Origin of the sequence: Paenibacillus sp. tmac-D7, from assembly GCF_006519665.1 — a bacterium.
In the GTDB taxonomy this organism is placed as follows: domain Bacteria; phylum Bacillota; class Bacilli; order Paenibacillales; family NBRC-103111; genus Paenibacillus_G; species Paenibacillus_G validus.
The window spans coordinates 57672-173014 of record NZ_VIDW01000006.1 but is presented as its reverse complement, the minus strand read 5'-3'; the positions used below and the strand labels follow the sequence as shown (position 1 = coordinate 173014).

109 protein-coding genes and 1 other annotated feature (2 of these 110 cut by a window edge) are annotated in these 115343 nt (G+C 55.6%); of the genes, 94 read left to right on the top strand and 15 right to left on the bottom strand.

Features of this window, described 5'->3' with window-relative positions:
• The 12 genes from FKP33_RS06775 to obgE all read left to right on the top strand — a co-directional run.
• Positions 1-66 carry the end of a nitrate/nitrite transporter gene (locus FKP33_RS06775; RefSeq protein ID WP_127607816.1) on the top strand. The gene continues 1170 nt to the left of window position 1, outside the view, so the window shows 66 of its 1236 coding nt (coding positions 1171-1236); the start codon falls outside the window, past its left edge; the stop codon is at positions 64-66.
• 269 nt (positions 67-335) lie between these two features.
• Positions 336-2756, top strand: coding sequence for a nitrite reductase large subunit NirB (nirB, locus tag FKP33_RS06770; protein WP_141334301.1), 2421 nt, complete (start codon positions 336-338; stop codon positions 2754-2756).
• 50 nt (positions 2757-2806) lie between these two features.
• Positions 2807-3157, top strand: a complete 351-nt coding sequence (gene nirD, locus FKP33_RS06765; RefSeq protein WP_054798074.1) for a nitrite reductase small subunit NirD — start codon at positions 2807-2809, stop codon at positions 3155-3157.
• A 29-nt stretch (positions 3158-3186) separates the two neighbouring features.
• Positions 3187-5391 carry a molybdopterin oxidoreductase family protein gene (locus FKP33_RS06760; RefSeq protein WP_258313395.1) on the top strand — a complete coding sequence of 735 codons (2205 nt, stop codon included), beginning with the start codon at positions 3187-3189 and terminating at the stop codon, positions 5389-5391.
• A 136-nt stretch (positions 5392-5527) separates the two neighbouring features.
• The gene (locus FKP33_RS06755; RefSeq protein WP_141334299.1) at positions 5528-6442 is read left to right on the top strand and encodes a M23 family metallopeptidase; all 915 of its coding nucleotides are present in this window, start codon (positions 5528-5530) and stop codon (positions 6440-6442) included.
• Entirely contained in the window at positions 6435-7343 is a 909-nt protein-coding gene (locus tag FKP33_RS06750; RefSeq protein ID WP_141334297.1) for a M50 family metallopeptidase, read from the top strand. The genes FKP33_RS06755 and FKP33_RS06750 overlap by 8 nt, the downstream gene beginning before the upstream one ends.
• Before the next feature lie 61 nt (positions 7344-7404).
• The gene (locus FKP33_RS06745; protein WP_181410061.1) at positions 7405-8646 is read left to right on the top strand and encodes an Rne/Rng family ribonuclease; all 1242 of its coding nucleotides are present in this window, start codon (positions 7405-7407) and stop codon (positions 8644-8646) included.
• Positions 8647-8697: 51 nt separating this feature from the next.
• Positions 8698-8786: a sequence feature (ribosomal protein L21 leader region), on the top strand.
• Between the two features lie 12 nt (positions 8787-8798).
• The gene (gene rplU, locus FKP33_RS06740; RefSeq protein WP_054798075.1) at positions 8799-9110 is read left to right on the top strand and encodes a 50S ribosomal protein L21; all 312 of its coding nucleotides are present in this window, start codon (positions 8799-8801) and stop codon (positions 9108-9110) included.
• Between the two features lie 7 nt (positions 9111-9117).
• Complete coding sequence (locus FKP33_RS06735) at positions 9118-9456, top strand: ribosomal-processing cysteine protease Prp (RefSeq protein WP_054798076.1); 339 nt, start codon at positions 9118-9120, stop codon at positions 9454-9456.
• 14 nt (positions 9457-9470) lie between these two features.
• Positions 9471-9782, top strand: a complete 312-nt coding sequence (rpmA, locus tag FKP33_RS06730; protein ID WP_127607824.1) for a 50S ribosomal protein L27 — start codon at positions 9471-9473, stop codon at positions 9780-9782.
• Positions 9783-9915: 133 nt separating this feature from the next.
• The gene (locus FKP33_RS06725; RefSeq protein ID WP_127607826.1) at positions 9916-10560 is read left to right on the top strand and encodes a Spo0B domain-containing protein; all 645 of its coding nucleotides are present in this window, start codon (positions 9916-9918) and stop codon (positions 10558-10560) included.
• A gap of 36 nt (positions 10561-10596) precedes the next feature.
• Positions 10597-11898, top strand: a complete 1302-nt coding sequence (gene obgE, locus FKP33_RS06720) for a GTPase ObgE (protein WP_141334295.1) — start codon at positions 10597-10599, stop codon at positions 11896-11898.
• A gap of 284 nt (positions 11899-12182) precedes the next feature.
• Here obgE and FKP33_RS06710 read toward each other — a convergent pair whose 3' ends face one another.
• Genes FKP33_RS06710 through FKP33_RS06700 form a run of 3 tightly spaced genes read right to left on the bottom strand, consistent with a single transcriptional unit; the run spans position 12183 to position 13877 of the window.
• The gene (locus FKP33_RS06710; protein WP_258313390.1) at positions 12183-12998 is read right to left on the bottom strand and encodes an ABC transporter ATP-binding protein; all 816 of its coding nucleotides are present in this window, start codon (positions 12996-12998) and stop codon (positions 12183-12185) included.
• Positions 12999-13030: 32 nt separating this feature from the next.
• Entirely contained in the window at positions 13031-13342 is a 312-nt protein-coding gene (locus tag FKP33_RS06705) for an MTH1187 family thiamine-binding protein (protein ID WP_141334290.1), read from the bottom strand.
• A gap of 31 nt (positions 13343-13373) precedes the next feature.
• A complete protein-coding gene (locus FKP33_RS06700; RefSeq protein WP_054798567.1) occupies positions 13374-13877 on the bottom strand; it encodes an NUDIX domain-containing protein in 504 nt (167 codons plus the stop codon).
• A 138-nt stretch (positions 13878-14015) separates the two neighbouring features.
• On the opposite strand from FKP33_RS06700, the gene FKP33_RS06695 reads away from it, so the two are divergent.
• The 7 genes from FKP33_RS06695 to FKP33_RS06665 all read left to right on the top strand — a co-directional run bounded on the left by FKP33_RS06695 (position 14016) and on the right by FKP33_RS06665 (position 22018).
• Positions 14016-14486, top strand: a complete 471-nt coding sequence (locus tag FKP33_RS06695) for an ACT domain-containing protein (protein WP_054798566.1) — start codon at positions 14016-14018, stop codon at positions 14484-14486.
• A 187-nt stretch (positions 14487-14673) separates the two neighbouring features.
• Positions 14674-15960, top strand: coding sequence for a homoserine dehydrogenase (locus FKP33_RS06690; protein WP_127607836.1), 1287 nt, complete (start codon positions 14674-14676; stop codon positions 15958-15960).
• A gap of 7 nt (positions 15961-15967) precedes the next feature.
• Positions 15968-17029, top strand: coding sequence for a threonine synthase (gene thrC, locus FKP33_RS06685; RefSeq protein WP_127607838.1), 1062 nt, complete (start codon positions 15968-15970; stop codon positions 17027-17029).
• Positions 17030-17043: 14 nt separating this feature from the next.
• Complete coding sequence (gene thrB, locus FKP33_RS06680; protein ID WP_141334288.1) at positions 17044-18027, top strand: homoserine kinase; 984 nt, start codon at positions 17044-17046, stop codon at positions 18025-18027.
• Positions 18024-18908 (top strand): prephenate dehydratase, encoded by an 885-nt coding sequence (pheA, locus tag FKP33_RS06675; protein WP_127607840.1) that lies wholly within the window; start codon positions 18024-18026, stop codon positions 18906-18908. The genes thrB and pheA overlap by 4 nt, the downstream gene beginning before the upstream one ends.
• 5 nt (positions 18909-18913) lie before the next feature.
• Complete coding sequence (gene ilvE / locus FKP33_RS06670; RefSeq protein ID WP_141334287.1) at positions 18914-19792, top strand: branched-chain-amino-acid transaminase; 879 nt, start codon at positions 18914-18916, stop codon at positions 19790-19792.
• A 486-nt stretch (positions 19793-20278) separates the two neighbouring features.
• Positions 20279-22018 (top strand): LysM peptidoglycan-binding domain-containing protein, encoded by a 1740-nt coding sequence (locus FKP33_RS06665; RefSeq protein ID WP_181410060.1) that lies wholly within the window; start codon positions 20279-20281, stop codon positions 22016-22018.
• Positions 22019-22214: 196 nt separating this feature from the next.
• On the opposite strand, the gene FKP33_RS06660 is transcribed toward FKP33_RS06665, so the two are convergent.
• The gene (locus FKP33_RS06660) at positions 22215-22460 is read right to left on the bottom strand and encodes a hypothetical protein (RefSeq protein ID WP_141334283.1); all 246 of its coding nucleotides are present in this window, start codon (positions 22458-22460) and stop codon (positions 22215-22217) included.
• 127 nt (positions 22461-22587) lie between these two features.
• Between FKP33_RS06660 and FKP33_RS27615 the strand changes: the two genes are divergently transcribed.
• Complete coding sequence (locus tag FKP33_RS27615) at positions 22588-22722, top strand: hypothetical protein (protein WP_258313386.1); 135 nt, start codon at positions 22588-22590, stop codon at positions 22720-22722.
• A gap of 90 nt (positions 22723-22812) precedes the next feature.
• On the opposite strand, the gene lepB is transcribed toward FKP33_RS27615, so the two are convergent.
• The gene (gene lepB, locus FKP33_RS06655) at positions 22813-23361 is read right to left on the bottom strand and encodes a signal peptidase I (RefSeq protein WP_054798587.1); all 549 of its coding nucleotides are present in this window, start codon (positions 23359-23361) and stop codon (positions 22813-22815) included.
• A gap of 129 nt (positions 23362-23490) precedes the next feature.
• Between lepB and FKP33_RS06650 the strand changes: the two genes are divergently transcribed.
• The 8 genes from FKP33_RS06650 to yajC all read left to right on the top strand — a co-directional run bounded on the left by FKP33_RS06650 (position 23491) and on the right by yajC (position 31714).
• Positions 23491-24207 carry a BofC C-terminal domain-containing protein gene (locus FKP33_RS06650; RefSeq protein WP_141334281.1) on the top strand — a complete coding sequence of 239 codons (717 nt, stop codon included), beginning with the start codon at positions 23491-23493 and terminating at the stop codon, positions 24205-24207.
• A gap of 432 nt (positions 24208-24639) precedes the next feature.
• The gene (gene ruvC / locus FKP33_RS06645) at positions 24640-25143 is read left to right on the top strand and encodes a crossover junction endodeoxyribonuclease RuvC (RefSeq protein ID WP_054798592.1); all 504 of its coding nucleotides are present in this window, start codon (positions 24640-24642) and stop codon (positions 25141-25143) included.
• The gene (ruvA, locus tag FKP33_RS06640) at positions 25140-25790 is read left to right on the top strand and encodes a Holliday junction branch migration protein RuvA (protein WP_141334279.1); all 651 of its coding nucleotides are present in this window, start codon (positions 25140-25142) and stop codon (positions 25788-25790) included. The genes ruvC and ruvA overlap by 4 nt, the downstream gene beginning before the upstream one ends.
• A gap of 52 nt (positions 25791-25842) precedes the next feature.
• Complete coding sequence (gene ruvB, locus FKP33_RS06635) at positions 25843-26847, top strand: Holliday junction branch migration DNA helicase RuvB (RefSeq protein ID WP_054798585.1); 1005 nt, start codon at positions 25843-25845, stop codon at positions 26845-26847.
• Positions 26848-26995: 148 nt separating this feature from the next.
• Entirely contained in the window at positions 26996-29128 is a 2133-nt protein-coding gene (locus FKP33_RS06630) for a SpoIID/LytB domain-containing protein (RefSeq protein ID WP_230875895.1), read from the top strand.
• Positions 29129-29145: 17 nt separating this feature from the next.
• On the top strand, positions 29146-30198 hold the full coding sequence (gene queA, locus FKP33_RS06625; RefSeq protein WP_141334277.1) for a tRNA preQ1(34) S-adenosylmethionine ribosyltransferase-isomerase QueA: 1053 nt from the start codon (positions 29146-29148) through the stop codon (positions 30196-30198).
• A gap of 17 nt (positions 30199-30215) precedes the next feature.
• The gene (tgt, locus tag FKP33_RS06620) at positions 30216-31349 is read left to right on the top strand and encodes a tRNA guanosine(34) transglycosylase Tgt (protein WP_127607062.1); all 1134 of its coding nucleotides are present in this window, start codon (positions 30216-30218) and stop codon (positions 31347-31349) included.
• A gap of 44 nt (positions 31350-31393) precedes the next feature.
• Positions 31394-31714 carry a preprotein translocase subunit YajC gene (yajC, locus tag FKP33_RS06615; RefSeq protein ID WP_372813111.1) on the top strand — a complete coding sequence of 107 codons (321 nt, stop codon included), beginning with the start codon at positions 31394-31396 and terminating at the stop codon, positions 31712-31714.
• A gap of 108 nt (positions 31715-31822) precedes the next feature.
• Here the strand turns inward: yajC and FKP33_RS06610 are convergent, their stop codons facing one another.
• On the bottom strand, positions 31823-32182 hold the full coding sequence (locus FKP33_RS06610; protein ID WP_054797603.1) for a TIGR04086 family membrane protein: 360 nt from the start codon (positions 32180-32182) through the stop codon (positions 31823-31825).
• A gap of 152 nt (positions 32183-32334) precedes the next feature.
• On the opposite strand from FKP33_RS06610, the gene FKP33_RS06605 reads away from it, so the two are divergent.
• Positions 32335-33018 (top strand): DUF421 domain-containing protein, encoded by a 684-nt coding sequence (locus tag FKP33_RS06605; RefSeq protein WP_054797604.1) that lies wholly within the window; start codon positions 32335-32337, stop codon positions 33016-33018.
• Positions 33019-33037: 19 nt separating this feature from the next.
• On the opposite strand, the gene spoVB is transcribed toward FKP33_RS06605, so the two are convergent.
• A complete protein-coding gene (gene spoVB / locus FKP33_RS06600; protein WP_127607066.1) occupies positions 33038-34606 on the bottom strand; it encodes a stage V sporulation protein B in 1569 nt (522 codons plus the stop codon).
• 170 nt (positions 34607-34776) lie between these two features.
• Between spoVB and FKP33_RS27960 the strand changes: the two genes are divergently transcribed.
• From FKP33_RS27960 to FKP33_RS06545, 12 genes are all read left to right on the top strand, one after another.
• Positions 34777-35373 carry a post-transcriptional regulator gene (locus FKP33_RS27960; protein WP_306439340.1) on the top strand — a complete coding sequence of 199 codons (597 nt, stop codon included), beginning with the start codon at positions 34777-34779 and terminating at the stop codon, positions 35371-35373.
• 166 nt (positions 35374-35539) lie between these two features.
• Positions 35540-36772, top strand: coding sequence for a protein translocase subunit SecD (secD, locus tag FKP33_RS06590; RefSeq protein ID WP_127607068.1), 1233 nt, complete (start codon positions 35540-35542; stop codon positions 36770-36772).
• Positions 36762-37685 carry a protein translocase subunit SecF gene (secF, locus tag FKP33_RS06585; protein ID WP_127607070.1) on the top strand — a complete coding sequence of 308 codons (924 nt, stop codon included), beginning with the start codon at positions 36762-36764 and terminating at the stop codon, positions 37683-37685. Before secD ends, secF begins: the two co-directional genes overlap by 11 nt.
• 111 nt (positions 37686-37796) lie before the next feature.
• The gene (locus tag FKP33_RS06580) at positions 37797-38702 is read left to right on the top strand and encodes a cation diffusion facilitator family transporter (protein WP_127607072.1); all 906 of its coding nucleotides are present in this window, start codon (positions 37797-37799) and stop codon (positions 38700-38702) included.
• A gap of 26 nt (positions 38703-38728) precedes the next feature.
• The gene (gene recJ, locus FKP33_RS06575; RefSeq protein WP_127607074.1) at positions 38729-41182 is read left to right on the top strand and encodes a single-stranded-DNA-specific exonuclease RecJ; all 2454 of its coding nucleotides are present in this window, start codon (positions 38729-38731) and stop codon (positions 41180-41182) included.
• Positions 41179-41691 (top strand): adenine phosphoribosyltransferase, encoded by a 513-nt coding sequence (locus FKP33_RS06570; protein ID WP_054799929.1) that lies wholly within the window; start codon positions 41179-41181, stop codon positions 41689-41691. Before recJ ends, FKP33_RS06570 begins: the two co-directional genes overlap by 4 nt.
• 223 nt (positions 41692-41914) lie before the next feature.
• Positions 41915-42088, top strand: coding sequence for a hypothetical protein (locus tag FKP33_RS27010; RefSeq protein WP_164751784.1), 174 nt, complete (start codon positions 41915-41917; stop codon positions 42086-42088).
• Positions 42089-42230: 142 nt separating this feature from the next.
• Positions 42231-44429 carry a RelA/SpoT family protein gene (locus FKP33_RS06565; RefSeq protein ID WP_127607076.1) on the top strand — a complete coding sequence of 733 codons (2199 nt, stop codon included), beginning with the start codon at positions 42231-42233 and terminating at the stop codon, positions 44427-44429.
• A 27-nt stretch (positions 44430-44456) separates the two neighbouring features.
• On the top strand, positions 44457-44906 hold the full coding sequence (gene dtd, locus FKP33_RS06560; RefSeq protein WP_054797607.1) for a D-aminoacyl-tRNA deacylase: 450 nt from the start codon (positions 44457-44459) through the stop codon (positions 44904-44906).
• 84 nt (positions 44907-44990) lie between these two features.
• The gene (locus FKP33_RS06555) at positions 44991-45167 is read left to right on the top strand and encodes a hypothetical protein (RefSeq protein WP_155613771.1); all 177 of its coding nucleotides are present in this window, start codon (positions 44991-44993) and stop codon (positions 45165-45167) included.
• Between the two features lie 104 nt (positions 45168-45271).
• Positions 45272-46816, top strand: coding sequence for a coproporphyrinogen III oxidase (locus tag FKP33_RS06550; RefSeq protein WP_127607078.1), 1545 nt, complete (start codon positions 45272-45274; stop codon positions 46814-46816).
• Positions 46817-47086: 270 nt separating this feature from the next.
• On the top strand, positions 47087-49042 hold the full coding sequence (locus FKP33_RS06545) for an FAD-dependent oxidoreductase (RefSeq protein WP_054797608.1): 1956 nt from the start codon (positions 47087-47089) through the stop codon (positions 49040-49042).
• An 86-nt stretch (positions 49043-49128) separates the two neighbouring features.
• Here the strand turns inward: FKP33_RS06545 and isdG are convergent, their stop codons facing one another.
• On the bottom strand, positions 49129-49467 hold the full coding sequence (gene isdG / locus FKP33_RS06540; RefSeq protein ID WP_127607080.1) for a heme oxygenase: 339 nt from the start codon (positions 49465-49467) through the stop codon (positions 49129-49131).
• Between the two features lie 518 nt (positions 49468-49985).
• On the opposite strand from isdG, the gene isdC reads away from it, so the two are divergent.
• The 13 genes from isdC to FKP33_RS06475 all read left to right on the top strand — a co-directional run bounded on the left by isdC (position 49986) and on the right by FKP33_RS06475 (position 67494).
• Positions 49986-50768: a heme uptake protein IsdC gene (gene isdC / locus FKP33_RS06535; RefSeq protein WP_127607082.1), complete on the top strand. Its 783-nt coding sequence runs from the start codon at positions 49986-49988 to the stop codon at positions 50766-50768.
• A gap of 39 nt (positions 50769-50807) precedes the next feature.
• On the top strand, positions 50808-52343 hold the full coding sequence (locus FKP33_RS06530; protein ID WP_141334273.1) for an NEAT domain-containing protein: 1536 nt from the start codon (positions 50808-50810) through the stop codon (positions 52341-52343).
• 118 nt (positions 52344-52461) lie between these two features.
• Complete coding sequence (isdE, locus tag FKP33_RS06525; RefSeq protein ID WP_373423835.1) at positions 52462-53364, top strand: heme ABC transporter substrate-binding protein IsdE; 903 nt, start codon at positions 52462-52464, stop codon at positions 53362-53364.
• A gap of 85 nt (positions 53365-53449) precedes the next feature.
• A complete protein-coding gene (locus tag FKP33_RS06520; protein WP_127607086.1) occupies positions 53450-54433 on the top strand; it encodes a FecCD family ABC transporter permease in 984 nt (327 codons plus the stop codon).
• Positions 54423-55193 (top strand): ABC transporter ATP-binding protein, encoded by a 771-nt coding sequence (locus FKP33_RS06515; RefSeq protein WP_141334269.1) that lies wholly within the window; start codon positions 54423-54425, stop codon positions 55191-55193. Before FKP33_RS06520 ends, FKP33_RS06515 begins: the two co-directional genes overlap by 11 nt.
• A 565-nt stretch (positions 55194-55758) precedes the next feature.
• Positions 55759-56151, top strand: coding sequence for a hypothetical protein (locus tag FKP33_RS06510; protein ID WP_054799933.1), 393 nt, complete (start codon positions 55759-55761; stop codon positions 56149-56151).
• Positions 56152-56288: 137 nt separating this feature from the next.
• Positions 56289-60536 carry an NEAT domain-containing protein gene (locus FKP33_RS06505; RefSeq protein WP_141334267.1) on the top strand — a complete coding sequence of 1416 codons (4248 nt, stop codon included), beginning with the start codon at positions 56289-56291 and terminating at the stop codon, positions 60534-60536.
• A 157-nt stretch (positions 60537-60693) separates the two neighbouring features.
• Positions 60694-61524, top strand: coding sequence for a class B sortase (srtB, locus tag FKP33_RS06500; RefSeq protein ID WP_127607092.1), 831 nt, complete (start codon positions 60694-60696; stop codon positions 61522-61524).
• A gap of 655 nt (positions 61525-62179) precedes the next feature.
• The gene (hisS, locus tag FKP33_RS06495) at positions 62180-63439 is read left to right on the top strand and encodes a histidine--tRNA ligase (protein WP_127607093.1); all 1260 of its coding nucleotides are present in this window, start codon (positions 62180-62182) and stop codon (positions 63437-63439) included.
• A 106-nt stretch (positions 63440-63545) separates the two neighbouring features.
• On the top strand, positions 63546-65330 hold the full coding sequence (aspS, locus tag FKP33_RS06490) for an aspartate--tRNA ligase (protein ID WP_127607095.1): 1785 nt from the start codon (positions 63546-63548) through the stop codon (positions 65328-65330).
• 29 nt (positions 65331-65359) lie between these two features.
• On the top strand, positions 65360-66112 hold the full coding sequence (locus FKP33_RS06485; RefSeq protein WP_054799938.1) for a tRNA threonylcarbamoyladenosine dehydratase: 753 nt from the start codon (positions 65360-65362) through the stop codon (positions 66110-66112).
• Positions 66113-66234: 122 nt separating this feature from the next.
• Positions 66235-67017: a hypothetical protein gene (locus tag FKP33_RS06480; protein WP_127607097.1), complete on the top strand. Its 783-nt coding sequence runs from the start codon at positions 66235-66237 to the stop codon at positions 67015-67017.
• Between the two features lie 6 nt (positions 67018-67023).
• Positions 67024-67494: a hypothetical protein gene (locus tag FKP33_RS06475; protein ID WP_127607099.1), complete on the top strand. Its 471-nt coding sequence runs from the start codon at positions 67024-67026 to the stop codon at positions 67492-67494.
• Between the two features lie 31 nt (positions 67495-67525).
• Here FKP33_RS06475 and FKP33_RS06470 read toward each other — a convergent pair whose 3' ends face one another.
• Complete coding sequence (locus tag FKP33_RS06470) at positions 67526-68782, bottom strand: replication-associated recombination protein A (protein ID WP_127607101.1); 1257 nt, start codon at positions 68780-68782, stop codon at positions 67526-67528.
• A 194-nt stretch (positions 68783-68976) separates the two neighbouring features.
• On the opposite strand from FKP33_RS06470, the gene FKP33_RS06465 reads away from it, so the two are divergent.
• From FKP33_RS06465 to FKP33_RS06435, 7 genes are all read left to right on the top strand, one after another.
• The gene (locus FKP33_RS06465) at positions 68977-69495 is read left to right on the top strand and encodes a PCYCGC motif-containing (lipo)protein (protein ID WP_127607103.1); all 519 of its coding nucleotides are present in this window, start codon (positions 68977-68979) and stop codon (positions 69493-69495) included.
• Positions 69496-69607: 112 nt separating this feature from the next.
• Positions 69608-70951 carry a hemolysin family protein gene (locus tag FKP33_RS06460; protein ID WP_141334265.1) on the top strand — a complete coding sequence of 448 codons (1344 nt, stop codon included), beginning with the start codon at positions 69608-69610 and terminating at the stop codon, positions 70949-70951.
• Positions 70952-71058: 107 nt separating this feature from the next.
• Positions 71059-71694 (top strand): YhbD family protein, encoded by a 636-nt coding sequence (locus tag FKP33_RS06455; RefSeq protein WP_141334327.1) that lies wholly within the window; start codon positions 71059-71061, stop codon positions 71692-71694.
• Between the two features lie 4 nt (positions 71695-71698).
• The gene (locus FKP33_RS06450; protein WP_181410059.1) at positions 71699-72433 is read left to right on the top strand and encodes a polymer-forming cytoskeletal protein; all 735 of its coding nucleotides are present in this window, start codon (positions 71699-71701) and stop codon (positions 72431-72433) included.
• Positions 72434-72454: 21 nt separating this feature from the next.
• Positions 72455-72808, top strand: coding sequence for a polymer-forming cytoskeletal protein (locus FKP33_RS06445; protein WP_141334262.1), 354 nt, complete (start codon positions 72455-72457; stop codon positions 72806-72808).
• Positions 72809-72853: 45 nt separating this feature from the next.
• A complete protein-coding gene (locus FKP33_RS06440; RefSeq protein WP_141334261.1) occupies positions 72854-73186 on the top strand; it encodes a hypothetical protein in 333 nt (110 codons plus the stop codon).
• Positions 73187-73434: 248 nt separating this feature from the next.
• Positions 73435-74775, top strand: coding sequence for a TrkH family potassium uptake protein (locus tag FKP33_RS06435; RefSeq protein ID WP_141334258.1), 1341 nt, complete (start codon positions 73435-73437; stop codon positions 74773-74775).
• Positions 74776-74972: 197 nt separating this feature from the next.
• Here FKP33_RS06435 and mnmA read toward each other — a convergent pair whose 3' ends face one another.
• Positions 74973-76055: a tRNA 2-thiouridine(34) synthase MnmA gene (gene mnmA, locus FKP33_RS06430; RefSeq protein WP_127607113.1), complete on the bottom strand. Its 1083-nt coding sequence runs from the start codon at positions 76053-76055 to the stop codon at positions 74973-74975.
• 168 nt (positions 76056-76223) lie between these two features.
• Here mnmA and cymR point away from each other — a divergent pair, with 168 nt between their 5' ends.
• From cymR to FKP33_RS06345, 17 genes are all read left to right on the top strand, one after another.
• On the top strand, positions 76224-76646 hold the full coding sequence (gene cymR, locus FKP33_RS06425; RefSeq protein WP_054800160.1) for a cysteine metabolism transcriptional regulator CymR: 423 nt from the start codon (positions 76224-76226) through the stop codon (positions 76644-76646).
• Positions 76647-76684: 38 nt separating this feature from the next.
• Positions 76685-77836 (top strand): cysteine desulfurase family protein, encoded by a 1152-nt coding sequence (locus FKP33_RS06420; RefSeq protein WP_127607224.1) that lies wholly within the window; start codon positions 76685-76687, stop codon positions 77834-77836.
• 26 nt (positions 77837-77862) lie between these two features.
• Positions 77863-78384, top strand: coding sequence for a PRC-barrel domain-containing protein (locus FKP33_RS06415; RefSeq protein ID WP_127607115.1), 522 nt, complete (start codon positions 77863-77865; stop codon positions 78382-78384).
• A gap of 10 nt (positions 78385-78394) precedes the next feature.
• Positions 78395-78592, top strand: coding sequence for a hypothetical protein (locus FKP33_RS06410; RefSeq protein WP_014371928.1), 198 nt, complete (start codon positions 78395-78397; stop codon positions 78590-78592).
• 252 nt (positions 78593-78844) lie between these two features.
• Complete coding sequence (locus tag FKP33_RS06405; protein ID WP_127607226.1) at positions 78845-79915, top strand: AI-2E family transporter; 1071 nt, start codon at positions 78845-78847, stop codon at positions 79913-79915.
• A gap of 192 nt (positions 79916-80107) precedes the next feature.
• On the top strand, positions 80108-81388 hold the full coding sequence (locus FKP33_RS06400) for an ArsB/NhaD family transporter (protein WP_141334257.1): 1281 nt from the start codon (positions 80108-80110) through the stop codon (positions 81386-81388).
• A gap of 15 nt (positions 81389-81403) precedes the next feature.
• Complete coding sequence (locus FKP33_RS06395; RefSeq protein WP_141334255.1) at positions 81404-81694, top strand: hypothetical protein; 291 nt, start codon at positions 81404-81406, stop codon at positions 81692-81694.
• Positions 81695-82187: 493 nt separating this feature from the next.
• The gene (alaS, locus tag FKP33_RS06390; protein ID WP_141334253.1) at positions 82188-84812 is read left to right on the top strand and encodes an alanine--tRNA ligase; all 2625 of its coding nucleotides are present in this window, start codon (positions 82188-82190) and stop codon (positions 84810-84812) included.
• A gap of 78 nt (positions 84813-84890) precedes the next feature.
• Entirely contained in the window at positions 84891-85154 is a 264-nt protein-coding gene (locus FKP33_RS06385) for an IreB family regulatory phosphoprotein (protein WP_054797872.1), read from the top strand.
• A gap of 35 nt (positions 85155-85189) precedes the next feature.
• Positions 85190-85612, top strand: a complete 423-nt coding sequence (ruvX, locus tag FKP33_RS06380; protein WP_127607122.1) for a Holliday junction resolvase RuvX — start codon at positions 85190-85192, stop codon at positions 85610-85612.
• Between the two features lie 7 nt (positions 85613-85619).
• Entirely contained in the window at positions 85620-85946 is a 327-nt protein-coding gene (locus tag FKP33_RS06375) for a DUF1292 domain-containing protein (protein WP_054797870.1), read from the top strand.
• Positions 85947-85970: 24 nt separating this feature from the next.
• On the top strand, positions 85971-86282 hold the full coding sequence (locus FKP33_RS06370) for a DUF1292 domain-containing protein (RefSeq protein WP_127607124.1): 312 nt from the start codon (positions 85971-85973) through the stop codon (positions 86280-86282).
• A 129-nt stretch (positions 86283-86411) separates the two neighbouring features.
• Positions 86412-87428, top strand: a complete 1017-nt coding sequence (mltG, locus tag FKP33_RS06365) for an endolytic transglycosylase MltG (protein WP_258313385.1) — start codon at positions 86412-86414, stop codon at positions 87426-87428.
• 36 nt (positions 87429-87464) lie between these two features.
• Positions 87465-88406 carry a peptidase U32 family protein gene (locus FKP33_RS06360; RefSeq protein ID WP_127607128.1) on the top strand — a complete coding sequence of 314 codons (942 nt, stop codon included), beginning with the start codon at positions 87465-87467 and terminating at the stop codon, positions 88404-88406.
• 29 nt (positions 88407-88435) lie between these two features.
• On the top strand, positions 88436-89731 hold the full coding sequence (locus FKP33_RS06355) for a peptidase U32 family protein (protein ID WP_054797866.1): 1296 nt from the start codon (positions 88436-88438) through the stop codon (positions 89729-89731).
• 443 nt (positions 89732-90174) lie between these two features.
• Positions 90175-92196: a methyl-accepting chemotaxis protein gene (locus tag FKP33_RS06350; protein WP_236595822.1), complete on the top strand. Its 2022-nt coding sequence runs from the start codon at positions 90175-90177 to the stop codon at positions 92194-92196.
• A gap of 177 nt (positions 92197-92373) precedes the next feature.
• Entirely contained in the window at positions 92374-94197 is a 1824-nt protein-coding gene (locus FKP33_RS06345) for a peptidoglycan D,D-transpeptidase FtsI family protein (protein WP_141334323.1), read from the top strand.
• Here the strand turns inward: FKP33_RS06345 and FKP33_RS06340 are convergent.
• Positions 94191-95474 (bottom strand): ATP-binding protein, encoded by a 1284-nt coding sequence (locus tag FKP33_RS06340; RefSeq protein WP_141334251.1) that lies wholly within the window; start codon positions 95472-95474, stop codon positions 94191-94193. The genes FKP33_RS06345 and FKP33_RS06340 overlap by 7 nt on opposite strands.
• 183 nt (positions 95475-95657) lie before the next feature.
• Here FKP33_RS06340 and FKP33_RS27005 point away from each other — a divergent pair, with 183 nt between their 5' ends.
• On the top strand, positions 95658-95819 hold the full coding sequence (locus FKP33_RS27005; protein WP_164751785.1) for a hypothetical protein: 162 nt from the start codon (positions 95658-95660) through the stop codon (positions 95817-95819).
• Positions 95820-95906: 87 nt separating this feature from the next.
• Here the strand turns inward: FKP33_RS27005 and FKP33_RS06335 are convergent, their stop codons facing one another.
• A complete protein-coding gene (locus FKP33_RS06335; protein ID WP_127607134.1) occupies positions 95907-96950 on the bottom strand; it encodes a metallophosphoesterase family protein in 1044 nt (347 codons plus the stop codon).
• A gap of 232 nt (positions 96951-97182) precedes the next feature.
• Between FKP33_RS06335 and FKP33_RS06330 the strand changes: the two genes are divergently transcribed.
• The 3 genes from FKP33_RS06330 (at position 97183) to FKP33_RS06320 (ending at position 99937) form a co-directional block, all read left to right on the top strand.
• Positions 97183-98412 (top strand): DUF2157 domain-containing protein, encoded by a 1230-nt coding sequence (locus tag FKP33_RS06330; RefSeq protein ID WP_141334250.1) that lies wholly within the window; start codon positions 97183-97185, stop codon positions 98410-98412.
• Positions 98405-98959, top strand: a complete 555-nt coding sequence (locus FKP33_RS06325) for a GDYXXLXY domain-containing protein (protein ID WP_141334248.1) — start codon at positions 98405-98407, stop codon at positions 98957-98959. Before FKP33_RS06330 ends, FKP33_RS06325 begins: the two co-directional genes overlap by 8 nt.
• A gap of 90 nt (positions 98960-99049) precedes the next feature.
• On the top strand, positions 99050-99937 hold the full coding sequence (locus tag FKP33_RS06320) for a lipoate--protein ligase family protein (protein ID WP_141334246.1): 888 nt from the start codon (positions 99050-99052) through the stop codon (positions 99935-99937).
• Here FKP33_RS06320 and FKP33_RS06315 read toward each other — a convergent pair.
• Positions 99920-100645 (bottom strand): alpha/beta hydrolase, encoded by a 726-nt coding sequence (locus tag FKP33_RS06315; RefSeq protein WP_127607140.1) that lies wholly within the window; start codon positions 100643-100645, stop codon positions 99920-99922. The genes FKP33_RS06320 and FKP33_RS06315 overlap by 18 nt on opposite strands.
• A gap of 224 nt (positions 100646-100869) precedes the next feature.
• On the opposite strand from FKP33_RS06315, the gene pdhA reads away from it, so the two are divergent.
• From pdhA to FKP33_RS06290, 5 genes are all read left to right on the top strand, one after another.
• On the top strand, positions 100870-101940 hold the full coding sequence (gene pdhA / locus FKP33_RS06310) for a pyruvate dehydrogenase (acetyl-transferring) E1 component subunit alpha (protein WP_054798678.1): 1071 nt from the start codon (positions 100870-100872) through the stop codon (positions 101938-101940).
• Positions 101941-101958: 18 nt separating this feature from the next.
• On the top strand, positions 101959-102939 hold the full coding sequence (locus FKP33_RS06305; protein WP_127607142.1) for an alpha-ketoacid dehydrogenase subunit beta: 981 nt from the start codon (positions 101959-101961) through the stop codon (positions 102937-102939).
• 32 nt (positions 102940-102971) lie between these two features.
• Positions 102972-104342, top strand: a complete 1371-nt coding sequence (locus tag FKP33_RS06300) for a dihydrolipoamide acetyltransferase family protein (RefSeq protein WP_127607144.1) — start codon at positions 102972-102974, stop codon at positions 104340-104342.
• Between the two features lie 6 nt (positions 104343-104348).
• Complete coding sequence (gene lpdA / locus FKP33_RS06295; RefSeq protein ID WP_127607146.1) at positions 104349-105767, top strand: dihydrolipoyl dehydrogenase; 1419 nt, start codon at positions 104349-104351, stop codon at positions 105765-105767.
• Positions 105768-105901: 134 nt separating this feature from the next.
• Positions 105902-106660, top strand: a complete 759-nt coding sequence (locus FKP33_RS06290; protein ID WP_054797154.1) for a GNAT family N-acetyltransferase — start codon at positions 105902-105904, stop codon at positions 106658-106660.
• 122 nt (positions 106661-106782) lie between these two features.
• Here FKP33_RS06290 and FKP33_RS06285 read toward each other — a convergent pair whose 3' ends face one another.
• Complete coding sequence (locus FKP33_RS06285; RefSeq protein ID WP_141334245.1) at positions 106783-107652, bottom strand: hypothetical protein; 870 nt, start codon at positions 107650-107652, stop codon at positions 106783-106785.
• Between the two features lie 140 nt (positions 107653-107792).
• Here FKP33_RS06285 and FKP33_RS06280 point away from each other — a divergent pair, with 140 nt between their 5' ends.
• Complete coding sequence (locus FKP33_RS06280) at positions 107793-108638, top strand: DUF429 domain-containing protein (RefSeq protein WP_141334243.1); 846 nt, start codon at positions 107793-107795, stop codon at positions 108636-108638.
• A gap of 233 nt (positions 108639-108871) precedes the next feature.
• On the top strand, positions 108872-109819 hold the full coding sequence (locus tag FKP33_RS06275) for an NAD-dependent epimerase/dehydratase family protein (protein ID WP_141334241.1): 948 nt from the start codon (positions 108872-108874) through the stop codon (positions 109817-109819).
• A gap of 209 nt (positions 109820-110028) precedes the next feature.
• Here FKP33_RS06275 and FKP33_RS06270 read toward each other — a convergent pair whose 3' ends face one another.
• Positions 110029-111006: an aldo/keto reductase gene (locus tag FKP33_RS06270; protein WP_054797155.1), complete on the bottom strand. Its 978-nt coding sequence runs from the start codon at positions 111004-111006 to the stop codon at positions 110029-110031.
• A gap of 245 nt (positions 111007-111251) precedes the next feature.
• On the opposite strand from FKP33_RS06270, the gene FKP33_RS06265 reads away from it, so the two are divergent.
• The 5 genes from FKP33_RS06265 to FKP33_RS06245 form a co-directional block, all read left to right on the top strand.
• Positions 111252-111974, top strand: coding sequence for an MBL fold metallo-hydrolase (locus FKP33_RS06265; RefSeq protein WP_306439339.1), 723 nt, complete (start codon positions 111252-111254; stop codon positions 111972-111974).
• Between the two features lie 31 nt (positions 111975-112005).
• Positions 112006-112686, top strand: a complete 681-nt coding sequence (locus tag FKP33_RS06260) for a CoA transferase subunit A (protein WP_127607156.1) — start codon at positions 112006-112008, stop codon at positions 112684-112686.
• Position 112687: 1 nt separating this feature from the next.
• Positions 112688-113341, top strand: a complete 654-nt coding sequence (locus tag FKP33_RS06255) for a 3-oxoacid CoA-transferase subunit B (RefSeq protein ID WP_054797115.1) — start codon at positions 112688-112690, stop codon at positions 113339-113341.
• 18 nt (positions 113342-113359) lie between these two features.
• Positions 113360-114562: a thiolase family protein gene (locus FKP33_RS06250; RefSeq protein ID WP_141334239.1), complete on the top strand. Its 1203-nt coding sequence runs from the start codon at positions 113360-113362 to the stop codon at positions 114560-114562.
• 121 nt (positions 114563-114683) lie between these two features.
• Positions 114684-115343, top strand: partial view of an SDR family NAD(P)-dependent oxidoreductase gene (locus FKP33_RS06245; protein WP_218029633.1) — the 5' portion only. It continues 228 nt past the right edge of the window; only the first 660 of its 888 coding nucleotides appear in the window; the start codon lies at positions 114684-114686; its stop codon lies beyond the right edge, outside the window.

The window sequence follows — 115343 nt, the reverse complement described above, 5'->3', positions numbered from 1 at the left end:
AAGCGCACTTGGATCGGCGAAGGCGGTAAAGTCAAGACAAGCGGGTTAGATGGCGTCAGCGCATAACGGACCGCGGGATCGTTCGGGCACGCTGGCCGATCGGCCAGCGGCAGCCGGATCCGCGCAAACGTCTTGGCATATGCAGCTCTGGGCCTGTGGGCTGCATACGCCACTCGTCTTTGGTAGTTCGCGGGTCGAACTAGGCTAGCTCGATATCCCAACTTTCGTCATTCGGGAGTGAGGAAGCGCACGGCTCCCGGTGACCTTTTTTCCGGCGAGATGTGGATAGATATACGGCGATATTGAGAACACATAATGGGAAGGGATGATTCTGCATGGCACAAAAAGAGAAGCTCGTATTGGTTGGAAACGGAATGGCCGGGGTGAACGCTGTCGAGCATTTGCTTAAGCTGGCTCCAGGAAAGTACGACGTTACCATTTTCGGGAGCGAACCGCATCCGAACTACAATCGGATTCTTCTGTCATACGTGCTGGCGGGCGATTCGAGTGTTGACGATATCGTCATCCATCCTTTTGAATGGTATGAAAACAACGGAATTACGTTATATACGGGGCAAACCGTGACGGCTATCGATACGGCGGCGCAAACCGTCACGAGCGATCAAGGGCTGACGGTTGCTTACGATAAATTAATTTTGGCAACGGGTTCCAATCCGTTCATGCTTCCGCTGCCGGGAGCCGATAAAGAAGGAGTTATGGCTTACCGTACGATTCACGATTGCGAGAAGATGATCGCCACAGCGAAGACCTATAAGAAGGCAGTCGTCATCGGCGGCGGTTTGCTCGGGCTTGAGGCGGCGCGGGGCTTCCTTAACCTGGGGATGAAGGTGGACGTCGTGCACATCGTCGATACGATCATGGATCGTCAGCTGGACCGGACCGCGTCGAAGATGCTGCAGGCAGCGCTTGAATCGCAAGGGATGAACTTTCTGCTCGGCAAGCAATCGGAACAGATTGTCGGGGATCAGCGCGTCACCGGACTGAAATTCAAAGACGGCACGATCGCCGAAGCCGATCTGATCGTCATGGCCGTCGGCATCAGGCCGAACGTGCAGCTGGCTAAAGAGGCCGGCCTCGAATGCAGCCCGGGCATCGTCGTCAACGACTACTTGCAAACGAGCGCGCCGAACGTTTATGCAGTCGGCGAATGTGCGATGCACCGGGGCATTGCTTACGGCCTTGTCGCTCCGTTATACGAGCAGGGTGCCGTACTCGCGAAGCATCTCGCCGGGGTGGAAACCGGGCCGTACGAAGGCTCCGTCGTGTACACCAAGCTTAAAGTGTCCGGCGTGGATGTGTTCTCCGGCGGAAGCTTCAACGATGCCGAAGGAACCAAAGCCATTCGCGTACAGGACGATTTCTCGGGCGTCTACAAGAAGGTCGTCATTAAAGACAACAAAATTATCGGGGCCGTCCTGTTCGGCGACACGTCCGACGGCACCCGCTTGATGCAAATGATTCGCGAAGGCACGGATATTAGCGGCATGGAGAAGACAGCCATTCTGAAGGATACGGCGGGGACAGGCGGCGCGGGCGGCGGCGTGGCGGACATGAGCGACGGTACGATCGTTTGCGGATGTAACGGGGTTACGAAAGGAACGATCTGTTCTTCGATCCGCGATCAAGGATTAACCAGCGTCGAGGAAGTGAAAAACTGTACGACGGCTTCGCGTTCTTGCGGCGGCTGTAAACCGCTCGTCAGCGATTTGCTGGCTTACACGCTCGGCGATGCTTACGATAAATCGCATGCGAAGGAAACGATGTGCGGCTGTACCGGGCACACGCGTGAAGAAATCGTGGAGGCGATCCGCGACAAAGGGCTTAGCCACGTGCGCGAAGTGATGCATGTGCTCGGCTGGAAGAACGAGGAAGGCTGCTCCAAATGCCGTCCGGCGCTGAACTACTACCTCGGCATGATTCATCCGCAAACCTATGAAGACGACAAGGCGTCGCGTTTCGTGAACGAGAGGATGCACGCGAACATTCAGAAGGACGGCACGTACTCGGTCGTCCCCCGGATTTACGGCGGCGTAACGAATCCGGCCGACCTGAAACGGATTGCCGAAGTCGCGGAGAAATATAACGTGCCGACGGTGAAGCTGACCGGCGGTCAGCGGATCGACTTGCTCGGCGTGAAGAAGGAAGACTTGACCGCGATGTGGGAAGAGCTCGACATGCCGTCCGGTTACGCCTACGGCAAAGCGCTCCGGACCGTCAAAACTTGCGTCGGCGAAGACTATTGCCGATTCGGAACGGGCGATTCGATGGGCGTCGGCATCGCGCTTGAGAAACGGTTCGAGCGGTTGAATACGCCGGCGAAATTCAAGATGGCCGTATCCGGTTGCCCGCGTAACTGTGCGGAGTCCGGCATTAAAGATCTGGGCATCGTATCCGTGGATGGCGGCTGGGAGCTGTATGCGGGCGGTAACGGCGGCGTGAAGGTGCGCGTGGGCGATCTGCTGACGACGGTGAAGACGGAAAGCGAAATTATCGAATATACGGAAGCTTACATGCAATATTACCGGGAAACGGGCAAATACGGCGAGCGCACAAGCGAGTGGGTCAACCGTTTAGGCATCGACCATATCCGTAAAGTCGTCGAGGACGAAGAGCAGCGTAAAGCGCTCTGCGCCAGAATGGACATCGCTTTGTCCGTCACGAAGGATCCGTGGAAAGAAGCGATTCACAGCGAAAAGCTTCAAAAAGATTTGTATGAAGTGGTCGAGCTGAACTAATTCGTAAGAGGAATCCGACAGACAAACAGGTGCCGGAAGGAGCGTTTGCGATGAGCGTACAAGAAGAACAAACGGTATGGGTCAAGGCCGTTTCCTACGAGGATTTGGCCGTGAACACGGGAAAGACGATTCGTTATCAAGGGGAAGAGGTGGCGCTGTTCAAATTGAGCGGCGGCAAGCTTCACGCCATTCAAAACCGCTGCCCGCATAAACAGGGGGTACTCGCGGAAGGCATCGTCTGCGACGAGCACGTCTTTTGTCCGATGCACGACCGCAAAATTCATCTGCCGACCGGGGTTGTGCAAAAGCCCGATACGGGCTGCGTACGCACCTATCCGACGAAAATCCAGGACGGCCTCGTGTTCATCGGCTTCTCGAAAGCGGAAGAATTAGCCAGCTGACGTCATTTCTAGCGGGAGTGTGAGGTGCCGTGATTGCAACCTTAATGTCATTAACAAACAAACAAACCGCCTCGCACTGCTGCTTCTGCAGCATGCAGTGCGGGCTCACCCTGCAGCCGAGCGGGGAAAGCCCGGGCTTGACCGTGAAACCGAGCCCTGACTTTCCGGTAGCGACAGGCCTTCTTTGCCAAAAAGGGCTGAACGCGCTGGATCATGTGCTGCATCCGGAGCGGATTACCGCTCCTTTGTTCCGGACGGACTGGCTGAAGCTGCCGTTCCGCCCCGCGGAAGAAGGCCTGCGCGAGACGGCTGCAGGGAAGGAAGCTCCCGCTGCGGCGTTTCCTTCGGCACGTTCGGCCGGAGCCGCGTGGAGCTCGGCGCCCTGGGATATCGCGCTGAAGGATATCGCGTCGCGAATCCAGGCGCTGCAGGCGCAATACGGCAACGATGCGGTAGCCGTTTACGGCGGCGGTTCGCTGACCAACGAGGTGTGCTATTTGCTCGGCAAGTTCACCCGTGTTGCGCTGCGCTCCAGGTATGTCGATTACAACGGGCGGTACTGCATGTCTTCGGCGGCGGCGGCGAGCAATCAAGCGTTTGGGCTCGATCGCGGCATGACGATGCCGCTGTCGGAGATTCCGAATGCGAAGTATATCATTCTGGCCGGCACGAACATCGCCGAATGCCAGCCGACGATGATGCCGTATTTGCTCGAAGCGAAGAAGAACGGCGCCAAGATCGTCACCATCGATCCGCGCAACACGATGACGTCGAAGATGGCCGACATTCACGTCAGGCTGCAGCCGGGCTTCGACTCCGTGTTTATGAACGGATTGCTGCACGTGATCATTACGGAACAGCTGGTTGCGAAATCATTCGTCGACGAGCGGACGACCGGCTTCGATCAGCTTGTTGAAGCGGTAATGCCGTTCACGCCCGCACGAGTGGAAGAGCTGACCGGAGTGCTCGAGGGCGTCGTTCGGACGATCGCGCGCGGCTTCGCGAAGGCGGAGACGGGCATGGTGCTGACCGCCCGCGGTTTGGAGCAGCAAGTGAACGGCGTGGAGAATACGCTCAACTATATCAATCTTGCGCTGCTGACCGGTAAAATCGGGCGCCGAGGCTGTGGTTACGGCGCCGTTACCGGACAGGCGAACGGCCAAGGGGGACGCGAGCACGGGTTAAAGGCGGATCAGCTTCCCGGTTATCGGCTGATCGAAGATCCGGCGGCGCGCGAGCATGTCGCGAAAGTATGGGGCATCGATCCGGGGGAGCTTCCCGGGAAAGGCGTTTCCGCCTACGAGCTGCTGAAGAAGGTGGACGAGGGCGAAATCAAAGCGCTTCTTGTGCTCGGCTCGAATCCGATCGTTTCCAGTCCGAACAGCCGGATGGTGGAGCGGGCGCTGCAGAAGCTCGAGCTGCTCGTCGTCGTCGATATGTTCGAGACGGAGACGGCGAAGTACGCGCACTGGCTGCTGCCCGGGTCATCGTTCCTCGAAGGCGAGGGGACGCTGACGAATCTCGAAGGCCGGGTGTTTCACCGCGGGCAGGCGCTCGAGCCGCCGGGTCAGGCGAAGCTGGATTACCGCTTCATTTGCGAGCTGGCGGAAGAGCTGGGCCGCGGTCAATATTTTCAATACGAAACCATCGAAGATGTCTTCAACGAGCTGGCTCTTGCCTCCGCCGGGGGCAAAGCGGATTACAGCGGCATAAGCTACGATCGGCTCAAGCGGGAGAAAGGCTTGTTCTGGCCTTGTCCGTCTCCGGAGCATGCCGGCACGCCGCTCCTGTTCGAGGAGCGCTTCCATCATCCGAACGGCAAAGCCCGGCTGTTCGGCATTACGCCGAAAATGCCTGCGGAGCCGATCGATACGGATTATCCCTACGTATTGACGACCGGCCGGATCCCGAATCATTATTTGAGCGGGGCGCAAACCCGTCGTACCGAAGGCTTGGACCGGAAGTCGCCGGAGCCGGTTGCGGAAATTCACCCGTGGCTGGCCGGTAAGATCGGGCTAGGCGTCGGAGACAAAATCCGGCTGACGAGCCGCCGCGACTCGCTTGTCTTTCAGGTTAAGGTAACGGAGGGGATTCAGCCTCGCACCGTCTTCGTTCCTTTCCATTGGGGCGGGGAAATGTCGGTTAACCGGTTGACGGTTGACGCGCTCGATCCGACAAGCCGCATGCCGGAATTTAAAATTTGCGCGGTTCAAGTCGAACGCGTACATGGTTAGGTTTTCCCTGCAACTCCCATCCGCTGCTGGCGCAGAACGGATGGGAGTTTTTCGCGCGGCGGCCCGTATATTTGCCCCTGCAGGCTCATAGGATGAAGTAAACAAGCTAGCTATAGGGCGAGGGAGGGGCAGGGGCTTGAATACGAGAAAAAATGTGCGTGAACGAAGGAACGAAAAAATCCGCAAGCTCCAGGAGCATGATTGGCGGCGCGGTTTCGGGGAGCCGGACTTGACCCATATGCATTTTCCGCTGAACGCCGATCCGCGTTACGCGTATCCGGACGAGCCTGGCGAGGACCAGGGTCGCTTCAACCGGCGCAATGATGGCATTCCGCCCGTACGTTCCGATCCTGAAGAGGAATGGAATCGCAAGTATCAACGGGAATGGGCGGCTTACGATAAACGCTATCCGGCAGGCGGCGGGGTGGCCGATCGTCCGCGCTTCAACCGGTTTGCCGTCCGAATACTGCTGAGCGGGCTGCTTTTTGCCGCCGTCTGGGGCTTATATAAGCTGGACCATCCTTGGGCCGAACGGGGGAAGGACATCGTATCCGCCGCTTTGTCGGAGCCGCTCGATACCGCTGCGCTCGCCGTCTGGTACGAGCGGTATTTCGGCGGGCCGCCTTCGTTTCTGCCGGCGATTAATCCGGCCAAGCATCAGGATGCGGAGAAGGTGGCCGCGCTTCCGAAGCATTATTTTGCGCCGGTACAGGGCATGCTGATCGCCGAATTTACGCCCGAGCAGGGCGGCGTGCTGCTGGGAGCGCAGGCGGGGACGCCGGTTTCCGCGATCGATACGGGAATGGTTACGTTCGCCGGGGAGAAGGACGATACCGGCTTTACGGTCGTGCTGCGGCACACCGGCGGGATGGAGACGGTATACGGCCATTTGGCCGCAGGCAACATTCAGGCGGGGGATTGGCTAAAAGGAGGAGAGACGGTGGGTACGCTGGCCAAACCGAAAGCGGGACAGGCGTCCGGGACGTTGTTCTTCGCCGTTTCCAAGGCGGGCAAGCCTCTCGATCCTTCGGATGTGATTACATTTGAATAAACGCCGGGGCATCTCTTGGAACTTATGGTTCGGCATTACATTTCGCTTTCATCCGCTGTTCACGCTGCTGCTTCTATTATCCGTCGTCACCGGGTATGTCGTCGAGATGCTCACGCTGTTCGGGATCGTCCTGATTCATGAAATGGGGCATGTGGCGGCGGCCAAAAGCTTCGGCTGGGATATCCGCGAAGTGCAGCTGCTTCCTTTCGGAGGCGTGGCGGTCGTCGAGGAAGCGGCGGGCACGCCCGCTTATCAAGAGGCGGCTGTAGCTCTGGCCGGGCCGCTGCAGAACGTCTGGATGATGCTGGTCGGTTATATGCTGATGCTGCTTGGAATCATTCCGCCCGTCTGGGGGCAATATTTCATAGAAGCGAACCTGCTGATCGCTTTGTTCAACTTGATGCCGGTGCTTCCGCTCGACGGGGGCAAAGTGATGCAAGCGGTGATCGGTTTATGGCTTCCTTACCAAAAAACGATGCAAGCGGCCTCCATGGTCAGTTTAATTTTGAGCGCGCTGTTTATCGCCGTGTCGGTCTTTCACCTGTTGACGGACCGAGGGGGCATTCAACTGAATGGGCTGTTGATCGGCGGCTTCTTGTTTTATTCCAATTGGTACGAATGGCGCGGGGTTCCGTATCGCTTCATGCGTTTCCTGCTGCACCGCGAGCGGCGGTTTGAGGAGCGGGTCTTCTACGGCACCCTCGCCGGGCCTATTGTCGTGCACGGTCACCGCAAAGCGGGGGACGTCGTACAGCTGTTTATGCGGGACCGCTATCATGTCGTCTATGTCCTCGATGACCGGGCGGCGCGCATTCGCCATATTATTCCCGAGCAGGCGATGCTCGATTGCTATTTTGACCAAACGAAGCGGGGAAGGACGGTTGCCGAGCTGTTCGCATGAGCGCGGCGAGCGCGCGATTCGCCAAAGATTATGGTACAATAGAGCCGAGGTGTTGCTGCACATGAAACGAATATTGGTGAAATGCGATGACGAGCATACCGAATTGGCGATTTTAGAGCACGGCAAATTAACCGAGTATTATAAAGGCCGGAGGGATCAAAGCCAGCTTGCGGGCAACATCTACATCGGCCGCGTCGTGCGCGTGCTGCAGGGCATGCAGTCGGCGTTTGTCGATATCGGGTTGGAACGGAACGGATTTTTGTATATTGATGATGTGCTTCCCGCGAATTTGGACAAGCAGCCGAAGGAGAAGCCCCCGATACACGATTTGGTCAGCGTCGGCCAACAAGTGATGGTGCAAGTGGCGAAAGAACCGGTCGGCACCAAAGGCGCGCGGGTGACCACCCATTATTCGATTCCCGGACGTTTCGGGGTGTATATGCCTTATGCCGACTATGTCGGCGTATCCCGCAAGATCGACAGCGCTTCGGAGCGGGATAAGCTGAAGAAGATGGCCGAGCGCCAGCTGCAGCCGGGAGAAGGGTTTATCGTCCGGACGGCAGCGCTCGGCGAGACGGAAGAGGCGCTTGCCGCTGATTTGCAGGAGCTGCGAAACCGGTGGCGGCGGCTGGAGCAGGCCTTGAACCAGGAGGGTTCCGTGCCGCGCAAAATACACAGCGATCTGGAGATGCTGCCGCGCCTGATCCGCGACTTGTTTCGCGAGGACGTGCAGGAAGTGCTGGTGAGCTCACCGGACGTCATGGCCGAGGTACGGGGGATCGTATCGATTCCCGGTTCGCATTGGCTGGCTGAACGGGTGAAGGTTCATACCGGCGCGGACGTGATGGATGACTTCGGCGTCGGCAAGCTTCTCGATCAAGGGCTGCGCAGGAAGGTATGGCTCGATAACGGCGGATATTTGATCGTGGACCGGACGGAAGCGCTGACGGTTTTCGATGTGAACACCGGCAAGTATACCGGATCGATTGATTTGGAGCAGACCGTTTACGACACGAATATGGAGTCGGCACGGGAAATTGCCCGGTTGCTGCGTCTTCGGGATATCGGCGGACTTATTATCATTGATTTTATCGATATGGAAACGGAAGCTCTGCGGCAGCAAGTGTTGGACGAGCTGATCAAGGAAGTGAAGAAGGACCGGACGAAAACCGTCGTCGTCGGCTGGACGAAGCTCGGCTTGGTGGAAATGACCCGTAAGAAGGTGCGCGACAGCAAGGAGATTACGTCATCCGAGCCTTGCCGGGCCTGCGACGGCACCGGCTTCGCGAACCGCGAGAAATAACCGTTGCATTGCTCCAGGTGTTTATGATAGAATATCATGGTGTGTTGCTATAGCATGCTGTAACCGCACGAAGCGGGTTCCGTTCAAGCGCTTGTCTTTCGGGTCAAGCCACCTTGGCTTAGGCGAGTCTGAGACATGAGGAGGTGCAACAAATGTACGCTATTATTGAAACAGGCGGTAAACAATACAAAGTTTCCGAAGGCGATGTTCTTTACATCGAGAAACTGGAAGCAGGCGCAGGCGATGCCGTAACGTTCGATCGCGTGCTGGCCGTTTCCAAGGAAAGCGGTTTGGTCGTAGGAGCTCCGCTCATTTCCGGCGCTACCGTTTCCGGTAAAGTCGAGAAACACGGCAAAGGCGAGAAAATCATCGTTTATAAATACAAAGCGAAGAAAAACTATCGCCGTAAGCAAGGTCATCGTCAACCGTACACAAAAGTTGTGATCGAAAAGATCCAAGCGTAAGAACGATATGATTCGCGTCACGATTAAACGGGGAGCGAGCGGTCGGATCGAGCGTTTTCATGCGGACGGTCATGCGCAGTACGACGAACCGGGCAAAGATATCGTTTGTGCCGGCGTATCGGCGGTCACGGTCGGCACGGTCAACGCGATTGAAGCGTTAACCGGTGTGCAGTTGAAAACCCGGATGAAGCACGGATTTCTGTCGGCGGACATTCCGCCAGCGGCCGATGCCCAGACGGAAAGCAAGATGCAGTTGTTACTTGAAGGCATGGTCATCATGCTGAAATCTATTGAACAGTCGTATAGCGCATATATAGCAATGCAAGACCAGACATCATCCAAGTAAGGAGGTAGACAGACATGTTACAATTGAATCTTCAATTGTTCGCATCGAAGAAGGGTGTAGGTTCCACCAAGAACGGTCGCGACAGTATCGCGAAACGTCTTGGCGTGAAACGTGCCGACGGTCAAACCGTAACGGCCGGCAGCATCCTCGTTCGTCAACGCGGAACGAAAATTCACCCGGGCAATAACGTGGGGATCGGTTCCGACGACACGCTGTTCGCGAAAGTGGAAGGCGTCGTGAAATTCGAACGTCTCGGTCGCGATCGTAAAAAAGTGAGCGTCTACCCAGCAACGGCAGCTCCGGTAGCCGCTGCGGTAGAAGTGTAACAAACGGCAAACGTCCAAACCCTGGCGAACTGAGCTTCGCCAGGGTTTGTTTTTTTGCAGAAAATCGTGAACTTTGCTATACGGCATGCTATACTGTTAAGGATATCCATGAGCGGAACGGAGAGATCGGAGCATGGCCCCAAGGGTAAATGATGGCGATAACGAACAGCATAATACGGACAAGCCGGCACCGCGCCTTGCCCTGGAGTCCGCTGCGCTTGCGTCGGAGCAGGACTTGCTTGTGCTTCGTTTATTCAATCACTACCGGCATGATTGGATGAATGACATCCAAATCTTAATGGGTTACGTGCAATTAAAAAAGTATGATAAATTGCAGGCGATGATGGAAAAAATAAAAGACAAGGTGCAGCAGGAAAGCTTGATTTCGAAGCTTGGCATTCCGTCTTTAATTGTGTACCTGCTCTCGTTCCAGACGGAAGTGAAGGAGCTGCAGCTGCACATGCGGATGAGCGAAGAAATTCGCCTGCAGGAGCTGCCGCACGCGCATGAGGTGGCCGAGGGAGTGAAGGCGCTGATGGAAGGCTTCAAGCAGGAAGCGGTCTCTTCGACGAATTCGGAGGTCAACACGCTGGAATTGACATGGTCCAAGCAGGATCGGACGCTTTGCCTGGATATCAGCTACGAAGGCGGCTATCTTCCGGAGCGGCTGCAGCGGCTTGAAGCGAGCCTAAACTCCCGTTGGAAAACGGGCGGGTGGAGCATCCGGAGCCGGTACGATGAACGTTCGGTCGTTTGGGCGGCAGCCTGGACCTATTAATTTGCAGGATGGATACATAAAGAGGGTGAACGGGTTATGTTTGTAGATAAGGCTAAGATTTATGTTAAAGGCGGCGACGGAGGCGACGGTCTGGTTGCGTTCCGCCGGGAGAAATACGTACCCGAAGGCGGGCCGGCCGGAGGCGACGGAGGGAATGGCGGCAACGTCATATTCCGCGTGGACGAAGGGTTGCGGACGCTAGTCGACTTTCGCTATCAGAAGCATTTCAAGGCGGAGCGGGGCGAGAAGGGGCGCAACAAAAGCCAGCATGGCGCGAATGCGGAGCATATGATCGTGCGCGTACCGCCCGGCACGGTCGTTATCGACGACGACACGCAGGAGATCATCGCCGATTTGACGCGTCACGGCCAAGAGGTCGTCATTGCGAAGGGCGGCCGCGGGGGCCGCGGGAATACGCGGTTTGCGACGGCGAACAATACGGCGCCCGAAATCGCCGAGAATGGCGAAGAAGGCCAGGAGCGCTGGGTCGTGCTGGAGCTGAAGGTCATGGCCGACGTCGGTTTAGTGGGCTTCCCGAGCGTAGGGAAATCGACGCTGCTGTCCGTTGTGTCCGGGGCGAAGCCGAAGATTGGCGCATACCATTTTACGACGCTGACGCCGAATTTGGGGGTTGTAGACGTCGGTGACGGACGCAGCTTCGTGATGGCGGATTTGCCCGGTTTGATCGAGGGCGCGCATGAGGGCGTCGGACTCGGGCACGAATTTCTGCGGCACGTCGAGCGAACGCGGATCATTCTGCATGTCGTGGATATGGCCGGTACGGAAGGACGCGATCCTTTCGAAGATTGGTTGAAAATCAACGAAGAGTTGAAGCTGTACAACGCCAAGCTGGAAGAGCGCCCGCAGCTTATAGCCGCGAACAAGATGGACATCCCGGACGCCGAAGTATACCTCGAGTCGTTCAAGGAACAGCTGGCTGCCCGCGGGCTCGATATACCGATCTTCCCGATTTCGGCCGTGTCCAAGTCGGGCGTGCAGGAGATGCTCTACAAAGTCATGGATTTGCTCGAGACGATTCCGGAGATGCCGATGGTGGAGGAGCTAGTCGATTTGTCGGAGCGCAAAGTGTACCGCCTGGAAGAGGGCGATGACGACTCCTTCGTTATTCGCCGGGACAACGAGGCGTTCGTGGTCGAAAGTCCGAGCATCGAGAAGTTGATCAAACGAACCAACTTCAGCACGCAGGAGGCCGTTATGCGATTCGCGCGCATCCTGCGCAAGAAGGGCATTGACAAAGCGCTGCGCGAGCGTGGTGCGAAGGATGGTACGACGGTACGGATCGGCGACTTCGAATTTGAATTTGTCGAGCAGGAGTAGGAGGGGACGCCGCTTGCTGCATCACTGCCGGGCGGCGCAATTCCAAATAAATAGCGGAACTAGGATGCCGTATTATCCCGATTTCTGGTGGAACAACCAGATCTTGGGACGAATAGCGCATCGCAGTTCCGCTATTTTTTTATGGATTTCATTCAGCGGAGCAAAGGGAAGCGCGCAGGCTGCCGTCAGCCGCCGCAGCGTCTGGAGTCCGGCACGAAGCGGCGTAATCCGGCTTCGTCCGCGGCCCGGCAAACGGCCGGCTGCGGCAGGCGGCCTAGCGCTCGCTAGCTTTCCCGCGGCGACAGCCAAGCGCGGCCTTGCCGCCAATGCACGTCGACGGGAAGTTCGAAGAAGCGGGAGAGACGTTCTTCGGTAAGCAGCGCCGTCGTTGCGCCCGCATCGAACACTTCGCCCCGGCGCAGCAGCAGCGTATGGCCGAACATCGGCAAAATTTCCTCCGTATGGTGCGTAACGTACACAAAGGTAGGCGCATCCGCCTGCGCCCCCAACGCTTCAATGCCGCCAAGCAGCGTTTCGCGCGCGAACAGATCGAGCCCGTTGCACGGCTCGTCCAAAATGAGCAGCTTCGGCGAAGCCATCAGCGCGCGGGCGATCAGCACCTTCTGCTTCTCGCCCTGCGAGCACGTCTGATACGGCCGATCCCACAGGTGGGCGCAGCCAAGCTGGCGCATCAGCTCTGCAGCCCGTTCGAAGTCGTCGTCATCTGGCTTATCGTATAAGCCGATTGTAGCGAATTTGCCGCTGAGCACGACGTATTGCGTCCGATCGCTGGCGTGCAGCTTTTCCTGTAAAGACGAGCTGACCCAGCCGATCGACTTGCGCAGCTCGCGCAGATCAACCGTCCCGTACGTTTCGCCAAGCACGGCGACGCTTCCGCGGGTCGGCCAGATGTAACCGGTAATCATGTTGAGCAGCGTCGTTTTGCCCGAGCCGTTCAAGCCGAGCAGCGCCCAGTGCTCCCCTTTGCGAACGCGCCATGTGACGTCCGAAAGCAGCGTCTTCTGATCCCTGTTGTAGGTGATACCCTGCACGTCAATATCGTAAACGTATCTTTCATCTTTCGGGTTCTCATCGATCACGTTCCGTTTTCCTCCCACTCCCATGCGGGGCTCTAGTCCAGTTTATCCGCTACCGAGCGCAGCTTCTGCGCGACGGAGCCTTGCTTGTCGCGGCGGTCGTCGAACTTGACCGAAGTACAGACCCGCTGCGCGCCGGAGGCGAAGGGCAGCTCGTGCATGCCGCGAATGATGCGCAGCAGCTCGTCGAATTCCCCTTCGACGATCGTGCTCATCGCGGTCAGCTCAAACGATATGGCGCCCTTGGCTTGTTCATCCGTCAAGTACCGGTGAATGTCGGCGACATAGGCGCTCAGGCTGGTCGACGCCGTCCCGACGGGGATAACCGTAATTTCGGCAATGGCCATGATGTCTCGCCCCTTTCTTCCGTTTAAATCGTTACCTTTGCTGCGGATCCACCAGCTCCGTCCAGTGAACCGCAGGCGAGCCGTCCGGTTCGTAACCTGCCGTTCCGACCCAGACGTGGGGGCTCGGTCCGTGCTCGAAATAATGTTCAAGCAAGCGGTGGAAAATAAAAGGGATTTCACGATTCAGCACCTGTTCGCGGGGAATCCAGAACAGCTCGCCTTCGTCGGTTTGATTGACCGTGCGCTTCCCGGTCCTTCCCGTATAAATGAACTGCTGGCGCACTTCCTGTTGATTTAACCGGATAAGGATGTACTGCAGGCGCAGGTCGCGCAAATCTTCGGGAAGCAGCCCCGTTTCCTCATGGATCTCGCGAAGCACGGCCGATTCGGGATCATTAATTTCATGAGGCTCCAAATGACCGCCGACGGCCGCCCACATACCGGGGGATAACGTACGGTACGGAGAACGCTTCATCATCAGCATGTCGTTCTGATGGAATAATATAGCAGTCGCTATCATCCTCGCTCGGATCAACCGGAATCGCTCCTTTTCGCAGGTGTATATCATCACTTTATCATATTTTCAAGTGGAAAGCCTATTGCCGGGGAGAGCGTGTTGCGATATAATGTCCACTAGATGAAAACAATCGTCTGTGTAGAGAGGACTGTTATCGTGCCTGACAAACATACCGAGGGAAAACCGCCGCAGGGGCAGCGATTTTTCTTGGTCCGCGAGGACATCTTGCCGGAAGCGCTCTTCAAGACGCTGCAAGCGAAGGAACTGCTGGCCCGCGGCGAAGTGAAGACGGTCCACGAAGCGGTGGAGCAGGTGGAATTAAGCCGCAGCGCTTTTTATAAGTACAAAGACGGCATCTTCCCGCTCACCAAGCTGGAGCGCGACAGGATCGTCACGATCTCCATGGATTTGGAGCACCGATCCGGCATCTTGTCCCGCGTGCTCGCGCTGATCGCCGGGCTGGAAGGCAATGTGCTGACGATCCACCAAACGATTCCGCTGCAGGGCATCGCCAATGTCGTCATCTCGGTAGAGACGTCGATGATGGGCGAGAACGTGAGCCATTTGCTCGACACGCTGCGCAGCCAGGACGGCGTCACCCGCGCCACCCTCGCCGGGCAAGGCTAATACTAATAATAGCAGCGTTTTGGATGATGATAAGGGCAGTAAAAAAGAACCGGGGCGTGCAACGCCTTTGAAAATGAATTCGAACATCGCCTAGGGCTATCGTTCAAAGCATTCATGTTCAATCCAGGCTGGAGGTCTTTATTACGAACCGGGACTTATCGTACAACAACGCATAAGGAGGACACATATGAAACCCGTCAAAGTAGGATTACTCGGTCTAGGTACAGTCGGTACCGGGGTCGTTCGTATTGTGGAAGGACACCAGCCCGATCTGCTCAGCCAATCGGGCTCCCCGATCGAAATCGTGAAAGTATTGGTCAAGGACAGCAGCAAAAGCCGCGGCATTCATGTGGCTGCGGATAAAATCACGGAAAATCCGTGGGACGTGATCGAGAACCCGGAAATCGACGTCGTTGTGGAAGTGATGGGCGGTATCGAGCTGTCCAAACAATTGATTCTCGCAGCGCTGGATCGCGGTAAACATGTGGTCACCGCCAACAAGGATTTGATGGCGCTGCACGGGCCGGAGATTTTGGCGAAAGCGGCAGAGAAAGGCTGCGACGTGCTCTACGAGGCGAGCGTCGCCGGCGGTATTCCGATCCTCCGGACGCTGGTCGAAGGTTTTTCCTCGGATCGCATTACGAAAATTATGGGGATCGTCAACGGTACAACCAACTATATTTTGACGAAGATGAGCCAGGAGGGCGCTGCGTACGACGATGTGCTGAAGGAAGCGCAGCAGCTCGGCTATGCGGAGTCCGATCCGACCTCGGACGTGGAAGGCTTCGACGCGGCGCGCAAAATGACGATTCTCGCCACGCTCGGCTTCCGTGCGAACGTAGAGCTGTCGGACGTGTCCGTAAAGGGCATCTCCAAAGTATCCAAAGAAGACATCGCGTACGGCAAACGTCTCGGATATGAAGTGAAGCTGCTCGGCATCGCGGAGCGTCAAGACGAGCACATTAGCATCAGCGTGCAGCCGACGATGGTCAAGCATTCGCATCCGCTCGCATCGGTCAACGGCGTGTTTAACGCCGTGTACGTTTATGGCGAAGCGGTGGGCGAAACGATGTTCTACGGACCGGGCGCCGGCGAAATGCCGACCGCGACCTCTGTCGTGGCCGATCTGGTGGCCGTCGTGCGCAACCTGAACCTTGGCATCAACGGCCGCCGCGGGTTCGTGCCTTATAAGGAGAAGAAGCTGAAGACGGACGAGCAAATCGCGTCGAAGAACTTTATTTTACTGCATGTGGAAGACAAAGCCGGCGTACTGGCGCAAATTACGCAAGTATTCGCCCAGCACGAAGTGAGCCTGGAGTCGGTGCTTCAGCACCCGAACGCGACCAACCCGCTTGCCGAAATTATCATCATTACCCATGACGCCAATAAAGCTGCGATGAATAACGTGTTGAAGCAAATCGAGTCCATGAACGTCGTTCAAGCGATCAAGAGCGTCTACCGAGTGGAGGGCTAAGCAAGACATGAGATGGAAGGGACTTCTGGAAACGTACAGACCCTATTTGCCGGTGAATGAGAGCACGCCGCTGCTTACTTTGCAGGAAGGCAATACGCCGCTTGTACGCGCGGAGAACTTGTCAAACGAGCTCGACCTGGATCTGTACTTTAAATACGAAGGGCTGAACCCGACCGGCTCTTTCAAAGACCGCGGTATGGTTATGGCCGTAGCCAAAGCGATGGAAGAAGGCAGCCGTACGATCATGTGCGCGTCGACGGGCAACACCTCGGCGGCAGCTGCGGCTTACGCGGCTCGCGGCGGCTTGAACTGCATCGTGCTCATCCCGAACAACAACATTGCGCTCGGCAAGCTGGCGCAGGCGATCATCTACGGCGCGAAAGTCATCGCGATCGAAGGCAACTTTGACCGGGCGCTCGAAATCGTGCGCGAAATTACGGCCAAGCATCCGATCACGCTTGTTAACTCCGTCAACCCATACCGCATCGAAGGGCAAAAAACGGCCGCCTTCGAAGTGTGCGACCAGCTCGGCGGAGCGCCGGACTATCTTGCGATTCCGGTCGGTAACGCAGGCAACATCACGGCTTACTGGAAAGGCTTCAAGGAATACTACGAGAAGGGCAAGTCCCGATCGCTGCCGAAAATGATCGGTTTCGAAGCGGAAGGCGCCGCGGCTATCGTGCGCGGAGAGCCGATTCCGAATCCGGAAACGATCGCAACCGCGATCCGTATCGGGAACCCGGCCACTTGGAAGGGCGCCGAAGCGGCGGCTAAAGATTCCGGAGGTCAAATCAACTTTGTCACGGATGACGAAATTTTGCACGCCTACAAAACGATCGCTGCACGCGAAGGGATTTTTGCCGAACCGGCATCCGCGGCTTCGATCGCAGGCGTGATGAAACTGAAGCGCGAAGGGTATTTCGAGAAAGGTCAACGCGTCGTCTGCGTGCTGACCGGCCATGGGCTGAAAGATCCGAACATCGCCATTAAGAGCGTGGCCGCCGAGCCGGTTGTGGTGAAGGATTCCGAAGCAGCGGTTATGGAAGCCATTCGAAAGCTTGAAGGTTAGGGGCGCGGACAGACATGACGGATATCAATAAACGCAGAGTGCGTGTGAAGGTGCCGGCCAGCACGGCGAACCTCGGACCCGGCTTCGATACGCTCGGCATGGCGCTGGATTTGTATGCATGGATTGACATGAGCGTGTCGGACGAAACCCGGATTACGCTGCACGGGGATCAGATGAACGGCGTGCCTACGGATAAAAGCAACCTGATCTATGAAGTGGCTCAGCTCGTGTTCAAGCGGGCGGGAGTCGAAATTCCGGAACTCGATATCGCGATGTACAGCGACATTCCGCTGACCCGGGGACTCGGCAGCAGCGCCTCGGCCATCGTCGGAGCACTGACGGCGGCAAACGCGCTGATTGGGGACAAGTTCACGAAGGATGAGCTGTTTCAAATCGCCACCGAATTGGAGAAGCATCCCGACAACGTCGGTGCTTCCTTGTTCGGGGGCATCGTCGTGGCATTCTGGGACGGCAAGCGGGCAGAATATATTCGCGTAGAGCCGCACGAGAGGCTGGACGTGCTTGTGGCGATTCCGCATTTTCAGCTGTCTACGGAGAAAGCGCGCGGCGTGCTGCCGCGTGAGCAAAGCCTCGAGAACGCCGTGTTCAACGTGGGTCACTCGTCGGTGCTGGTCGCCGCTTTCTGCACGGGCCGGCTCGATATGATCCGTGTGGCGATGAAGGATGCGCTGCACCAGCCGTACCGGGCTCCGCTTGTGCCTGGCCTTGCCGGCATTCTCGCGGAAGCGACCGACCACGGCGCGCTAGGTGTCGCGTTGAGCGGCGCGGGGCCGACGATATTGACGCTGGTGGATCGGGATTCGGATAGGAAGAACGAGCTGGAATCATTCATGCGGGGCAAGCTTCGGGCCGAAGGGATCGAAGCGACTTTATTGTGGCTGAAGCCCGATCGGGAGGGAGTCGCCGCCCAAGTATTGGCGCCTGAGGAGCAAGGGTATTCCTTGCTTGAATTCGTTAAAGGGGAGACCTTGGGATGAAGCGAATCGCACTTCTCGGTCCGGGGACATTCACCGAGGAATCGGCTCATTATGTGCTCGGAACGGATGAATTTGAATATGTTAACTGCAAACTGATCGCGGATGTGTTCCAATCGACCGTGAACGGAACAACAGATTACAGCGTTATTCCCATCGAGAACACGTTCGAAGGCTCGGTGACGCTGCATGTGGATATGCTGGTCCATGAGGTGGATTTGCCGATACAAGCGGAGTGGGTGTACCCGATTTCGATCAATTTGCTCCGTTTGCCGAGCGGCGAAGGGCAGGGGACCGAGCTGGAGGCGGCGTGCGGGGAGATCCGTAAAGTATACTCGCACAGCGTCACACTGGCGCAGTGTCAACGGTTTCTGCGCAAATTCCTGCCGCATGTCGAGCTGGAGCAGGTCGGCAGCAACGGTGAAGCGGCCCGCCTTGTGCGGGAGCTGGGCGATCCGTCGGTCGCGGCGCTTGCTCCGATAGGTGCCGGCGTATTGTATGGGTTGTCGACGGTGGCGGCAGGCGTGCAGGATCACCAGAACAACTATACGCGGTTCGTGCTGATCGGACAGGAGAAGCCGCAGCTGAAGGCGTCGCCGCAGCAGAAGACGACGATTCTTATAACGATGCCCGAAGATTATCCGGGGGGACTGCATCAGGTGCTGTCGGCTTTCGCCTGGCGGCGCATCAACTTGTCCAAGATCGAATCCCGTCCGACGAAAAAACGGCTCGGTAATTATTACTTTTATATCGACATCGAGGCTTCCATGGATTCCGTGCTGCTGCCGGCCGCGCTGCAGGAAATTGAGGCGATCGGCTGCCAGGTGCGCATCTTAGGTTGTTACCCGACATATTCCTATGACCCAGAACAAGCGGAGGTGTAAAGAACGTGGCCCAAGTCATTTACTTGAACGGCGGCTTTGTGAGCAAAGAGGACGCTAAAATTTCGGTGTACGACCACGGTTTTTTGTACGGAGACGGTATTTTCGAAGGCATTCGGGTTTATAACGGCAACATCTTCAAATGCAAGGAACATCTGGACCGGCTGTACGATTCGGCCAAGTCGATCATGCTTGAAATCCCGCTGACCTTTGGCGAGATGCAGGACGTGCTTGTCGAAACGATTCGCCGCAACGAGCTGCGCGACGGGTACATTCGGCTGGTCGTCTCCCGCGGACCCGGGGATCTCGGCCTCGACCCGCGCCGTTCCCCGAAGGCGAATGTCATTATCATCGTGGAACAGCTGGCGATTTACCCGGAAGAAGCTTACGTCAACGGGCTGAGGACGGTGTCCGTCTCGACGCGCCGCAACGTGCCCGACGCGCTCAATCCGAAGATCAAATCACTGAATTACCTGAACAATATTTTGGTGAAAATTCAAGCGAACCTTGCCGGCGTGGGTGAAGCGATCATGCTGAATTCGCAAGGCTACGTAGCCGAGGGCTCGTCCGACAATATCTTTATCGTCAAACGCGGCGTTGTGTTTACCCCGCCCTGCTACTGCGGGGCGCTGGAAGGTATTACCCGCGCAGCCATTATCGAGCTGTGCGGCAAGCTCGGCTATAAGCTGAAGGAAGAGCCCTTCACGCTGCACGATGTGTACGTCGCCGATGAAGTGTTCTTCACCGGTACGGCGGCGGAAGTCATCGCGGTGCGCGAAGTCGACGCGCGCACGATCGGCGAAGGCAAAGCCGGACCGATCACGACGAGCCTGCTGCGGGAATTCCGCAAGCTCGTCCAAGTAGACGGCGTGAAGGTGTACGAGTAGGCTCGCGCACCTTCACGGTCCGCCGCCGAACGCGGCGTGTTTGTGCCCTTACGATAAACATAGCGGAACTCCAGTATCTTATTCCTGAAAATTGACGCCGTTTGGCGGCGAAGTATAAGGAATAAGATGTCAGAGTTCCGCTATTTTTTCGTTAGATAGGAAAGTGGCTCGGGTTAGGGGGGGACGGGCTCACAGGAATTGTTCCGGTATACGGAAGTGCAGGCGAACGGCAACACTGCCGGGTAACGTCATGTTGGGGGCTCGAGCCTGAATCGCATACGGAGCGTATAGCGGGAAGGTGGACAGTTCTGCGCTAATCGTCGGAGATTAGAGCCAAGGCATCCGGGAAACCTGGAAATAGGACCTTATCAGCGACAGGATGGAAATTTTTCAAGTTTGCGTGGTCAAATGCCTACCTTCGTGCATAAACTGTAATGTCATTTTGTTCCGGTAGCACAAAGCGCAAAACTAAGGAGGTTTATGCAATTGAAAATCCATCTTGTGAAAAAAGGTGACACCCTTTACGAGCTCTCCCAAAAATATCACGTGGAGCTCGACCAACTTATTGCCGCCAATCCGCAAATCGCTAATCCCGATGTGATCGATGTCGGGATGAAGGTGAAAATCCCGGATTCGCCTAAGCCTGTCCAGCAGCCGACGGATTACTTATATAAGCATGTCGTGGTGCAGGGCGACACCCTGTGGAAGCTTGGCAAAGCTTGGGGCGTGCCGTTGGCCGATATGGTGGCTGCGAACCAGCAGCTGAAAAATCCGAACGTGCTGATGACCGGGGAGATCGTGTACATTCCGAAGCTGAAATCCGACACGGGCCCGTCAATGCATCACCACTTGGCCAAAGCGGATACGTCCGTAATGCCGTTATCTCCGCTGCCGGTTGAGGAGGCGCCGATGATGCCGGAGGCGCCGCAAGCGCCGTTGAAGGAGGAAGCGCCCGGCATTACGCCGTATCCGAATATCCAGATGCCGACGCCGAATATCGGGATGCAGTCACCGAATATCGGGATGCCGACTCCGAATATCGAAATGCCGACACCGAATATCGGGATGCAGTCACCGAATATCGGGATGCAGTCACCGAATATCGGGATGCCGACTCCGAATATCGAAATGCCGACACCGAATGTCGGAATGCCGTCTATGGAGCCTACGTATGCCGGAAATATGCCGCCGGTAGCGAACTTGTTCCAGCAATTCCAAGTGCCGGCAACGGAAGTGATGATGCAAAGTCCCTGGGCGACGGAGCCGGAGCTGCCTGTATTTCCGAACCAGCCAAAGCACGGAGAAATGCCTTATACGATGAGTACGCCGAACGTGACCTACTCGCCGTATCCGAGTTGGGAAGCGCCGGCAGCAAGCAAAGGCTGCGGCTGCGGTCAACCGAATCTGCCTTATGCGCTGCCCCAAATGAACGCGCCATACGGCCAGGAGCCATTGGAGGCGTATCCGAACGCGCCATATGGCCAGGAACCTCTCGCGACGGACCCGAACGCGCCATACGGCCAGGAACCGCTGGGGGCATATCCGAACGCGCCATACGGCCAGGAGCCGCTGGGGGCATATCCGAACGCGCCATACGGCCAGGAGCCGCTGGGTGCGTACCCGAACGCGCCATATGGCCAGGAACCTCTCGCGACGGACCCGAACGCGCCATACGGCCAGGAGCCGCTGGGGATGTACCCAGGCACGCCGTACGGTCAGGAGCCGATGGGGATGTATCCGGGCACGCCGTACGATCAGGGGCCGATGGGGATGTATCCGGGCACGCCATACGATCAGGAGCCGATGGGGATGTACCCGGGCACGCCGTACGATCAGGAGCCGATGGAGATGTATCCGACGCCTTACGGTAGGGATCTGTACGACGCATACCCTGCTTCGCCGTACGGGTCGCCGATCTTGCCGCATGCCGTAGCGGGCTACCCGTTTCCGGAACCTGGCATCGCGGTGAACGTATATCCCGGCCTCGGGGCGATGCCGTTTGCGACGGCGGAACCTCTGGTTGCGGAGGAACGTGCGCTGTCGATCCACAAATCGAAGGACGGCAAGTCGGCCGCCGCTCCGGCTGCGAAAGAAGACGCGAGGGCGAAGCGTCCAGCCCGTGGGAAATCGGCCCGCGCCGCCATCAGCAGCTTGATTGAACGGAACAGCCGCAAAGCTCATCATCCTCCGAAAGTCAAAAGAACAAGACCTTGGTTAAACGACTAAGTCTGTCCGGTTTTTCACTAAGCAAATGCCGTCTTCCCGGAACGAATGCGTACGGGGGGCGGCTTTTTGTCCTTTATTTAAAGGCTGTGTTACCGTGTATTATTGATTTTAGACCCAAATAAAAACCGCCCGCTGAAAAGGCAGTTAATTAATCTATCGTATCAGGTAGCGTAACAATTTTATTGTAAGTTCATGTTCAATTCTCTTTGCTTTTTGATTCTTTATTTTTCTTATAGCGGATAATAGCCATGGGTAAATTTATGATTCCTAGAAGAAAAATCGTAAAACTTGGTATCAATTGAAATATAGTAGGATTTGCATTCCCATCGCCTACTGGTCCTGTTTTAGATTGGTTGCTATCCCATATTCCATACATAACACCGAGTATGGGTAAGATCAGACATGCGATACTGGCAATTATATAGACTACAAACCTGTTCAAGCTTCAACCCCCTCTGTATACAGCGTCAGTTACTTATGATCTGCAAAGGTAGAAGTTTATTGTAGCTAATCTCCGTCTTTTTACTGCAATCAATTTACCATAAAAAAATATGGCTCGGCGAAGATTGGTGTTTGTCTCATGGATCAAGGATGTGCCTTTTACCGACTCCGGCGTGAAGCTGCTGGAAGGGACGAAAGCTTTTTTAGTCGAAGAGAAGCTGGCGCAGAAGGGCTTTGATTTGAATCAGTGGATTTTGAAATGAAGATAAAAAAAGGCAATGCCCTTGCTGCAAGGCTTGCCTTTTTGAACATTTTGCCGGATAGGCTCCGTTCGCGAGCTAATTTATATTCAACTAAAACTTAATGCCAAGCACATGGTCGATCGGCACGAAGCCGATATCCCGGCTATCCTTGCTGTGGTTTCTGTTGTCGCCCATGACGAATACGTGGCCTTCCGGCACGGTCCATTGCCGTGAAACGGGAGTATCCATCGTTTCGTTCAAGTAAGGCTCGTCCAGAGGCTGACCGTTTCGGTACATTCTGTTATCTTTCATCTCCAGTATGTCGCCTGGCTTCCCGATCACACGTTTCACGTACATGTTCGGGTCATCCTCACCGCGAAGGAGGCGAAGCAGCGGATGCTCCAGCAGATCGTCCTTCAAGGTGCGGGGGCGCTCCACCCGGCTGTCGATAATGACGATATCCCCGTAATCCGGTCCGTACCGGAACGTATGCGACAGTTTGGAAACGTAAATTCGCTGTTGATCGTTTAGCGTCGGATCCATGGAATGTCCGAGCACTTTGGTCGGCTGGAATATGAACATCCCGATCAAGATGGTTAGGACAAACGCGGCGGCAATGGAACGGATCCAAGCCCATACTTCTTTCAAAAGCGACTGCATAGGTAAGTCATCATCCTTCCCCTCATGGGTTGTTTACCATAAGACACAGTATACATCCATTCCGTATAAACGTCGATCCCCATGGGAAAAATAGTAAATCATAACGATATAGACAAGAGGGGATCTCCTATGCAAGTGAAAGAATGGTGGAATCAGCTCAAAAAACAACTGAAACGAAAGCTTCGCCTTAAACGCGGCTGGCTGCATTTGGCGGTCGTGCTGCTCGCAATGGGCGTGTTTGCTTCGTGGCTTTGGTTCTCGCGTAGTGCGGTACAAGCTCCGCTTTCCCGGGATTTGGGAGAATGGCAGCAGGATCGGGCCGTATTCAGCCGTCAAGTGACGGCGTTCAAACAGCCCGAGGAAGAGGTGCGGAAGATCATTAGCGGAATGGAGGGTAAACGGGAAGCATTCTCGAAGAAAGCCTATGTGTGCGGGGAGGAGCTCGAACGGATCGGACTGCTCGATTCGAACGGCATTATGAATTATTACCGCAACCATCCTTCCATAACGGTCAGCCTGGGCGAGACGAACACGGTGTACTTCACGGAGTCGATCGACGACTTGTCGCCGGCCTGCAAGGAAAAGGCGTACTTCGGGCTCGATGCGAAGGGCAACCTTTCCTTGTTCGAAGGCGTCCCGAACTCCGGAACGGAGAACGTCATGCGCACGTTCTTTCAATTGAACATTGAGCACCTGGAAAGCAGTCTGCCCCGCGAAACGGTCAGGCAGCTGTACCATGGCATACGTATTCACGATCTTGAAGATTACAACAGCGTATTGTCCACGTTGAGCGACTATGCGGTGGAGGAGACGGAGAATGCGATGCAGCGGGCGCCTTCCCCTTGAAGGACGATAGAGGCTGGCCCGTTTCATCCCCGGTTTGGATGAGGGTCAGAGCGGAATAAACCTCCCGGTCCACGTTATAAAGTGGTCCAGGAGGTTTATTTGCGTTGATGACGGGATCGGCTGCGCATGACCATCCGGGGATAGCTGCGGGGCTTGGAGAGCATCCGCTTGCGGCCGAGTGCGCATGCGGTTGATCCAGCGCCGTTATTTTGCTCTGATGGCAGAGTCGGCGAGCATAACGCGCCGCAGTTTCTTCTAATGCTTACCGGAGGGCTGGTGCGAGGCGCCTGACGGACGGTTTTCTTCCATACAGCGTGTTCATAGGGGGGATAATCTGATATAATGGGCTGGTGAATACATATGTTCGCTTTCTGGTGTCCTTTGAACGTCATAGAGGCTCACGGAGGAGCGGGCGGGGGAGTTGGAAGCCGCGTGCGCATATTAGGCATCGACCCGGGAATCGCCATCGTCGGTTTCGGATTTATCGACAAGCAGGGACATAAATTGGTGCCCGTCCAGTACGGCTCGATTCAAACCGAGGCGCATACCGAAGATTCAGTGCGTCTGAAGCAAGTCTATGAAGCTATGGTCCAATTGATAGACAAATATAAACCTGACGCGGTGGCGATCGAGAAGCTGTTCTTCAACCGCAACGTAACGACCGCGCTGACCGTCGGTCAAGCGCGCGGAGTATTGATGCTGGCGGCTGTGCAGCAGGGACTGCCGATCGGCGAATACACGCCGCTGCAGGTCAAGCAGGCGATTGTGGGTTACGGTAAAGCCGAGAAGAAGCAGGTGCAGGAGATGGTCAGGATGTTCCTGCACTTATCGAGCGTGCCGAAGCCGGACGACGTGGCGGATGCGCTTGCCGTCGCGATTTGCCACGCGCATTCGGCAACACTTTTACAAAAGATGAATGGAGCAACCAAGCGATGATCGACTTTCTAAGAGGAACCGTCGCCCACCGGGAAACGGAGTATGTCGTGCTCGACGTGCGGGGCGTCGGCTATCGGGTGTTCTGTGCGAATCCGTTCGCCGTTGCGCCGAAGGACGGCAAGGACGGCGGCGAAGTGACGATGTATATCCATTACCAGGTGCGTGAGGATGCGCACCTGCTGTTCGGTTTCACGTCTCGCGAGGAGCAATCGCTGTTCCGCCTGCTGCTGGAGGTAAGCGGAATCGGGCCGAAGGTCGCGATCGGCATCTTGGCGGGCGGGCGGCCGGAGACGATCGCCTCGGCGATCCGTCAGGAGAATGTCGCGTTCTTGACAAAGCTGCCCGGAATCGGAAAGAAAACGGCGCAGCGCATGGTGCTTGATCTGAAGGACAAGCTCGGCGCCTGGACGTCCGCGGACGACGATATGGCGGGGGCTGGCTTCAGTCTGGCCGACACGGCCTCAGCTCCGCTGGGCGGAGGCGCTTGGGCGGAGGCGAAGGCGGCGCTGCTCGCGCTCGGTTACACCGAGGCGGAAGCGGACCGTGCAGGAGCGGCAATCAAACCGAAGCTGCAGGGCGGCGAGACGACGGACGCCGTGACGAAGCTGGCGCTGCAGGCGCTGTTTCAACAGTCGATGATGAGATGACGTTACGGCTCCCGACGCAGCGTTAAGAACGGTTAGAAAGGAGAATCGCAGCATGGATGACCGGATTATATCGGCGAACTTGATGATGGAAGATCAGACGATGGAATTCAGTCTGCGCCCGCGCTATTTGGCGGAGTATATCGGCCAGTCGCAAGCGAAAGAAAACTTGAAAATATATATCGAGGCGGCGAAAATGCGCAAGGAAGCGCTCGATCACGTGCTTCTATACGGCCCTCCCGGACTCGGGAAAACGACGCTGTCCAATATCATCGCGAACGAGCTTGGCGTCAATCTTCGCACGACGAGCGGCCCCGCCATCGAACGGCCGGGCGATTTGGCCGCTATCCTGACCAATTTGCAGGAAGGTGATGTGCTGTTCATCGACGAAATCCACCGCCTGCACCGCACGGTGGAGGAAGTGTTATACCCGGCGATGGAGGATTACGCGCTGGATATTATTATCGGTAAAGGACCGAGCGCCCGCTCGGTGCGGCTCGACTTGCCGCCGTTTACACTCGTCGGGGCGACGACGCGTGTCGGCTTGCTATCCGCGCCGCTGCGCGATCGTTTCGGAGTCGTCAGCCGTTTGGAGTATTATACGGTAGATGAGCTGTCGTACATCGTCAGCCGCACGTCCGACCTGCTGCAGGTGCAGATCGTCGGCGAAGCGGCTCACGAGATCGGCATGCGGTCGCGGGGAACGCCGCGGATCGCCAACCGGCTGCTGAAGCGGGTGCGCGACTTTGCCCAAGTGAAGGGCGACGGCATCATTACGCTGGACATAACGCAAGCTGCGTTGTCGAGCATTCAGGTCGATCCGCTCGGTCTTGACGAGATCGATCACAAAATGCTGCGCGCGATAATCCTAAGCTTTCAAGGGGGACCGGTCGGTCTTGACACGATAGCAGCCTCCATTGGCGAAGAAAGCCAGACCATTGAGGACGTGTACGAGCCTTATTTGCTCCAAATCGGATTTTTGCAGCGCACTCCGCGGGGGCGGATGGTGACGGCGAGCGCGTGCAAACATTTGGGCTTGCCCATGCCAAGCCGGTCATAAAAATTTACTAGGGGATCATTACCGCTACAGAAGCGAGACCATACAACCGGCATCATCACAGCTCGATGCAACGGTTGCAATAGGATTGACAACCGGCATCATCGCAGCTCGATGCAACGGTTGCAATAGGGGAGGAGAATCACGCAGCATGGGGAGTCCCAAACGTCATAACGTTGATCATGAACGAGGTCGGCGCCCGCTTGGAGCGGGTCTCAAGACGGCGCTGTGCGCTGCCGTTGTCTGGACCGGCGTGTTCGCAGCGCCGGTGGTCACGCCGCTCGCGCCTGCCGCGCAAGCGGCAATTCCGGCTGCCATGCCGGCTTCCGTCCGCGTCGCGCTATTTATCGATACCGGCCGTTACAGCAGTCCGGCATCGGCGGTTACGCTGAGCGCGGACACGGCCGCACTCGCGCTCGGCTTGCGCGATGCAAGCGGCTTCAAGCCGCTGCATCAGGTGAATGCGAAAGAAGCCGTACGCGCCTATGCGAACGGCTATTATGCGCTGCTTCCGCAAAGCGCCGATGCAGCCGTCGCAAGAGCTCAAGCGCAGAAGCTGGCGGTTGGCGGAGCGGGTACGGGCATCGTGCAGCGCTCGAAGCAGGGGAAGCCGGCATATGCCGCATATATCGGCCCGTTTCCGACGAAGGAAGCGGCCGCTGCGGCGGCCAAAGCGGATGCAACCGCCCAAGTTGCCGGACCGCTGGGCTGGAACGCCGGCGTTTACGCCACGGAGCCTGAAGCGCAGGCGCAAGCGGATGCGATCGTGCAGGCCGGCTTTGACGCTGACGTGGCGCTCATCGGCGGCGGCTTCGCCGTCATGGTCGGCGGAGCGGCTGATGACGCTTCGCTGAAGACGCTAAAGGACAAGGTAAGCGCCGCACTGCCTGCAGCCCGCTTGACGGCCGTGGATCAAACGGCGGGCTACGTGCTCAAGCGCAGCGAGCTTTCCGTGAGCGGGGATGGGGCCGTACAGCCGGTCACCGCTTTCGTTGTCGGCGGCGGAGCCAAGCTGTGGGCGGCACCTGTAGATCCGAAAGCAGGCGTGCAGGTGGCTGAGCGATCGAACCGTTCGTACCGCGGCGGCATCGAGGTGACAACGTTGAACGGCAAGCTTGCCGTCATCAACGAATTGGCCATTGATCAATATTTATACAGCGTCGTCGGTTCGGAGTTAAACTCGTCTTGGCCGGCGGAAGCGCTGAAGGCGCAGGCGATCGCCGCCCGTACATACGCGTTGAAGCAGGGCGACAAATACCAAATTGCGAATGTGTCCGATTCGACAGCGGATCAGGTGTACAAAGGGCGTGAAGCGGAATTCGCCGCTGCGATTCAAGCGGTCGATGCGACCAAAGGTCAGGTGCTGACCTACAAGAACGCTTTGATCGACCCGCTCTTCTATTCCAATGCAGGCGGCATGACGGCCGATTCGAGCGAGGTATGGGGCAACCCCGTCCCTTATCTGAAGAGCGTGCCGTCGCCGGACGAAGGTGCCCAAGCAGGCAAAAAGCCGTGGTATCGGATCGTCCTGCCCAGCGGATTAACCGGATATATTCATTCGGATTACGCCCGCGACACCGGTACGAAGAATGAGATCGGCCTGCCTTATTACGAGTCGACGACGGACGCGGTCAACATTCGTTCGGCACCCTTTGTCGACAATGCGGCCAATCCCGCTATCGCGAAAGTCGATGCCGGCAGCCGCTTCGTTGTGATCGGCCAAATGATGGAATCGAACGCGTTCGCATGGGTTCGCGGTCCGTTCGACGAGGGCAGGCTGAGGGAGAAGCTCGGCGCTTCGCTGCCGGCTTCCGCTGCCGGCGGCATTACCCGCCTCGAGGTGACGAAGCGGGGGCCGTCCGGACGTGCGCTGGAAGTGTCCGTCAACGGACAAGCCGTGAAAGCGTCATATCCGGATGCGCTGCGTTCGCTGCTCGGCGGGCTGCCCAGCACGCGGTTTGAAATTGAACAATCGGAACGGTATACTATACGGGGAGCAGGAAGCGCTGTCCGCGAGCAAAGCGCCTCCGATGCGCCGCTTTACTTCGCAGGAGGCTCGGGTACGCCTCAAGCTTACGAGCAGGAACAGTTCTTCGTACTAAGCGCCGACGGAAACGTAAAGCCGGTTTCCAAAACCACGCAATTCGTGTTTAAAGGCACCGGATTCGGCCATGGACTCGGCATGTCGCAATGGGGTGCCAAAGGTTATGCCGAGCTGGGCTATGATTATGTGAAAATTTTACAAGCGTACTATTCCGGGGTGACCGTCACCACTTTACCGTAAAGGGAATGAAGTTGTTCATGCAGGTAGATTTGTTTGATTACCATCTCCCCGAATCGTTGATCGCGCAGACGCCGCTCGAGAATCGTACGGCCTCGCGGCTGCTAACGCTGAACAAGCGTACCGGGGAGATCGGGCATTACGGGTTCGAGCAATTGGAATCTTTTCTACAAGCCGGGGATGTGCTCGTGCTTAACGACACGAGGGTCATTCCAGCCCGGCTCTTTGGCGTGAAGCCGGACACCGGTGCGAAAGCGGAGGTGCTGCTCCTGAAGCAGCTCGAAGGAGACGCCTGGGAGGCGCTCGTTCGTCCGGGCAAACGGCTGAAGACCGGCGCGCTTATTCATTTCGGGACGTCGGATTCGGGAAGCGATGAGGGCGAACCGATGCTGACCGCTGTTGTGGAATCCGAAGGCGAGATGGGCACGCGGGTTCTTCGATTTTCATACAAGGGCATATTCAATGAAATTCTCGACCGTCTTGGTTCGATGCCGCTGCCGCCATATATTAAAGAGCAGTTGCCGGACCGGGAGCGGTATCAGACGGTGTATGCCAAGCATCAGGGCTCGGCGGCGGCGCCGACAGCAGGGCTTCATTTCACGGAAGATTACCTGCATAGGCTGGAACAAAAAGGTATACAATTAGCCTATGTGACGCTTCACGTCGGGCTTGGCACGTTCCGCCCCGTAGCTGCGGATACGATCGAAGAGCATGAAATGCACGAAGAGTATTACGAGGTGTCGCAGGAGACGGCGGACATCATCCGCGCTGCCAAAGCCCGCGGAGGCCGCGTGGTGTCCGTGGGCACGACGAGTGCGCGAACGCTGGAAACGGCGGCGCGGTTGGACGGCACGCTGGAAGCAGGCAGCGGTTGGACGGGTATTTTCATATACCCGGGCTACGAGTTTAAGATTGTCGATGCGCTGCTGACGAATTTCCATTTACCCAAATCGACGCTGATGATGCTGATCAGCGCGCTGGCTGGACGCGAGCGCGTGCTCGCGGCCTACAAGGAAGCCGTCGAGCGGGAATACCGCTTCTTCAGCTTCGGCGACGCCATGTTTATTTATTAGAAAGAAGTGACTGATTAATGGCCATCACCTATGAACCTATCAAAACGTGCAAGCAATCCGGCGCCCGGCTCGGACGTGTGCATACGCCGCACGGCGTCATCGAGACCCCGGCGTTCATGCCGGTCGGCACCCAGGCAACCGTCAAAACGATGAGCCCGGAAGAACTGAAGCAGATGGATGCGCACATTATTCTGAGCAACACCTACCATTTGTTCCTGCGTCCCGGGCACGAAGTCGTGAAAGCGGCCGGCGGCTTGCACAAATTTATGAACTGGGATCGCCCGATCTTGACGGACAGCGGCGGTTTCCAGGTATTCTCGTTAAGCGAGATGCGCAAAATCACGGAAGAAGGCGTTCAATTCCGTTCTCACTTGAACGGGGACAAGCTGTTCATTTCGCCTGAGAAATCGATCGAGATCCAGAACGCGCTCGGCTCCGACATCATCATGGCGTTCGACGAATGCCCGCCTTATCCGGCCGAGCACAGCTACGCCAAGCAATCGCTCGAGCGGACGACGCGCTGGGCGGCGCGATGCCTGGAGGCGCATGGGCGCAAGCATGATCAGGGGTTGTTCGCCATCGTTCAGGGCGGGATGTACGAAGATTTGCGCAAGCAAAGCGCGGCAGAGTTGACTTCCATGGATTTCCCGGGGTATGCTATTGGGGGACTCAGCGTAGGCGAACCGAAGCCATTGATGCTTGAGGTTCTCGACTACACCGTTCCGCTGCTGCCGGCGAACAAGCCCCGTTACCTGATGGGCGTCGGTTCACCGGATGCACTCCTGGAAGGCGCGATTCGCGGCATCGACATGTTCGATTGCGTGCTGCCTACGCGTATTGCCCGCAACGGCACCGTGATGACAAGCTCCGGCCGTATGGTTGTGCGCAATGCCAAATACGCCGAAGATTTCCAGCCGCTTGATCCGGAATGTTCCTGCTATACGTGCCGTAACTATTCGCGCGCTTACATTCGCCACTTGATTAAGGCGGACGAGACGTTTGGCATACGGCTGACGACTTATCACAATCTGCATTTCTTACTCGAACTGATGCGCGGGGTTCGGCAAGCGATTCAAGAAGACCGGCTGCTTGATTTCCGCGACGAATTTTTTGCAAAATACGGCATCGACGAGAACAGCAAAGGGTTTTAACCAACCATCATATATACATATACCAGGTAAAAAGGGAGGAAACGATCATGATTTTGGCTACGGCCAACCAAGCTCCGGCAGGCATCGAAAGTTATTTGATGACCTATGGACCGCTCGTCCTAATGTTTGTTGTTTTGTATTTCCTGCTGATCCGTCCTCAACAAAAACGTCAGAAAACCCGCAACATGATGTTGAGCAGCGTGAAAAAAGGGGACAAAATCGTTACGATTGGCGGTTTGCACGGCACTATCGTGGAGCTGACGGACGATACGATCGTCCTGCGCGTCAATGATGTGACGAAACTGACCTTCGAACGTTCGGCGATTAACGCGGTAACCCCGGCGCCTTCCGTTGAAGACAAGTAGTAGCGCGCACTGTTAAACAATTCCAGAGACAAGAAAGGCGTACTTTGCGCCAGAGAGCCATTCTCTGCCGCATGCACGCCTTTTTTGCGCAGCTGCCGGCTTATTCACTTACTTCTTCACATTGACCCCGATCATGCCGCCGAGTGCGCCCATTACGAGCACGATGCCGGAGAGGATCAGCAGTTCTTGCGTCAGCCCGCTGTCGTAGGCGAGAAAGCCGATCATCCACACAATAAGCGTATAGACCAGGCCGAGCAGCCCGCCGTGGTACCAACCTCTGGATTCGCACCGTTTGCCGGTGACGAAGCCTCCGATCAGCAACGACAGCCCGTGAATGAACAGCGTGGTCCGGAGCCAGGAGCTTTCGGACAAATCAGTGGCGAGCATAAGGAGCGAAGCAAGCAGCGTGCCGACTAAGGTGACGACAGTGGAATACGTCAATCCGGATAAGAGCGGCGAACGTTTCATAAGGATGGCAACCTCCCGATGGATTGGTTAGTCCCATTTTATGGGCTTGGCTATCAAAATAGTACAGGTCCCGTTACCAACATTTCTCCCGAATGAGGGTTCCTCTCCAAGGTCAAAATACCCATGGAACCGACTGCGGGGAGGAATGTCGCTTGGAGTTGTTGATCCTTTTTCTACGGACCATACTGGTTTACATCATTGTGTTCTTGACGATGCGCATTATGGGTAAAAGGGAGATCGGCAAGCTGTCCGTTTTCGACCTCGTCATCTCGATCATGATCGCGGAAATCGCGGTATTCGTGGTCGAGGACGTCAGCAAACCGATGCTCGAAGGCATTCTGCCGATGGCGACGCTGGTGGTGATTCAATTGATTATCGCCTTCTTCTCGCTGAAGAGCGAGAAACTTCGCCGCTGGGTGGAAGGCAGCCCGGCCACCATTGTTGACAAAGGCAAGCTGGACCGTTCGGAGATGAAGCGTCAGCGCTACAATCTGGACGATTTGCTGCTGCAGCTTCGCGAAAATAAAGTGATGAACCTGGCGGACGTGGAATTCGCCATTTTGGAACCTTCCGGAAAACTGACGGTCACCGAGAAAAGTTCCGATCCCCCATCTTCGCCGGGCGACGGCGATCGGAAGCCGGTCTTTCGCTACGAAGGCCTGCCGCTGCCGCTCATTATGGACGGACGGGTACAGGACGAGAGTTTAACCAAGCTGGGCAAAACCCGGTTTTGGCTGAAGCGGGAACTGCAGTCGAGAGGGATTAACGACTTTAAAGATGTGTTCTTCTGCTCGGTCGACCATCGCGGCAAATGGTTTATCGATAAGAAGAGATAACGAGGGACGCTTAGTACGCTTATTTGACGAAACGCTTGCCGAGCCAGATCATGCGGAACAAGTCGTCGCGTTCGATCAGGCGGGTAACCAACGCGAGCAGCACGTACAGCGTCATGCCCGTGCAGCAGGAGGCCAGAAATCGCAGCAGGCCGTCGTCGATCCAGGACGAGTGCATAACCACGGTGCTGGCCCAGCCTGTGCCCGCCATGCATACCCCGACCTTGAGAAAGTCGCCTGACACCATCCGGAATTTCAGCAGCTTGACAACGCTGTGACCGTGAAGAATCGTCACGAGCATAATATTGACGGTAATGGCGACAATCGCACCCAGAATACCGAATTCGGGACGGCTCGCCAGCACATAAATCAACGAGAGCTTGACTGCGGAGCCGATCAGCGTATTGACGAGCGCCGCTCCGGGTTTGTCCAGCGCCTGCAGAGCGGCTTGAAGCGGAGCTTGAAAGTAGATGAACAAGGCGGCCGGAGCCATCATTCTCAGCATCGAGGCGATGCCGGGCTGGGCATACATGTATGCGCAGATCGGTTCCGCGAGCACATACATCAGAACGGCGAACGGTGCGCCCGTGACGAGAGCCAGCTTGAGCGACTGGCGCAGGCGCATATGGATCGTCTTCATATCGCCGCGCGCCGCGGCTTCCGAAAGCGAAGGAACGAGAGAGACGGCAAGCGAGTATGTCAACGCGCCCGGCAGCATGAGCACGGGAATGATCATCCCCTGCAGAGCGCCGTACTGCGCCGTTGCGACCGTCGTAGCAAGGCCGGCAAGCGCCAGGCTTTGCACGATCAGAATCGATTCAAGGAAGTAAGAACCCGAGCCGATGAGCTTGCTCCCCGTTACCGGGAGCGCCAGCTTAAGCAGCTGTTTCAGGTTGGTCATGCGGGACAGACGGCGGGTTGTCCCGATTTGGGCGCGAATCGGTCCTCTTTCGGGAGTCAGACGCTCTCTTTTGTACAGAAACACAAGCACGAGCGTGGCGCAAATTTCCCCGGCCAGTACGCCGGCCATCGCTCCCGCCGCCGCATAGGCGAGGCCGTAGGGCAGCATGGCATAGGCGAACGCCAGTACGGCCACGATGCGGACGAGCGTTTCCATCACCTGCGAAACGGCGGTCGGAATCATGTTCTGCCGCCCTTGAAAGTAACCGCGGAGCACGGAGGATACGGCAACAAGCGGCACGATAGGCGTCATGCATAGAAACGTATAGTACACTCTCGGGTCGGTGAACAAATGATCGGTAATCCAGCGGGCCCCTATATAAATGACCCCTGTGAAAAAGAGACCTAACACGGTGGCGACGGCAAGCGCGATGCGAAAAATACTTTTCACCCGGGCTTCATTGCCCTCGGCTTCGGCAGCGGCTACAAGCTTGGCCACCGCAACCGGAATGCCGCCCGTGACGATCGTTAGAATGACAATGAGAAAAGGCCATCCCATCTGGTATAACCCGATGCCTTCGGGCCCGATGACCCGCGGCAGCGTCATACGCGGGATGAAGCCCAGAATGCGGTTGATAATACCGGCAGCGAGAAGAATCATCGTCCCTTTGATAAATGATTGTTTGGTCAATGCCATAACCTCTTTTCCCACGTCGGTTTATTTATTAATGGATATGCCGGACCTGTCCGGGCGCATGCACACATTTTTATACAAGCCCTGTAGGAGACGAAGAAGGAAATAAGCGTTGCACAGCGAATTACATACAACATGAGCAGGCTGCGCACCGGGAGGGGTTATGGATGACAGACGGCAAGCAATATGAGGATCGCAGCGCCGGGACGAACCCGGAATCGCCTGAATCGCCGGATATCGAACCGGATCGTTCGATGGAGAAGCCTGAGGAGAATCGCGATATCGGCAAGGACCAGGAAGTTCCGTATATGGAGCTGTTCTATTCCCAGGAGACGGCGGCCGCGACATCGGTTAAAGATGCGCAGGAGCTGACGGCCGGGACGGCGGAGGCGGCTGCGGAGCCGGAGCCAGCTCCGGGAGACCCCGGAATCGGCGTGGCTGCGGGCGCGGAGGAAGAGCTTGCCGGACCGCCGGCCGGGACGCGTGAAGACGGCTATGCCGAAGACGACCCGGCGGCAGAGATGGACGAGAACGAGCTTAACCTGATGATCGAGGATCTTTGCAAAAGCAAGGCGCAGGAGTTTCGGATGCTGGGCTATGAGCATGTGACCGGGCAAGAAGTTTGGGAGTGCGTCAGCGATAAGTATCAGAAGCAAGGCGTGCCGCCGCTGCACCGGATCGTCAATGATATTTTGTCGTTAAAAGTCACTTCGTTTATGAATTGGATGACGATGAGCATATACAAAGACTCCCGTTTCCGGTAGCGGGAGTCTTTTGCTGATTTCCAGGCTTTCCGCATCCGCCTTGAGATAAGAGGCGTACCCGAGTTTTCCGGGGCCCGTTTAACGGGCTTTTTGGCGATCGATGGCAAATTGACTCGATTTTCGCAGGTGGGTATAATAGGACTATTGAGGGTGGAAGGAGATCGTTATGGACATCAAACGCATCGTCGCATTTGTCGCGATAGTTCTGATCGTATTTGCATCGGTTGGAGTGACGAGCCCGCAGCTGGTGAAGAACATCAAGCTCGGTCTCGACTTGAAAGGCGGATTTGAGATTTTGTATGTAGCGGAGCCGATCGAGGCCGGGAAGCCGGTAACGAGAGAGTCTCTTAACCAAACGGCGCTCAGCCTGGAGCAGCGCGCGAACGCTTTGGGCGTTACGGAGCCGGAGGTTACAACTGAAGGATCCGACAGGATTCGCGTTAAATTTCCAGGGGTCAGCAATGAAGAAGAAGTGCGCAAGGTGATTAAAGAGCCGGCGCAGCTCACTTTCCGGGGTCCGGACGGAACGAAGGAATTGATCGGAAGCGACTTCGTCGAGAACGCGGCCAAAGTCCAGTTCGACCAAACGAACCGGGCTATGATTCAAATCGAGGTTAAAGACAAAGAGAAATTCCGCAAGGTTACCGAGAAGCTGCTCGGTCAACCGATGTCGATTTATTTGGACGAAACGCCGCTTTCCTCTCCGATCGTGCAGCAGGTGCTGACGGACGGCAAAGCGACGATTACCGGTAACTTTACATTCGACGAAGCGAAGAAACTGGCCGATACGATTAATTTGGGTGCGCTTCCGCTGAAGCTCACCGAGAAATATACACAAAGCGTAGGCGCTTCGCTTGGCCAGCTGTCGCTGCAGGAGACGGTGAAGGCGGGGCTTGTCGGCTCAGTTCTCATCTTGTTGTTTATGCTCTTCTTTTACCGGATTCCGGGCTTGGTCGCCTCGATTACGATTATTACATACGCCTGGCTGCTGCTGCTCGTATTCAATCTGATTCATGCGACCTTGACGCTTCCCGGCATCGCAGCCTTCATCCTGGGGATCGGGATGGCGGTCGACGCCAATATCATTACGGCCGAGCGGATCAAAGAAGAAATCCGCAGCGGCAAAAGCATCTTGTCCTCGCTGAAATCGGGCTCGAAGCATTCCTTCCGGACGATCATGGATGCGAACATTACGAATATTATTGCCGGCGCCGTCCTTTTTTACATCGGGAACGGAGCCATTCGGGGCTTTGCGCTGACGAATATGCTGAGCATCGCCTTGAGTGTCGTAACGAACGTCTTCCTTGCGCGGTTCCTGCTCGTCTTGCTGATTCGCGCCAACGTATTTAAAAAGCCTACTTACTATGGCGTAAAGGAGTCGGAAATTCGTGCCCTTTAAAAACAACTCTGCATTTAAAAATTATTTTGACTTTGTCAAAAACCGGAAATATTTTTATATCGCTTCCCTGATTATTTGCGCGCTGGGCGCATGCATGCTGATGTTTAAGGGGTTGAATTACGGTGTCGATTTCCGGGCCGGCACCTCGATGGATATATCGGCCAGCCAATCGATCGATCGGGCGAAAGCGGAAGAACTGCTCAAGTCGAACGGTACCGAGCCGGCCATCCTGACCCTTGGCGGAGACAATAACAACCGGTTGTCCGTCCGGTTTAACGACATTCTGACCGACGATACGGTGAAGAAGATTAAGGAGAGCTTTGTGGCCGTTTACGGCAGCGACGTCTCGCAAGAAGTAAACACCGTCACGCCGGATATGGCGATCGAGCAGAAGAACAAAGCGCTCTTCGCGATTGGCGCGGCCAGCCTTGCGATTTGTTTGTATGTGACCATACGGTTCGAATGGCGGTTCGCGATCGCTTCGATCATTGCGATTCTGCACGATGCGTTTGTGGTTATCAGCTTCTTCGCGATCTTCCGTTTTGAAGTGAATCTGCCGTTTATGGCGGCGATTTTGACTACGATCGGGTATTCGATTAACGATAAAATCGTAATTTTCGACCGCGTCCGGGAAAACCTCCGCTTTGCCAAGCTGAAATCGACCGAAGACGTGGCCGGTCTGTTGAACGACAGTATTTGGCAAACGATGAAACGGAACATCAATACCGTTATTACCGTCTTGATTGCCGCGGTGTGTTTGCTCGTTCTCGGCAGCCCGGCGATCAAGCTGTTCGCCCTTGCGAAAATTATCGGCTTGACGAGCGGCGCTTACTCTTCGGTCTGTATCGCCGGACCGCTGTGGTATGAATTAAAAAACAAAGCTGTCGGATCCAAGAAGAAAGCCGCCGCGTAAGCAATGCCATGGCCGCCGCAACAAGGCAATATGCGGCGGCTTCGCCCTTTTATCCGGTACATATTTCTTGTCTTTCATCGAACGATAATCACTTTCATGGAGGAGTGCCCCATGACGGAGGAACATAAGAAACGAGCTGCAATCGGCCTGTGGGTCGGAATCGGGGTTAATCTGGGATTAACGGTGTTGAAAGGCGTCGCCGGAATGACGACGCACAGCAAGGCGCTCCTGGCGGACGCCTTGCATTCGGCATCGGATACGGCCGGCGCCATCGCCGGAATCCGCGGACATCGCGCGGGCGGTCCGATCGTTTCGATCCTTTTATCCGTGCTTGCGACGGTGATCGGTGTAGAGATCGTTATCGCCACCGTGAAATCTTTAAGTCAAGAAGCTCCGCAAGCGCCGGACCGGCTGGCGTTCGTCATTATCGCTTTATCCATTGTCATTAAAGAAGCGATGTTTCAATATCAATACAGGGTTGGCAAAAAAATCGGGAGCCAGGCGGTGATCGCGAGAGCCTGGGAACACCGTTCCGACATTTACTCGTCCATCGTCGCTTTCATCGGCATTGGGGGAGCGATGCTCGGCCATTACATAGGGATGCCTTTGCTGTATTATTTGGACCCGATTGCCGGACTGCTCATTGCGGTGCTGGTGATGCGCCTGGCCTACCGCTATATGATGGAAGCGGTGCAACATTCGACCGACCGCGTGCTGCGCCAGGAAGATTCGCGCGAACTGTTCGATACGGTGCAGCGGGTGAAGGGGGTCATTTCCATCGACGATTTGCAGGCGAAAGAACACGGGCATTACGTAATCGTCGATATGAAGATCAGCGTCAATCCGAGAATTACGATTCTTGAAGGACATGAGATAGCAAAGACAGTGAAACAAACGTTAATGAAACGGTTCATCCACGTATCGGACGTTTGCGTGCAGGTTAATCCGTACGATCCGGGCTATCCGTACAAGAGCACGGATGCCGGGCACGATGACATGCCGACGCTGCTTCATTAACGGAGGGATAGGGAGGAACAGCCCGTATGCTTCAGGCTAAAGCAAGATGGAACGTCGGTAAACTGGAAGAGGAGCAAGCTCAGACGATTGCGCAAAGCTTACAGCTGTCTCCGCTGCTCTCGCGTTTGCTGGCGGTTCGGGGGATAACCGACATCGAACATGCGGCTGAGTATTTACATGGCGGGACGGATCGCACTCATGATCCGTTTCTTCTGGACGGCATGGACCGGGCTGTGGAGCGGATACGCCGCGCTATTCGCGATGGCGAGAAGATTCGGGTTTACGGCGATTACGATGCGGACGGCGTGAGCAGCACGTCGCTGATGGTGCACTTGCTGAACCAGCTCGATTGTTCGTTCGATACGTATATCCCGCACCGTGTTCATGAAGGATACGGCTTGAATAAGGCTGCCCTGGATGCGGCAAAGGCGCAGGGAATCGGCTTGATCGTGACCGTAGACACCGGTATTAGCGCCGTCGAGCAGGTGGCTTATGCCGCATCGCTCGGCATCGATATCATCGTCACCGATCATCATGAGCCGCCCGAGCAGCTGCCGGCCGCTTATGCGCTGGTCAATCCGAAGAAGCCGGATTGTCCGTACCCGTATAAGCATCTGGCCGGGGTCGGGGTCGCTTTCAAGCTCGCGCAAGCGCTGCTCGGCCGTCTGCCGGAGGAACTGCTCGAATACGTGGCGATCGGCACCATCGCCGATTTAATGCCGCTAACCGGCGAGAACCGGATCATGGTGAAGCAAGGGCTGGAGCGTATGCGAGCGACTTCCTGTGCCGGCATTCGCGCACTGCTGGGCGTCGCCGGCGTCGCGGTCAAGGAAGTAAACTCGACGCATATCGGGTTCTCGCTTGCGCCCCGCATCAATGCGAGCGGCAGGCTGCTCAGCGCCGATGCGGCCGTTCAACTGCTGACTACCACGAACGAGCAGGAGGCCGAGCAGCTGGCGAACGAGCTGGATCAGCTCAACAAGGAGCGTCAGCGCATCGTTGACGACATGACGAAGCAGGCCGTCGCCATGGTAGAGGAGCTTATAGCAGCGGCCGGAGAATTGCCCAAAGCGATCGTGCTTGCCCAAGAAGGCTGGAACGTCGGCGTCATCGGCATCGTGGCTTCGAAGATGGTCGACCGTTACTACAGGCCGACGATCATTCTCGGCATCGATAAGGAAACCGGTATGGCCAAAGGATCGGCGCGGTCGATCGCGGGCTTCGATATGTACCGGGCTTTGACGCACTGCGACGATCTGATGGATCATTTCGGCGGGCATCAGATGGCTGCGGGAATGACGCTGGAAGCCGGAAATTTACCGGAACTGGGCGAGCGGTTGTGCAAACTGGCGGCAGAGTGGCTGACTGCGGAGGATTACATGCCGCTGCTGCATGCCGACCTTGTTTGCGATTTTGAAGATATTAACCTGGAGAACATTCGCCAGCTGGAGCAGCTCGGTCCGTTCGGCGCAGGCAATCCGTCTCCCCGTTTGTTGTTCACGGGGCTTGCCTTGAATGAGATGCGTACGATCGGGAAGGAGCATCAGCATTTGAAGCTGTCGCTGCAAAGCGGCGCCCGTGAATCGGCGGCTGCGGTGGAAGCGGTCGGCTTTGGGAAAGGGTCGCTGTCGGAATGGATTTCCCCGGCGTCCGCCACCCTGGATGTGCTCGGCGAGCTGTCGGTCAACGAATGGAACGGCGTCCGGCGTCCGCAAATTATGATTCAGGATTTGAGAGTGCCGACCGTTCAGCTGTTCGATTGGCGGGGTGCGGCCAAGCCTGAACGTAAAGTAGCCGAGCTGCTGGAGAAACTGAAGCGTAAACCCGCGCAGGCGGCGTCCGGCAATTGGCCGGCTGCGGTCGTTTCGTTCGGCAGTTCGCTGCCCGAAGCTTTGAAGCCGTTCAGCGCGGATACGGCGTTGTGGACGGTCGACATCTCAGCCAGATTTCACCCGCAGAACGAGCTTGCGCGCAAGTTCTCTATATCCGAAGCGCGCGATATCGTCCTGTTCTCGATTCCCGATACGATGGAACAAATCGAAGCGCTCGGCTCGCAAGCCGGCGCGGTCGAGCGATATTACGCCGTGTACGGCGATACGGACAGCGACCGGCAGGCCGGTGTCATGCCAGGCCGGGATATGTTCAAGACGGTGTACGGCGCCGCAGTGTGGCTGGAGAAGAACGAAACGCCGCGCACCGGTTATTGCCAGGCGATCGCCAAACGAGCCGGGCTTTCGCCCGCGCTCGTCCGGTTTATGATGGAGGTCTTCGCTGAGCTTGGACTGGCCGAACCGACGGCCGACGGTTACCGCTTAGTCCCATCGGCGACGAAGAAAGATTTATCCGCCTCCTTGTTGTACCGCGCGCGGATGAAGCGTCCGGACGTGGAGCAAGCGATGCTGTACTCATCCGCTAAAGAATTGTTGGATAAATTAATGGAATACCAACCGAGAGAAACCTTATTGGAGGAAATTGTATGAATTTCAAAGATTATATCCGGGTTATTAATGATTTCCCGCAGCCTGGCATCAGCTTTAAGGACATTACGACGTTATTGAAGAACGGCCAGGCTTATCGAGAGGTCATTGGGCAGCTGACCGAGCGTTTGCAGGGCAAACAAATCGATCTGATCGCAGGGCCTGAAGCCCGCGGCTTCGTTATCGGAGCGCCGCTCGCGATTGCGCTTGGCGTCGGCTTCGTGCCGATCCGCAAAAGCGGTAAACTGCCCGGTGAAACGATTGAAGCCGATTATGCGCTCGAATACGGCAAAGATAAGCTGGCGATGCATAAAGACGCTATTGCGCCTGGGCAAAAAGTGTTGATCGCCGATGATCTGCTCGCTACGGGCGGCACAATCGCGACCTCGATCAATTTGGTGAAGCAGTTGGGCGGAGAAGTGGTAGGGGCAGCGTTTCTGATCGAGCTGCTCGAACTGAACGGTAGAGAAAAACTGGACGGTGCGGAAATATTTTCACTCATCCAATATTAATCGCGGGGCCCTCCGGGGCCTCTTTTTTGATCTCGCAGAAGGTCGTATTGCGCAGGCCGGCCCCTCGCACCCGTCCTGCTCTGCACACCCATGCAGGGGTTCAGCGCAAGTGACAGGCAGCTTGCTGCGTCAGTTTCCATAGGTATGGGGTAAGAAAGTACAAGCGCCCTGGAGCGTCAGCCAGACAAAAAACTTACCCCAGTCCGCCAAAGGAGTCATGACGATGATGAATACCATGAGCCGCCATGTAAACGCTCCATCGATACAGTTAAATGACGCCCTCCTGAAGGAAAGAAGAAAGCTGGAAGCGCTTTTTGCCGTTCAGACGGGAGCAGGCGGCGGGGATGCGGCCGAACGCGCGTTGGACGAACGGCTGCTGCAGATCGACGAAGGCTGAGCCGAGTGAGCGGACTGTGACCGCTTACGGCAAGGCTGAGCGGAATCCGCGCAAAATGTCGGTTTGTCCCGTAAATTCTTGACGCAGGGCCCGGTTCAAGGGCATAATGGATTAAAATCGAATTAAGGGAATGGATAGACCGATGGGGATAGAGCAGCTTCTTGAGAAGGCATCCAGTTATATCAAAGAACAGGATCTCACTCGAATCCGGGAAGCCTACGAATTTGCCGACCAAGCCCATTACGGTCAAGTGCGCAAGTCGGGCGAACCGTATATTTTGCATCCGCTCGCGGTAGCGGAAATTTTGGTCAACATGCAAATGGATACGATCTCCATTATTGCCGCGCTGCTTCATGACGTGGTGGAGGATACGACCGTCTCGCTCGAAACCGTACGTGAGAAATTCGGGGCAACCTGTGCGATGATCGTCGACGGCTTAACGAAGCTGGAGAAGATCAAATTCAAGAGTAAAGAAGAACACCAGAACGAGAACTATCGTAAAATGTTCGTCGCGATGGCTCAGGATATACGCGTCATTTTGATCAAACTCGCCGACCGTCTGCACAATATGCGCACCTTGAAGCATCAGTCGGAAGAAGCGCAGCGGCGGATCGCGGACGAGACGCTGGAAATTTTTTGCCCGATCGCGCATCGTCTCGGGATTTCTGCGATCAAGTGGGAGATGGAGGATATCGCCCTCCGTTATTTGAATCCGCAGCAGTACTACCGGATCGTCAACCTGATGCAGAAAAAACGCACCGAGCGCGAGCAATACATCAATGATGTCATTCAGAACGTAAGCGAAAAGCTGAACGAAATGGGTATCGACGGCGATATTTCCGGTCGTCCCAAGCATATTTACAGCATCTATAAGAAAATGACCGCGCGCAACAAGCAGTTCAATGAAATTTACGACCTGCTTGCTTTGCGCATCATTGTCGACAATATCAAGGATTGCTACGCCACGCTCGGAATTATTCATACGTTGTGGAAACCGATGCCGGGCCGCTTCAAGGATTACATCGCGATGCCGAAACCGAATATGTACCAGTCTCTCCATACGACCGTCATTGGGCCGAAGGGGGAGCCGCTGGAGGTGCAGATCCGCACGTTCGAGATGCATCGCACGTCCGAGTACGGGGTAGCGGCGCATTGGGCCTATAAGGAGGGCACCAACGTCCCTTCCGGGGGCTATGAAGACAAGATGCAGTTCATCCGCGAAATTATTGAGCTGCAAAATGAAGCGCAGGACGCCTCCGAGTTCGTCGAGTCGTTGAAGATGGACTTTTTCTCGGATCTCGTGTTCGTCTTCACGCCTAAGGGTGAAGTCATCGAGCTGCCGGCCGGGTCTGTGCCGCTCGATTTTGCATACCGGATTCATACGGAGGTCGGCAACCGGACGATCGGCGCGAAAGTGAACGGACGCATCGTGCCGCTCGACTATAAAATTAAGACCGGCGACATCGTGGAGATTCTCACCTCGAAGCATTCGTACGGTCCGAGCCAGGATTGGGTGAAAATTGCGCAGTCGTCGCACGCCCGGACGAAAATCCGGCAATGGTTCAAGAAGGAACGCCGCGAAGAAAACGTAATCAAGGGCCACGAAATGATCGAGCGCGAAGTGAAGCGACTCGGCTTCGAGCCGTCTGTGGTTATGAAAGACGACGAGATGCTCGAGGTGGCGAAGAAGTTCAACTTCCACGAGGTCGAAGATATGTTGTCCGCGGTCGGCTTCGGCGGCATTACGGCGGCGCAGATTGTGACCCGCTTGACGGAGAAAGTGCGCAGGGAAGCGGAAGAAGCCCAGCAGCAGGCGCTTCAGCTCACGTCTGAAGTGAAAGAGATGAGGGCGCCGGGCATGGACAAGGAGCGCAAAGGGCGCCCGACCAACGGCGTTAGAGTCAAGGGCGTGGACAACGTGCTTGTCCGTTTTGCGCGGTGCTGCAACCCGGTGCCGGGGGACTATATCATCGGCTACATTACACGCGGACGGGGCGTCTCGGTGCACCGGTCCGACTGTACGAACATTCCTTCGGCGGAATGCAGCGACGAAGGCAACCGTGTTATCGACGTGGAGTGGGCGGACGATGTCGAGGCGAACTACAACGTCGAGATCGAAATTACGGGTCACGACCGCCGGGGATTGTTGAACGAAGTGCTGCAGGCGGTGTCTGAAAGCAAGACGGTGCTTTCCGCCGTGTCGGGCCGTTCGGATAAGAATAAGATGGCGATGATTCATATGACGATTCTCATTCGCAATATCGATCACCTGCATGCGGTTGTCGAGAAAATCAAACGCGTCAAGGACGTGTATTCGGTGCAGCGGATTATGCAGGCTTAACTTGGACAGGAAACGGGGCAGACCATAGTGAAAGTCGTATTGCAGCGCAGCAAAGCGGCGCAGGTAACGGTAGACGGTGTTACGGTCGGACGGATCGACGCCGGGCTCGTGCTGCTCGTCGGCATCGCAGAAGGCGACACGGAGCAGGATGCCCGGTATGTCGCCGAGAAGGTGGCGGGGCTGCGCATCTTTGAAGACGAGTCCGGAAAAATGAACTTGTCGGTGCTGGACACCGGAGGTCAAATCTTATCGGTATCGCAATTTACGCTGTATGGCGATGTCCGTAAAGGAAAACGTCCGAATTTCATGGCGGCGGCCCGGCCGGAGACGGCGGAACCGCTGTACGAACGATTTAACGAGCTGCTGCGGGATCAAGGGCTGAAGGTGGAAACCGGCAAGTTCGGCGCCATGATGGACGTATCGCTCGTCAACGACGGGCCGGTTACGCTCATTGTGGAGAGCAAGCCCGGGGCATAAAGGGATAAGGCAGTCGCTTTTGGGGAACCCTGACAGGTGTGGACGCAATCTCACATCCAGACGGACCCGAAGGAGACACACGGTATGTACCGATCGCCGAAAGAACAAATCGCGACAATGCCGGAGCTGTTCACGGCTCTCGGTCATATGGGAGAGGCAGTGGCGCTTCTATCGTCAGAGGGGACGGCGGGCGAAATGAGCTCCACATTCTCTTCCGCGCACGAGCAATTGAAACGAACGCCGCGCAAGACGTTTCGTTAACGACGAATAGGCCGTTCTCGCAGGCAGGCTGCGAAAACGGCCTATTTCTTTTCCAGTCCGGGGCAAATGTGCTACACTATGGCTAGTTTTAAATGAAGGGCGAGATGAAGTTGAAAATAGAGCTGGAACGCGTCGGATTCGGCGAGCAGGCGAGCGAGCCGTTTCATATAGGCAAGTTGTTTTTTGAAGAGGTGGAGACGGTGTACGAACCGTCGGAAGACGCCGATCTGCATCTGCGTATCGAAGTGCGGGTGGACGAAGCCGGGGGGCATGTGACGGCGCAGGCGAAGCTGACCGATCGGGCTGACGGCACTGTCTGCGAATGGACGCACACGCGCGCCGCAGCGCATCGGGATGAAGGGTACAAACGAACCGCGAAGCGGGCGGCCAACTACGCTTTGCTGCAGGTGCTTGGCGAGTACACCGGCATGGAGCAGCCTTGGGGCACGCTGACCGGCGTCCGTCCCACGAAGCTGATGCACAACCTGATGATGAAGAACAACAGTATCGAGGCGTGCAAGCAGGTGCTGCGCGACGAATACCTCGTGACGGAACCGAAGGTCGAGCTGCTGGCCGAAATTGCGCAGCGGCAATTGAACGTCATCCCGGATTTGTTCCGGCTCGATCGCGAGGTGAGCGTGTACATCGGAATTCCGTTCTGTCCGACCAAGTGCGCGTACTGCACGTTTCCCGCCTACGATATCCGGGGGAACACAGGGTCGGTGGATGCTTTCCTGGAAGGGCTCCACGTCGAAATCCGCGAGATGGGCCGCTGGATGCGCGCGGCGGGCGTGAGCATCACGACGATTTATTGGGGCGGCGGCACGCCGACGAGCATTACGGCGGAGCAGATGGAATCGTTATTCGTGACGATGCGCGAAGCGTTCCCGGGTATGGATCGCGTGCGGGAGCTGACGGTGGAAGCCGGACGGCCGGATACGATCACCGAGGATAAGATCGAAGTGATGAAACGGTTTGGCGTCGACCGGATCAGCATCAACCCGCAAAGCTTCACGCAGGCGACGCTCGATACGATCGGTCGCCACCATACGGTGACGGAGACGATCGAGAAGTTCAATCTGGCCCGCCGGCTTGGCATGAACAACATCAACATGGACCTGATCATCGGATTGCCGAACGAAGGGATGGCGGAGCTTGAACGGACGCTTGAACAAACCGGGAAGCTGATGCCGGAATCGTTGACCGTCCATACGCTGTCGTTCAAACGGGCGTCCCGCATGACGAAGAACAAAGACGCGTATGAGGTGGCGGAGCGCGACGAAATCACCGAGATGATCAAGCTCACATCGGATTGGACGGAACGCCGCGGTTATGTGCCTTACTACATGTACAGGCAGAAAAACATTCTCGGCAATCAGGAGAACGTCGGCTACGCGCTGAAAGGGTACGAGAGCTTGTACAACATCCTCATGATGGAAGAACGCCAGACGATTATCGGCCTCGGCTGCGGCGCTGTCAGCAAGGTGCTGTTTCCGAAGGTGGAGCATGAGGACGGGTACGAACAGCGGATCGAGCGCTTCCCGAATCCCAAGGAGCCGGCGGCGTACAACCAGGCATACCGCGAGTATATCGAGAAAAAAATTCGCCTGCTTGACGAAGCCTACGGGCTCGGCGTCGCACCATCGTAACAGTTGCGGCAGGGAAGGCGAAACTGGGAAGGCGAAGCCTGGGGGATTCGAAAGCGCATGAGCAAGTGCGCGCAACAGCAGTTGACGGCTTGAAGGCGTGAAGGCAAGTTGCGCTTAAAGGGAGGGGAGCTGAGGGATGCCCTATCCCTTTGCGGCCGCGCGTTGTCGCTTTTGCGCGAATGTTGAAACCTTTTGCGGTGGCCTTACGTATGTAAAAGGGGCGGAAGCCGGGCTGAAACGGACTTTTTATTCTAGTACGAGAGGTGTATTATGGCGGGCAATTCCAATTATGCTTCGGGCGGAAGTCTGAAGGGCTACATAGGCGTACTCGTGGCGCTCGTATTGATCGCGGCGGCAGCAAGCGGACTTTACGTATGGCAGAAGAAAGCGGCGGTCCAGAACGTTAAAGCCGGTCAAGTACAAAAGCTTCAGGAAGTTCAAACTGTGAAAACGCCGAAGGAGCAGTACGACGTCATCGTAGCCGGCACCGATCCGGAGGGCGTCGCAGCCGCTGTCTCGGCTTCGCGCAACGGATTGAAGACGCTGCTAGTGGACGGGCGCGATCGCGGCGTGCTGGGCGGCTTAATGACGCTGGGCTGGCTCAACAGTCTGGACATGAACTATGAACCGGAGAAAAGCATTCTGCACAAGCGCGAGGTGCTGAACCAAGGTATTTTCAGCGCTTGGTACAGTAAAATCGAAGGCGATTCGTTCGACGTCGTGACGGCGGCGAATGCGTTCAACGAGCTGGTGGCGGCGGAGAAAAATATCGACGTGCTGCTCAAGGTACAGGCGATGGAGCCGGTCGTGCAAGCGGGAGGCGCAGCTCAGACGGTGACGGGCTTGAAGCTGACGCTGGCGGACGGCACGACGCAAACCGTTAAGGCGGGCGCGGTGATCGATGCCACGCAGGATGCCGACATCGCCGCGCAGGCTGGCGTTCCGTATACGACGGGCCGCGAGGACCTTGGCGACAAGAAGGCGCGCATGGCGGTAACCCTCGTGTTCCGGCTGAAGAACATTACGCCGGATGTGTGGAAGAAAGTGCAGGAGCGTCTGGAGAATGACGGTGATGCGGGAACAGGCGCCAATGCGATGAGCGCATGGGGCTACAAGGAGATGAAGGATTATCCGCCGCTTAATAAAGAGCGGGTCGCGATGCGGGGGCTGAACATCGGTCGTCAGAACGACAATACGATGCTGATCAATGCGCTGCAAGTTTTCGGCATCGACGGCACGGACGCCAAGTCCAGAGCGGAAGCGTTCGAGCTTGCGAAGAACGAGCTGCCGAACATCGTCGCTTACATGAAAGAGAAGTATCCGGAATTCGCCGGCATCGAGCTCGATGCCACGGCACCGGAGCTGTATGTTCGCGAAACGCGGCACATTCAAGGGGAATACCGGTTGAGCATTCTGGACGTGCTGGAAAATCGCGACCAGTGGGATCGCATCGCTTTTGGCGAGTACCCGGTCGACATTCAGCGTATGTCTCCTGCGGATACCGGTGCGGTCGTTACCGATCCGAAGCAGTACGCGGTGCCGTTCCGCAGCATCGTGCCGCTGAAGGTCGACGGGCTGCTCGTGGTCGGCCGCGCTGCCAGCTATGACTCGCTGCCGCACGGTACGGCGCGCGTCATTCCGGTCGGCATGGCCGCCGGCGAAGCCGCCGGAGCGGCCGTAAAGATCGCTGCCGAACAGAAGCTTTCGTTCCGGCAGATGGCCGCCTCTAAGGAAGCCATCGCCGTGCTGCACCAAACGTTGAGCGCGCAGGGCATGGTACTGAATCCGTACGAGCTCAAGCCGGAGCCGTTCATGCAGCATAAAGCGTATGAGGGCTTGAAGGCGGCCGTCACGCTTGGCTTGGCGACGGGCGGCTACGATAACAACTTTGCGCTCGATGCGAAGAGCAACCAGCAGCGCATGGTCAATATGCTCGAGGGCATGCGCAAATTCAAGCCTTCGGTAATGACGGGCAATCCGGCGGCCGCGCTCGCCAAGGGCTCCGATCCGAAGAAGCTGCCGGTGACGATGGATCAAGCCGCTTATATGCTGGCGCTGCTGTTGAAAGTTGAAGCCGCGGAGAACAATGCAGTCAGCGCGCTGCAGAGCAAAGGCTACTTGACTCCGGCTACCGTGGAAGCGATCGCGGACAAGCAGGAGCTGACGAACGGCGACACGTATATGATGATTAAGGATGTCTACCAGGTATTAAGGAATGACAAATAAATAACGACAATCAACCGCGATACAACAAGGTCGAATCGAGAGATTCGGCCTTTTTGCAGTACACCCGGTTACGGGTGCATTATGCATTAACCAACGGATAAAGAAGCGTCTCCTGCAACGATGGGATGGCGGACAATTTTCACCTCGTAGAACGTAATTTTGTTGGAGATGATGTAATCGGGCTTCTCACGATGAGAATGGGATTCCCGGAAAGCATCGCTGCGCGTCCACGCATTGAAGTCTTCCTTCGAGTTCCAGCGCGTAACGACGGTTACTTCATCGTATTCCTTCGTGTTTTCAGTCAAAAGAACTTCCAGACCGAGAAATCCTTGCATATACTCGACTTTGCCTACTTTGTCAAAGCGCTCAATCAGCTTGTGAGCTTCTCCCTTCGTAATGTGAGAGGTGTTTGTAACAATGATCATGGTTAACTCCTCCTTGTGGTTTATACAGGTTTAAGCGGGATCATGACAGGATAATCGTCTTCGAACTTCACTTTAGCGGTATAACTCGCATTGGTGACCAAATTGTGACAATCCTTGATAAAAAAATAATAGATGAGAATGAATATCATTGTCAACATATTTTATGGTATGATTATCCAAAAACATGCAAGAAAACAGTTTCTTATTGAGCGGTTAATAAAGATTAGATCAAGAAAACATCTGATTTTGAGGATTTATACGGCGTTAAGCCATGCTGAAAAGTGTTGACATTTTCTAGCAGCTTAAGCTATCATCAAGCCGTTGGGAAAATTTTGGACTCGTGTGGACACATTTTTTTAGGTTCGAGGTGTTGTGATGCTGAAGCAGCGGTCTCGGTAGGGGAGATGTAGAAATGATTCGAATCATGTTGAGTCGTCATTTTTTTTGAGCTATCATTGAGAATGATAATCATTATCTTGTCATTAATTAATCCAAGGAAAATGGAGGAAGAACGATAAATGAAAAGAAGGTTAGCTTTGCCGTCCTTTGTCATCGCGCTGCTATGGGCACTGCAATTGGTTATCTCGCCGGCTGCGCAAGCCGCTTCAGATTTGGCAGATGGTGCATACAGAATCGACTACGTGATCACGAAGGCGGAGAATGATTCTGTATCCATGGCCAACGACTATTTCGAAAAGCCGGCTTTGTTGAATGTTAAAAGCGGAGAAATCACGGCACAGATTCAATTGAACCACAGTAAATGGATCACGGTATTTAAAACGCCGGCTGGCAGCGATTTCGCTGATGCGAAGGTGATCAGAAGCGATAAGGAAGAAGATACCCGGGTGGTTCAGTTCAAGATCGATGATCTGAGCAAGCCTTTGATTTCGAAAATTCACGTGACGGTACCGGATATTGATTATGATCACGATTATACGATCAGGTTCATCTTTGACCCAAAAACGATCAAGAGCACGGGAGCCGCACCGGCCAAGAGCGAACCGCCTGCAGCAGCCAAACCTTCCGAGGCCACGAAGAACAGCGCACCGGCTTCTAATTCACCGGGAAGCAAAACTGCCGAGAACAGCAAGTCTGGCGCGGACAAGGCCGCAGCGGGCCAATCGGCTCCGGTGTCTGCCGCCAAATCTTCAGGATCTGCAAATGCGGGTCAAGGATCGGCCGTTGTGAATCCTCAAACCGGGGACGAGGCCCCGATCGGTATGCTGGCAGGTATGCTGGTTGTATCCGGCTTGTTTGTGGCGTATCAGATTCATGGAAGAAAGCGTCGTCAACAGCCCTGATCAAACAAAAATAGGGCAGCCGGAGGGAGAGAGCCTATTTTGAGCAATCGTATACAAAAAGCAGTTTTCGTATGGACGATGTTGTTTGCACTGCTGGCAGCCGTTCAGACACCTGCGGTCTATGCGGATGGAAACTTAACGGGCCGGGAGAGTCCCGGTGGAGGCGTTCCTGTCGTTAACTCGAATCCACACGGAATTGCAGACGGTACGTACAGCATGGCTTACAAATTTCTTAAGTTTAACACGACCGATACTTCGGTGATGCAGGATTATGTCATTACACCGGGAAGGCTGACGGTCCAGAATGGAACGATGTTCGTCGAGATCACGTTAAAGCAAAGCAAGGAAACCACCGATTTTAAAATTGACACCGGCGAAGGCTTGTACTCTCCGGAAGTGACCCAAACGGATGAGCAGAAGAATACGCGAACCGTGAAGTTCGAGGTCAAAGACCTGACCGAGAAATTAAAAGGGTGGGTCAAGGTTTACTGGCAGGTAAGTCCAACTTTCCTGTACGATCACGAATATGATATCCACCTGACGTTCGACAAATCTACGATCAAGGCGATCGCGAGCGGGGCAAATCCGGCACAAGATCATGCGGAAAAGCCGTTGTCGGAACAATACACGGCAGGGGAATATGCCATCGAGTATGCGCTGAATCTGCGGGGTTCGAAGGAAGCATCGGTAACGAACGACGTTGTGAAGCACCCGGCCAAGTTGGTGGTGAAGGAAGGAAAGAGCTATCTGGCGGTCACGGTGTCCAACAAGGAAGTGACGGGACTAAAGATCGAGAAGGACGGCGTCTTGACCGATGCGGAAGTCGTCTCGACGAACGGGCAGCGGAATGAAAGAACGCTGCGGTTCGAAGTGAAGGACACCAAGACGAAAATATTCGCCCAATTCATTCTTGCGGTGCCAGGCCAAGACAAGGAAGAGAGCAACGTAGAATTTGTACTGGATGGAAGCAGCGTGAAGCCGTATGTAGAGCAGCCGGCCGACGATGGGTTAACCGAGACGGGTAAACAACCGGACACAGGCAGCATTGCCGATCTTGAAGATCACTGGGCCAAGGCATCCATCGAACGAGCCGCAGGTTTAGACATTGTGAACGGCTATGAAGACGGGACATTCCGTCCGAATGCTGACATTAACCGTGCAGAGTTTACGACGCTGCTGAGCAGGACGTTGAAGCTGGGGCCAAGCACGAAGGCGTTGAGCTTCACCGATCTGGCGGACATTCCGGAGTGGGTGAAACCGCATCTGGCCCCTGTGGTGGAAAACGGAATTATCGGAGGATATGAGGACGGTTCGTTCCGTGCCGAGCGCAAGATCAGCCGTGCGGAATTGGCGGTCATCATCGTACGCGCGTTGAAGCTGGACGTAGAGGCGAACGCGCAGGCAACCTTCGCGGATGCGGACCGCATACCGCAGTGGGCGCAAGCGGAAGTGGCGGCAGCGCACAAGCTGGGTATCATAAGCGGGCGAGATAACAACCTGTTTGCCCCTGATGAAAGCGCGACGCGTGCTGAAGCGGTCACCCTGATCCTCGCATTGAACCATGATGTAAAATAATAAGCTTGGACTAACATGGCTGCAGACCTTGGAGGATACCGGCACCCGGTGTCTTCGGGTATTTCTAAGCCGTTATGTGTAGAGGGCAAATTGGATTGAAAGGAGCGATAAGCATAAAATGCGCATGAAATCATGGATGGGCGCTTCACTCGTATCATTGGCCGTCCTCGTAACCGGCTGCTCCGGCAACGTGGCAACAGGCGCATTGTCAACTGGGGAAACACCGGCAGCGGAGCCCGCGCCAGCGGAGAACTACAGAGTCGTATCGACGACAGTAGCAGCGACTCAATTCACAGATGCCCTGGAACTCGATCTGGTGGGCATTCCGACCAGCTCCAAGGTGTTGCCTAAACGCTATGATGGGGTAACGAAGGTTGGTAATCCGATGACACCGAATATGGAAATTGTCAAGTCGCTTGATCCGACTGAAGTGCTGTCCGTTACGACCTTGGAATACGATTTGGCCCCGGTATTTAAGAATGCGGGCATCACGGCAAAATTTCTCGATTTCACCAGTCTGGACACGATGAGCCAAGCCATTCTTGATATGGGAACCAGATATGGTCGGGAAAATCAGGCAAAGGCTATTGTGGATGGATATAAGGCCAAGGTGGAGCAGATCAAGAAGCAGGTCGAGGGCAAGCCTCAGCCAACGGTGCTGATCCTGCTCGGCGTGCCCGGAAGCTATTTGGTCGCTACCGAAAATTCCTATATCGGAGATTTGGTAAGGCTTGCGGGGGGCAAGAACATCGTGCAGGGGGAAAGCGTTGAATATCTGGCTTCCAATACGGAATATTTACAGAAGTCCAATCCCGACGTCATTTTGCGCGCAGCCCACGGCATGCCTGAGGAAGTCGTAAAGATGTTTGAGAAGGAATTCAAGAAGAATGACATATGGAAGCATTTCTCCGCTGTGCAAAATAATCGGGTGTATGACCTGCCGGAGGAGCTTTTTCCGACCACGGGCAATTTTGCTGTGAGCGAAGCGCTGGAAGCGACGGTGAAAATGCTGTATCCCTAAAAGCCGTAAAAACCCGCATGAACGCACATGAATTCATGTGCAGAACCGTATGACGATAACCTACACCTAACAAAGGATGCTTGGGATGAACAAAAAGGTATGGAGCATATGGGGGGTCATTGTCCTCCTGATCGCGGTCACTGTCTACTCCGCCAGCACGGGCAGTATTAAAGTCGGGGGACTTGAGCTGATCCAAGGATTATTTACAGGAACGAACAAACAGGTAGAGGTCATCCGGGATTTGAGACTTCCACGTATTATCGTTGCGCTGTTCGTAGGGGCGGCTCTTGCCGTTTCCGGGGTGCTGCTGCAAGCTGTGATGCGCAGCTCGCTGGCGGACGCAGGGGTCATCGGGATCTCGTCAGGAGCCGGCTTTGTCTCGGTTCTGACCGTGTCGATCTTCCCGAACCTGTTTTTCTGGATGCCTTTGTTCGCGTGCCTGGGGGGAGCTTTGGCTTGTTTCTTGGTCTATTCGTTTTCATGGAAATCGGGTCTGATTCCGATCCGGATTATTCTGGTCGGGATTGCCATTAATGCAACCTTCAGCGGATTGGGACAATCCTTTAATTATCGTGGCAGCTACGCGGTCACGAGCATCAATCAGGCGGTGACTTCCATCCTCACGATGAAGAACTGGGGTGATGTGCATATTATGCTGGTTTATGGAACCATCGGGCTTCTGCTCGCCTGGCTGGTCAGTCCGTGGTGCAATTTGCTTGCCCTGCAGGACAAATCGGCTAAGAATGTCGGGCTTCACGTATCCCGGGCACGGCTGTGGATTTCGGCGATTGCCGTGCTGCTGGCAGCAGTGGCCACAGCCATTGGCGGGCTTATTGCCTTCGTCGGACTGCTTGTCCCTCATATTGCACGTCTGCTGGTCGGATCGGATCATAAGGTGTTGATTCCGTTCTCCGCCCTGGCGGGGGCTTTATTGATTCTGACTGCGGACACGCTGGGCAGAACCGTGCTCGCTCCGGCGGAAATTCCGGCCTCCATCATTATGACCGTTATCGGGGGGCCCTTCTTAATATTTTTGCTCAGGAAGAGTGATCGCGTCTATGGACATTAAGCAGCTGAGCTTCTCGTACGATAAAAAGAAAGACCAGCTCATGGGGATCAACTGTCAGTTTCAGCATGGCAAAATTACAACGATCATCGGTCCGAACGGCTGCGGGAAATCGACCTTGCTCGGGGTCATGTCACAGAATTACATACCGCACAGCGGAGAGGTTATTCTGGACGGCAAGGCTATCGCCAGCTACAAGCCCCGGGAGCTCGCTCAGAGGCTTGCTGTCGTTCACCAACAGAATGAGGCTCCGCTGGATTTAACGGTTGAGAAGCTGACGAGCTTCGGAAGAATGGCATACAAAGGGCTGTTCTCCGGACATGGGGAAGAGGATGAGAAGGCCGTCGACTGGGCCTTAAGCTGCACCAATTTGCTGGAGAAGCGGGGAGTGACGCTGGACCAGCTTTCCGGCGGGGAGAAGCAGCGGGTGTGGATTGCGATGGCGCTCGCCCAGCAGACGCAAATTTTGTTTCTGGACGAACCGACTACATTTCTGGACATCTACTATCAGATTGAGGTGCTGGAGCTTGTCAAGAGCTTGAACGTGTCCCATGGATTGACCATTATTATGGTGCTGCATGATATCAATCAGGCGATTCGTTACAGTGACGAAATTGTCGTGATGAAGCATGGTCGCGTGGAGCTTCAGGGAGCGCCTCAGGAGATCATTACGGCGCAGACGATTCAATCTGTCTATGGGGTGCAGTCTATCATCCGGCAGGATGAGGAGGCCGGGATGATTGTTTTGCCTGTGGGGATCTGATTGTAATGTTCGTGTATAACAAACGATGAATAGTTCCATTAGGCATAAAGACATGTCTCTATGTCTAGTTCATCTATGCCCTCAAAGAACGGCCCCCTGTTCATCCATTTGAGCGTTCAGGGGGAGAGAGTCTGCATCTGCTAAGGCTTGCATTCTGTTTTTGCGTCCCTCGGAAGCAAAATAAATTAGGGGTTTTTCATGTAAATTTAAAGAAAAAATAGCAGGAAAAATAGATATTGACAAAATTTAGAACGCAAATATAAGATAGGGGTGTCGAAAGATGGTGCACACGTCATCGATGTTCTGAAGAGAAGGGGTACTTGTTTATAGGCCTAATCATGTACCTCAGCCGCAGAAGTTTTTTTTTACATCCAGACTGATAATGATTATCATTATCTACAAAATCTGCTTTTTCTGTGGCATTCAAACACGCAGGAAAGGAGGGCGGGAAGTCCGGTTCATTGTTTTGCAGCTTCGAGGGTCGCCCGTGTTTAATTAGTTTCTGCTTGTTCAACGCGTTCATGTCCTAAGCACAAAACCAAAAAAACCAAGGAGTGTGTTAATAATGAGAATGTCCATGAAAAAGACTTTTTCGATGATGCTGATGCTTTTCGTATTCGCGCTTGCTCTGGCCGTACCGGCTTTCGCGGCCGCTTCTAACTATGAATTTTTGGATGCTGCCGGCAATCCTTCTCCACATGCAAGCTCCTTCACTAATGATGCGGTTGTTTCGGGAAGCACAGTTACGGTGCATTATGACACGGATTATATTTACGGGTTGAAAGTCTATAATTCTGCAACAGATGCATACGACACCATTACAGGCACAGTGTCGGGCGACTTCATTTATTTTACGTTTGACGTTGCTGACTTTGAAGAAAATCTGCCGGTTCAGCTTGGAGTGAATGCGGGTCCTCATAGCGGATATATGAATTTGCAAATTAAATGGAATCTTTAATTTACAGATAAGTAGTGAAGAATGGCTCAGCACCAGGGGCCATTCTTCACTTGCAATAAAGACATTTACTGTTTTTACAAGGTTGAATAACCATTTTTGTATCGATAAATGGAATCTGTTTGAGGAGAGACGATCAATTGACTAAGCAAATTCAGAAAACAATGGCAATTTGGCTTGCCTTCGTATTATTGCTGTCTGCCCTGCAAATCGGGTCGGTATCGGCGGCGGAAACATCCTCTATCGTGCCTGATGGGGAATATGCGATCGGATACCGGTATGTTAAGGATACAAACCATTCGGAAGTATCGGCTGCCAACGCCTATATGCTGCCGAATACAGGAAAGCTGATTATACAGAATGGTCATGCGAAATTCGAGAATCAGATTACGAAGGAAAACTACGCTACATTCGCCTATTTCGGCTCGCGTATGGCAGGCAGAGACAAGGCGGTCATTCATGAAGAGGTAGGAAAAGCACCGGTCGTTACTGGAATTGAAGGCTATAAGCCGGTTGTGACCCGATTGACGGAAGACGGCAGGAATGTCATCGTGCAAATGGAAATCGAGGATATCAGTAAGATCCAGGATCTTTTACTTCATGTTGACGATAAAGATAATATTTTCAAATTACCTGTACCTTATAACTATTGGTATCATGTCGGATTGGAACTGGATATAAGCCAAATCGTCATTCCCGATCCCGGTAATGGCGATGGCGGGAGCGGGGGCCCTGGTAATGGCGGAGATAACGGTAATGAACCGGTTACGCTGGCCATGTTTAACGAACTGGCTACAGTGGCGCGTTCTGTTTATGCCAGTACCTATGAAGGAACCGGGGACGGATACTACCCGGTCGGCTCGAAAGCGGAGTTCTATCTCAGCATCACCCAATCGGAAACCATTGCAGCTAATGCGGGCGGAGAACCGACGATCATCAAGGCGGCCTATAATAAACTTAAGGCGGCTCTAGACAAATACAATGCCCTGAAGATTGTTGTGGACAAGGCGCCTTTAATCCAGTTAATTGAAGAAATAAGAGCTTTTACGCAAACGGCCAAGGATGGCGGGGCAGCTGAGGGAGGGCCGGGCAATCAGGTTGTCTATGCCTTCTCGGAGAACGAGTATCCCTACCCCACGGTTCAAGGTTTTGTTAATAGGACCCAAGCTGCATCGAATGTTGTAGCTGATGTCTACGCTTCTCCCGAAGACGTATCCAAACAATATAATAATTTGTATAATGGCGATTCCCTCACACCTGGATTTAAAGATATACAAAAGCGGAAGTTTGTGGCGTCTGCCGTTAACATCCTGATTCTGGATTCGGATACGGATACTGCTACGGAATCGGTTTATGCGAATGAATTCAAGCATACAGCCACTATCCTGCAGCAAGCGGAAGATCCGTATTATCAGGCATATGCGAATATTACTTTTGTAAATCCTGCCGGTGAGCTTGATGTGAAAAGACTTTCTCCTAATGCCGCAGGCTCCTATGGAACGTCGTATTCGCTCGCCGCGTCTGCCGTGAAGAATCAGTCGGATGCGCAGAACAAGGTTTATCAACCCGCTATTCGGTATGCTTCTGCAGATGACTCCAAGTGGCGGGGGTTAACAGGTTTGAGGTACACGGTGAACGGTGTGACCAAAACCGTTTACATCAGCTTCAATGCGGATCAGCTTGCAGCCTTAAACAATTCCGTTGCCTACGCCAGACAGCTTCATGAAGGTGCGGTGGAAGGCACGGAGCCGGGACAATATCAAGCCGGAGCCAAAGCGACGCTGTTAGAGGCTATTGAGCTTGCGGCGGTTACCGGAAGCAAGCTTGCCGCTTCAAGGCCGCAAATCGCCGACGCTTCTGCGAAATTGCAGGCGGCAGTCGATGCGTTCCAAGCATCGGTGATCCCTGCCAACCCAGATCCTGGAACAGGAAATCCGAACGAGTATCCGATCGGCTTTACGATTTATAAAAAGGGCACCGATCAAAACTCCGTGATGTATGATTATGTGGACCGGAACAGCGGCAAGCTAGTGTTGGAGAACGACAAGTACTATGTGTCCTTCACGTTGAAGCAAAGCAAGGAAGTCGTATCGTTCAAAACGAAGCAAAACGGCGTACTACAGGAAACAGAGACTGTAAGCACCGATGAGGCAGCCAATACACGTACAGTCCGCTTTGAAGTTGAAGACTTAACGGCTCGCAAGGATGGATGGGTCAAAATTTATTGGCAGATCACCGACTCCTACCTGTATGACCATGAATATGACGTAGAACTGGGCTTCAGCAACTTGCCTGTGCTTCCTGTGAGCAAGACGACGCTGAACAGCAAAATCACAGAAGCTGAAGCTAAGTATCAAGCAGCCGCAGAGGGCAGCTCGCCCGGCCAATATGCGGCAGGGGCCAAGGCTGCCCTGCAAAAGGCAATTGATACGGCTAAAGACGTTTCCTCTAGTACGACAGCGACACAACAAGCTGTGAATGAAGCTGTGAATGCTCTGAAAAAAGCTTTGGTCATCTTTAACGCTTCCGAGATTCTGGCGGATGCAAGCTACACCTTCAGCTTGCCTGCCATGATTACCGATGCAACGGGAGCGCCAATCAGCAATTATGTTTCCAGCGGTGCGAAGTTTGAGGTGAGCAGCGGCAAGCAGGTAGCCACTTTCGAATTGAAAGTCGGTGTGAAGCTTAAAAAGATTCAAATGAAAAAAGCAGACGGCAGTCTGGAAGACGTGGAAAAGGTTGCAGCTGCTGCCAAGCAAGCGGGAGTTGTGACCGTGTTAAGCGCGGACGGCGCTGCATCGGCAATCAGCTTTGAAGTGAAGGATCGTACGGCTGTGTACGTGCTAAGCCTCGTGGATGCCGATCAGACGGAGCGTGCCTTTGAAATTGCGTTCGCTGAAGTAGCGCTTGTTCCACCTCCGACAACCAATCCGGAGGGGCCTGGTGGAGGCGGACCTGGCAGTGGAGGACCCGGCGGTGGAGGCACGACACCTAATATTCATGGAATTCCGGATGGCACGTACAGCATCGCTTACAGGTTCCTGAAGTATAACACGAACGAAACTTCGGTGATGCAGGACTATGTCATTACACCGGGAAGGCTGACGGTCCAGAATGGAACGATGTTCGTCGAGATTACGTTACAGCAAAGCAAGGAAGTCACGGATTTTAAAATTGACAATGGCGGAGGTATGTCCACTCCGGAAGTGAGCCAAACGGACGAAGAGAAAAATACGCGGACCGTAAAGTTCCAGGTCAATGACCTGACGGAAAAATTAAAAGGCTGGGTCAAGATTTACTGGCAGGTGAGCCCGGACTTCTTGTACGATCATGAGTATGATGTTCACCTGACCTTCGACAAATCTACGATCAAGGCGATCGCGAGCGGGGCAAATCCAGCGCAAGATGATGCGAATAAGCCGTTCTTGGAAAAATACACAGAGGGAGAATATGCCATCGAGTATGCGCTGAATCTACGGGGCTCCAAGCAAACATCGGTAACGAATGACTATGTGAAGCACCCGGCCAAGCTGGTGCTGAAGGAAGGGAAGAGCTATCTGGTCGTCACGGTGTCAAACAAGGAAGTTACGGGATTGAAGATCGAGAAGGACGGCGTCTTGACCGATGCGGAAGTCGTCTCGACGAACGAGCAGCGGAATGAAAGAACGCTGCAGTTCGAAGTGAAGGACACCAAGACGAAAATATTCGCCCAATTCATTCTTGCGGTGCCAGGCAAATACAATGGAGAGTACAACGTAGAATTTGTACTGGACGGAAACAGCGTGAAGCCGTATAAGGAGCAGCCTTCGGATAACGGACAAATCAAGCCGGGCAAACAGCAGGGCGTAAGCGGCAGCTTCGCAGATCTTGAAGACCATTGGGCGAAGGCGGCCATTGAACGAGCCGTAGGGCTCGGCATCGTGAACGGCTACGAAGACGGTACGTTCCGTCCGGATGCCGAAATTAACCGTGCGGAATTTACGACGCTGCTGAGCAGGACGTTAAAGCTGGTCCCAAGCACGGAAGAACTGAGCTTCACCGATCTGGAGAACATTCCGGAGTGGGTGAAACCGCATCTGGCTCCTGTGGTGCAAGCCGGAATTATCGGGGGGTATGAAGACGGTTCGTTCCGTGCCGAGCGCAAGATCAGCCGTGCGGAGCTGGCGGTCATCATCGTACGTGCGTTGAAGCTGGACGTAGAGGCGAACGCGCAGTCGACTTTCGAGGACGCAGGCAGCATTCCGCAGTGGGCGCAAGCCGAAGTGGCGGCAGCGAATGAGCTGGGTATAATTAGCGGACGGGACAACAACCTGTTTGCTCCTAATGAAAGCGCGACGCGCGCAGAAGCGGTCACCCTAATCCTGGCTCTGAACAATTATGTAAAGTAATAAGCTGGTACTAGCATAGCTGCAAAAACCTGAGGATGCCGGAACCCCGGCGTCCTCAGGTATTTTTAATCCGATTTGAACAAGGCCGGCAGAGGATACTTACGGAGAAACCGAAGAATAGAGACGTTTAACTTTGGAGCGGGGGAGGCGTCGGCACATGCATCGGGTCTGGACCCTACTGGCGGTTGCTGTGTTTATGTATGCCTCGATTCGATTGACGGCCGTTGGTTGGGGATACTACGAGAACCGTAAGGTGCTCGCTGAGGCGAGCCGAATGTTCGCAGCAGAGCAAGTTAAGGAATCGTTCTCTTCTGCGGGAGCCAGTGCCGTAGCGGAGAGCGTCTACGGTGGGGGGAGCGAGCGTCCGATTCGCAGCTCGTTCAAGCCGCTGCTGGAGCTGAATCCAGACGTAGTGGGGTGGATCAGGCTGGAGGGCAGCCGGATCGATTATCCCGTGGTTCAAGGTTCTGATAACGAGCATTACTTATATCGCAACTATAAAGGAGAGGCATCCAAGGCGGGCAGCATTTTCCTCGATTTTCGCAATAACATTGGAGCGGACGACCGCAATACGATTATTTACGGCCACCGGATGAAGGATGGTACCATGTTTGGCGAATTGAAGCAGTATGTGAATCGGGACTACTATGATACGCATCGGAAAATCCGTTTCGACACCTTGTATGAATCTTATACGGCTGAGGTTTTTGCGGCTTATTATACGACAACGGATTTTAATTATATAGAAACGGAATTTAACGATGAGGGGGCTTATGCGGCCTTTCTGGAGAATATTCAGAAAAAATCACTGTATCCGAGGGATGTGGAGCCTGGCACCGAGGACCGGATTATAACTTTGTCCACCTGTGATTATTTGCTGGACCCGGTGGCAGGCAGATTTGTCGTACATGCCCGGTTGGTGAAGGATGAAGCGGGCAAAGCCCTTCATGCTGATCATGAAACAGCCGAAATTTCGCAGACTCGATAAAGTAATATACGTGTCAGGTTTATGGAATGTATATGTTATGTTTTCCCGGTAATCGTTAAACGTCTTCATCAGCATGCTTCATCCCGGCCGGGTCTGATCACGGGCAGAACGCAATCAGAGCGGAGTGTCGCCCCAGGACGCCTGGGCGGGCGGTGGACACGGTTTTCGCCACCCGCCTTCAATTTCGGGCTTGCCGTTTATGCGCAGCAGTGTATGCTTGACTTTGCCAAAATTCGCAGTTAAAATGTGAACATTGAAAGTCATTGATGCGATCCATGGATGGGAACAAGTAATTCGAACCTTGCATAGGACAGAGAGGGAAGCCCAGGCTGCAAGCTTCCTTATGCGAATCGGATGAACAGACCTCCCGGAGGACAGTCGGGGAACCCCGGCGCTACCCGCGCTTTTCGTGCTGACAGCCGAAAGACAAGGGAAGCCGGACAGTAGCCGTGCTGCGTGTAGCGGGCGTTATCCGCCTCAAGTGTGAATGTCCTTCTTCCGTCCGGCTTGCCGCGGCGGCCGATGCATTCAAATCGCGGGTGGTACCGCGGGAGAACCGGAACCGATTCTCTCGTCCCTGTTTTATCGACAGGGGCGGGAGATTTTTTATTTTTCACACCTGTGTTCGTGTCAAGGAGAAAGGAGCCAGACCCAGATGAGTATACAGAAACCTAAGGGCACGCAAGATCTGCTGCCCGGCGAGATCGAGAAGTGGCAGTATCTCGAGAATAAAGCCCGCGAGCTGTGCCGCCGGTTCAATTACCGCGAAATTCGCACGCCTGTTTTCGAGCACACCGAGCTGTTCCAACGCGGCGTCGGCGAAACGACGGACATCGTGGAGAAAGAGATGTATACGTTTCAGGACAAGGGCGACCGCAGTATCTCGCTTCGTCCGGAAGGGACTGCCGGCGTCGTTCGCGCATACGTAGAGAACAAGCTGTACGGCGAACCGGACGTCAGCAAGCTGTACTACATCGGGCCGATGTTCCGCTATGAGCAGCCGCAGGCCGGACGCTACCGTCAATTCCACCAGTTCGGCATCGAGGCGTTCGGTTCCGTCGATCCCGGCATTGATGCGGAAGTCATCGCGCTTGGGTATTCGTTCTACCGGGAGATCGGCTTGAAGGACGTCACCGTGGAGATCAATTCGGTCGGCAATCCGGCCGTGCGCGCCGCTTATCGCGAGCACATTCAACGCTTTTTTGCGCCGGTGAAAGACCAGCTCTGCAAAGACTGCCAATCGCGGTATGACCGCAATCCGATGCGGATTCTCGATTGCAAGATCGACCAGAAGTTCTGCGAGGGCGCGCCGACGATCGTCGAGCATCTGGATGAAGAATGCCGGACGCATTTCCAAGCGGTGCAGGATCACCTGGCGGCGATGGATATCCCTTACCGGCTCAATCCTCGCCTTGTGCGCGGATTGGACTATTACACCCACACGGCGTTCGAGTATAAGGCGGCGGGCATCGGGGCCATCGATACGATTGGCGGCGGAGGCCGTTATAACGGCCTTGTCGGCCAAATCGGCGGCAACGACCAGCCGGGCGTAGGCCTTGGCCTCGGCCTCGAGCGCATTCTGCTCGTGCTGCAGGCGCAGGGTGTCGAGATTCCGGCTGCGAAGCCGCTCGACGTGTACTTGATCGGCCTCGGCGAAGCGGCCGAGAAGGAAACTGTGAAGCTGCTCCAGCAGCTTCGGATGCAGGGGCTGTCCGCAGAGCGGGATTATCAATCGCGTAAAATTAAAGCGCAGATGAAGTCGGCTGACCGCCACCGCGCCACTTATGTCGCCATTCTCGGCGAAGATGAGCTCGCGAAAGGCGAGATCACCGTTAAAGCGATGGCGACGGGCGAGCAGGAGACGCTGCCGCTCGCTGGCTTTGCCGCAGCGCTGGCCGCCCGGCTGCGGGCGTAATAAGCTGCCGGCGCGCACCCGGATATTCGCGCACCGCAGTTCCGCAATTTGCGGGCAGTACTAAGTTCAATCCTTGTTGACCACACTTTGGAGGTAGGTACGAATCATGACACAAATGTTAAAAACGCATGACTGTGGAACGTTAAGTAAAGCCAACGTCGGTGAAACCGTCACTTTGAACGGCTGGGTACAGCGCCGCCGCGACCTCGGGGGCGTCTTGTTCATTGACCTGCGCGACCGGAGCGGACTTGTGCAAATCGTGTTCAACCCGGAATTTTCCGGCGACGCGCACGGCATCGCAGATCGTGCGCGCAACGAGTACGTGCTGGCCGTTCGCGGTAAAGTCGTCGAGCGTGATGCGGAAACGGTGAACGCGAACTTGCCGACCGGCGAAATCGAAGTGCAAATTACCGAACTCGAAATTATGAACCCGGCCAAAAACCCGCCGTTCTTCATCGAAGACGGCATCGATATCGACGAGTCGCTGCGGTTGAAGTATCGTTACCTCGACCTGCGCCGTCCGGAAATGCAGCGCACGCTGCAGCTTCGTTCCAAAGCGGCGAAGGTGTTCCGCGATTACCTCGACGAGAACGGTTTTATCGAAGTGGAAACGCCGATCCTGACCAAGAGCACGCCGGAAGGCGCGCGCGATTACCTGGTGCCGAGCCGCGTCCATCCGGGCGAATTTTTCGCGCTGCCGCAATCGCCGCAAATTTTCAAGCAGCTCTTGATGGTCGGCGGCCTCGAGCGTTACTACCAGATCGCCCGCTGCTTCCGCGACGAAGACCTTCGCGCCGACCGCCAGCCGGAGTTTACCCAGGTCGACATCGAGACGTCGTTCCTGTCGCAGGATCAGCTGCTTGATCTGATGGAGAAGCTCGTCGTACGCTTGTTCCGCGAAACCGCCAACACGGAAATCCCGACCCCGTTCCAGCGGATCAGCTACGCCGACGCGATTGGCAAATACGGCTCGGATAAACCTGACCTGCGCTTCGGTCTTGAACTGAAAGACGTGTCCGACATCGTCGCCCAATCCGGCGTTCAAGTATTCGCCAGCGTCATCGCCAAAGGTGGCCAGGTGAAGGCTCTCAACGCCAAAGGATGCGGCGTCTGGAGCCGCAAAGAAATCGACGATCTCGGCGTGTTCGCCGCCCGTTACGGAGCCAAAGGGCTGGCCTGGATTACGTACAAAGACGGCGAGCTGAAAGGCCCGATCGTGAAGTTCTTCAACGAGCAGGAGCTCGAATTGCTGAAAGAGCGTCTGGAAGCCGAAGAAGGCGACCTGCTGCTGTTCTCCGCCGACACGAAGAAAGTCGTTGCGGACGTACTCGGCAACCTGCGTCTGAAGATCGGCAAACAGCTCGGCCTGATCGACGAGAGCCAGTTTAAGTTTGCTTGGGTCGTCGACTTCCCGCTGCTCAGCTACGACGAAGACGAGAAACGTTACGTGGCCGAGCACCATCCGTTCACGCGTCCGAAGGAAGAGGACGTTCACTTCTTCGATACCGATCCGGGCCAAATCCGCGCGCAAGCGTACGATCTCGTGCTTAACGGGTACGAAGTCGGCGGCGGCTCGATGCGGATCTACAAGCGCGAAGTGCAAGAAAAAATGTTCGCCGCTCTCGGCTTCTCGCCGGAAGAAGCGAATGAGAAATTCGGCTTCCTGCTGGAAGCGTTCGAGTACGGCACACCGCCGCACGGCGGGATCGCGTTCGGGTTCGACCGGTTGGTCATGCTGATAACCGGCCGCACCAACCTGCGTGAGACGATCGCCTTCCCGAAAACGGCCAGCGCGACCGATTTGCTTACCGATGCACCTGGTACGGTGGACGATAAGCAGTTGGAGCAGCTGTCCATTCGCATTGCCGTCAAGCCGCCGGTTACGAAATAAGAGGATTTGCTGAAAGGAGCGTACCCTCGATGCTGCATCAATTTTCACGAACGGAACTGGCGATCGGCCCGGAAGGGCTGGACGTCATGAGAAACAGTACGGTTGCGGTGCTCGGCATCGGCGGCGTCGGCTCGATTGCCGCCGAAGCGCTGGCCCGCACCGGGGTCGGCCGCATCGTTATGATCGATAAGGACGTGGTGGATATCACGAACGTGAACCGTCAAATCCACGCTCTCCTGTCGACCGTTGGTGAGCCGAAGGCGGAGCTGATGCGCGACCGCATTCTGCAAATCAATCCGGAGTGCGACGCCATTGCACTGCGCATGTTTTATACCGAGGAAACGTACGAGAAGCTGTTTGAATATCCGCTTGATTACGTCCTGGACGCTTCGGATACGATCAGCTACAAGATTCACCTGATCAAGGAGTGCCGGCGCCGCAAAATCCCGCTCATTTCGAGCATGGGGGCGGCGAATAAGATGGACCCGACGCGTTTTCAGGTGGCGGACATCTCGAAAACGACGGTTGATCCGCTTGCTCGCGTCATTCGTCACAAGCTGCGCAAGGAAGGCATCCACAAGGGGGTTAAAGTCGTCTTCTCCACGGAAGAGCCGATAAAGCCCCGGGAGGATGTCACCCAGCGGATCGTACCGGACAACGCGCCGGAAATCCGCAAGGCGCAGCAGCCTCCGGCGAGCAACGCGTTCGTGCCGCCAGTGGCCGGCCTGATTATGGTTAGCGTTGCGGTGCGCGATCTGCTGGCTAAAGCCGGCCTCAATTAACTTCTGCCAACCGGCATCTCTGCTTCATGCGGATGCCGGTTTTTTTGCATTTGTAAAATTTCCAGAATTGGGGCAAGCTACCTGGTGTCTGATTTAATCGCAACCTTATCGGGGTGAGTCGTATGAACGGCAAGGCGAAAAACCGCAACAACCGTCGCAGTTTGGCTCATATGAGCACGCTGAATGTCAACATATTGCATTTCCGCAAGCCATGGGTGACTGCCTGGTGGTCGGCCGCTTTTCCGGGCTTCGGGCATTTGCTGCTCGGCAACCATTTCAAGGGGGCTATCCTCATCGTGTGGGAAGTGCTGATCAACATGCAATCGCACATTAATGGAGCGATGGTGTTATCGATTCACGGCAAATACAAGCAAGCGGCGCTCATTATAAATCCTCGCTGGGTGCTCTTATACATTGCGGTCTACATTTATGCCATATGGGACAGCTACCGAACGACGATCGAACAAAACAAAGTGTTCACGCTTGCGGAACGGGAGAATGCGCCGATCATCCGTTTTCAGATGAACTCGCTGGCGGTTCAATATTTGGACCTTCGTTCGCCATGGCTGGCGATGGTCTGGTCGCTGCTCATGCCCGGGCTTGGGCAGATGTATCTGCACCGGATTCCGACCGGTTTTTTGCTGCTTATCGGCTGGATTGTAATGGCTATCAACTCCAATTTTATGGAATGCCTTCTGCTTACGATAGAGAGCTGGGGCCGCATTCATTCGCCCATGGACCCGCAATGGTCGTTGTTTATGCCGTCGATTTATGGCTTTGCGGCCTTTGACGCCTATGTGTATGCCGTGGAAAACAACAAGCTGTTTGAAAAAGCGCAGCGGCAGTGGCTGGAAGAAGAGTACCAAACGTTGGGATTTTCGATCAAATCAGGTGCAGGAGGGTAGTAATCGATGTATATCGTAGCGACCTTCCGTTACTCCATGGAATTGGAACTTGCGATCAGCGACCTGCACGGCACAGGGATCGGAGCGGATTCGATCGCGGCGGTTCCGCTGGATCGCCAAATGCCGGGTCGGGCTCATTTTATGGATACGATGCATCGATCGGACGGTGTCAGCCTGTTAGACGGCCCCGCTGTGCTTGGGACCGTGTTAGCTGTTCTGGGCGCTTCCCTCGGGTTCAGCTGGACATGGGGGCCGATTATATGCGGGCTGCTCGGGCTTGCGCTGGGTGCGCTGCTCGGGATGGGAATCGATTACTGGGTAAACCGGAAAAAAAGAAACCGTGAAGCCAGCTCGTCACAGAATGAAGGCCAGGTTGTATTGATCGTACAATGCTCGGAAGAGCAATCAGAGCTGGTGAAGCAGATGCTCCGCTACCGGATGGCGATGGCGGTCGGCCAGTGGGGATCATACGCATGAGACGAAAAGAGACAGTCAGCTTGGGACTGTCTTATTGCTTTTTCATATAAATTTTCGCTTCGACGCCGCTGTTCTGGGGCTCGTAAAATTTCGCGTCCTTCAGCGGCTCCGGCATATACTGGACCTTGCCGGCACGGTCCGGATGGTCGATCGGATTGACATATGTCTTCGAGCCGTCCTTGATCGAATCCGGCACCGGGTATGCCCGGTTGTTCTTCACGGTGTCGAAGGCGCGCGCGATCGCCTTGTATGCGGAGTTCGACTTCGGACTTTCGCATAAGTAAACCGCAGCCTGCGCAAGCGGGATCCGAGCTTCCGGCATGCCGAGGAACAGCACCGCATCCTTCGCGGCGAGCGCAATTTGCAGCGCGTGCGGATTGGCCATGCCGATGTCCTCGCTGGAATGGACGACCATGCGTCTGGCGATATACAGCGGGTCGACGCCCGATTCGAGCAGCCGGGCCATCCAATAGAGCGCCGCATCGGTTTGGCTGCCGCGGATGCTCTTGCAGAAGGCGGACGTCAAGTTGTACATGTCGTTCGTCGTGACGGCGTTGAGCCGGAATTGGAACGCCTGCTGCACGGTCGCCAAATCGACCGTATCCGCATCGGAGAGACTGTACACGGCATTCTCCAGCGCATTCAACGCATTGCGGATGTCGCCGTTGCAAATGTCGGCCAAATAATCGAGCGCTTCTGTCTCGATCGATACCTTCAGCTTGCCGAGGCCGCGCTCCGGGTCGTTAAGCGCCTCGAGAATCACGCGCTTGATCTCCGCCTCAGACAGCGCCTCGAGCCGGTATATCCGGCAGCGGGAAGCGAGCGGGGGGATGATGTCGTGCGCGATCGATTCGGTCGTGGCGCCGATCAGCGTGATCGTGCCGTTCTCGACGACGGGCAGCAGCGCTTCCTGCACATTCGATTTCATCGCGTGGATCTCATCGATGAACACGATCGTTTTGTGACCGTACAGCTTCAAGTCGTCAAGCGCCTTGGCGAATACGCCGCGCAGCTCGGCGACGGTCAAGGAGACGGCATTCAGCTTGACGAAGTGGGCGGACGTCAGACGGCTGATAACGGCGGCCAGACTTGTTTTGCCCGAGGAGGGCGGACCTTGCAAGATCATCGACGACACGCGGTCTTGCTCAATCAGATTGCGCAGCAGCTTCCCTTTGCCAATCAGGTGCTGTTGGCCGGCAATGTCATCCAAGCTGCGGGGGCGAAACCGTTCCGACAACGGCTCGACGACTTCCCGCCGCTCTTCGTAGTTGTAATCGAATAGGTCCATGGCTAACTCTCGCTTTACATATGGAAATTAGAACGGATGTTTCTATTTCATAAAGTTATTTTACCACATGAGCGGCAAACATGGAATTTCAACGCAGCTCCAGCGGCGAAAGCTCTCCACACGGTAAGTTTTGGCACCGCGGCCATTATTGATGTACAATCGAAGGTAAACGAATGAAGGAAAAGAGGGAACGTATGAAACAAGCGGTCAAACCGGTAATCGCGCTTCTGCTGCTGGCCTCCGTCGTCTCGGCCTGCGCGCCGAAGACGGCCCCTTCTGCCGAAGGTAACGGCAGTGCGCATGCCGGGCACACTCAGCAAGGACATCCAACGCCGCAGGGCGATATTCAAGAAAAAACAGCTTCCGCGGACGCGCTGCCGCGTTTTCTGGACAAACAACCCGAGGATGTGCGCCTCGTCTATGAAGCCGCCGGCAAAGCGGCCGATCTCTTGAAGTGGATGCCCTGTTACTGCGGCTGCGGAGAGAGTGCCGGTCATATGAGCAACATGAACTGTTTTATTAAGGAAGTGCAAGCGGACGGCTCCGTCGTCTGGGACGATCATGGCACGCGCTGCGGCGTATGTTTGCAAATTGCAGTCAAGTCGATCAAGATGAAGCAGGACGGCAAGACGCTGAAGGAAATACGCCAAACGATCGAGCAAACGTACAAGCAAGGCTTTGCCAAACCGACCCCTACGCCGATGCCGTCGTAACCCGGAAGGAAGACGAAGCGTCGCACTTTCCCGTTCTAGCCGTGCCCTTGGATGTATAGGGTATTAGTATAGTTTCAAACTAGACTTCTTGCGGTTGGGAAGGTGAAAGGGCTTGTTCAGCGATCCGTTCCCCCTTTGGTTAAACATCGGGTTTGTACTGCTGCTGGTGTGTTTGAACGGTTTTTTTGTCGCTGCCGAGTTCGCCATCGTCAAAGCGTCCCGCAGCCGGCTCGAGAAGCTCACTTCCGCCGGCTCGCGAAGCGGACGGTGTGCGAGCTTGGTCCTGAGCAATGTGGACGCGTATTTATCCGCCTGTCAGCTCGGAATCACATTAACCTCCCTCGGGCTCGGGTGGCTTGGGGAACCGGTCGTTTCCAAGCTGCTGGCGCCGCTTTTGCGCCCGTTCGGGCTGCCGGAGTCCGTCGTTCACATGGCGGCTTTCGTTCTGGCATTTACGCTCATCACGACGCTGCACATTACGCTCGGCGAGCAGTTTCCCAAGACGTATGCGATTCGCAAGTCGGAACGTGTGACGCTGCTTTCATCCGTTCCCTTGGCGGCGTTCTACAAGATCATGTACCCTTTCATTTGGATGCTGAACGGGCTGTCGAACGCGCTGCTGAGGCTGACCGGCATCGAACCGACGGAGGAGCATCGCAGCGCCCATACGGAAGACGAAATACGCGTGCTGATGAAAGAAAGCAACCAGAAAGGGTTAATCGACAATACGGAGCTGACGCTTGTCGATAACATTTTTGAATTTACGGAAACGAATGCGCGTGAGATTATGATTCCCCGTACGGAAATGATATGTTTGTACGCCCAGCGCTCCTATGAGGACAATAAAATGATCGCGATCAGCGAAATGCATACGCGGTACCCGGTATGCGATCCCGATAAGGACGCGATCATCGGTTTTGTCCATATTAAAGATTTATTGAAGCTGACGGATGGCGAAGGCGAGTTGCTGACGATCGTAAGGCCGATTATGAAGGTCGCGGAATCCATGCAAATCAGCGCCTTATTGAAGCTGATGCAGAAGCGCAAAGCGCAGATGGTGCTATTGATCGACGAATTCGGCGGCACGAGCGGACTTGTTACCTTCGAGGATATTATCGAGGAAATTGTGGGTGAAATCCAGGACGAATTCGACGAAGAACGCCCGCAGATCGAGCGGAAGGACGAACGGACGCATTCGATCGACGGGCGCTTGTTGATCGAAGAGGTGAACGGGTATTTCGGTCTCGAAATCGAATCGGACGATTACGATACGATCGGGGGATGGATGTACGCGCAGGTTGAGATGCCGCCCACCAAGCTGCAGCAGGTCGAGTGGAATGAACGGTTTGTGTTTACCGTAGAGGAAATCGACCATTTACGTATCTCCCGCATTCTCGTGACGCCGAGTAAGAATGCGAAGCATAGCGATCCGGCATCCGGAGACCATGGGATGTAAGCCGATAAATGCCGGAAAAATTGACCTGCGGGAAGGTCATTTTTTTTTCGAGTTTACAACGTAACAATGTTATGTTACATTGTTTCGTATAAGGTGGTGCGGTTATGATCGAGCAAGAGCTCATATCCAAGAAAGAATTGCTGGAATTGACGGGTATTTCGTATGGCCAACTGTACCGCTGGAAGCGGAAAAATTTAATTCCCGAAGACTGGTTCATCCGCAAATCGACGTTTACCGGGCAGGAAACTTTTTTTCCGAAGAAAAGCATTTTGGCTCGTATCGATAAGATCGTCAATATGAAGGAAGATTTATCGCTTGACGAGTTGGCGGACGTCTTCTCGCCGGAAGTGGCGGACATGGCGGTAGGGCAAAGCGAACTTTTGGAACGTAACATTGTTTCGAAACAATCGCTGGAGTTGTTCACGAACACGTTCGGCGACGGACCCGTGCTCCCGTTCGGACGCATCTTGATCGCTTATATGCTCGATAAGCTGCTGCAAGCTGGCGATATCAATCTGGATGAAGGCGTTATGATGCTGCAGACGCTGCATGGCCACGAGTCGGTAATAGAGAACAATAGTTGGGTGCTGGTGTTCATTCGCAAGATGGGCATCTCTTCGTTCCTGATGATCGGCGGTTCGGATTCCGTTATGTTCGACCCGGGTACGAAAGTCGTGGCCCGGTTGAGCTTTGCCGCGTGCATGGAAGAACTGAAGATGAAGATGAACGATGGAAGGGGATGACCCAATGGAATCGCACAACAATTTGACGGTCACCGGGACGGGCGGCGCGGCCGGGGGCTTGTATAAAGACATCAAGGTGATGGGGGAAGCGGACTTTAACGACGATGTCGACTGTCTGGCTCTCAAGTGCAGCGGCACGGTGAAGGTAAAAGGCGGCGTGAAAAGCACGTCGTGTCGTATCAACGGAACCTTCGATGTCAGCGGCGATTTGGTCACCGGGCGCGCGACGATCCACGGGAGGATGGCGGTCGAAGGCAACGTGAAGGCGCAGGAGATCAAGTCGAACGGCGAAACGACTATTCGGGGCCATGTCACGGGGGACCGGATTCATTTGGAAGGTTATTTCCAAATAAAGGGCCGCTGCGAAGCGGAGCAACTGCGGATTAAGGGCATCTTCAAAATCGCCGAGCTTGTCAATGCGGATTCGGTTGATCTTGCTCTGCACAGCCGATGTCAGGTTAAGGAAATCGGCGGCGAACGCATCGAAGTGCGGCGCGGGACCGGGACGATGCTGAAGAAGCTGCTCGGCTCCTTGTTTCTTCCGGCGGATTATTATGAAGGCACACTGACGGCCGAATCGATCGAGGGCGACGACGTTTATGTGGAGTACACGCAGGCGGAGGTCATCCGGGGGCGGAACGTAGTCGTCGGACCCGGGTGCCGCATCGGCCGGATTGAATATACGAACAAGCTCGAGCATGCGGCGGGATCGGATGTTACCGACGCTGTGCAAATTTGATGGGGGAATGGAGCGATAACGATGGGCTTCCGCGGCGATTTGAATATTTCAGGCGTAATGGGCGGCGCGGGCGGAGGCGCGTATAACAACGTTAAGATTAACGGGCAAGGGAACGTGAACGGTCCTTTGGATTGTGTTAGCTTCGTCTGTAACGGAAGGTCGAGCATACACGGCGAGGTGAAGGCTCAAACGGTGGAAGTCAACGGCTCGACTTCGTTTGAAGCGAAGGTGGATACCGGCAGCATGCAAATTAACGGCAAAGCGGACGTGGAAGGAAGCTTAAGCGCACGCGAGCTGAGAGTCGACGGGCAGTTGAAGGTGAAGGCCGGCTTATCCGGAGAAGACATCGTGGTGAACGGTTATTTGAAGGTTTAGGGCGCTTGCGAAGCGGAATCGTTCCGTTCCCGCGGCTGCTTTCGCGTGGACGGTCTGCTGAATGCGGGGAGCATCGAAGTCGACTTGTACACGGAATGCCGGGCTAAAGAAATCGGCGGCGAAACGATATCTGTCCGCAAAACGGAGCTTGCCGGCGCGCTAGGCAAGCTGGTACGGGCGCTGATGTTCGCAGAAGATGCGCTGATCGTCGATACGATTGAAGGCGACGAGGTTTATCTGGAGCACACCCGCGCCGGCATCGTCCGGGCCAAGAATGTGAGCCTGGGGCCCGGCTGCGACATCGGATTGGTGGAATACGCGGATACGTTCAGTCACCATCCGGATTCGCGTGTCGGAGAGAGCCGTAAAAGCTTATGACCGCAGGAGGCCTGCATGGACGAATTTCTTACACAGCTTTCGGGCGGTATCTCCCGATATGCCGAGATGGGTCGTGACGATCTATATGGTGCTGACGGCGCTCGGTATCGGCGCTTGAACCCGGCTGAAGCTTCGCCATGCGGAAAAGTCCGCTGCTTGACGAAAGGTGACGATGACGTTTGCCGCCTAATTGCGTCGTGGTATACTAGCTCATAAGAAGGAGCCCGGTGCAAGGAGATGACATACGAGTGAAACGTAAGTCCAAATGGTTCAAACTGACGCCGCCGCGCGTGTTTGCCGGCGGTTTCGCCCTTATTATTGCGGTCGGCACGCTGTTGTTGTCGCTGCCGGCCGCCGCCGTAAGCGGGGAAGCTACCCCGTGGGTCGACGCGTTGTTCACGGCGACCTCGGCTACTTGCGTGACAGGATTGCTCGTGGTCGATACGGGCACTTATTTTACAAAGTTTGGTCAAGTCGTCATCCTGATTCTGGTGCAGCTCGGAGGTTTGGGCTTTATGACGACGGTCACATGGTTCGCAATCGCGATGAAGAAGCGGATTTCGCTGCGCGATCGGCTCATGCTGAAGGAGTCGATGAATCTTCTCGGCATCGAAGGCGTCGTGCGGCTTATTATGAAGGTGCTGATCTATTCCGTCGTCATCGAGAGCTTCGCCGCGCTGTACTTCGCCTATCGCTTGTCGCAGGAGATGCCGCTCGGCCATGCGCTTTATTACGGCGTGTTTCATGCCATATCGCTGTTCAACAACGCGGGCTTTGAGCTGTTTGGCGGGTTCCGCAACCTGACGCCTTATGTGGCGGACTGGGGAATCAACCTTGTGTCGATGCTGCTTATCTTGTTCGGCGGTATCGGATTTATCGTGCTCTCAGAGCTCGTGGATTACCCGAGCTCGCGGCGCCTGTCGCTCCATAGCAAGGTTGTGCTGACGGCTACCGGCATTTTGACGCTGTTAAGCGCACTGCTCATCTTTATATTCGAATATACGAATGCGCGTACGCTTGGCCCGCTCAGTCTCGACACGAAAATTCTCGCCTCGTTGTTCCAAGCGATCACCTTGCGCTCCGCAGGAGTGAATACGATCGATATTACCGGATTGCGGTCGGCTACGCAGTTCCTGATGGTCATCATGATGTTTATCGGCGCGGCTCCCGGCTCCACCGGCGGCGGGATCAAGCTGACAACCTTCGTTATTCTGGTCGGCGCCGTACTGACCATGGTGCGGGGGAAGCAAGACATGGTCCTGTTCCGTTACCGGGTCCCGAAGAGAGATATATATAAAGCGACGACCTTTTCCTTGCTTGGCTTGTTTTGCCTCGTGCTGTCCACGATGGCGTTATCCACCGTGCAGGGGCAAGATTTCCTGATGATTTTGTTCGAAGCGGCTTCGGCTTTCGGGACGGTGGGCTTAAGCGCGGGACTGACGCCAGAGCTAGGCTTCGCCGGCAAAATAAACATCATTGTCATGATGTATATCGGCCGAGTCGGTCTGATCACGCTGGCGTTCGCTTTGCAGCCGAAGCTTAAGAAGGACAGCTATCGGTATCCGGAAGGCAAGCTGACGATCGGTTGAGCGGTCTGCGTTATAGCCCGGGAAATAATTTTATACAAAAAAAACCGTCAAGGTGGAACTGAACCTCCAATTGTTAGTTGTGTCTAACAATTGGGGTGCAGTTCAGAGAACCTTGACGGTTTTTGTATATGGGACGCCGAACGATCAAGTCAGCCGATCTCCGGTGCCTGATGCGGTATAGCCAAACCTTGTCCGCGTCACTTCACCATCTTGTCGATGACCGCTCCGCCCAAGCAGACATCGCCGTCATAGAACACGACGGATTGTCCCGGCGTAATCGCCTTCTGAGGCTGATCGAATTCCACGCGGCAGCTGCCGTCCGCTTCGAAATGAACGATGACGCCTTGGTCCGGCTGGCGGTATCTGAACTTGGCCGTGCAGCGGAACGGGCTTTGCGGAGGTTCTCCCGAGATCCAGGTCAAGTCGGTGGCCAGCAAGCCCTTCGAGTACAACGCCGGATGTTTCTCGCCTTGAACAACGTACAACACGTTACGCTCCAGGTCTTTGCCGGCGACGAACCAAGGCTCGCCGCTGCCCGAGCCGCCGATGCCGAGCCCTTGGCGTTGTCCGAGGGTATAGTACATCAGGCCGTCGTGGCGGCCCTTCAATTCCCCGTCCAGCGTGCGCATCTCACCCGGCTTGGCCGGCAAATAACCGCTGAGAAACTCTTTGAAATTTCGCTCGCCGATAAAGCAAACGCCGGTGCTGTCTTTTTTCTTCGCGGTCGCAAGACCCGATTTCTCCGCGATCGCGCGGACTTCCGGCTTCGGCAGATGGCCGATCGGGAACATGGCCTTGGAGAGCTGGTACTGGCTCAGTGCGTGCAGGAAATACGTCTGATCCTTATTCGAATCGACGCCTCGCAGCAGCCGATATACGCCGTCGACTTGCTCGACGCGTGCATAATGGCCGGTCGCAATATAGTCTGCACCAAGCTCGAGCGCCTTGTTCAGAAACTCGCCGAATTTGATTTCCCGGTTGCACATGACGTCCGGGTTCGGCGTGCGACCTTTGCGATATTCGTCCAAGAAATAGGCGAACACCTTGTCCATGTATGGTTTCTCAAAATTTACCGTATAATAAGGAATACCGATTTGACTGCATACCCGGCGCACATCTTCGGCATCTTCTTCCGCCGTACAGTGTCCGAACTCGTCGGTATCGTCCCAGTTTTTCATGAATACGCCTATGACCTCGTAACCTTGCTCTTTCAGGAGCAGCGCCGCAACGGACGAATCGACGCCGCCTGACATGCCGAGGACAACACGTGGTTTACTCATTCTTAATCCCCTCGCTTTGCTCTTGTGGCCTGCTTAGTATTATACATAGATTTGCTCATAAATAAAATTATTTCAACATATCGTCATTGTTTTTCTCCCACAATAGAAGGTTTTGTGTTACCATAGAAAAGATACCAAAATGTATGATATGTAAATGAGGTGCTCGATTTGAAGATATCAACTAAAGGCCGCTACGGGCTGACCATCATGATGGAGCTTGCCACCAGGTTCGGAGAAGGCCCCACCTCACTGAAAAGCATCGCCGAAAAGCATCAGCTTTCCGAGCATTATTTGGAGCAATTGGTTGCCCCGCTGCGTAATGCCGGGTTAGTCAAAAGCATTCGCGGCGCTTACGGTGGATATATATTGTCAAAATCGCCCGAGGAGATTTCCGCTGGAGATGTCATTCGGGTACTGGAAGGTCCGATCAGCCCCGTCGATTTTACGGAGGAAGACGACCCTGCCAAACGGAACTTGTGGATACGCATTCGCGATGGCATCGCACAAGTGCTGGATTCGACCTCGCTGCAGGATATGATCTCCTATCATGACGAGGGAAGCCATCACGACAGCTATATGTTTTATATCTAAGTGTCTTTACATTTCTTATGAACGATGTGGTGAGTACATTGAACCTGATTTATTTGGATCATGCCGCAACAACCCCGGTTCATCCGGAAGTGGTGGAAGCCATGATGCCATATTGGACGAATAGCTTCGGGAATGCCTCCAGCACGCATTGGGCCGGCCGCGACGCGAAGAGCGCGCTGAACGAAGCGCGCGATCGGATCGCCTCTTTCGTCGGATGTGCGCCGTCTGAGCTCGTCTTTACCGGCGGAGGCACGGAGAGCGATAATATGGCGCTGTTCGGCGCCGCTGAAGCGAACCGCGCTCGCGGCAACCATATCGTTACGACGCAGATCGAGCATCATGCGGTTCTGCATGCATGCGAGAGATTGGAGCGCCTCGGCTACGAAGTGACCTACGTGCCGGTCGACGAATACGGACGGGTCTCGGTGGACGACATTAAATCCGCGCTTCGCCCGGATACGATATTGATCAGCGTCATGTACGGCAATAACGAAGTCGGCACGCTGCAGCCGATCGAAGCGATCGGCGCACTGGCTCGCGAGAAGGGAATCGCCTTTCACGTCGACGCGGTTCAGGCGCTGGCTTACATGCCGCTTCATTTGCATGCGCTGCCTGTTGACTTTATGAGCTTTTCCGCGCACAAATTGAACGGTCCCAAAGGGGTCGGCGCGTTGTATATAGCGAAGAACGCTCGGTTCGTGCCGTTAGGCTACGGCGGCTCCCAGGAGCGCAAACGGCGCCCAGGTACGGAGAATACCCCGGCGATCGCAGGTTTTGCGAAGGCGGTTGAACTTTTTGACCGCGCGAGGTATGAAAAGAAACATCACGTGGAAACACTACGTCAAGAACTGGTAAACGAGCTGGAAAAGCGGCTCAGCCCGGACGATTTCATCGTGAACGGACATCCGAGCGAGCGGCTGCCGCACATCTTGAACGTCAGCTTCCCGGGCGTCTCGACGGAATCGATGCTGATGAATCTCGATTTGGCCGGAGTCGCGGCGGCAAGCGGATCGGCGTGTACCTCCGGATCGCTGGAGGTATCTCATGTGCTGAAAGCGATGGGGTTATCCGAAGCGAGAACTTCGTCGGCGATTCGGTTCAGCTTCGGCGCCTCGAATGATTCCGCACAGATTCGCGAAACCGCGTCACGGGTTGAAACCGTCATCCGCCGTTTACGTAGTATCGTTTAAGCCAATTCACGATTGGAGAGAGTTTGGTGAGACGTACGCGGGATGTGATCGGGTTGCCTGTGATCTGCGTGCATACCGGCAAACAAGTCGGTGAAGTTACGGATCTGCTGCTCGACGAGGATTGGCAAGTGCAGGCGTTTCTGCTAGGGGCGGGACATTGGTTTCAAGAAGCGACTTGCGTGGAATGGGAAGACGTTATCGCACTAGGCGAAGACGCCGTTACGATCAAGCGGGAGGACGCGATTAAGCCGCTTGAAGCGAAGAATACCTGGAAGCTTCTGCTTGGCGGGAGACACCGGATCAAGGGACTTCCGCTGCTGACCGTGAACGGTCAACAACTCGGTGTCGTCGAGGATGTTTATTTAGATGCAAAAACGGGTAAAAAAGTAATAGGATACGAATTGACCGAGGGTTTCATTTCAGATCTCAAAGAAGGGCGCAAATGGTTGCCCATGCCGGATTCCGTGAAAGTCGGCGAGGACGCCTTAATTGTTCCCGTACGCGCAAGCGAGGCGTTGGAGGAAATCTTCGTACCAAAAGAAGAATAGGGTGATACAGATGTTACGTTGTCCAAACTGTAATTCCAAAGATATCGGCAAAATCGGCTCGCATCAATTTTATTGCTGGGGCTGCTTTATCGAACTGACCGTGAACGGGGAGAAGATGTCCGTATTCCAAGTCGAGGAAGACGGCACGTTAAGTTCGTTGGATGATCTCTTCTTTGAAGAGGAAATGCCGCAAGTTCACGCCAACTAACGGTTCGGACCGGCAAGCCGACTTACAATATAACGCCTATGAACACCGCTGCAGGGAGCGTCGCTCCTTCGCTTGCGGTGTTTTTTTGTCCCGTTCGTCCTTCTTCATTGTATTCGGCTCGTGCCGGCTTTATGTGCGGGGGACGTCCGAATATTGGGTTAAGAACCAGGGGTTGTACATATACTGTAGTATATGGATGTTCGTTCGTACTGACGAAGCCGGTACCGAAAGATGCCGAAGGAGGGGACGTGTCTGGAACGGCTGCCCAAAAACCGCGTTCTGCTCGGGATGGTTTATACCTTGCTCATTCTTGTTATTTTATATTTGCTGATGCAGCTCCGGCCGATGATTTCAGGGGTGTATTGGTTTTTGCGCGAAATTTTGACACCGTTTATCATCGCGCTCATTATTTCCTATGTCTTGAATCCGGTCGTCTCGCTGCTGGGCGCACGCAAAGTGCCGCGTACGATCGCTGTGCTTCTGATCTACGCCTTGTTCATCATGTCCATGACGGTCATCCTGATGAACGTGATTCCGATGCTCGTTCGCCAGCTGGCGGAGCTGAACGAGCACATGCCGGACGTTTCGTTCAAGGCGCAGAGCCTGGTCGACGACTTGAACGGCCTGCAGTTTTTGCCGGACAGCGTCCGGATCGGGATCCATCAATCGTTGGCGAAGCTGGAGGACGGCATCTCGCTGGCGATCGCCGATTACATCAACGGGATCGGCAATACGATCAATAAGCTGTTTATGATTTTTATTATCCCGTTCGTCGCATTCTATATTTTGAAAGATTTTCAATTGATCGAAAAAACGACGCTGGCCATTGTGCCCAGAACGCACCGCAAAGAGATTGTGTCGATGCTGACCGATATCGATACGGCGCTCGGCAACTACATTCGCGGACAGTTTACGGTTTGTCTGATTGTCGGGCTGCTTGCTTACATCGGGTATTGGGCAATCGGCATCCCCTATGCGCTGCTGCTGGCAAGCGTGGTCGCGGTGTTCAACATCATTCCGTACCTGGGGCCGTTTCTCGGCGCGGCTCCGGCGCTCATCGTCGCCTCGACGATTTCGATCAAAATGCTGCTGCTGGTTATCGTGGTCAATACCGTCTGCCAAATTCTCGAGGGCAACGTCATCTCACCGCAGGTAGTCGGCCGTTCTTTGAACATGCACCCATTATTTATCATGTTCGCGCTGCTCGTTGGAGGAGAGGTGGCGGGTGTGGTCGGGCTCATATTGGCGGTTCCGTTCTTTGCGGTAATCAAGGTTATTCTGCAGCATGTCTTTTTATATTACGTGCATAAACGAACCGTTTAAAAAAAAAATTTGGTCATGGGCGCAACAAATTGCAACCTCCGGCGTATATACAGATGGAATTTTTTTCGGGAGACCCTGAAGCCCGTCTACAACTGCATATTCAGCAATCGTTTCATAGGAGGAGCCTGTCACCAAGGGCTCCTCTTTGTCTTTTTTCAGGGTCTCACCAGACATCGCAGGAGGACTATCTATATGGACATGCAAGCGCTCATCGCTATCGGGCTATTTCTCGTCGCCTACGGATTCATCATCTCGGAGAAAATCCACCGAACGATCGTCGCCATGACCGGCGGCATTCTAGTGGTTGTGCTCGGAATCGTCAATCAGGAAACGGCGCTCCATCACATCGACTTTAACACGCTCGGACTGCTCGTCGGGATGATGATCATCGTCAGCATTACGGCGGAGACGGGGGTGTTTAAGTACGTTGCGATTTGGGCGGCCAAAAAAGTCGGCGGACACCCCGTGCGCATCATGGTCGCGCTGGCGATCGTGACGGCGTTCGGTTCGGCGTTCCTCGACAACGTCACGACGGTGCTCCTGATGGTGCCGGTCACTTTCAGCATTACGCGACAGCTGCGGGTCAATCCGATCCCGTTCTTCATTTCACAAATATTTGCGTGCAACATCGGCGGGACTGCGACGTTAATCGGCGATCCGCCGAACATTATGATCGGCAGCGCGGTGAAGGAACTGACGTTCATGGCGTTCATCAACAACCTGACGCCGATCGTGATCATCATCCTAATCGCGACGATCCCGGTCTTCGTCCTGCTGTTTCGCAAAGACATTCAGACAACGGAGGAGCTGAGGCGCGGCGTCATGGATCTGGATGAAAAGTCGGAAATCCAGAACCCGGCGCTGCTTCGCAAAAGTTTGGTCGTGCTGGGCTTAACGATCGGCGGCTTCTTCATCCATCAGATCGTCCATCTGGAATCGGCCACGGTGGCCTTGGCCGGCGCGTTCCTGTTGCTCCTGTTAACCGGGGAGCATTATTTGGAAGAATCGTTCCGCCGGGTCGAGTGGATGACGATATTTTTCTTCATCGGATTGTTCGTGCTCGTATCGGGTTTAGTTGAAACCGGCGTCATCGCGGCTTTGGCCGAGCAGGCGATCAAGTTGACCGGCGGGGATGTGACGAAGACGTCGATCATGATTTTGTGGTTTAGCGCGCTCGCTTCGGCGTTCCTCGACAATATCCCGTTCGTGGCCACTATGATTCCGATGATCTTCGAGATGGGAAAGATGGGCGTAACCGATTTGGAGCCGCTCTGGTGGAGCCTTGCGCTAGGGGCTTGCCTCGGCGGCAACGGGACGCTGATCGGGGCCAGCGCCAACTTGATCGTCGCCGGCATGTCGGCCAGGGAAGGATATCCGATATCGTTTATGAAATATATGATAATCGCGTTTCCTTTGATGCTGTTTTCGGTGGCGCTGGCGCACGTATATATTTATGTAAGATATTTGATGTAAGGGGGAAAGGCTGCGATGACAAAGCTTCGCTATACATATGACGAGAAGCTCTTATCTTGGGAGGAGCAGAACGACGGGGAAGCGGACGTGGAATTTTGGCTGCGTCTATCCGTGCCGGATGCGAATGTCGAGAAGGGCGTGAAGGCGGTGCGCGATTATTTTGACCATAACGACGTTCTGACCGACGTGTTGTTCTATGCGCACCACAATGCGGTGTACCAATGGATTGTCCGCCGCGACTTCTACGAGGCATTCGTCATCCGGGCGTTCGAACACAAGCTGTTGACCTCCCTCGTTTGGGAGTAGGGCCCCGGCCCCGCACGGGACACGGGAACGGGATACGCCCAAATGCCGGGCTCTACAGGGCGGACCTCGGTTGACAGGCCCGCCGTCGGAAAGGTATAATTTTGCTTTGTAAAGCTTTGGCTTCCAAACAAGAAAGCGTTGAAGAAATTCAGTAGGTTGTAGTCCATTAGCCAGAGAGAAGGCTCGGATGCATACCGATACGGCGAGAAGGCAGGCGCAGGCCATGTCCGAGAGCCGGGCTTGGGTGCGGTCCGCTGCGAGAGTCTTCCTAATGAAGGGCGACTGAACGCTCATTTCGGAGCGCGGATAAACTCCGCCGGAAGGACCCGTTATCGTCCGCGAAGAGGAGATTGCACCGAACCGCCGAGCGTTAACAGCGCAGGCGAAGGCCGTGCAATAACCAGGGTGGTACCGCGAGCAATCGTCCCTGTTTTCAGGGGCGTTTTTTTATTGTTTTTCCCGTTTCATTTCAATTCAGGGGGGGCTTACGAAAGTGAAAGCTAGTGAAATTCGTTCCAAATGGTTAAAGTTTTTTGAAAGCAAAGGCCATAAAATCGAGCCGAGCGCCCCGCTCGTGCCTCATAACGACCCGTCGTTGCTCTGGATCAACGCCGGGATGGCGCCGCTGAAGCCGTACTTCGACGGCCGCATCGTACCGGAGAACCCGCGGATCGCCAACTCGCAGAAGTGTATCCGGACGAACGACATCGAGAACGTGGGGAAGACGCGCCGCCACCACACTTTTTTCGAAATGCTCGGCAACTTCTCCATCGGCGATTACTTCAAGGAAGAAGTCATCACGTGGGCGTGGGAGTTTCTGACCGACAAAGAATGGATCGGCTTCGATCCGGAGCGTCTCTCCGTTACCGTATATCCGGAAGATACGGAAGCGTTCGAGCTTTGGAACAAGAAAATCGGGATTCCGGAAGAGCGAATTTACAAGCTCCAGGAAAACTTCTGGGATATCGGCGAAGGGCCTTGCGGACCGTGTACGGAAATTTTTTACGACCGCGGCGACAAATACGGCGACCTGAACGATCCGGAATGCTGGCCGGGCGGCGAGAACGAGCGCTTCCTCGAGGTGTGGAACCTCGTATTCTCGCAGTTCAACCATAATAAGGACGGCAGCTATACGCCGCTTCCGAACAAAAACATCGATACCGGCGCCGGACTCGAACGGTTCGCTTCGATTCTGCAAGATGTCGATTCGAACTTTGACACCGATCTGTTCCAGCCGATCATTCAAAAAACGTGCGAGCTGGCCGGGGTCAAATACAAAGAAAACGACGAGCAGGATGTCGCGCTCAAAGTTATCGCCGACCATATCCGGACGGTAGCGTTCTCCGTCGGCGACGGCGTACTGCCGTCCAATGAAGGACGCGGCTATGTCATCCGCCGTTTGCTTCGCCGTGCGGTCCGATACGGCAAAGTGGTGCTCGGTATGGATAAGCCGTTCCTGTACCTGTTGACGCCGGTCGTAGGCGAAATTATGGGCGTGTACTACCCGGAAGTGGTGGAGAAGCGCGAATTTATCGAGAAGGTGATCCGTACCGAAGAGGAGCGTTTCCATGAGACGCTCGGCGGCGGTCTCGCCATTCTGGCCGAGTTGACCGAGAAGGCCCGCAAGGAAGGTTTGACCACGATCAGCGGATCGGACGCTTTCAAGCTGTACGATACCTACGGATTCCCGTTCGATCTGACGGAGGATTATGCTTCGGAGCAAGGGCTGACGGTGGACCGCGAAGGGTTCGACCGTGCGATGCAGGAGCAGCGGGACCGCGCCCGCGCGGCACGTCAAGAGTCTGACAGCATGAAGGTGCAGGGCGGACCGCTGGCTGATTTTACGGTTAAAAGCGAGTTTGTTGGATATACTGATTTGGTAACAAGTGCTAAAGTGATCGCAATCGTGCATGAGCAGCAGTTCGTCGATCTGGTCGGAACGGGTGAAACGTGTCAGGTTATCCTGGATCGGACGCCGTTCTATGCGGAAAGCGGCGGTCAAGTCAGCGATCACGGCTACATGACAGCGGGCGATACCGTGCTTAAAGTCGAATCGGTCGGCAAAGCCCCCCACGGCCAGCACGTGCATACCGTCGTCGTCCAGGCCGGTGTGCTGCGCAGCGGAGAGACGGTGCAGGCAACCGTGACTCAGGATGTCCGCGAGGACATTATCAAGAATCATACGGCGACGCACCTTTTGCATAAAGCTTTGAAAGAAGTGCTGGGCGACCATGTCAATCAAGCGGGCTCGCTCGTTGCGCCGGAACGTCTGCGTTTCGACTTCTCGCATTTCGGAAGCATTTCCGCCGAAGAGCTGCAGGAGATCGAGCGGCGGGTCAACGCGCAAATTTGGAACAGCCTCGAGGTGGACATTTCGCTCAAGCCGATCGCCGAAGCGAGAGCGATGGGCGCTATGGCGTTGTTCGGGGAAAAATACGGAGATGTTGTGCGTGTCGTTCGCATCGGCGGTTACAGCCTGGAGCTGTGCGGCGGTTGCCACGTGTCCAATACGAGCCAAATCGGCTTGTTCAAGCTCGTCAGCGAGTCCGGCATCGGCTCCGGCATACGGCGGATCGAAGCAACGACCGGGCGTCAGGCCTACCAATACTTGGACGGACAGCTGCAGCTGCTGCGCGATGCGGCAAGCCTGCTGAAGTCGAATATTACGGACGTGCCGAAACGGGTGGAAGGCTTGTTCACCCAATTGAAGGAGCTTTCCCGCGAGAACGAATCGTTGAAAGCGAAGCTGGGCGGCATTGAAGCCGGCTCCCTGACCGATCAGGTCAAAGCCGTGAACGGGGTTAACGTGCTTGCGGCCGAAGTAAGCGCGGGCGATATGGAATCGCTGCGCAATATCGTCGACCAGATGAAGCAAAAGCTCGGTTCGGCCATCATCGTGCTCGGCGCTGAGGCGGAAGATAAGGTGAATCTGGTAGCGGCCGTTTCACAGGATTTGGTCGGGCAAGGCTATCATGCCGGCAAGCTGATTAAAGAAGTCGCTGCGGCTTGCGGCGGCAGCGGCGGCGGCCGTCCGGATATGGCGCAGGCGGGCGGTAAAGACGCCTCCAAGCTGAAGGAAGCCCTCGGAACGGTCGAACGGCTGGTCGCATCCAAATAAATGTTCGCTGTCAACAGGAATTTTATGGCCGATGGCGAATAAGTCAGTAATAACTTTGCAGGGGGGTGCTTCGCAGATATGAGTTCTATGGATAAAACGATGAAATTCAACATGAAAGCGGAAGAAATCGAAACCTCGCCCAAAGAAGTCATTCTCGCGGTGTACGACGCGCTTCAGGAAAAAGGGTACAATCCGATCAATCAAATTGTCGGCTACCTGCTCTCCGGCGATCCGGCCTACATTCCGCGTCACAACAACGCCCGGAGCATCATTCGCAAACGGGAACGGGACGAACTGATCGAAGAGCTGGTTCGTTCCTATTTGCAGCAGTACAAATCTTAGAAGCGGGACGCAAGAGGGACGGACAGGAGCAAGTTATGCGCTTAATGGGCTTGGATTACGGGGACAAAACGATCGGCGTTGCGGTAAGCGACGAGCTGGGCTGGACCGCGCAAGGGCTGGAAGTCATCCGTCGTACGACGGAAGAGAGGGACACGAACCGGCTGCGCGAAATTATCCGCGATTACGGCGTGTCGGAGATCGTGGTCGGCTTGCCGAAGAACATGAACAACACGATCGGCCCGCGTGGGGAAATTTGCATTGCATTTTCCCAAAGTTTACATGAAAAACTACAATTGCCCGTACATTTGTGGGACGAAAGGTTGACCACCGCCTCCGCGCAGCGTACGCTGCTCGAGGCGGACGTCAGCCGCAAGAAAAGAAAGCAGGTCATCGATAAGATGGCGGCCGCGCTCATATTGCAAGGATATATGGATGCCAACTCCAACTCGAAGAGGTGAAGAACTCATGTCTCAGAACGACCAGAACGTGAACGAAGAGCTGTTGCAGGAAGAAGAGCCCGAAATTATATTCATTCCGGATGATGAAGGCAACGAAGAAGAATTTGAAGTGATTATGAAGTTCGAAGTGGACGGCTCGGACAAGAAGTACATGATGGTCGTCCCTGTGGACGCCGACGAGGAATCCGACGAGGTGTATGCGTTCCGTTATGAAGAAGACGGCGACGATCTGCAGCTGTACACGATCGACGATGAAGAAGAATGGAACATTGTCGAAGAAACGTTCAACACGCTGATGGACGAATTCGAGGAAGACGAAGAAGAGTCCAAGTAAGCTTAGGTGCAAAGGAGGAGGCCCATGTCGAATTCGGCCTCGGAAGCGGTGCCGACGCGCCAGTTGCGGGAAGCGTACGGAGATGATATTATTTTATATGATGAGCATCAAGAATCCGTCGTGTACCGCATTGTGTCGGAGCTTGTCAGGAACGGCCAAGGCTATGCCATGCTGGAGAAGGCGAAGCCGGGCAAAGAGGATGAACCGGAAGTTTTTCGCGTAACGCGTAATGAAGACGGGGAACTTGCGCTGGAGACGATCGAAGACGACGACGAGTGGGAAGAGGTCTCGGAGCTTTTCGACGAATGGACGTTTCCGGCGGATGAATCGTTGTAATGTAGGTTGGCCGTATACCACGAGCGGAGATTCTCCGCTCTTTTTCGTTTGAATAGAAGAAAGGAGCGGCGCCCTTTCAGGTGCAGATAGCAGGCGATGTCGCTGAAACGTGTTGGAATTGCAGCAATCATGATCATAATTCTCATCGGCCTTGGGACCGCGCTAGGGCTGATGCTGTACGTCAGCCGCGGGCTTGCGCCGCTTCCGGCGTCAAGCGAGCTCAAGCGGGTGGCGTACCCTCCCGGAACGGGGATCAGCGAGCTTGCCTCGCAGCTTGAAGAGAAAGGGTTAATCCGCGATGCGCGGCTCTTCAGGTGGTACTTGAAGCTGAAGGGCGAGGGCGGCAAGTTTCAAGCGGGCGAATACGAGCTGTCGCCCGGCTTGTCGAAGGAAGCGATCGTCTCGCTGTTCAATCGCGGCGAGACGGTGAAGTCGGCAGGTATACGCCTCACCGTTCCGGAAGGCTTTACGCTGAAGCAAACAGCCGAGAAGCTGCAGCAGCTCGGCGTCGACGCGCAGGCGTTCGAAGCGGCGGCGCAGCAATTCCAAGGATCCGGGGACTCGGTGGCTTCGGGCATACCGGCGGATCCGCATATGAAGGTGCGGCTGGAAGGTTACTTGTTCCCCGAAACCTACGAGTGGAAGAAAGACGCCTCGGCGCAAGAGATGATCGCCACGATGGTCGGCGAATTGGACAAACGGCTGCAGGAGCTGCCCGAAGGCTGGCGGCAGGCGATGGCCGAACGCGGCCTTTCGTTTCACCAAATGTTAACGCTCGCCTCCTTGGTGGAGAGGGAAGTGGCGGTAGAGGAAGAGCGGGCGCTCGTCAGCGGCGTTATTCACAACCGGTTGAAGCAAAACAAGCAGCTGGAAATTGACGCCACGATTCAATACTTGTTCGATAAGCCGAAAGAGCGGCTGTTCGAGAAAGATTTGCGTATCGAGAGCCCGTATAACACGTACTTGAACAAAGGGCTGCCTCCGGGGCCGATCGCCAGCCCGTCGCTCGCTTCGATTCACGCGGCGATTTACCCCGCCGAGACGAACTATTTGTTCTACGTGACGAAGAAGGACGGCAGCCGAACGCACTTGTTTGCGGAAACGTTCGAGCAGCATAAGAAAAATATTGCCGAGAGCAACAAGTAGATCAAAGTTGTCTCAAGGAAAGAAGGTGTGACTGTCATGACGAAAAAACCGGAATTGCTGATCCCGGCCGGTACGGTCCGGGAGGCGCAGCGTTATATCGAGGCGGGTGCAAACGCCGTTGTCGTAGGCGAGCATCGCTTCGGCCTGCGCTTACCGGGCGAGATCTCCATAGCCGGGCTTGAAGAGCTTGTTCCTTGGGCGCATGCACGCAACGCCTGTGTGTATGTGGCGGTGAACAACCTTATGGATAACGGGCTGCTGGCCCCGCTTGAAACGTATTTGAAAGAGCTGGACCGTGTGCAGGTCGACGGGCTCGTTTTCGGCGACCCTGCTGTACTAATCGCCGTTCGCAGAGCGGCGCCCGGCATGAAGCTGCATTGGAATGCGGAGATGACGTCGACCAACTACGCGACGGCCCGGTATTGGGCGGGCAAGGGAGCCGTCCGGATGGTGCTGGCGCGCGAGTTGAACCTCGAGGAGACGCTGGAGATCAAGCGGCAGCTGCCCGAGCTGGAAGTTCAAGTGCAGGTGCACGGCATCACGAACATTTACCACTCGAAGCGGAGCTTGCTGACGAATTACAAGGAACATCAAGGCCGTCCCGAAGAGCTGGAACAGCTGGATCTCGGCATGGATGAAGGTTTGTTCCTGATCGAGCAGGAGCGTCAGAACGAGCGGTATCCGGTGTACGAGGATGTGAACGGCACGCACATTATGAGCTCGGACGATGTCTGCATGCTGGACAGCCTTCACGAGCTGCTGGAAGGCGGCATCGACTGCTTGAAGGTGGAGTCGCTCTTGAAGACGCCGGCCTACAACGAAACGGTGCTGCGCAGCTACAGACAAGCGATCGACGCCTATACGGCGGACCCGGGCGGTTACCGGTTCCAGGAAGAGTGGCTGGAGGCGATTCGCAAGCTGCAGGATCCGCGGCGCGAGCTGTCGTACGGGTTCTTCTATAAAGAGCAAGTATACTAAGAAGCGTTACACGAAATGGGGTGAGTGCGATGACATTAATCAATCAAGAGCTGCTGGGCAAACGCGTGCGTCTGGATAAACCGGAGCTGCTGGCTCCTGCGGGCAGCCTGGAGAAGCTGAAGTTCGCCGTGCATTACGGCGCGGATGCGGTATATATCGGTGGGCAGCAGTACGGGCTGCGTTCCAACGCGGATAATTTCACATTCGAAGAAATGCGCGAGGGCGTTGAGTTTGCCGAAAAATACGGCGCCAAGGTGTTCGTCGCGACTAACATTTTTGCGCACAACGAGGATATCGACGGCCTGGAGGACTATTTGCGCGGCATTCAGGATGCGGGCGTACACGCGATCATCGTAGCCGATCCGATCATTATCGAGACGTGCCGGCGGGTGGCGCCGAAGCTGGAAATTCATTTGAGCACGCAGCAGTCGACGATGAACTGGCAGGCCGTGCAGTTCTGGAAGGAAGACGGCGTGGACCGCGTCGTGCTGGCGCGCGAAGTGAGCATGGAGGAGATCGTCGACATCAAGCGCAACGTGGACATCGAAATCGAAGTGTTCGTGCATGGCGCGATGTGCAGCTCCTATTCAGGCCGGTGCGTACTGTCGAACCATTTTACGGACCGCGATTCGAACCGGGGCGGCTGTTCGCAGTCGTGCCGCTGGAAATATGACCTGTTTACAACGGAAGAGGAGCTCGGCGGGACGTCTGCGTCTCAGATCGGCATCAAGGAGCTGCCGTTGTTCCAGGAGGGTGACAATCCGTTCTCGATGAGCTCGAAAGACTTGTGCATGATCGAGCACATCCCCGAGCTGATTCGCTCCGGAGTCGACAGCTTCAAGATCGAAGGGCGGATGAAGAGCGTCCACTACGTGGCGACGGTCGTGAATGCGTACCGCCAAGCGATCGACGCGTACTTCGACGATCCGCAAAATTATACGTTAAAGCCGGAATGGCTGTACGAAATTCAGAAGGCGGCGAACCGTCCGCTGAACACCGGCTTTTTCTACGACGAACCGGGTCACGAGGATCACATCTTCGAGCCGGAGGACAAAGCGGCGCCTTACGACTTCGTCGGCGTCGTGATGGACTACGATCCGGCCGAAGGCATAGCGCTCATCCAGCAGCGCAACCACTTTAAACCGGGACAAGAGGTGGAGTTTTTCGGCCCGGGCGGCACATTCTTCAAGCAGCAGGTGCCCAGCATCGCGAACGAGGCCGGAGAGGCGCTTGACGCCGCCCGCCATCCGCTGCAATTGATTCGGATGAAAGTGGAGCAGCCGGTTCGTCCGTTCGATATGATGCGCAAACGAGTCGGCAAATAACGGAAATGCGAAAAAGAAAGGCCCGCGAGCAAGCTTCACGCTCGCGGGCCTTTTTGCGTGTCCGGAAATTCGAACAAAAAAGTACTTCAAAAGGACGGGCTTTATCCCGATATATATAAACATGCCTATAAAACCTTTTCATAGGCTAATCACCAAGCACTATGTTTATTGGAAAGGAATACATAAAAGGTGGAGGATTTTGGCTTAATATGTCGAATAGGTTCTTGTACCTAGAAGCAACAAGAAAATGATTTGAAACCAAAATGAATTAGGTGGTGTTTCCTGTGAAGAATAGGTTGTCTTCACTACTTGTAAGTCTGCAAAAATTCGGCAAAAGCGTACAAATGAAACTTGCTGCACAAACATCCCGGTCTAAGCGGTCTGGCACAAGCGCTGCCGGTTCTGTCGCCGAATCCTTACAGAACATGCGGATGACCCATCTTATGAAATCCGTCGGGGCGAAGCTGTTCTTGATTTTTTTCTTCTGCATCTTGTTTTTTGTGTTGACGGTTGGCTTGACTTCTTATTACAAGTCCAAGCAAGTCCTTCAGAACAAAGTGGCGGACGCTTCGGAGCAAACGATCATTCAAGCGGGATCGAAGCTTGACCTGATCTATTCGACCTTCGAAGATTTGACCATGCAGATGATGCTGAACGAAGATTTGCGGGCAACGATCACGAATCTTCGCGCAACAGGACGAGATACATACGATTATATGAACTTGAACCGGTTAGTGAACGAGAAGCTGAATGTTTATGCTTTCTCTAATAAAAGCATTAAAGCCGTGCATTTGCTGACGGAAACGGGCGAACCTATAAGTTCGACGGCCAATACGATGGGCAACGACAGCCGGGCCGAGAAGGACTGGTTCAAGAAAATCATCGAGGGCAACGGTCAGGCGGTCTGGCTTAGTACACAGGAGAAAGGATTCACCGACGGCGTTCTGGGGAACGCGCAGCCGACGTTCGCCCTGGGCCGCATACTGAAGAGCCCGTCGACGAGTCAAATTACCGGTGTGCTGCTGATCGAAATCGGCGTCGATACGATCGGCCGGGAAACCGAAAGCATCAGCATGGGCGAAGGCGGAAGCACGATCATCGTTTCCGATACGAATACGTACGTGTACTCCCCGAATCAGGAACAGCTCGGCAAAGAAAGCAAGCTGGATGTGCCCGAAGACGCTTTCAAAGAGAGGAACGGCAAGCTGACCAGCATTAAGGGCGATTACCAGATCGTGTACTACAAATCGCAGGTTAACGGATGGAACTTCATCGGTTATATGCCGGTCAACGAATTGGTCAGAGACGCTTCGGTCATTTTCAACCTGACGCTTGGCATGGCGCTCGGGGCGATGGTCATTGCCGTCATCATCGGTTACTTCATCGCCCGCATGATCGGGCGTCCGCTCGTGCTGCTGCGCAACCTGATGAAGGAAGGCGAGCAGGGCAATCTGCGCGTCCGTATGGATGTGAAGAGCCAGGACGAAATCGGGCAGCTTAGCGTCAGCTTCAACCAAATGATGGAGAAAATTACGGCGCTTGTGCAGCAAACGAACGCTTCCGCGCAAGAGGTGCTGCAGACGGCGGCCGACTTGTCCGATGCGTCGAAGAGAACGGCGATGTCCGCCAAAGATATCTCGATCGCGACCGAGGAAATCGCCAACGGCGCATCCAGCTTGGCGGTCGAGTCCGAGCGAGGCAACGAATTGACGCACAACATCGCCAAGCAGATGAAAAGTGTCGTGGAAGCGAACGTGATCATGGGCACGTCAGCCGGCGAAGTACAAGGCTCGAGTAAGCAAGGGATCACTTATATGAGCGAGCTGATCGGCAAAACGAACGAAACGGAATCGATGACCCGCTCCATGGTGGAGAAAGTCGATAATTTAAAAGAAAGCACGCGCTCCATTCGTAAAATTCTCGACGTGCTCGGCAATATGACGAAGCAAACGAACATTCTATCCTTGAATGCGACCATCGAAGCGGCTCGAGCCGGCGCGGCAGGCAAAGGCTTTATGGTCGTGGCCGATGAAATCCGCAAGCTGGCCGATCAATCCCGTCAGTCGATTGCGATCGTCGGGCAAATCACGGAGCAAATTCAGAAGGAAATTGACGAGACGGTGCAGGTGTTGTCGCAAGCGTATCCGATTTTCCAAGAGCAAATTTCGTCGGTTAAGGAAGCGGATTCCATCTTCAAGCAGGTTGATACGCAAATGGCAGGCTTTATCGAGCGCCTGTCCGAAGTGACCGAGTCGATCAGTCAATTGGAATCGTCCCAATCGGTGCTTAGCGATGCGATGGCTAACGTCAGCGCGGTGGCGCAGCAGTCGTCGGCCACTTCGGAGGAAGTGGCATCGCTCAGCTCGGAGCAGCTCAACGTTTCCACCGGACTCGTCAAGCTGTCCGACAAGCTGGAGGAGCTGTCCAATTCCTTGAAAGAATCGTTGTCCAAATTCCAAGTATAGACCGAGTGATCGGTTCACGTTACGGCGCTTGCCTCTGCGGAGAGGCGGGCGCTTTTTTCCATTTCATGGGATTGAAGGCGTGCGGCTTTGACTTCAAGCTCTGCCGCGTTTGTCGAAGCTTGTATATGCGCATACTGGAAGAAAACAGCACAAGCGCGAAGCGAGCAGGTGAGTGCCATGAACGAGCATGAATCGTCAACCTTGAAAAAAAACCGTATTTTTACCGTTTTGATAGGCATCGTTCTTGTTTTGATCGGCTGGAACGTACGGCTGTTTTGGATCCAGGTCGCCTCCGCTACGCATTTGACCGACCGGGGGATCGATCTGGTTGAAAATTCGGTTGTGCAGCGGGAACAGGGAATCGTGCTCGACAGCGGACGTGGTGACTTTGTGGACCGCAACGGCGTATCGCTCACGGGGAAGACGATGCGGGTGCTGACCGCATTTCCGATCGAAACGGACCCGAGCGGCGCCGCCGAACGAGAAGCATCACTCGCCCGAGCGGCGAAGGTGCTTGGCGTCCCGGAGCGGCAGCTGACCGTTTTTTTGGATTCGCTTACGGCGCCTCAAATTTGGACGGTCGATGGCAGAGCGGCTGCCCTGACCGAGGATCAGGCGCAGCGGCTTGACGCGCTAGGGCTTCCCGATTTACGCGTGACGACGTATAAGGAACGGTACGACAGGCGCCAGCCTGCAGCCCAGGTCATCGGGTATATCGGGCAAAACCCGGAACGGATCACGAAGCAATTCACAGACCAGTTCCATAAGGGCGAGCTGCAATTGACGAGCAAAATCGGCAACGCCGGACTGGAGAAAACGTTCGAGCCGTGGCTGCGCGGGATCGGCGCAACCTCGGTGTCGCTGTTTACGGATGCGGCAAGGCGGCCGCTTCCGGGGCTGGATATTCGCACCGTAACGCCGGGCAACCCGTATTATCCGTTGAAAATTGTCACAACCTTGGACCGCAAGCTGCAGGAGCGTATCGAAGGCAAGCTGGAGCAATGGGCTATTCGCGACGGGGCTGTCGTTGTGATGGATATCGAAAACGCCGACGTTATCGCGATGGCCAGCCGCCCGAGCTTTCAGCCGGAACACGTCGATATGGCGAATGAGGCGGGCTGGGGCAATCGCGCTTTAAAGGCGGAGACGCCGGGTTCCATATTTAAGACGGTGACCGCTGCGGCCGCGATGGACGAACACGTCGTCAAGCCCGGCGAAACGTTTCATTGCGACGGGGAGCTCGGGAAATTCGGCTTTACGTGCTGGAAGAAGGAGGGACACGGCACGCTTACGCTTGAAGAGGGCTTCGCCCAGTCGTGCAATATCGTGTTCGCGGAAGTCGCGCAGCGGCTTGGCGGAGAACGACTGGAGCGCTATGCGCAATCGCTTGGCCTGACGAACCGGGTCGGCTGGCTCGGGGATACGTCAGCGGCGGCGGGATTCCGGCAGCTGGACGGGGAAGAAGCCGGTCAAGTGTATGCCGCATCGACCGACCGTAAAGACGCGGGGGCGCTCGTCCAGACGGCGATCGGCCAACGTGACGTGCTGCTCACCCCGCTGCAGGCGGCCAATCTTGTCGTAACGCTGTTCCACGGCGGCCAGGTGCTGTCGCCGCGGGTCGTGCAAGAGGTTCGGTTCCGGAACGAAAGGTTATACGAGCGGTTCGATTCGCGTCATGCAGCAGATGCGGAAGCGTTCCCGTCCATTCATCAGGCGACGGCGAAGACGATGCTGGGCTGGATGACGCAAGTCGTGGACCACGGCACCGGCAGCGCGCTGCAAGCCGCCAAGTGGCCGGTGGCCGGCAAGTCCGGGACGGCGCAAGTGCAGCTGGCCGGCGGCAAGCCCGGCGAGAATCATTGGTTTATCGGATACGGACCGGCGGACCATCCGAAATACGCCGTTGCCGTCCTCATTCGGCATGTGCCGGCAGGAACGAAAAATAAGTCCATCCTTCTTTTTCAAGAAGCGATGGACATACTGGCGGAGGCTGATCAATGATAGCTGCTCGGCTGCAGCGAAGGGAGCGTGATTGTAAAACAGGTGCCTTTCCCCTGCTCGCTCGTGACATCGATACGGCCTTGAATGTTCTGAATGACGCGGTAGGTCACCATCATGCCGAGTCCGGTTCCTTTCCCCCGCGTTGTGTAATAAGGAGTGCCGAGACGTCCGACTTCATCCTCGGTCATCCCGATGCCCTGGTCGATGATGTCGATGCTGACGCGGGACGATTGCACGGACCCGATGATGCGCAGGATGCCCCCGCCCGGCATCGATTCGATGCCGTTCCGGCACAAGTGGACGATGCACTGGGTCAATTTGTCCGCGTTCGCGCTGATCATCAGCTTGTCCTGCAGATCGACTTCGATGCGGACGTTCCGCAGTTGAGCGAAGGTGTCGAGCAGCTCCAGCGCCCGAAGCACAAGCTGCTTGGCGTCCAGCAGCTCCAGCGCTTCCATTTGCGGTCTGGCGAACGACAAGTAGTCGTTGATGATCGACTGGGCGCGATCCAGCTCGTCAAGCACCATCTGGTTGTAGACCTGCCGCTTCTCTTCGGTAAGCTCGCGCTGCTTCATCATCTGCACGAATCCCCGTGCAACCGTCATTGGATTGCGGATTTCGTGGGCAAACGAAGCGGCCAGCTCGCTCAACAGGTTCATTTTGTCGCGCTGCTGGATTTGCTTGCGCAAATCGAGATTGATGCGAATTTGCCGGACGATACATACGATAATGACCGAAGTCCCCATATAAGTCAGCGCATAGGCGACAAAAAAAAGCGCGATTTCCGGACTATAAACCATGCGGCCGAGTCCCGTGAACGGTATCGATAAGACCGCGGTAATGGCGACAACGACCAGGCCGATCCATCCCGCGACAAGCGGCTTTTGCAGCAGCGCGGACGGATGAATTTTGCGCTTCACGGCCCACAAGAAGAGGAAGACGACTGCGGTGATGGCGAGCGAAACGTAAGCGCCGGCGCCCCCCTCCATAAACCGGTAGAGCACAACGACGGCGAAGACCGCCAGCGTAGGAAGCGTTCCTGTATACATGAAACAGGCGGTGAGCGCGATAAAGCGCATGTCGTATTGGAAGCCGTCGGCCAGTTGAACCGGATACGTCATGCTGAGCACGGCCGAGAGGGCGGCGAGAGCGGCGGCGGCCCACCGGTTTCCGGTGTCGTCGATGTGCTGCAGACGATCGATCCAGAACAAGGGGTACATCATGACCGGAGTTACGACAAGGAGCATATTCAATAGTAATTGGGTAACAAAATCCACGACCGTTCATCACCTTTTGCAACAAATTCGATACATCGATAGTTCAATTCATATTTACATTCGACAACATTTGCCTATTTCCTACATGGATAAAAAAAGAATCTATCCGAAGATCGGACAGATTCCAGAAGCAGGCTTACAACCACCGTTCCGCTTTTTCCCCAGCCGGGTGAACCAACCGCGATGAAAGAGCGCGTAGGATGGCTGGCCCGGGAGCAGAAGAAGGGACTTGCAGTTTTCTCGGTCATTACGCCGGCGGAGGATCCGTCAGGCCGGAACGAAGCCGCCAAGCTCAAGTATGTGCACGGGGATGCGGTTTACGGGTATGATCGATTGCATGAATAGATGACGGGCTGGCTCGAAGGAGCGAAGCCCTTTTTGTGTCGAAAGCGTTGGAGGCGTTGATCGCCTTGAACACCGCGCCCGCTTCGTCTACACGCGCAACGGCACGGTCCATTCCGCGCCCGGAATCCACGAACGGTCGGTGAACTCCCGGCCTTTCACGACGACTTGGTGCGGGTACACCTGCACGTACATGCCTTGAACGGTCGGCGTGCCGCTCGTGCCGCCCCTGGTTTTGCCGACGGAGGCGTTGTTGAACCAGTGGAACGTGTTCTCCTGATTGTAATGGTTCTCGTTCACAAAGGTCCGGTGGGAATGTCCGGAGAACACGAAGACGTTGCGGTACGGTTCGAGAATGGCGCGGAACCGTTTGGCGCGAATGAGCCGGTGCGTGCCGCCGTCGGTTCCGGGTGCGGGCAGGGGCTGATGGATGAACACGAGCGCCGGTTTGCCGTCCGCGTGCGCCTTCATTTTATCCTCCAGCCAGGCGAGCTGTTCGTCCGAATACCAGGCGCCCTCGCCGACATCGGGCTTCTCCTGCACGTACGCCTCCTGTGAGAGCAAGATGAGGTGTACGCCGTTCACCCATACGTCTGTATACGGTTTATCCTTATACCCGAAGAAGCGCATGAACCGCTCCCGCGCCATTGCATCCGTCTTGCCGTTGGGCATCGTCTCGGTGGAGAAAGCGCCGCGGTCCGTCAACCAAATATCGTAATAGTCATGATTGCCCATATTCGCGTAATAAGGAGGCAGCTTGTAGGCGCCCAATATTTTTTTCAGCTGATTGTACTCGATATCGCGGGCGAAGTCGGTCAAGTCGCCGCCGAAGACGATCGTATCGACGCTTGATTCGAAATTGCTCACGTCTTTCAACGCGAGGTGCAGCTTATCGCCTATGCTCGAATCGGCTGCGCTGATATGCAGATCGCTGAGCAGGAAGAAGGACAGCAGCGGCGCGCCGGAAGCTGCGGGTTGGCTCGCAGGGGCCGGGACCGGCAGCTCGGGCTGCACCGGCGGAGCGGCTGGATCGCCTGGGGCGGCTTTTCCGAATAACCGGGTAGCGGCTGCGCCTCCGGTCATTAAGGCAAGCAGGCCAAGCAATTGCTTGACAAAAAGTCTTCTGGACATCATATAGGAACAATCCCTCCGGGGGCAACGCCAAATAGAAAAATAAGAAGCTAGATTCATTATAATGTAGCAGAGGGTAAATTTGAATAAGATAGTTCGGAGTTTTCCTGCACCCACTGATGGAAAAATGGGCAGGTACTAGCCGAAGTTAGTACTGTTCTCGGCCTCGTTCTTCGCTATACTGAAAGTATCAGGACGGCATACTGGAATGCGGTCCGGACAAGAGGTGATACGCTTGAGCAAAAAATGGGTGGAACGCGAAGCGTCGGCCTGGGTCGATCAAGGAATTGTCACCCGTGAGCAGGCCGATCGGATTATCGGACTCTATGAGGATAAAAAGCATGCGGTCGGCCTGCTTCCGATTTTGGGAAGCGTGTTGGTCGGTCTCGGTATTTTGAGCTTTATTGCAGCAAACTGGCAGGATATTCCCCAACTGCTCCGGCTTCTGCTGATCGTGCTCGTCATGTGCGGATTTTACGCTGGCGGCGAGGCGGCGACGCGGCGAGGCGCGCAGAAGCTGGGGATTGCGCTCGCCGGTCTCGGGGTCGTCAGCTTCGGCGGCGGCATCATCCTGATCGGTCAAATGTTCCATTTGGTCGCTTACAATGCCGGGTCGTTCATTCTATGGGCGGCGGCGGGTGCTTTGGCCGCGTACATGTACCGCAGCCGTTACTTGTACTTGCTGGCGCTGCTGTTGTTCGATGCGGCGCAGGTCTACAGCGTCGCTTCGTTCGGCAGCTTCAGCTATACCGCCTTTCTTCTCATGGCGGCGGGACTTGGCTATTACGGCTGGAAGTTCCGCAGCGATCTGCTCGTATGGTGCTTCAGCTTAAGTGTCACGGCGCATGCGCTCATGTGGGTGCTGTCGGAAGAGTATAAATTCATGTGGATGTTTATCCCGGCGCTTGCGCTGTATGTATTGGGGGACTGGTTGAAGGAGCGCCGCGGCGCCTACGCGGTTCAAGCTGCGCCGCTCGCCGCCGCGTTCGTGTTCGGCGTGTTCATGGTGCTGATCGGCGGCGAGTGGAGCGAACGCTCGCTGCGCGAAGGGCTAAGTCCGGAGCCGCTGGCCTACCTGAGCGCGCTGGGCGTGCTGTTCGCTGCTTCGCTGGCCGGCAAATCGATGCGGGGGCGGTTGTCGACCGCATACGAATGGGTGCTGTTCGTTCCGTTCTTCTACTTGAGCGCCGGTATATACGTGATGTATTTGCTGTCGCTGTTCTTCTTCTCGCTGTACGTGCTGTGGCGAGGCTATGCCGAAAGCTGGCGGTTCAAAATCAACTTCGGGACGGCGCTGTTCATTTGCAGCACGCTCGTCGCTTACGGCAAGCTGACGTGGGACTTTATGGACAAATCGCTCTTTTTCATCATCGGGGGCGTTCTCCTGATCGGCTTGAGCTGGTTCTTGAACCGAAAAAACAAACAGGTGTTACACGATGCGGGGGAGGGGAACCGGGATGCCTAACGAGGCGTTGAACTTGAAGAAAAGACGGTCGCGGCTGGTCGCGCTGTTCGCCTTGCTGCAAACGCTTGTGCTCGCCGGCATCGCGATCTCGTACTACGCCGTCGGCTGGTACGGCCAGGACATCCGGATCCGCACCGTACCCGTCGACCCGCGCGATTTGTTGTACGGCGATTACGTCACGCTGGCATATGATATCAATACGGTTACGCCTGCGATGTGGAAAGGCTCGGATCGGCAGGTCAAGCGGGGGGAAGCCGTATACGTCGTCGTGAAGCCGGGGGCCGACGGCGTATACGAGCCCGTGGCGGCTTACGATGCGAAGCCGCCGGTCGGAGCGGGCGAGGTGACGCTGAAAGCGCGCGCCCTGTATACGTGGGATAACAGATACGAAGGCGGCTTCCGGGTGAGCTACGGCATTGAGAAGTATTACGTCCCGGAGAATACGGGCAAAGAGCTTGAGGAAAAAGCCGCGCAGCTGATCGTGCATGTGAAAGTGGCCCCTTGGGGACAGGCGAAGATCGAAGGGCTGGAAGACGCGACAAGCTGATGCGGCACAGATTTCTGGTAAGCTTCCCTTGAATCCCAAGAGGATCCTCTTTACAATGAGAGGAACAAGATGGGGAAAAGGGGAACGGGCATGGAACGCGCATACGAACCACTGAACAAAGACGATAAGGGCCATCAGCCGAGCGGGTGGGAAGGCGTGCTGGTCCTGGACCGCACCGACGAGCTCGGCGAAGCGGACGTGCTGTATCCGTTCGCGCTTGAGGAATTGCTTTGCCGTTATGCGGGCGAAGGAGGGCCTTCCATCGTCCATCTGTGGCGGCATCCGCGAGCGTTCGTGATGGGGCTGCGCGACAGCCGGCTGCCGGGGGCGCCGCAAGCGACCCGTTGGCTCCAGGCTCAGGGCTACAACGTCGCGGTGCGCAACTCCGGCGGGGCGGCTGTGCCGCTGGATCTTGGGGTGGTGAACGTCTCGTTCATCCGTGCCAAGCGGAGAAAGGGAGACCTTGATTTCCGCGACGATTTCGAGACGATGTACGAATTGATCGCGACTGCGCTCCGCGAAGCCGGGGGCGGCGTCGATAAGGGCGAAATCGTCGGAGCGTACTGTCCCGGCGATTTCGACCTCAGCATCGGCGGCCGCAAGTTTTGCGGCATCGCCCAGCGGAGACAGCAGCACGCGTACGTCGTGCAGGCGTTCGTAGTGGCCGAAGGCGCGGGTGCCGCTAAAGCGCGGCTCGCGCGCGCGTTCTACGAGCGGGCGGCCGAAGGCGTAGCGGCCGATGCGGCCTATCCGCGGGTGACGGAGGACAGCATGGCGAGCCTGACCGAGCTGCTCGGCGAGCGGTTCGGCGGCGCCGCGGCGTTCGCCGATGCGGTGAAACGCGTCGTTCGCGAGCGGCAAAGCGAGGCCGGGCTGGCCGCGGCTTCCGCCAAGCTGTGGCTTCCGCAAGCCGCCGAGGTGCGGGAGATGGCCGAACAGATGCGCGCGCGTTACGGCATTCTAGAGAAACCGCAATAACATCGCAGGCAGCTCCTGCTGCCAGAAGCCCCACAGATGCTTGCCGGGCTTCTCCATATATTCAAGCTGGCAGCTCCTCGCGACGAGGAGCTGTTTTGTTATGCGGTTTGCCTCGAGGAAGTCGAACGTGCCGCGGCCGGTGGAGACCTCTGTTTCTTCCGTGCCGATGAGCATGGACAAAGACAGCCAGGACAAATCGCGCTCTTCGGCGATCCGTGCCTGGGTTGACTGCAAAAATGCTCCGGATAAGGATATAACTTGCTTAAATAGGCTAGGATAATCTAAGGCAAGATGCAGCGAGACCGTTCCGCCCAGCGAGTCGCCGGCAAGTATCCGTTCGTTTGAATCGGTGCGTACCGGGTAATGATGTTCAGTGAAGGGCAGCAGCTCTTCTGCGAAAAACCGGCAGTAGGCCGCGAAACGTTCGCCGCCCGGCGCATATTCGCTCGTCCGAACGCTTTTGTCGACGTCGACGCCGACGATAATCGCTGGATCGGCATTGTGATCGTAGATCAGCCGGTTCATGGCGGTGGCGATTCGCCCGAAATTAAAAAAATCTTCGCCGTCCTGGCAGTAAATAACGGGATAGGACAGAAGCTCATTGTAACCGGGCGGCAGATAGATGCGCAGCGCGCGGTTTTCGCCTAAATATGTGGACGGGACAAGCTCTTTGACGATCGTTCGTTTATAGTAGACGTCTTCTTCCATCGGTCGATACCTCCGTTTGTATTATAATAGTTTTCACAATTTTCACCCGCTGTACTATTCATTTTGTGAAACTGTTATAGTTAGTATTTGTGAAAAAAATCATATTTATCAGGATAGTTCTTGTGTTATTTGCAAAAACAGGTTTATAATACTACTATAACAGAATTTGTGTTTTTTCGATATTGCCCCTGTTCCAACATTAACTGTAAGAGGTGACTTATCTGATGAGTAAGCCATATATCGTTGGCGTACAAGAAGTGCAGCCGTTATCCGTTCTCGGTTCCGACGGCCAAGTGGTCAATCCGGAAGCGATGCCGAAATTGACAGACGAGCAATTGCGCGAGCTGATGCGGCGCATGGTATTCACCAGAACGTGGGACCAACGTGCCGTGAACTTGACACGCCAAGGACGTCTCGGCTTCTATGCGCCGGTATCCGGTCAGGAAGCGACGATGATCGGCAGCGAATTCGCGCTGAATCAAGACGATTTCATTTGCCCGGGCTACCGGGATATGCCGCAAATCGTATGGCACGGCTTGCCGATGTACCAAGCGTTCCTGTATTCCCGCGGCCACCAGCACGGCGGACAAATTCCGGAAGGCGTGCATGTGCTCATGCCGCAAATCATCATCGGCGCTCAATATTTGCATGCGATGGGCGTAGCGATGGCGTTCAAGAAGCGCGGCGAGAAACGCGTCTCCATCACGTATACGGGAGATGGCGGTTCATCCGAGGGCGACTTCTACGAAGCGCTGAACTTTGCGGGCGCGTTCAAATTGCCGGCGATCTTTATGGTGCAAAACAACGGTTATGCGATTACCACGCCATTCTCGAAACAAACGGCGGCTTTGTCCGTTGCTCATAAAGCGGTAGCTGCGGGTATCGAAGGCGTGCAAGTGGACGGCATGGACGTGCTTGCGGTTGTCAAAGCCGTACAGGACGCTGCCGAACGCGGCCGCAGCGGCGAAGGCGCGACGTTGATTGAAGCGATCACCTACCGGTTCCTGCCGCACTCGATGTCCGGCGACGACCCGTCCAAATACCGCACCAAAGAAGAAACGGCTGAATGGGAGCTTAGAGATCCGCTGAACCGCTTCCGCCTCTACTTGACGAGCAAAGGCCTCTGGACGGAGGAAGAAGAAGCGGCTGTCGTGGAAGACGCGAAAAATACGGTAGCCGAGCAGATCAAGAAGGCGGAAACGACTGAGAAAATGACGGTTGCGGGCTTGATCGACAGCATGTTCGAGACGACGCCTCAGCACCTGGAAGAGCAAAAAGCGGATTATTTAGCGTAAAGGAGAGGACTTTCAGCCATGGCTCAAATGACAATGATTCAAGCGATAAAAGACGCGATGCGCGTCGAGCTGCAGCGCGATCCTAACGTCGTCATTTTCGGGGAAGACGTCGGGAAAGTAGGCGGCGTGTTCCGGGCAACGGAAGGGCTGCAGGGCGAATTCGGCGAAGAGCGCGTATTCGATACGCCGCTGGCCGAGTCCGCGATTGGCGGTATGGCTGTCGGGATGGCGATTCAAGGCTTCCGTCCGATTATGGAAATTCAATTCGTCGGCTTTATTTTCGAAGCGTTCGACCAAATCGCGGTGCAAGCGGCACGGATGCGTTACCGTTCCGGCGGCCGTTACCAGGCTCCGATCACGATTCGAACGCCTTTCGGCGGCGGCGTGAAAGCAGCCGAGCTGCATACGGACCCGCTTGAGGGCCTGCTGGTGCAAACGCCGGGGATCAAGGTCGTTGTGCCTTCGAACCCTTACGATGCCAAAGGCTTGCTGATTTCGGCGATTCGCGATAACGACCCGGTCTTTTTCATGGAACACTTGAACCTGTACCGTTCGTTCCGCGCGGAAGTGCCGGAGGGCGAGTACACGGTGCCGATCGGCAAAGCGAACGTCGTTCGCGAAGGCTCGGACGCCACGATCATCACGTACGGCGCGATGGTGCACACGTCCTTGAAAGCAGCGGAAGAAATCGAGAAAACGCGCGGCGCGAAAGTCGAAGTGATCGACCTGCGTACGCTGATGCCGCTTGACATCGATACGATCGTCGAGTCGATCAAGAAAACGAACCGTGCGATCGTCGTGCAAGAAGCGCAAAAAACGTCCGGTATCGCGGCTGAAGTGATCGCGCAAATTAACGAAAAAGCGATCCTGCACCTCGAAGCCCCGGTACTGCGCGTGGCGCCGCCGGATACGGTGTATCCTTTTGCGCAAGTCGAGGATCAATGGCTTCCGAACCCGGCGAAAATCGTTGCCGGCTTGAATAAAGTGCTCGATTTCTAAAACGATGAAGCGACAAGGACGGTGAGTGATCGATGGCAACGTTTGAATACCGGTTTCCGGAGCTGGGCGAAGGCATTCATGAAGGCGAGATCGTCAAATGGCATGTAAAGCCCGGTGATTCCGTAAACGATGAAACGATATTGATGGATGTGCAGAACGATAAATCGACAGTAGAGGTTCCTTCTCCGGTAGAAGGCAAAATCGTCGAACTGAAAGTTTCCGAAGGTACTGTATGTACGATTGGCGACGTCATCGCGATCATCGATGTTGTCGGCGAAGTACCTCAGCAAGCCCACGGCCACGGCGAAGCAGCCGCGGCTCCGGCAGCGGCGCCTGCTCCAGCGGCGGTTGAGCCGGTCGGCAGCGCGATCGCGGCCAATGTTGCGGCGGCGAAGATCGACACGCCGATGGCGGGCAGCGCTCCTGCGGCAAGCCCGGCGTCTGCGCCGGCAGCGGCGGCAGGCCAAGTGCTGGCGACGCCGAGCGTGCGCAAGCTGGCGCGCGAGAAAGGCGTGAACATCGCCGACGTGCCGGCGACAGGCAAGAACGGCCGCGTCACGAAGGAAGACGTGCTCGGCTTTGCAGCTGGCGGCGGCAAGGCTGCTGCTGCGCCTGTGGCTGAGGCTGGCGCAGCAGCGCCGGCGGCAGCTGCAGCGGCACCTGGCGCGGCTTCGTCCGCAGCGGGCGCTGTCAGCGGCGACCGCGAGGAAGAGCGCGTGCCGTTGAAGGGCATCCGCAAAGCGATCGCGAACGCGATGGTGAAGAGCGCCTACACGGCTCCGCACGTAACGCTGATGGACGAAGTCGATGTGACGCGTCTGGTCGCGCTGCGCGAGAAAGCGAAGCCGGTTGCCGAGAAGAAGGGCGTCAAGCTGACCTACCTGCCTTTCATCGTGAAGGCTTTGGTCGCAGCGGCTCGTCAATTCCCGGCGATGAACGCGATGATCGACGAAGAGAAGCAAGAAATTGTGTACAAAAAGTACTATCATATCGGCATTGCTACGGATACCGACAACGGCCTGATCGTACCGGTAATCCAGGATGCGGACCGCAAAAACATTTGGACAATCGCAGCGGCGATCAAAGATTTGGCGACTCGTGGCCGCGAAGGCAAGCTTAGCGGCAGCGAGCTGAGAGGCTCCACGCTGACGATTACGAATATCGGCTCCGCGGGCGGCATGTTCTTCACGCCGATCATCAACTTCCCTGAAGTGGCGATCCTGGGTACAGGCCGTATCTCCGAGAAGCCTGTCGTGAAGAACGGCGAGATTGTGATTGCTCCGGTTATGGCGCTTTCGCTCAGCTTCGACCACCGCATTATCGACGGCGCGACGGCGCAAAACTTTATGAATTACATCAAGCAGCTGCTTTCCGATCCGGAACTGCTTGTAATGGAGGTGTAACCCGCTATGGTAGTAGGTGACGCATCGGTAGAAATTGACGTATTGGTCATCGGCGCAGGACCCGGCGGTTACGTGGCGGCGATTCGCGCGGCGCAGCTCGGCAAGAGCGTGCTCGTCGTCGATAAAGAGGAAGTCGGCGGCGTGTGCTTGAACCGCGGCTGCATTCCGTCCAAGGCGCTGATTTCCGCGGCGCATCAATACGAGGTTGTCAGCCATGCCGAGTCCATCGGCATTACGGCTGAGAACGTCAAGGTCGACTTCGGCAAAGTGCAAGCATGGAAGGACGCAATCGTCAAGAAGCAAACCGGCGGCGTCGGCATGCTGCTGAAGGGCAATAAAATTCAATATTTCAACGGCGAAGCGTTGTTCATCAACGAACACGAAGCGCGCTTGTTTAACGATAACGAAACGGCCCGTTACCGTTTCAACGCCTGCATCATCGCCACAGGCTCCCGTCCGATCGAGCTGAAGGCGTTCCCTTACGGCGGACGTATTCTCTCGTCGACGGAAGCGCTGAAGCTGTCCGAAGTGCCGAAGAGCCTGATCGTCATCGGCGGCGGCTATATCGGCATCGAGCTTGGCCAAACATACGCGAAGTTCGGTACGAAGGTTACGGTGCTGGAGGGTTCCGATTTCATCCTGCCGGGCTTTGAGAAAGAATTGACTCGACTCGTCGAGCGCAATTTGAAAAAAATCGGCGTCGACATCGTCACCGAAGCGCTGGCGCAATCGTGCGAGCGGACGGAGAACGATGTGACGGTGACGTATACAGTCAAAGGCGAAGAGAAGAAAGTGACGGCCGATTACGTGCTCGTTACGGTCGGACGCCGCCCGAACACCGACGGCGAATTGTCGCTGGAGCTCGCGGGCGTCGAAGTCGGCGAACGCGGCTTGATCAAGGTGAACGAGAAGTGCCAAACGAACGTGCCGCACATCTACGCGATCGGCGACATCGTCGCCGGTCCGGCGCTGGCGCATAAAGCGTCGTACGAAGCGAAGGTCGCGGCGGAATCGATCGCCGGACTGCCTAGCGTCGTCGATTACAAAGCCATTCCGGCCGTCGTGTTCGCCGACCCGGAAATTGCGGGTGTAGGCCTCAGTGAAGCCGAAGCGAAAGAGAAAGGCATCAACGTCGTAGTCGGCAAGTTCCCGTACGGGGCGAACGGCCGCGCACAATCGATGAACGCAACCGACGGCTTCGTTAAGCTGGTCGGCGATAAAGACAGCGGCCTGCTCGTCGGCGGATTCGTCGTCGGCGCGGAAGCGTCGAACCTGATCTCCGAGCTTACGCTTGCAATTGAGATGGGCGCTACGCTCGAGGACATTGCGCTTACGATTCATGCGCACCCGACGCTTGGTGAAATTACGATGGACGCCGCCGAAGGCGCGCTCGGCCATCCGATTCATCAGTTGGGTAAAGCGTAAACCGAATCGAGAAGAAGAAGCAGCACAGAGAAGGGCTTGCCTCCGCGGCAAGGCCCTTTTTTGTCGAGCCGGGACAATTGCACGCAAGCAGATTCGACTATAATTCGTTCAACTGGAAAGGAGGCGAATGGTATATGGGAACTGACGTTCGGATTGTCGCATTAATCGAAGAGCTGGCCGCGAACGCTTGGCCGGCTTACACGCAGCAATCGTACGGCGCTTGGAAACTGAGGGCGACCTTCGGAACGACCAAACGGGCAAACAGCGTGTTCACGGTCGGTCCGATGCCGGAAGATGCGGATTGGCTGCGCCGGATCGAGCGGTTCTACCAAAGACGCGGACTGCCCGTTTGTTTCTATGTCAGTGACGTGTCACCGGATGGGCTGGATGCGGAGCTGGCCGGACAAGGCTACCGGCTGGAGATGGATTGCTCGCTCATGCTCGGACGTACGGGGGAGGTACTGGAGCGGGTAACGGACGGAGGCCGGTTTACTTTCGATTGTGCCGAGGAAGCCGATGACGCCTGGATTCACGATTTCATGCGGCTGGAAGCTTTTCCTCAGGAACGGTTCGCAGGGTATCGTCATATATTTTCGGCCGTCGGGCCGGAGAAGTCGTTCGTACGTGTCCTGGAGGACGGCGCAACGGTTGGTCTCGGCACGGTTGTGGCGGAGCGGGGCTTCGCAGGGATCAGCAATATTATCGTGGACCCGAAGCATCGGCGCAAAGGCATAGCCCAGCAGCTGCTTCGCGCGCTCGCCGTATGGGCGCAGGACCACGAAGCCGACCGCTTGTATTTGCAGGTGATCGACGACAACGCGCCGGCGGTGACGCTGTATCGGCAGCTTGGTTTTGACAGGATTTCAGGTCACCGGTACTGGATAAAGCCTTAGGAGGAAAAACAGGACGAAACGTTCGTCAAGCTCGAGCATGGGATTGCTGCAGGGCTTGCTCCGACCTGGCGGCCTTTCGCCACAAGGATACAACCGTCATTCGTTAGGCCCGGCATCAGCTTTTATCTGGAGCCTTTCTGTCTTAACCAGTAAGCCAGCGCAGCTTTGACGATAGATATGGAGCGATCCACGAGTCCGAATCCGAATCCGAATCCGGTGACGGTGGTTGATGCCGGCTTTGCCAAGGAGGAGGCGGTCTTGAATGGTTTCCGCACGCCTCCAGCGGATGATTTGCGTGGCTTGGCCGTTCGTATGGCGGAAGCAGGCCCTCGGGATGAAGCATCGGGGCGGAGTTCGTCATTGCCTGGCATTCCGGGGCTGGAAGCCGTAAATTTCCCCATGTATAACGTTTTGGTTCGTTGATGATATGAAAGCGGCACCTGTTTCCCTTCGCTTAGGCGGAGCTTCCTGATTAAGTGAGGCGACAGAAGGAGTTCATCGCTGAACTGGTTTTCGGGAATGACGAGCTTGGCCTTAAGTTTCACGCCGTTTTTGCTCACGGTCAGTCTGGAGTTCGTGTGCCCGCCCATTCCAAGGGTGGCAATCAGCGCGGGGCCGAGCGTAATGCGAGGTTCCCGGCCGCGCTTTCGATCCGTCCCGAGCACGGCTTCACCGCTGCTTAACGTAATCCGGGTCAAAGTGATCGCATTCAGCAGCGAGTTATAATCGATCAGATAGCGGCTTTGATCCTGCAGTCCGAGCGCCAGGGCGGTTTGCGGACCGACTTCGATATACGGGTACGCGCACTCGTCGCCGTCTTCCCTATGAACTTGCACCATCTGTTCCGCGCCTTCGTTTATTAAAATAACGTTCGTTCGGTTGTACAGATCTTCCAAGTCATGCGCAACTTTGCAGTAACATTCCACGACAAGCGTGATTTCATGCTCGTTCCGCCGGTCGGAAATCAACACATCGACGACGTCTCTGCCCATCTTACATCCTACCCTTTCGTCAAGAGTCCGGTTCAATCCGTTACAACGTATGTCAGCGGCTGAATTTCCGCTTGTACGGCTGTCCCTGCCCGCATATATCGGGCTCCTCACGCGAGCCGTAAGGGAATGCGGCGGCCTGTATGATACAATCGGAATATACCCATTTATGGGAAGAAGCGGGGGCGAATCGTTTGCAACATATTCCGGAAAAGCAAGGAAGCGCGGCGGTATATGTCGGCATCGACGGATGTCCGGGCGGTTGGTTCGCCGTCGCCTTGACGGGGGAAGACGGCGGCTGGCTGACATCGTTGTATGCGACCGTCGAAGAGCTGTGGGCCGCTTATGGGCATGCCCGGCTGCTGCTGATCGACATGCCGATCGGGTTGGCGGACGGGCCGCTGGACCGGCGGTGCGATGCGCTCGCCAGGGAGCGGCTAAAGCCCGGACGAGCATCAAGTATTTTTCCTGCGCCCGTTCGCGAAGTGCTGGAAGCCGCCGATTACGCGGAGGCGAACCGTGTGCAGCGGGAAGTAAGCGGACGCGGGTTGTCCCGGCAATCCTGGGGGCTGGTCGGAAAAATCCGCGAGCTCGACGAGCTGCTGCGGCGCGACCCGCAAGCGCGGGAAGCGTTCCGCGAAGCGCACCCGGAGCTTGTCTTCGCCGGACTGTCCGGCCGGCCGATGGAACACGGCAAAAAAACGGAAGACGGGTATGCGGAGAGGATGAGCCTCTTACAGAGCGTATACCCGTCCTCCGGCCGGATCGTAGAGGAGACGCTCGCCCGTTACCCGAGGCGTACGGTACGGCGCGACGATATCGTTGACGCGCTTGTCCTGGCCGCTGCCGCACGGCTGTGCGGCGGGACGCCGGACGAGCTGCCCGAGACGGGCGACACGGATCGCGCCGGTTTGCGGCGGACGATTTCCTTTGTCGATCGGGTCCGCAGGTCAAAGCCCGGCTGGGCGGAAATTCCGACGCCTCTTTGAACGAGACTCCCGGCATCCCCTGAGGCTGTATGGCGCTGTTGAAGACGTGGCTGGGAATCGCCGTACCCGGAGCGCTCTGATTCGCTCATCAGCGCGTGAAAGAAGGCTTGCGCGCTCGGGCAGGGGCTGCTGTCGTCAAGTTTGGCGAAGCGATTGTCTATGGCGGGAAACGGGTTGTTAGCGGTATGATGGTAGAAACTGACTTAGGAAGAAGGGACGGGGGCTAACGCGTTATGAACATCTTAGTTACCGGAGGGGCTGGCTTTATCGGCAGTCATTTGGCGGCCAAGCTGCTCGCCGAGCACGACGTGACGATCGTCGATATGCTGCATCCTTACTATTCGCCCGAACGAAAGCGGGCTCATCTGGAGGAAGTGGTCGGAAGCGGGGCTTGCCGCTGGATCGAGGCGGATTTGCGCGATGAGGATGGACTGCGCCGCATCATGGAGGCGGGACGTTTCGATGCGGTGTATCACCTGGCGGCAGTTCCCGGCGTGACGCCGTCGATCGCCGATCCGCACGGTTATGTCGACCATAACATTCATGCGACGATCAATGTGCTGCGAACAGCCGGGGAAACGGGCGTAAATCATGTGCTGTTCGCCTCCTCGTCCTCTGTATACGGGGAACGGGAAGGCGAGGCGATTCGCGAAGAAGCCGCCAACGGCCGCGTCATCTCTCCTTATGCGGCGTCGAAGGTGGCGGGCGAGTCGCTGTGCCATACGTACAAGTATTTGTATGGGTACCGGATGACGATACTGCGCTTTTTTACCGTGTACGGTCCTTGGGGACGTCCGGACATGGCGATTGCCAAATTCATCCGCAGCGCGATGAACGGCCGGGCGATCGAAGTGTTCGGGGAAGGATCGGCGCGGGATTACACGTATATCGACGACATTGCGGACGGGCTGAAGGCGGCGCTGAACAGTCCGGAGGATGTCGGCGTGTATAATTTGGGCTGCGGGCGGCCGGTTGAGATGAATCGTTTGCTGGACGGGCTGCAATCGTATTTTCCCGATCTGCAAATTGTGCGCAAGCCGGAACGGGTCGGCGACGTGAAGATGACGTGGGCCGATACGTCCAAGGCGGAAGCGCTGCTCGGTTATCGTCCGAAGGTGAGCATCGAAGAAGGGCTGGCCCGCTCGATCGCTTGGGCGCGAAGCCGTCCCGAACACGTCTAGAGCCGGGGAGCCCCTGAGGCCAGGCGGGCGGGCGCTCCAATGAACGAAGCGAAGGACGCCGTCTGCCCGTTCTTCGTTACGGGCACTTATTTCCTGGGGAATGTCCGCATGCATGTTCCGCGCTTCGGCAAGGAGCATGCTGGACATCCATGTTCGTGAAAGGCCCAAAAAAAGTTCGGCCCCCTGCAGGCCGAACTTTTTTTAACCTCTTATGGCATGTTCGCGCCTCTGGCGCTGACATACAGCTGATACCACTCCTCGCGGGTCATCAGCTCCGCTTGGCGCTCCGCATCGCGGCAGGCGGCGATCCGCTTCGGATTGGCGGTGCCGATTACGGGCTGGATGCGCGCCGGATGTTTCATCAGCCAGCCGAGGACGATGGCTTCCGGCGTCGTTTCCTTCTGCTGCGCCAGCCTGGCGACGAGCGCGGCCGTTTGCCGGATGTGCTCCGGCTCGCTGTCCGCCGCACGTCCGGTGAATACCCCGCGGGCGAGCGGGCTCCACGCTTGGATTTGGATGCGTTCCGTTTGGCAGAACTCCAACAAGCCCTCGGCGAAGTTGACGCTCGTGCCTGCGTGCTGATTGACGAGAATGCCCTGCTCCAGCCAGTGCAAATGCCCCAAGCTCATTTCGAGCTGGTTGACGATGATCGGCTCGGACGACGCCTGCTGCAGGAAACGAATTTGCCCGGCGCTCATATTGGAAACGCCGAACCGCTTCGCTTTGCCCGACGATTTCAGCGAATGGATCGCTTCCGCAACTTCGTCAGGCTCCATTAACGGATCGGGCCGGTGCAGCAGCAAAATATCCAGCGTCTCGATCCCGAGCCTTTGCAGAATGCCGTCCACCGCATTCAAAATGTGCGATTTTGAAAAATCGTACCGGCTCGGCACGTCGCCCTCCGCAAATCGGATGCCGCATTTGGACTGGATGACGATACTGTCGCGAAGCTGCGGCCGCTTTTTCAACACTTGTCCGAAGACGGTCTCCGCTTTCCCCATCGTATAGATATCGGCGTGGTCGAACATCGTAATGCCGGCCTCCAGCGCCGCTTCGACCGCCGACTCGGCATGTTTCAGGTGTTCATTCGTAATGGGGTCGCGGTTCCAGCCTCCGCCAAGCCCCATGCATCCCAGCACGAGCCTGCTCGTATTCAAGCCCCAATGCGATAACGGTTGTGATTTCATCGTATCCTCCTTCATGATGTACACCAACAAATCCATCATAGCCGATCTGCCGGCTTAACAAAAGGGATAAAATCGTTGAAACTCTTCGTTATAGGCATAGATTTGTAAGATATTCAGATGAACCTGTAAGGATCCAGTTAGATTTTTGTTTTACTCTTGTAACGGGGTATGAGCCGCAAGAAACGCTTCGGAGAAACGAGGTGAGCCACAGTTCATTGACCAGGCTGATGACGGAAGACGTTGCGATGAATAAGAAACTACCCATCGAAGATCATTTTCACAAGGAGAATGGTGATATGCAGGCAGCCGGGCTGGCAGCTCTTGACTTAACGATGGTATTTGGCGGAGATCGCAAGATCATTCATCCTGCACTGATTTGGGACGAACAAGATGTTATTTTGGTGGATACCGGCACGCCCGGGCAATTGGAAGCGATCAGGAATGAAATGGAAAAACTGGGGGTACCTTTTCGTAAGCTCACTAAAATTATCGTAACCCATCAAGATCTGGATCATATCGGCAGCTTGCCGGAATTGCTCGGCGCGGCTGACCACAAAATTGAAGTGCTGGCGCACGAAATGACGAAGCCGTATCTGGAAGGCGACAAACGGCTGATCCGCTTGCCTGCCGCTGCGCTGGCCCCTGCTGCGAAGGTGGATACCGTGCTTAAGGATGGCGAAGTATTGCCCTATTGCGGAGGAATCACGGTGATATCGACTCCGGGGCATACGCCGGATCACACCAGTTTCTACGTGCACGCATATAGAACATTGCTCGCCGGTGACGCGGCCATCGCCGTTCAGGGTCGGTTGCTCGGACCGGCGCAGCAGCACACGCTTGATATGGATGAAGCGATCCGCTCGCTCTCCAAGTTATTGTCGTACGACATCGAGACGGTGGTTTGCTACCATGGGGGGATTTGCCGGCATGAGGTGAAGCAGCGTCTTGCCATGCTGGCAAACACGTAACACCGGATGCAGTCTTTAGGAGGGGATGAGGATGCAAAAACGGAAAGCGGCCGATGAGGTAATACGCGTCATTACATCCGGCAACACCATCATGGTCGGAGGATTTGGCTTGGTGGGCGCTCCTTTAAGCCTGATCGACGCCCTGACCCGTCATGATGCCGAACAGCTGACGGTGATCAGCAATAACCTGGGCGAACCGGGAAAAGGCCTGGGCCTCTTGTTGCGACAAGGCAAGATCAAGAAGGCGATCGGGTCTTATTTCACAAGCAACCGGGAAGTAGGAGACCGCTTTAACGAAGGCAAGCTGGAGATCGAGCTGTTGCCCCAAGGGACGATGGCCGAATCGATCCGGGCCGGAGGCGCGGGTATTGGCGGTTACTACACCAAGACGAGTGTAGGTACGGAATTGGCCAAAGGCAAGGAAGTAAAGGAAATCAACGGCCAGTTATATGTGCTGGAGAAGCCCTTGTGGGCGAATGTCTCCTTAATTAGAGCGGCGAAGGCCGATACGCTCGGAAATTTGGTTTATTACAAGACCGCGCGCAATTTTAACCCGGTGATGGCGACGGCGGCGGACTACGTGATCGCAGAGGTTGATGAAATCGTCGAAGCGGGAGAGCTTTCGCCTGAAGAAATTGTAACTCCTCATTTATTTGTAGACGCCATTGTGAAGAGCACGCTGGTGTTGGGAAAAGAAGGAGTTGAATCTTAATATGCGTTCGAATCAGGAGATCCAAGAGTTGATTGCCAAGCGGGCTGCGGTGGAAATTCAGCCTTATTCGATAGTTAATCTGGGGATAGGCATTCCTACGTTAATAGCCAAATATGTGAAGCCGGACGGCGGTTATTTCCATACCGAGAACGGGATGCTGGGTGTCAAGGAGCTGACGAGCGAAGAGGAGCTCGACCCGAATTTGGTCAATGCCGGGAAGCTGCCGATCGCTGAGCAAATCGGCGCCTCTTACTTTAATAGCGCGGAGTCGTTCGCCATGATTCGCGGGGGGCATGTGGACATGGCATTTCTAGGCGCCTTGCAGATCGACGAACACGGGCATATCGCCAATTGGGCCATACCCGGACAAAGCATTATGGGAGTCGGGGGAGCGATGGATCTGCTGAGCGGGGTGAAGAAGGTCGTGATCACGATGAACCATACCGCCAAGAACGGAGCTGCCAAAATCGTGAAATCGTGCACCTATCCGATCACCTCGGTACGGAAAGTGGATATCATTATTACCGAGCTGGCCGTGTTTGCCTATCGGAACGAGCGGTTGGTATTGACAGAGCTGATGCCTGGAGCCGACCTGAACGAAGTGAAGGACAAGACGGAGGCATCCTTTGAAATCGCCGACTCTGTCACACAATGAACGGAGGTGCCCGAACAAATGGATAACCGCGTATATGTAGTAAGCGCTCATCGGACAGCGGTGGGCAAATTAGGCGGAGCGCTTAAGGATATGCAGCCGGATGCTCTGCTGCTCCCTTTATTCCAGAATTTGAAGGAGAAAAACCTGATTCCCGACGAAGCCATCGATGAAGTCATTATCGGCCAAGCGAAGCAAAGTCAGGATCAATCGAATATTGCCAGAATGGCTCTGCTAAAGGCAGGCTTTCCGGAATCGCTTCCCGGGTATACGGTCCATCGTCAATGCGGCTCCGGCATGCAGGCTATCCATAATGCGTATTTGTCCATCCGCGCCGGAACCGGACACGCCTATGTCGCAGGAGGGGTGGAAAGTATGAGCAACGCCCCCTATTATATCCGAAACGCCCGATTTGGCTTTCTTTCCGGAAACAGCGAGATTTTGGACCCCAATAAAGAAAGTCAGCCGGGCTCGCAGCCGGAAGAAAAGTATGGCCGTCTCGTCATGGGCATGACGGCGGAAAATTTGGCCGAGGAGTACTCGATTTCCCGCGAAGAACAAGACCGTTTTGCTTACGATAGCCAGATCAAGGCTCGTGCCGCCATAGAAGGAAATGATTTTAAGGACGAAATTGTCCCGGTTGTCGTACCGCAGCCAAAAGGAAAATCTTCCATTTTTAATACTGACGAGCATCCAAGACTAACGGATTTGGAGAAACTGGCAAGCCTGCAGCCGGTTTTCAAGAAGAATGGAACGGTGACCGCCGGCAATTCTTCCGGTTTAAATGACGGCGCCTCCTTGCTGTTGCTGGTTTCCGGAGAGATGTTGAAGCGGTATAAATTGGAGCCGCTGGCTGAAGTAGCGGGCCTTGGGGTGTCGGGCGTGCAGCCGGAGCGGATGGGGATCGGACCGGTAGAGGCAACGAAGAAAGCATTGGCTATGGCCGGTCTGACGCTCCAGGATCTGGATCTGATTGAACTGAACGAAGCATTCGCCGCTCAAGCGTTAGCCGTTATCAAGGAACTGAACTTACCGCTGGACAAGACGAATGTGAACGGAGGGGCAATCGCCCTGGGACATCCGATTGGGAACAGCGGTGCAAGAATTAGTGTGACCTTGATCCATGCGATGCTGAAAAGACAGGTGACCTGGGGCCTCGCCACCCTATGCATTGCCGGAGGTCAGGGGATTTCCACGATATTCCGCGCGGTTCGAAATACATGAATACATTTCATTATGCGAAGTAAATTTTATATTACAAATTGAAAGCGTGTGCATGTTATTGATATAGTGATATAGGGATTAGATCATGCTATCGATACGCACCGCAAATATGGAGGAAACGATGATGAAGGATCTAGCAGGCAAGGTCGCATTTATTACCGGCGGGGGAAGCGGAGTAGGGCTGGGCATGGCGAAAGTGTTCTCGGCCGCTGGCATGAACGTGGTCATCGCCGACATTCGTCAGGATCATCTGGATCAGGCGATGGCGTATTTCAACGAACGGAACGCTCAAGTGCATGCCATTCATCTCGATATTACGGATCGGAAGGCGATGGCCGAGGCGGCGGATGAAGCGGAGCGCGTATTCGGCAAGGTGCAGCTCTTATGCAATAATGCCGGCGTCAACCTGCTGAACCACATCGAGAAGGTGACCTACGATGATTGGGACTGGTTAATGAACGTTAATCTGAACGGCGTCATCAACGGGATTCAAACCTTCGTTCCGCGCATGATCGAGTACGGCAAGGGCGGACACATCGTGAACACCGCATCCATGTCCGCTTTTTACGCGATTCAAGGCAGCACCGTGTATACGACGTCGAAATTCGCGGTACGGGGGATGAGCGAGGCGCTCCGCCTCGATCTGGAGCCCCGTGGTATCGGCGTATCGGTGCTTTGTCCAGGCGCGGTCAATACGAATATTCACGAGTCGGTGGTCACCCGTCCGCAGCAGCTTTCCGACACGAAGACCCAGGTGGATGCCGAAACGATGAATCGAATG

Bases quoted from the DNA above. Each gene is read 5' to 3' on its own strand.
- nirB (WP_141334301.1), top strand. From the start codon at position 336: ATGGCACAAAAAGAGAAGCTCGTATTGGTTGGAAACGGAATGGCCGGG.
- nirD (WP_054798074.1), top strand. From the start codon at position 2,807: ATGAGCGTACAAGAAGAACAAACGGTATGGGTCAAGGCCGTTTCCTAC.
- FKP33_RS06745 (WP_181410061.1), top strand. From the start codon at position 7,405: ATGAAACGAATATTGGTGAAATGCGATGACGAGCATACCGAATTGGCG.
- rplU (WP_054798075.1), top strand. From the start codon at position 8,799: ATGTACGCTATTATTGAAACAGGCGGTAAACAATACAAAGTTTCCGAA.
- FKP33_RS06735 (WP_054798076.1), top strand. From the start codon at position 9,118: ATGATTCGCGTCACGATTAAACGGGGAGCGAGCGGTCGGATCGAGCGT.
- rpmA (WP_127607824.1), top strand. From the start codon at position 9,471: ATGTTACAATTGAATCTTCAATTGTTCGCATCGAAGAAGGGTGTAGGT.
- FKP33_RS06725 (WP_127607826.1), top strand. From the start codon at position 9,916: ATGGCCCCAAGGGTAAATGATGGCGATAACGAACAGCATAATACGGAC.
- obgE (WP_141334295.1), top strand. From the start codon at position 10,597: ATGTTTGTAGATAAGGCTAAGATTTATGTTAAAGGCGGCGACGGAGGC.
- FKP33_RS06705 (WP_141334290.1), bottom strand. From the start codon at position 13,342: ATGGCCATTGCCGAAATTACGGTTATCCCCGTCGGGACGGCGTCGACC.
- FKP33_RS06690 (WP_127607836.1), top strand. From the start codon at position 14,674: ATGAAACCCGTCAAAGTAGGATTACTCGGTCTAGGTACAGTCGGTACC.
- thrC (WP_127607838.1), top strand. From the start codon at position 15,968: ATGAGATGGAAGGGACTTCTGGAAACGTACAGACCCTATTTGCCGGTG.
- thrB (WP_141334288.1), top strand. From the start codon at position 17,044: ATGACGGATATCAATAAACGCAGAGTGCGTGTGAAGGTGCCGGCCAGC.
- pheA (WP_127607840.1), top strand. From the start codon at position 18,024: ATGAAGCGAATCGCACTTCTCGGTCCGGGGACATTCACCGAGGAATCG.
- lepB (WP_054798587.1), bottom strand. From the start codon at position 23,361: ATGCAGTCGCTTTTGAAAGAAGTATGGGCTTGGATCCGTTCCATTGCC.
- FKP33_RS06650 (WP_141334281.1), top strand. From the start codon at position 23,491: ATGCAAGTGAAAGAATGGTGGAATCAGCTCAAAAAACAACTGAAACGA.
- ruvA (WP_141334279.1), top strand. From the start codon at position 25,140: ATGATCGACTTTCTAAGAGGAACCGTCGCCCACCGGGAAACGGAGTAT.
- ruvB (WP_054798585.1), top strand. From the start codon at position 25,843: ATGGATGACCGGATTATATCGGCGAACTTGATGATGGAAGATCAGACG.
- FKP33_RS06630 (WP_230875895.1), top strand. From the start codon at position 26,996: ATGGGGAGTCCCAAACGTCATAACGTTGATCATGAACGAGGTCGGCGC.
- queA (WP_141334277.1), top strand. From the start codon at position 29,146: ATGCAGGTAGATTTGTTTGATTACCATCTCCCCGAATCGTTGATCGCG.
- tgt (WP_127607062.1), top strand. From the start codon at position 30,216: ATGGCCATCACCTATGAACCTATCAAAACGTGCAAGCAATCCGGCGCC.
- FKP33_RS06610 (WP_054797603.1), bottom strand. From the start codon at position 32,182: ATGAAACGTTCGCCGCTCTTATCCGGATTGACGTATTCCACTGTCGTC.
- FKP33_RS27960 (WP_306439340.1), top strand. From the start codon at position 34,777: ATGACAGACGGCAAGCAATATGAGGATCGCAGCGCCGGGACGAACCCG.
- secD (WP_127607068.1), top strand. From the start codon at position 35,540: ATGGACATCAAACGCATCGTCGCATTTGTCGCGATAGTTCTGATCGTA.
- FKP33_RS06580 (WP_127607072.1), top strand. From the start codon at position 37,797: ATGACGGAGGAACATAAGAAACGAGCTGCAATCGGCCTGTGGGTCGGA.
- recJ (WP_127607074.1), top strand. From the start codon at position 38,729: ATGCTTCAGGCTAAAGCAAGATGGAACGTCGGTAAACTGGAAGAGGAG.
- FKP33_RS06570 (WP_054799929.1), top strand. From the start codon at position 41,179: ATGAATTTCAAAGATTATATCCGGGTTATTAATGATTTCCCGCAGCCT.
- FKP33_RS27010 (WP_164751784.1), top strand. From the start codon at position 41,915: ATGATGAATACCATGAGCCGCCATGTAAACGCTCCATCGATACAGTTA.
- FKP33_RS06565 (WP_127607076.1), top strand. From the start codon at position 42,231: ATGGGGATAGAGCAGCTTCTTGAGAAGGCATCCAGTTATATCAAAGAA.
- FKP33_RS06555 (WP_155613771.1), top strand. From the start codon at position 44,991: ATGTACCGATCGCCGAAAGAACAAATCGCGACAATGCCGGAGCTGTTC.
- FKP33_RS06550 (WP_127607078.1), top strand. From the start codon at position 45,272: ATGAAGTTGAAAATAGAGCTGGAACGCGTCGGATTCGGCGAGCAGGCG.
- FKP33_RS06545 (WP_054797608.1), top strand. From the start codon at position 47,087: ATGGCGGGCAATTCCAATTATGCTTCGGGCGGAAGTCTGAAGGGCTAC.
- isdG (WP_127607080.1), bottom strand. From the start codon at position 49,467: ATGATCATTGTTACAAACACCTCTCACATTACGAAGGGAGAAGCTCAC.
- isdC (WP_127607082.1), top strand. From the start codon at position 49,986: ATGAAAAGAAGGTTAGCTTTGCCGTCCTTTGTCATCGCGCTGCTATGG.
- isdE (WP_373423835.1), top strand. From the start codon at position 52,462: ATGCGCATGAAATCATGGATGGGCGCTTCACTCGTATCATTGGCCGTC.
- FKP33_RS06520 (WP_127607086.1), top strand. From the start codon at position 53,450: ATGAACAAAAAGGTATGGAGCATATGGGGGGTCATTGTCCTCCTGATC.
- FKP33_RS06515 (WP_141334269.1), top strand. From the start codon at position 54,423: ATGGACATTAAGCAGCTGAGCTTCTCGTACGATAAAAAGAAAGACCAG.
- FKP33_RS06510 (WP_054799933.1), top strand. From the start codon at position 55,759: ATGAGAATGTCCATGAAAAAGACTTTTTCGATGATGCTGATGCTTTTC.
- srtB (WP_127607092.1), top strand. From the start codon at position 60,694: ATGCATCGGGTCTGGACCCTACTGGCGGTTGCTGTGTTTATGTATGCC.
- hisS (WP_127607093.1), top strand. From the start codon at position 62,180: ATGAGTATACAGAAACCTAAGGGCACGCAAGATCTGCTGCCCGGCGAG.
- aspS (WP_127607095.1), top strand. From the start codon at position 63,546: ATGACACAAATGTTAAAAACGCATGACTGTGGAACGTTAAGTAAAGCC.
- FKP33_RS06485 (WP_054799938.1), top strand. From the start codon at position 65,360: ATGCTGCATCAATTTTCACGAACGGAACTGGCGATCGGCCCGGAAGGG.
- FKP33_RS06480 (WP_127607097.1), top strand. From the start codon at position 66,235: ATGAACGGCAAGGCGAAAAACCGCAACAACCGTCGCAGTTTGGCTCAT.
- FKP33_RS06475 (WP_127607099.1), top strand. From the start codon at position 67,024: ATGTATATCGTAGCGACCTTCCGTTACTCCATGGAATTGGAACTTGCG.
- FKP33_RS06470 (WP_127607101.1), bottom strand. From the start codon at position 68,782: ATGGACCTATTCGATTACAACTACGAAGAGCGGCGGGAAGTCGTCGAG.
- FKP33_RS06465 (WP_127607103.1), top strand. From the start codon at position 68,977: ATGAAACAAGCGGTCAAACCGGTAATCGCGCTTCTGCTGCTGGCCTCC.
- FKP33_RS06450 (WP_181410059.1), top strand. From the start codon at position 71,699: ATGGAATCGCACAACAATTTGACGGTCACCGGGACGGGCGGCGCGGCC.
- FKP33_RS06445 (WP_141334262.1), top strand. From the start codon at position 72,455: ATGGGCTTCCGCGGCGATTTGAATATTTCAGGCGTAATGGGCGGCGCG.
- mnmA (WP_127607113.1), bottom strand. From the start codon at position 76,055: ATGAGTAAACCACGTGTTGTCCTCGGCATGTCAGGCGGCGTCGATTCG.
- FKP33_RS06410 (WP_014371928.1), top strand. From the start codon at position 78,395: ATGTTACGTTGTCCAAACTGTAATTCCAAAGATATCGGCAAAATCGGC.
- FKP33_RS06400 (WP_141334257.1), top strand. From the start codon at position 80,108: ATGGACATGCAAGCGCTCATCGCTATCGGGCTATTTCTCGTCGCCTAC.
- FKP33_RS06395 (WP_141334255.1), top strand. From the start codon at position 81,404: ATGACAAAGCTTCGCTATACATATGACGAGAAGCTCTTATCTTGGGAG.
- FKP33_RS06385 (WP_054797872.1), top strand. From the start codon at position 84,891: ATGAGTTCTATGGATAAAACGATGAAATTCAACATGAAAGCGGAAGAA.
- ruvX (WP_127607122.1), top strand. From the start codon at position 85,190: ATGCGCTTAATGGGCTTGGATTACGGGGACAAAACGATCGGCGTTGCG.
- FKP33_RS06375 (WP_054797870.1), top strand. From the start codon at position 85,620: ATGTCTCAGAACGACCAGAACGTGAACGAAGAGCTGTTGCAGGAAGAA.
- FKP33_RS06370 (WP_127607124.1), top strand. From the start codon at position 85,971: ATGTCGAATTCGGCCTCGGAAGCGGTGCCGACGCGCCAGTTGCGGGAA.
- mltG (WP_258313385.1), top strand. From the start codon at position 86,412: ATGATCATAATTCTCATCGGCCTTGGGACCGCGCTAGGGCTGATGCTG.
- FKP33_RS06360 (WP_127607128.1), top strand. From the start codon at position 87,465: ATGACGAAAAAACCGGAATTGCTGATCCCGGCCGGTACGGTCCGGGAG.
- FKP33_RS06355 (WP_054797866.1), top strand. From the start codon at position 88,436: ATGACATTAATCAATCAAGAGCTGCTGGGCAAACGCGTGCGTCTGGAT.
- FKP33_RS06350 (WP_236595822.1), top strand. From the start codon at position 90,175: ATGAAATCCGTCGGGGCGAAGCTGTTCTTGATTTTTTTCTTCTGCATC.
- FKP33_RS06345 (WP_141334323.1), top strand. From the start codon at position 92,374: ATGAACGAGCATGAATCGTCAACCTTGAAAAAAAACCGTATTTTTACC.
- FKP33_RS27005 (WP_164751785.1), top strand. From the start codon at position 95,658: ATGAAAGAGCGCGTAGGATGGCTGGCCCGGGAGCAGAAGAAGGGACTT.
- FKP33_RS06335 (WP_127607134.1), bottom strand. From the start codon at position 96,950: ATGATGTCCAGAAGACTTTTTGTCAAGCAATTGCTTGGCCTGCTTGCC.
- FKP33_RS06325 (WP_141334248.1), top strand. From the start codon at position 98,405: ATGCCTAACGAGGCGTTGAACTTGAAGAAAAGACGGTCGCGGCTGGTC.
- FKP33_RS06320 (WP_141334246.1), top strand. From the start codon at position 99,050: ATGGAACGCGCATACGAACCACTGAACAAAGACGATAAGGGCCATCAG.
- FKP33_RS06315 (WP_127607140.1), bottom strand. From the start codon at position 100,645: ATGGAAGAAGACGTCTACTATAAACGAACGATCGTCAAAGAGCTTGTC.
- pdhA (WP_054798678.1), top strand. From the start codon at position 100,870: ATGAGTAAGCCATATATCGTTGGCGTACAAGAAGTGCAGCCGTTATCC.
- FKP33_RS06305 (WP_127607142.1), top strand. From the start codon at position 101,959: ATGGCTCAAATGACAATGATTCAAGCGATAAAAGACGCGATGCGCGTC.
- FKP33_RS06300 (WP_127607144.1), top strand. From the start codon at position 102,972: ATGGCAACGTTTGAATACCGGTTTCCGGAGCTGGGCGAAGGCATTCAT.
- lpdA (WP_127607146.1), top strand. From the start codon at position 104,349: ATGGTAGTAGGTGACGCATCGGTAGAAATTGACGTATTGGTCATCGGC.
- FKP33_RS06290 (WP_054797154.1), top strand. From the start codon at position 105,902: ATGGGAACTGACGTTCGGATTGTCGCATTAATCGAAGAGCTGGCCGCG.
- FKP33_RS06285 (WP_141334245.1), bottom strand. From the start codon at position 107,652: ATGGGCAGAGACGTCGTCGATGTGTTGATTTCCGACCGGCGGAACGAG.
- FKP33_RS06280 (WP_141334243.1), top strand. From the start codon at position 107,793: ATGATACAATCGGAATATACCCATTTATGGGAAGAAGCGGGGGCGAAT.
- FKP33_RS06275 (WP_141334241.1), top strand. From the start codon at position 108,872: ATGAACATCTTAGTTACCGGAGGGGCTGGCTTTATCGGCAGTCATTTG.
- FKP33_RS06270 (WP_054797155.1), bottom strand. From the start codon at position 111,006: ATGAAATCACAACCGTTATCGCATTGGGGCTTGAATACGAGCAGGCTC.
- FKP33_RS06265 (WP_306439339.1), top strand. From the start codon at position 111,252: ATGAATAAGAAACTACCCATCGAAGATCATTTTCACAAGGAGAATGGT.
- FKP33_RS06260 (WP_127607156.1), top strand. From the start codon at position 112,006: ATGCAAAAACGGAAAGCGGCCGATGAGGTAATACGCGTCATTACATCC.
- FKP33_RS06255 (WP_054797115.1), top strand. From the start codon at position 112,688: ATGCGTTCGAATCAGGAGATCCAAGAGTTGATTGCCAAGCGGGCTGCG.
- FKP33_RS06250 (WP_141334239.1), top strand. From the start codon at position 113,360: ATGGATAACCGCGTATATGTAGTAAGCGCTCATCGGACAGCGGTGGGC.